We start from the raw sequence: 115,343 nt of genomic DNA on the forward strand, positions 1-115,343 counted from the left end.
CTCCGTGCCGGGCCAGCCGCCCGGCGACCGCTCCCGCGAAGCCGGGGGCGTGCACGTCCCGGGGAGAGACGTTCACGGCGACGGGCACGGTCAGCCCGTCCGAACGCCACCGCGCCACCTGGGCGAGCGCCGTCTCCAGGACGTACTCCGTCAGCCGGGGCATCAGCCCGGACGTCTCCGCTATCGCGATGAACTCGTCCGGAGGGACGCGCCCGCGCTCGGGATGCACCCAGCGCACCAGCGCCTCCAGACCCGAGACGACACCGTCGAAGCCGACCTTCGGCTGGTAGTGCAGCTCGACCTCGCCCGCGTCCAGCGCCCGCCGCAGGTCCGCCAGCAGGCCCAGCCTGTCCGGGGTGTTGCTGTCGCGTGTCGCCTCGTAGACCTCGACGCCCGTACGGTCCCGCTTGGCCTCGTACATGGCCACGTCCGCCCGGCGCAGCAGCCCCTCCGCCTCCCTGGCGTGCTCCGGGAAGACCGCGACGCCGGCGCTCGCCTCCAGCACCAGCGTCAGCCCGTCCAGGTCCAGCGGGGAGCCCAGGGCGGAGACCAGCGTGCGGGCGGCACGCATCGCGCTCGTCGTGGAGTCGGCCAGCGGAAGCAGGACCGCGAACTCGTCGCCGCCGAGCCGGGCCGCCTCCGCCCCGCGCGGCAGCTCCGCGCGCAGCCGCTCCGCGATCTTCAACAGAAGCCTGTCGCCCGCGAGATGGCCGAGGGTGTCGTTCACGGAGCGGAAGCGGTCGAGATCGATGAGGACGAGCGCGGAACGGGCCTCGGTACGGTCCGCCTCGTCCAGCGCCGACCAGGTGCGCTCCAGCAGCCACTGGCGGTTGGGCAGGCCGGTGAGGGGGTCGCGCAGCGCCTCCTCTGCGCGCACGCGCGCGATCCACAGCGTGGAGTCCAGCGCGATGAGCGGCACAGCGAACAGCGGGAGGAGGACGGGGCGGTGGGCCGCGACCACGGCTATCAGCGGTGAGATGCCCAGCAGCGCGAGGGCGACGAGCCCCTGGCGCAGCAGGGACCTGCGCAGTGCCGTGGGCAGGCCGGTCTTGGGGGGCGTGCGGGAGAACCACAGCAGGGTGCGGGTGGCCACCAGATAGGCGCAGGCCGCGAGGATCACCTCGGGCAGCGCGAAGTAGCCCCAGTCCGCGGGCCTCCAGGGATGTTCGACGGAGGGGTGGGTGCCGAAGGCCGCCAACGCGAGCGACGCCGCGCCGATGCCGAGTATGTCGACGGCGCCGTGCACCACCGCCTGCCGCCACCGGTGGCGGCGTGCCGCACCGACCAGGACGACCACGGCCAGGCTGACGAGCGCGGCCGGCACCCAGCCGTACAGCAGGAGGATGGCCAGGGTCAGCGCCGCCCCCGAACCGGTGCCGCCCCACCAGCGGTCACGGCCGAGCGCGACGAGGTGACCGACGACGATGCCGGTCAGCACCGCCAGCGACCAGCCCGTGACCGCGTCGGGGAAGAGAGCGTTCCCCTGGGTCAGGACACGGAAGAAGCCCGTGCCGAGCGCGATGCCCGCTCCGACGACGGCGAACAGCGACAGTCCAGGCACCCGCAGCGCGGCTATGCGCTGCACCCACGGCACGTCCTCCGCTCCGGCCGTGGACCCCGTACTTCCGCCCGCGTCGTCGGGCAGGCCGGAGTACGGGGGACCGTGGCCCCCAGGGAATTCCCGCATGCCCGTCCCTCTCGCAGCCGTCTGTGCCTGCTCGCCGAATCAGGCACACACATCAACAGTAGGCCGCACAGCGCTGCCGGGGCAGCGATCGGCCCGGGTTGACCGTGTGCGACCCGGCCGATCCAGCCCCATTCGGGAGCAACGAGCGATAAAAGTGCGGCTCCTGAGTGCATACCCTGGCGTAAACGCGTGGGACACCTGTGACTGGCGAACAACACCGGGAAAACTGGGAGGAGTTGACGGGCACTCAGTGCCCTATTCCGGTTGTTTTTCAGCCACTTCGCGCGCCGCGTCCGGCCCTTGCTCCAACAGAACGGCGAGACCGTCATCGTCCAAAACAGGCACCTTCAACTGGACGGCCTTGTCGTATTTCGACCCCGGGCTCTCTCCCACCACCACGAAACCGGTCTTCTTCGAAACAGATCCGGTCACCTTCGCTCCGCGCTGCTGCAGCGCCTCCTTCGCACCGTCCCGCGTCAGCGTCGCGAGCGTCCCCGTGACGACGACGGTGAGCCCCTCCAGCGGACGCGGCCCCTCCTCGGCCGAGCCCTCGGCCTCCATCCGGACCCCGGCCGCACGCCAGCGTTCGACGATCTCCCGGTGCCAGTCCTCGGCGAACCACGCCTTGAGCGAGGCCGCGATGGTCGGGCCCACACCCTCCGTCGCCGCCAGCTCCGCCTCGTCCGCCTCCGCGATCCGCTCCAGCGAGCGGAACTCCCGGGCCAGCGCCTCCGCGGCGACCGGACCCACGTGCCGGATCGACAGCCCCGTGATGACGCGGGCCAGCGGACGCTCCTTGGCCGCCTCGATGTTCTCCAGCATCGCCAGGGTGTTCTTCCGGGGCTCGCCCTCCTTGTTGGCGAAGAGGGTGACGACCTTCTTCTCCCCGGTCTCCGGATCGCGCTTGGGCAAGCCGCTGTCCGGGTCCAGCACATGGGACTTGATGGGCAGCAGGTCGGAGACCTCCAGGTCGAAGAGGCCGCCCTCGTCCTTCAGCGGCGGCTGCGCGGGCTCAAGGGGCTGGGTGAGGGCCGTGGCCACCACATAGCCGAAGTGCTCGATGTCCAGGGACTTGCGGCCCGCGAGATAGAACAGACGCTCCCTCAACTGGGCCGGGCAGGACCGGGCGTTGGGACAGCGCAGATCGATGTCGCCCTCCTTCATGGGGCGCAGCGCCGTACCGCAGTCGGGACAGCGGTCGGGCATCTCGAACTCGCGCTCGCTGCCGTCCCGCAGGTCGGCCACGGGGCCGAGGATCTCCGGAATGACGTCGCCGGCCTTGCGCAGCACCACCGTGTCCCCGATGAGCACGCCCTTGGACCTGACGACCTCCTGGTTGTGCAGGGTGGCGAACTCGACCTCCGAGCCCGCGACCGTCACCGGCTCCACCACCGCGTACGGCGTGACACGGCCCGTACGCCCGACGCCGACGCGGATGTCGACCAGCTTGGTGTTCACCTCCTCCGGGGCGTACTTCCAGGCGATGGCCCAGCGCGGAGCGCGCGAGGTGGAGCCGAGCCGGCCCTGCAGCCGCACCTCGTCCAGCTTCACCACGACGCCGTCGATCTCGTGCGCCACGGAGTGCCGGTGTTCGCCGTAGTAGGAGATGAACCCGCGGACACCGTCGAGCCCGTCGACGACCTCGGTGTGCGTCGAGGTGGGCAGACCCCACTCACGCAGCAGGTCGTAGGCGTGGCTGAGCTTGTCGATGTCGAAGCCCTCACGGGCGCCCACGCCGTGCACCACCATGCGCAGCGGCCGCGTCGCGGTGACCTTCGGGTCCTTCTGGCGGAGCGAACCGGCCGCGGCGTTGCGGGGGTTGGCGAAGGGCTTCTCACCGGCCTCCACCAGACGGGCGTTGAGTTCCTCGAAGCGCTCCATGGGGAAGAAGACCTCCCCCCGGACCTCGACCAGGGCGGGGACGCGCTCGCCGGTCAGCCTCTCGGGGATGTCGTCGATGGTGCGGATGTTCGGGGTGATGTCCTCGCCGGTGCGGCCGTCGCCGCGGGTGGCCGCGCGGGTGAGCCGGCCGTGCTCGTAGGTGAGGTTGACCGCCAGCCCGTCGATCTTGAGCTCGCAGAGGAAATGGTGCTCGACGCCCTCCAGTTCACGGCGGACGCGCTCCTCCCACTCGCCCAGCTCCGCGTCGTCGAAGGCGTTGTCCAGCGAGAGCATGCGCTCGCGGTGCGCGACCTCGGTGAACTCCGTCTCGTACTGCCCGGCGACCTTCTGCGTGGGCGAGTCCGGCGTGACCAGTCCGGGGTGTTCGGCCTCCAGCCCTTCCAGCTCGCGCAGCAGCCTGTCGAACTCGGCGTCGCTGACGACGGGCGCGTCCCGCACGTAGTAACGGAAGCGGTGCTCCTCGATCTGTTCCGCCAGGCGCTGATGACGCTCCCGCGTCTGAGCGGGCACTGCCGCGTGCTGTTCGCCAGCCACCGTCTCGTCCTCCCGTTACTCAGGGTTGTCAGCGAGGGATCTCGCAGCCCGGACGCAGTGGGCGAGCGCCGCACTCGCGTACGCGGGCGAAGCACCCGCCAGCCCGCACGCCGGAGTGACCACGACCGACTCCGCGAGGAGGGCCGGGGACAGCCCGAGCCTGCGCCACAGCGACCTGACACCACTGACGCTACCGCCAGGGTCCGACAATCCCCCCGACTCCGGCGCGAGGCCGGGAACGACGCCTGCGAGGAGCGCGGTGCCGCCCTCGACGGCCTCACCCAGCACATCGTCGTCACGCTCGGTGAGCAGCGAGGCGTCGAACGAGACACCGGTGGCCCCCGCCCGGCGCAGCAGCGCGACGGGAGGCCGTGGCGCGCACGAGTGCACGACGACGGGCACCCCCACCGCCTCCGTCAGCTGCCGCAGGGCACCCTCGACCACGGCCCGGTCGACCGCGGCATGACTGCGGTACCCGCTGGCCGTGGGCACCTCGCCGCGCAGCACGGCCGTCAACGACGGCTCGTCGAGCTGCAGTACGAGCCGCGCGTCCGGCACCCTGCGCCGTACGTCGGCGAGATGGGCGAGCAGGCCCTCCGTGAGAGAGGCCGTCAGGTCCCGCCGGGCGCCCGCGTCGCCCAGTACGGCCTCGCCCCCGCGCCGCTCCAGGGTGGCGGCCAGGGTCCACGGGCCGACCGCCGAGACCTTCAGCGCGCCGCGGTATCCCTGGGTGAACTCCTCCAGCGCGTCCAGGTCTTCGCGCATCCAGGAGTGCGCGCGGCGGGTGTCGCGGCCGGGGCGGTCGCTCAGGCGCCACCCGCTGGGCTCGACGTGCGCGTACAGCTCGACCAGCAGACCGATGGTCCGTCCGGTCATGTCCGCGCCGGGACCGCGCGCGGGAAGCTCCGGGAGGAAGGCGAAGTCCTCCAGTGTGCCGGTGACCGTGCGGGCGGCCTCGCGGGCGTCCTCACCGGGCATCGAGCCGATCCCGGTCGCCGCGGCGCTGCCCCAGGCGAAGCCCCCGGTGCCGTGCGCCCCGGCTTCTCCCGCCGGGCCCGGCGCCCTGGCTTCTCCCGCCTGACCCGCCGCTCCTGCCGTGCCGCCGCTCATGCGGCCGGCTTCACGGTCAGGTCGGTGACCTCCGCGCCGCGCGGCATGTCCAGCGCGGTCAGCAGCGTCGTCGCGACGGCCTCCGGAGTGATCCACCGTCCGGGCTCGTACTCCTTGCCTTCCTGCCGGTGCACCTTCTCCTGCATGGGCGTGGCGGTGCGTCCCGGGTAGACGGAGGTGACGCGCACGCCGTGGCCGCCCTCCTCCGCGCGCAGCGCGTCCGCCAGGGCCTTCAGGCCGTGCTTGGAGGCCGCGTACGCCGACCACTGCGGGTTGGCGCGCAGCCCCGCCCCGGAGTTGACGAAGAGGACGTGCCCGCGCGCGAGACGGAGCTGGGGCAGCAGCAGCCGCGTCAGCTCGGCCGGCGCGACGAGGTTCGCGGCGAGGGTGTGGTTCCAGACCTTCGGCGTGAGCTCGTCGACGCCGCCGAGGTCGACCACCCCGGCGATGTGGTGCAGGGAGTCCAGCCGTTCGGGCAGGTCCTGGTGGCTGAGCGCCCAGGAGAGCCGCTCGGGCTCGCCGAGGTCGCCGACGAGCGTGCGCGCCCCGGGGAAGTCTCCGGCCAGTTGCCCGGCACGGCCCGCGTCGCGCGCCAGGAGCCACAGTTCGTCGCCGCGGTCGAGGAGCCGCCGGGTGACGGCGGCTCCGATGCCCGATCCGGCACCGGTGATCAGATGCGTTGCCATGGCTCCATCGTCCCGCAGCACTCTCACCGGTCACGAACCGGTGGCGGCTCCTCCCACGGAGGTCATGCGGAACCTCCCGCGTCCCGCCGATGATTTCTCCTGCTTTCACCGGTCTGTCGGAGGGCGGCCCTACGCTGAGGCCGGTCAGCAGGGATCAGGGAGGGCAGCGATGACGAGTGACACAGCGAGAGGGACCACGTCGCGGCGGCCGGACGGGCCGGCGGTCGAGACGAGCGGCCTGGTGAAGGTCTTCGGGGACAACCGGGCCGTGGACGGGATCGACCTCGTCGTACCCGCCGGCACGGTCTACGGGGTGCTCGGGCCGAACGGCGCGGGCAAGACCACCGCCGTGAAGATGCTGGCCACGCTGCTGCGGCCGGACGGCGGCGAGGCGAGGGTCTTCGGGCACGACGTGCTGCGGGAGGCGGACGCCGTGCGCTCGCGCGTCAGCCTCACCGGGCAGTACGCCTCGGTCGACGAGGACCTGACCGGGTCGGAGAACCTCGTGCTGCTCGCCCGGCTGCTCGGCCACTCCAAGCAGGCCGCGCGGAAGCGGGCGGCGCAGCTGCTGGAGGCGTTCGGCCTCGCGGACGCGGCGAAGCGCCAGGTGAAGCACTACTCGGGCGGCATGCGGCGGCGCATCGACATCGCCGCCAGCATCCTCAACACCCCCGATCTGCTCTTCCTGGACGAGCCCACCACGGGCCTGGACCCCAGGAGCAGGAACCAGGTGTGGGACATCGTGCGGGCCGTCGTCGCACAGGGCACGACGGTGCTGCTGACAACCCAGTACCTGGACGAGGCCGACCAGCTCGCCGGCCGTATCGCCGTCATCGACCACGGAAGGGTCATCGCCGAGGGCACGCCCGGCCAGCTGAAGTCGTCCGTCGGCGCGGGTTCGGTGCGTCTGCGGCTTCGTGACGCCGCTCAGCGCGAGGAGGCACAGCGGGTGCTCTCCCGCGCACTCGCCGCTCAGGTGCACTCCGAGCCCGACCCGGTGGCGCTGACAGTGCGCGTCCAGGGCGGTGGAACGGAGCGCGGGGCCGCCGAACAGGCCGCCGAGGCACTCGCAGAACTCACACGTTCCGGTATCACCGTCGACCACTTCTCGCTGGGCCAGCCCAGTCTGGACGAGGTCTTCCTCGCCCTGACCGACCACCCCGCCCACGGCCAGGAGCCCGGGGACCGGGCAGATGCCGAGGAGGCAGCAGCATGAGCACGTCGCCCGCATCCCCCGCCACCGCGAAGGGCGAGGTGCCCCGGCTTTCGGGCAACGGCCCGCACGGACTCGCCGCTGTGCTGGTCGCCGGTCAGCGGCCCCCGCGCCCCGGCGCTCCGTCCGTCTGCATGACCTTCGGCTGGCGCGCCATGCTCAAGATCAAGCACGTCCCCGAGCAGCTCTTCGACGTGACCGCCTTCCCGATCATGATGACGCTGATGTTCACCTACCTCTTCGGCGGTGCGCTGGCGGGATCGACCACGGAGTACCTCCAGTTCCTGCTGCCGGGGATCATGGTGATGAGCGTGGTGATGACCACCATGTACACGGGCGTCTCGGTCAACACCGACATCGAGAAGGGGGTGTTCGACCGCTTCCGTACGCTGCCGATATGGCGGCCGGCTCCGATGGTGGGCTATCTCCTCGGCGACGCCTTCCGCTACACGATGGCGTCGGTGGTGATCCTCGCCGTGGGTCTGGCACTGGGGTTCCGGCCGGGCGGCGGCGTGACGGGAGTGTTCTCCGGCATCGCGCTGCTGGTGGTCTTCTCCTTCGCCTTCTCCTGGCTGTGGACCATGTTCGGGCTGCTGCTGCGCTCGGAGAAGTCGGTGATGGGCGTGAGCATGATGGTGCTCTTCCCCCTCACCTTCCTCAGCAACATCCTCGTCGACCCGAGGACGATGCCGGGGTGGCTGCAGGCGTTCGTGGAGGTCAACCCGGTCACCCATCTCGTCGCGGCCGTGCGCGGCATGATGGAGGGGCAGTGGCCCGGCGGCGAGATCAGCTGGACGCTGATCTCCGCCGGTGTGCTGATCGCGGTGTTCGGCACCCTCACCATGCGCCTGTACAACCGCAGATGACAAAGGGCGGGCGTCACGCCTCCAGCAGGTGCATCGCCCGCTCGCCGTCGTCGGCGAAGGCGACGAGTTCGGACAGGGGCAGCGGCAGGAACCCCTCCGCCTCCATCCGTGCCAGCTGCTGCCGCAGTCCGTCGTAGTAGCCGGCGGTGTTGAGCAGCACGACGGGCTTCGCGTGCAGCCCGTGCTTCTTCAGCTCCAGGATGTCGGTCGCCTCGTCCAGTGTCCCCGTGCCGCCCACCATGACGACGAAGGCGTCGGCGCGCTCCAGCAGTTGCGCCTTCCGCTCGGCGAGATCGGCCGTGACGACCATCTCGTCCGCGTTCTCGCGGGCCTGGCTCTGCAGGAAACCGACGGAGATCCCCACCAGCCGTCCGCCGGTCGCCTGGACGCCGTCCGCAACGACCTTCATCAGCCCGGCATCCGAACCGCCCCACACCAGCGAATGTCCGCGTCTGCCGATAAGCTCGGCGAACTCGCGCGCGGACTCGGTGTAGACGGCGTCGAGTTCGGCGGCTGAGCAGAAAACACAGATGTTCAAGGGGGAACTGTCCTTGGCGGCCATGGACAGCAGCCTAGGTCCTGACCCGGGCGGCACCGGCACCCGCGGGCACATGGTCGTCTGCGGCGACAACGCCCTCGCCCAACGTGTCTGCCGGGAACTCGCGACGGTCTACAGGCAGCAGGTGACGGTCGTCCTCCCCTCCCTTCGCGGAGGGAGCCACGGCCCGCAGATCGCCGAACTCGTGGGAGCGGGCGAGCTGTCGGTGGACGCCGTCGAGGCACGCGTCCCCGACGACACCGCGCTGATCCGGGCAGGCGTCGAGCGGGCCGGGGCACTGGCGGTCACCTCCGGCAACGACCAGCTGAACATCAACATCGCGCTGCGCGCCCGCAGGCTCAACCCTCAGGTGCGGCTGGTCATCCGCATGTTCAACAACACCCTGGGCCAGTACCTGACGGATCTGCTGGACCGGGCCGCCCGCATCCGCGGCAGACAGGCTGGGGGCGCCGGTGCCGGCGGCGTGGCCGACGCGACCACGACCGTGCTCTCCGACTCCGACACCGCGGCCCCCTCCATCGTCGCTGCGGCGGTCGTCGGCAGCGACAAGGTGCTGTACGCGGACGGACTGCTGCTGCGGGCCAAGGAGCGCACCCTGCGTACGGTCGACCGCCGCAACCCGCTGTGCACGCTCGCCCTTCTGCCCGCGACCGACGACACCGAGGACGGGGAGAGCACCTCGGACGAGCGGAGCAGCGAGGGCGACACCGAGGACGGAGTGCCCGAAGGGACGGACGGCGCGGCCGGCACGGGGACCGGCGGCGCGGCGGGCGGGAGCACCGGCGACTCGGCGGAGGACGGGGCCGGGCCGGGGGCGGACGGCAGCGGCGGAGGTCCGCAAGGCCGGCCTCACCGGCCGGGCGGCGCCCCGGGAGGGCGCCCCGCCCGTGCACACGGCGGTCCGGTGCTGCTGCCGGACGAGGAGGACCTGACCTCGCTGCCGCCGCAGCGGGGCGCCGTGGTGCTGGAGGCCATCACCCGCCGGCGCAAGCCGGGGGCTGTCCGTGCTCCCCGGCTGCCCAGGATGCTGGCCTTCAAGGAGCTCTTCTCCCGGCGGCTGCGCTACTCCGTGCTGGCCATGACGGCGGTCTTCGTCGTGCTCGCCGCCGTGAACTGGCGGGTGAGCGGCGAGACCCCGCTGCACGCCGCCTACGTCACCCTGCTGGACGTCTTCGCCATCAACGAACCGAACCTGGAGGAGACCTCCGGCGAGCAGGTGCTCCAACTGCTCGCCGCCCTCGTGGGGATGATGATGCTGCCGCTGCTGCTCGCGGTGGTGCTGGAGAGTTACGGCGCCTTCCGCAAGGCGGCGGCCCTGCCGACGCCTCCGCGCGGATTCTCGGGCCATGTGGTCCTGGTGGGCCTGGGCAAGGTGGGCAAGCACGTGCTCGAGCGGCTGCTGGAGCTGAACATCCCCGTCGTCTGCATCGAACGCGACACGGAGGCACGCGGCATCGCGCTCGCCCGGCGGCGCCGGGTTCCCACGCTGATCGCCGACGTCACGGACGACGGCGTGCTGGAGAGCGCGAAGATCAAACGCAGCCGTGCGCTGCTGGCCCTGACCAGCACCGACGGCATCAATCTGGAGATGTCGCTCAACGCCCGGCAGATCAAGCCCGAACTGCGCGTGGTGATGCGGCTGTTCGACGACGAGTTCGCGGCGACGGTCTACCGCACCCTGCGCGACACCTATCCCGCGGCCCAGACCCGCAGCCGCAGTGTGTCCGCGCTGGCGGCCCCCGCCTTCGCCGGCGCGATGATGGGACGCCAGGTGCTCGGGTCGATCTCGGTGGGTCGCCGCGTCCTGGTCTTCGCCACGGTGGAGGTGCGGGGCAACCCGCTGCTGGAGGACCGTACGGTCACCGAGGCGTTCCGTGCCGAGTCGTGGCGGGTCATCGCCCTGGACACCGCGTCGGAGGACGAGCGGCGGCAGGATCTGTCCTCTGTCTCCCTGTCGGTGACCTCGACGGTCGCCGGCGAGCTGGACTGGCGCCTGCGCCCCGGCCATGTGCTCCGGGCGGGCGAGCGGGTGGTGGTCGCCGCGACGCGGCGCGGTCTGAGCGGGCTGCTGGCCGCCGGGCCGTCCTCCGACCTGCCGCCCATCCCCGGCACCGGGGAGCACCGCTTCCCGGCGGCGGTTCGCCGCTCTCCCTTACGTACGCAACCGCCGCCCCCGTCCGTACCGGGGCAGGGCCAACACCAAGGTCAAGGCCAAGGTCAGGCCGCGGGCCAGGGCCGGAGCACGGACCTGAGCCGGGACGGCAGCGACGGCAGCGACAGCAGCGACGAGGCACAGCACCGCAGCCGCCGCGAGGAGCCCGGCCCGGCCCCGGCAGACGGACAGTCCCCGGCGGCCCGGCCGGAGCCGCCACGGCGCGGCGGTGAGCCGCAGCAGTGGCAGCAGGGGGACGGCCCGCGCCCCTGACGCGCGTAGCGCGCCCAGCCCGGGCCCCGATGGCTTCGGGACAGGGGCTCGTGTGCACGGGCCGTCCGGCGCCCTGGGAGCGAGCGCCGCAGAATCGTTTCTCAGCGTGTGAAGTGGAAAATCCCCCAAGTGAGTTGACGTTCCTTGCCACCATTGACCCAGTGCCCCAGCCCCTTCTTCATCTGGGTGAGGTAATCGCTGCTCACCTTGTCGGCGAGCCCCTCGGCCTCCTGGCGTTCGGTCTCCGCGAGCACCCGTCCGTAGTGCGTGGACAGTTGCTCACGGTGCTCCTCGAAGCCGCCGCTGCTGGCCTCGCTGAACCCGAGCCGCGCCAGCTCACGCCGGTAGAAGGCGGGTGAGCCCATCGTCTCCAGATGGATGCGTTCGAGGATCGGCTTCAGCGCCCTGGTCGAGGTGTCGTCCGCGGCCATCGGGTCGGTGAAGACGAGATGCCCGCCGGGCTTGAGCACGCGGGCGATCTCCTCCAGCACACGGGTGCGGTTGCCGCTGTGCAGGAAGGAGTCCTGCGACCAGACGACGTCGACGCTGTCGTCGGGGCGCGGGATGCTCTCGAAGGAGCCGTCCAGCACCTCGATCTTGTCGGTGAGACCGCGCCGGGAGTTCATCTCCCGGTTCCGCTCGTTCTCGACCTCGCTGAGGTTGAGCGCGACGACCTGGCTGCCGTACGTCTCGGCCAGGTAGCGCGCCGAACCGCCGTAGCCGGCGCCCAGGTCGAGCACCACGGACGAGGCGTCCAGGTCGAGCTTGTCGGCCATCCGCTTGACCGTGCGGCGGCTCGCGTCGGCGATGGGCTCGTCGGCGCTCTCGTAGAGCCCGATGTGGATGTCCTCACCTCCCCACACGGAGTGGTAGAAGGTGTCGGCGTCGGAGGAGTTGTAGTACGTACGGGCGGTGCTGACGGCGGCCGAGTAGGCGGCCTCGCCCTCCTCCATGCGGTACTCCTTCTCGGCGACGTGCACGAAGAAGTCCGGCTGTTCCTCACGGTAGGTGTGCTGGAAGTCGCCGTACGTCTCGATGTGCTGGAAGCCCACCTCGGACATCAGCCTGCGGGTGTAGTCCTTCCGCAGCGGGAACATGTTGAGGTGGTACACCGAGCTGTCGGAGAAGTTGTACCGCATGCGGCACAATCCCTCGTCCAGATACTCCGGTTCGACCGCGACGTCCTCGCCGCAGTAGTAGAAGGTGTGCTTGCTGGAGTAACCGCGGTCCAGCATCGCGTCGTAGTTGCGCTGATCGAGGATGAGCACGCCGTCGTGCTTCAGCATCGCGTAGAACTCAGCGAGTGCCTTGCGGCGGTCGCGCTCCGAGAACAGGTGCGTGAAAGAGTTCCCGAGACAGACGATGGCGTCGTACTCACCGTGCACGTCACGGTTCAGCCATCGCCAGTCCGCCTGCACGACACGCAGGATGTGACCGCCGTTCTCCATTCCGTTCTTGAATGCCTTTGACAGCATGTCGGCGCTGCCGTCCGCGCTGACGGCGTCGAAACCGGCCTCGAGAAGTCGCACGGAGTGGAACCCTGTCCCCGTTGCGACATCGAGTACGCTCTTCACTCCCTGCTTTCGCAGCAGGTCGATGAAGAAATTGCCCTCACTGTGTGAGCGCTTTTCCCAATCTATGAGAGAGTCCCACTTCTCGACGAAGCTGGGGACGTATTCCTCCGTGTAGTGCCCGGTTTCCCGGACCTCGACGGGGTTGTCTCCGAATTCCTGCACGGGTCGCGCGGTAATGGGGAACCTCCGATTGCTGAGACGGTGGCCTACGGCGCGGCCACCCAGGACGCCAAGGCTTCAGTCACGGGCACCGCGCGCTCGGACTCCAAGCGCATAGCTATCCAACCTTGCCGGGGTCTATGCCACCGAACCGAACGGTCGGCTCCTTGTTCGATGCGAATACCGCCTCCGACCTGCAGCTTTGCGATCTGAGGTTTCTGGGGGCCGAGTTGTCCTGAAACCAGGACAGTTGGGTATGCTGCCTGCAGAGCTAGACAATTCGGCACAGCCCGCACCGAACACGGCGAGAACACATGGCGAAGAGCAGTTCGTTCAGCACGCGAGACATCGGCATAGACCTCGGCACGGCCAACACGCTTGTCTACGCGCGCGGACGCGGCATCATCCTCAACGAGCCCTCGGTGGTGGCCGTCGAGTCACGCACCGGCAAGGTGCTCGCCGTGGGGAGGGAAGCCAAGCAGGCGGTCGGCCGTACTCCCGGCTCGATCACAGCCACCCGCCCCCTCAAGGGCGGCGTCATCACCGACTTCGAGGCGACCGAGGGCATGCTGCGGCACTTCATCCGCGCGGCGCGGGCCAGGAGGGGCGGGCGCGGTCCGCGTGTCGTGGTGTGCGTGCCCAGCGGCGTGACGGGCGTGGAGCGCCGGGCCGTTCTGCAGACCGCGGCCAGGGCCGGCGCGCGTTCCGTGCATCTCATCGAGGAGCCGATGGCGGCCGCGATCGGCGCCGGGCTGCCCGTCCACGAAGCCAGGGGCTCGATGGTCGTCGACATCGGCGGCGGCAGCACCGAGGTCGCGATCATCTCCCTCGGGGGCACGGTCGTCACCCACTCCGCGCGCGTCGCCGGTGACGCGCTGGACGCGGCGATCGCGTCCTACATCGAGCAGAACTTCTCGATGGCCGTGGGCGAACGCACCGCCGAGGACATCAAGATGTCCCTCGGCAGCGGCACTTCGGTCCCGGTGCGCGGCCGGGACAAGGAGACCGGCATGCCCAAGACGGTGCAGTTGAGCGAGGACGCGATCCGGGAGGCTACGGAGAAACCCCTCACCGCGATCGTCCACGCGGTGCGCACGGCGTTCGACGCGTGCCCGCCGGAGCTGTACGGCGACATCATGGAGCGCGGAATCGTACTGACCGGCGGCGGCGCCCTGCTGCACGGTCTCGACGACCGGCTGGCGAAGGAGACCGGAATGCCTGTGCTGGTCGCCGAGGAGCCGCTGGGCTGCGTGGCGGTGGGCACGGGGCGGTGCTTGGAGGAGTTCGACAAGCTGGAGAAGGTCTTCAGCGGCACGGTCCACGGGGCGTAGGCGCCCGGTCCGCCGCGGGGGCGGGTGCGCCCACTCCCGCGGCGTACGTCCGTCGCACGGCGGCACCGCCCGTGGTCCCCCGGCGGCCGCGGGTGCCCGTCCCTCTCACTGGGCACACTTGGGCGAATCCAACAACACGGCGAGGTGCCGTACCGGGGCGCGCGGGCCCGAGCGACCGCCCGTACCCGCCCGCTGCGGGTCGGGCGCCCGGTGCGGGTCTGCCGGGGGAAAGAGCACGCTGACGGAGCCGGCCGCTGCCCGCAGCTCATGCGGCCTCTACCGCCGTCCCGCCGGCCGGGGCGCCCTCGGGGCTTCGCCGCGCTCGAGGACGGCGGAGCAGGCCGCATGAAGTTGCTTGCCGACTGCACCGCCTCCGCCGTCCGGCGGGCACCATCGCACGTGCTCCGCAATGCCTCCGGGAGAAGGAGAACCGACCGTGACGTCTGTCCCGCCCACCGTCCCGCAACTGTTCGATCTGACCGGCCGCCGTGCCGTCGTCACCGGCTGCCGTCGCGGCATCGGTCTGGCCATGGCTGAGGCGCTCGCGCAGGCCGGCGCCGACATCGTCGGAGCCAGCGCCCAACTCGAAGCACACGACAGCGACGCGGAGCGTGTCGTAACCCGCCACGGCCGCGAGTTCTGCGGCTACCGCGTCGACTTCGCCGACCGGCAGGCGGTCGCACGCTTCGCCGAAGACGTGGAGCGGGACCACGGTCCCGTCGACATCCTCATCAACAACGCCGGGACCATCGCCCGTCACGCGGCAGCCGACTACCCGGACGAAGCCTGGGACCACGTCGTCCAGGTCGACCTCTCCAGCCAGTTCGTGCTCAGCCGCGAACTCGGCAGGCGCATGGTGGAACGGGGAGAGGGAAAGATCGTGTTCACCGCCTCGCTGCTCAGCTTTCAGGGCGGTGTCCGTGTTCCTGCCTACGCCGCCGCCAAGTCCGGCATCGCCGGACTCACCAAGGCGCTGGCCAACGAATGGGCGGCATCCGGCGTCGCGGTCAACGCCATCGCGCCCGGTTACATCGTCACCGACAACACCAAGGCCCTGCACGACGACGCCGACCGCAACGCTGCGATTTCCGACCGCATCCCCGCGGGCCGCTGGGGCCGGCCCCATGACCTGGCCGGCGCCACCGTCTTTCTCGCCTCCCCCGCATCGGACTACGTGCACGGCATCGTGCTCCCGGTGGACGGCGGCTGGCTCGGCCGTTGACCCCGCACTCGCGGGGAGACTCCCGAGCGGCGAGCGGTGCCTGAGCCTCGGAGGAGGCAGGCGCGCACGTCACCGCCGGACGGATGCCGACGGATGCCCGGGTTCCGGTGCACCCACGGACAGCAGGGCCGGTCGCGTACGACTCACGCAGCCGCCCACTGTGGGGCCGGTACCGGAGGGGACGGGCCCTCCACGGGCCGAGGTCCGGCCCCTGCAGGTCACCACCTCGGCGGCGTGGGCCGCGTCGTCATTCCCTGCGCTCAGCGACAGGAGCGCGGGGGTCGACGTGTGCTCGCCGCACGAGGACTTCGTCGACCGGGCCGACGGGAACCGCGAGGCCGGCTGCGGCGCTTCGCAGCTGGGTGAGGGCGGCGTCGACGGCTTCTCCGGGTGTCTCGCCCGGCACTGAGAAGACGGCCCCCAGGGTCTCGGCCGTTCCCCCGTCGGCCATGGTCAACTCGGGCAGGGCGTCAGCCCCGCGGGCGGAGAACCACGCGGCGAGCCGGTCCGTCAGAGATACGGAATCCATCCCGTCCTCCGTGATGACCAGTTCCGCGTGCACTTCCCACCTCACGGGGCCTCCCCTCGACGCGGTGTCCGCTACGGCGTGTTGACCTTCACCATCTTGCTACTGGCGCTGCCCTTCGTGCCCGGGAACGGCGAGGTGATCTGAATGGTCACCTTTCCCTGGTAGGAGCCGTCCCCCTTGACCTTCTTGCCGCTCGGCTTGGGCGTGTAATAGGTCACGCTCCCGCCGTTGACCGCGACGACCTTCGTCTCGTTCGAAGTCGCGACGGTCGACGGCGGGCAATAGCCGGGGCATTTCAGCAGCCGACCGCGCACCCGCACGTGGACCTTCGAGATATTTCCCTTGCAGCTGAGCCGCGTCTTGAAGATGACGCTCTTGCCCTTCTTCGACCAGTGCGGATTGTTGACATTCCCCGTGCACTCGGCCCACCTGGCCCTCTTCGTGCTCTCGTCCCCGCCTGCGCCTCGGGTACCGACGCTGCTTGTCGCAGTCCTGGACTCCGAGTCGGATGCGTGGGCGAGCGTCTGGGCACTGCTCGTGGTGGCGCCACCGAGAAGCAGCACGGCACTGGTTGCCGCTGCCGCTGCGACGGCAGGACGGGATACGGACTTGTTCATGAATTCCCCCGTAGAACTCGACGATCACCCTCATCGTGCACAGTCGTCGCGAGGAGAGGAAAACAGTCCGTGCCGGATGGCCAGGATGCGCCGCCGGAATGACTTGTTCTCCCCGCCTTCAGGCGATATGAGCGTCATATGAAAAGAGGGCTGTCGTGCCGGCCACCGCGGTCCGGACGGGATCTCTCAGACACCCCCCGGTGCGCCGGGGAGCGTCAGGCGTGGCTGACGCCCCCCCCAGGACCTACGGCGCAGGTGCCGCGGAGCGGGCCCGCTCCGTCGTGTCGATCGTCGCGGACCCGATGACACGGGTGCCGTCGTAGAGGACGATCGCCTGACCGGGCGCCACACCGCGCATCGGCTCGGTGAAGCGCACATGCAGCTTCCGGCCGTCCTCCGCGGGTTCCGCGGCGACCTGGGTCTCCCCGCCGTGGGCGCGCAGCTGCGCCGTGTACGTGCCGGGGCCGGCCGGGGCCGGGCCGCACCAGCGGGGCCTCAGCGCGGTCAGCGCCGCCACGTCCAGCGACGCGGCCGGGCCGACGGTGACGGTGTTGTCGACCGGTGAGATGTCCAGTACGTACCGGGGCTTGCCGTCCGCCGCGGGGTGCCCGATGCGCAGGCCCTTGCGCTGGCCGACGGTGAAGCCGTACGCACCTTCGTGGGTGCCGAGCTTGTGGCCCTCCTCGTCGAGGATGTCCCCCTCGGCGGTGCCGAGGCGGTCGGCGAGGAAGCCCTGGGTGTCACCGTCGGCGATGAAGCAGATGTCGTGGCTGTCGGGCTTCTTCGCGACGGCGAGGCCGCGGCGTTCGGCCTCGGCGCGGATCTCCTCCTTGCTGGTGAGGGTGTCGCCGAGGGGGAACAGGGCGTGCGCGAGCTGCCGTTCGTCCAGCACGCCCAGCACGTAGCTCTGGTCCTTCGCGGCGTCGCTCGCGCGGTGCAGCTCGCGGGTTCCGTCACCGCGGGTGACGATGCTCGCGTAGTGGCCGGTGCACACGGCGTCGAAGCCCAGCGCCAGCGCCTTGTCCAGCAGCGCGGCGAACTTGATCTTCTCGTTGCAGCGCAGGCAGGGGTTGGGCGTACGTCCCGCCTCGTACTCGGCGACGAAGTCCTCGACGACGTCCTCACGGAAGCGCTCGGCGAGATCCCACACGTAGAAGGGGATGCCGATGACGTCGGCGGCACGGCGCGCGTCGCGTGAGTCCTCGATCGTGCAGCAGCCGCGAGCGCCCGTACGGAACGACTGCGGGTTGGCGGAGAGCGCCAGGTGGACACCGGTGACGTCGTGCCCCGCCTCGACGGCCCGTGCGGCGGCCACGGCGGAGTCGACGCCGCCGGACATGGCGGCCAGCACGCGCAGGGGACGTGTGCCGGAGCTCGGGAGCGGGGGGCTGCTTGAAGCGTCAGTCATAACCCGTCCAGGGTAGACGGAGGGGCGGCGGTGCCCGTACGGGATCAGTACGTGACGGGCGGACGCGGAACCGGCGGGGCGGATGCGCGCGTTGAGTCCGGTATGGATTCGATCTCTCGGCGCAGGCTGCTCATCACCGGCGGCGGAGCGGCCGCGCTGGCCACAGCGGGGGCGCTGACCTGGGACAAGACCTCGCGACTGTGGTGGCGGGTGCCGGGAGTGGACAAGCCGCGCACGGAGGGCGACACCGACCAGCCGGGGGTGCGCTGGATCGCCGCCTCCGAGGCGAACCTGCGCACCGCGGACCGCCCGGACGACTACGGCATAGACCGCATCGTGATTCACGTCACACAGAGCGACTTCCCCACCGCCGTGAAGGTCTTCCGGGACCCGCTGCACGGGGCCGCCTCCCACTATCTGGTGCGGGCCCGCGACGGGCGGACGGTGCAGATGGTGCGCGAGCTGGACGTCGCGTACCACGCGGGAAACCGGGAGTACAACGAGCGCAGCGTCGGCATCGAGCACGAGGGCTTCGTGGACCGCCCGGAGAACTTCACCGAGGAGATGTACCGCTCCTCGGCACGGCTCACCGCCCGCCTGTGCAAGCGGTACGGGATTCCCGCCGACCGGGAGCATGTCATCGGGCACAACGAGGTGCCCGGCGCGGACCACACCGACCCGGGGCGGCACTGGGACTGGGACCGGTACATGGGCTACATACGGGAGGCACGCGGGGGCGCGGGGGCCGGCTGACCGCGTCACCGCCGACCCGGTGGGCCGGGGGCGCTGACGCGGCCTGCCGGTCGGCGGCCGGCGCCGGTCGCCGGTCGCCGGTCGCCGGTCGCCGGTCGCCGGTCGCCGGTCGCCGGAGCGTCCTACTCGCCGGAGCGGCGGGCGGGGAACTCCACGACCTGCTGGTACGTCGGCCGGTTCTGCCAGGCGATCCGCGGGACGGTGATACCGCCCATGGCGCGGTGCACGATCGAGTCGGCGCACAACTGGTCGCCGGCGTCGCACTCCTTGTCACCCGGGTAGGTCTCCTCGGCCGGGGTGGCCTCCGCCTCCGCCAGGGTCTCCAGGAGCATCCGCCGGCACTCGGAGAGCGAACCCCCGCCGCAGTAGGGCCTGTCCAGGGGGGAGCCGACCTCCTCGCCCCGCACGGTCCGCAGGTCCTTGTCCACGAACGACCACCAGCCGTGCTGGAATGCGGACCCCTTGTGCGGCTGGCTCGCGCCGACACCGCCGCCGCCCTCGCCGCCGCCGTTCTGGCCGCCCGAGGGGGACTCGTTGACGGGGGCCAGCCCCGTGAGCGTCCGGTAGAGGTCCTCGCCCAGCCGGGGCTTGAACTCGCCCTCGACCAGCAGCGGCCACCAGGCGTCCAGCACCCTTATCGCCTCTGCGTGCTCGTAGGTGCCCGCGCCCTTCTCCGCCTCGCGGCGCAGCGAGCCGGACTCCTGCCAGGTACGCAACTTCTCGACCGTGGAGGCGAGTTCGGGATCGCTCACCTCGCCGGAGCCGATGACGTCGAGGAGACCCGGCAGCACCTTCTCCGCCCGCAGGTCCGCGGCGGCCGACTCCTGCATCGCCCGCACGAGACCGGCCCTGGTGACCCCGCCCTTGTCGACCAGTGCGGAGACCCGCCTGTCCAGCAGGTCGTTCCTGTGGACGGAGCCGTTGCCCCAGCCGGCGGAGAAACCCTTGGCCTGTTTGTTGTTCCAGTTGACGTAGTAGTCCTGGTCGACCGACTGCGGGTGCTCCTCGGGGGGCGTGACCGCCGAGGTGTTGGCCGCGGGGTCCCAGTCCTCCCACTCGTACTTCCGCTCGGCCAGGATCGGCTGGTCGGGGTCGGTGCCGGGCGAACGGACGGGGTTGTCACCGGAGTTGTAGTAGGCGGTGTGCTCGGCGTCGGCATAGAACCAGTTGAAGGTGTAGCCGACGTCCCGTGCGGCCTCCTGGAAGCTGCGCGCCGAGGTGATCGCCTCCGGGTCGTTGAACTTCTGGAAGCCGATCACCGAGTCGGCGTCGTGGTGGTAGGTCGAGCGCAGTGCGGTGAAGGCCACTGGTTTGCCCGCGACCTCACCGGTGTGGCTTACCAGTCCGTAGGCCGAGCGCAGGCTCACCACGTCGTAGGAGCCGGCCTCGGTGGAGTCGGCGAGGGTCGGCTTCCACTCGTTGTGCTTGGTCAGCTTCTCGAAGGGCGTGCACTCGCCGCGCAGCATGTAGCTCTGCGAGGCGGTGGTCGGTTCGGCCCCCGACTCCTCGCACAGTTCGACGGCGAAGGTGTCGGTGATGTCCTGGCTCGCCGATGTGGCACTCCAGGAGTAGTCGAGTCCGCGGCCGAGTTCGACGTAGAAGCTGAGCCCGGGGAAGGACGCACCGCGGGCGCGCAGCCCCGGCCCGTCCAGCTCCTGCACCATCATGATCTGCGGCGAGTAGTAGCCGGTCTGCGGCCCATACACGGCGATCGGATTACCGGACGCGGTGTGCTTGCCGGAGACCATCAGGGCGTTGGACATGCCCTTTCGGGAGGAGATGAGGTCGGCCGGCAGCACGCTCTCGGCCTTCTTCCCAGCGTCGGCCTTCCCACCGTCGGCCTTCTTACGGTCGGTCTTCTTGCCGGACTTCCCGCCGCCCGTCTCGTTCTGCGAGTGGTCGAAGGCGGTGACCGAACCACTCTCCGGCGTCGCCACGCCCTCGGGGTTCTCGGGGGACTCGGCGTAGGGGAACTCTCCCTCATGCACGGTCGTCGTGGCCTCGCTGTCGTTCTGCGCGCGCCAGGCGGCGTACGCGGACGCTCCCCCGTCCTCGCCGTACTGCGCCTGGAAGGCCGTCTTCGCGAGGGCGTTGCCCACCTCTCCGCCGCCTCCGTTGCCGAAGATGGCGCCGATGACGGACGCGATGGCGACCACGTCCGTGCGGGTGAAGTCCTCGATCTTCGAGCCGTGTCCGGTCAGCACGTACTCACCGGGGTAGTTGAGCGCGCCGACGGTGTCGTCGATGAAGGCGTTGATCCCGCTCACGTAGTCGCTGATGTCCCGGTACGCCTGGGCGCCGCGCTCGCCGGAGTCGCGTATGCGCTCGACCTGCGCCGTCAGGTCGTCCTCGGTGTACGGGGCGACGGCCCAGAGACTCTGCTCCAGCTCGCGGTTGCCCTCGGCGCCGCCGGCGAAGGAGGACAACTCGCCCCGGCCGACGTGCCGCAGGACGTCCATGAGCCACAACCGGTCCTCGCCTGCGGCGTATCCGGCGCCGAACTCGGTCCCGGACCGGGTGGTGCCCTTGATGTGCGGGGTACCGGTGGCCTTGTCACGGGTGATGGTCACATCGGACCTGGGTGACTTCTCGCTCTCCACCTGTCCTTCGGGGACGCCGAAGGAGGCGTCGTTGAAGTAGTCGGAGAGCTCTTCCTCGGTCAGCCCGGAGTAGTCGTGCAACAGGTTGTCGTACGGGGCCAGTTGGTCGGCGGAGTGCTTGGGGCGGGTGCCGATGGTCTTGTGCAGCAGGATTCCGGCGAGGGTGGCGTGTCCGTTCTGCCCGGCGGGGAGGATGTCGCCGCACTGGCCCTGGCACGGGTCCTCATCCGCATCCGCGGGAGCGGCGGAGGCCGCCCGCGCCGCGGCGGGGGGCCCGGCCCTGTCCTGGGGGGCGGCCGCGAACGCTGGGGCCGTGGCGCCGATCAGCGGGACGAGCAGTGCGGTGGAGGCCAGGACGGCGAGAGAGGCCCTGAAGTTCGCGAGCCGGCTTGTGACGGATCTGCCGGAGAGAGTACGGGAAGGTGTCACCGGTGTCTCCAGTGGGGGGATGAGACGCGACAGGCGTGCCAGGAACGTTAACCCCCGTCGCTACCACTGGGTAGAGCTCGGACCGGACATTCGCACAGCCACAACGGGCCATCGGCGGGGGCCGGTTGACAGCGCGTACGCCCACGCACCCGCGTACCACCACGGTGTCCGTGCCCGCGTACGTCCGTGCCCGCGTACGTCCGTGCCCGCGCACGTCCGTGCCCGCGCACGTCCGTGCGCCCGTAACCGTCCGTCAGATCCGGAAGACCGACCCCACGAACTCCGAGAGCAGACGCTCCTTCAGCGCCCGCGGCAGCGCGTCCAGCAGCACCAGCACCGGTGCCATCCGCTGCGGCAGCGCGGCGCCGCCGCTCCCGCCCTCGCCGTCGCCCTCGCCGTCGCCGTGCAGGCCGGCGAAGGCCAGCACGGCGGCGACCTCCTCCGGGCCGAGCGTCAAGGGGTCGAGTTCCGCGGCGAGTTCGGCCAGGCCGGGCTCGACGCGCACCGGTGCGAGCGCACGGGCCGCGGTCAGTGCCGCGTCGAGATCACGGAGCAGGTCGCCGACCTGGCCCACGGTGGCCGGGGTCAGCGTCAGATGCAGGTTGGGCGGCATCCCCTCGAAGGCGAGCTGCGGCTGGAGATACCAGCCCCGCAGCCGCATCTCGTCGGCGAGGTGCAGCAGCAGGCTCAAGTCCCCTTCGCCGTCGGCGGAGCCGGAGCCGGAGCCGGAGCCGGCGAGCGTGAACGCGACCAGCCCCGCGGAGGGCGTACCCAGCACCCGTACGCCCTCGACCGTCTCCAGCCCGGCCAGCAGCCGGTCGGACGCGTCGGCGACCTGGCGGGCGAGTTCCGTGTAGCCCTCCTCCCCCACGTGCCGCAGCACCGCCCATGCCTGCGCGAGCAGCCCCGCCGACTTCGTGCCCTGCACCGTCGGGTTGACGACGGGATAGCCGGGCCATCCCGCGTGCGCGAAGTACTGATACCGGCGCAGCGCGGCGTCACGGTGGAGCACGGCGGACGCGCCCTTGTCGGCGTAGCCGTACTTGTGGAAGTCGACGGAGAGCGAGGTGACGCCGGGCACCGACATCTCGAAGGGCGGCACCCGGCGGCCGGCGCGCCGCAGATACGGCAGGAGCCAGCCGCCGATGCAGGCGTCCACATGGCACAGCACGCCCCGGGCGGCGGCTGCCGCCGCGATCTCCTCCACCGGGTCGACGACGCCGTGCGCGTAGGACGGGGCGGAGGCGACGGCCAGCACCGTGCGGTCGTCGAGCGAAGCGGCCATCGCCTCCGCGTCGGCACGGAAGGTCTTCCGGTCCACCGGCACGACCACGGGTTCGACGCCCAGATAGGCGGCGGCCTTGTGGAACGCGGCGTGCGCCGTGGACGGCAGCACCATGCGCGGCTGTGTCACCCCGCGCTCCGCCCGCCCGTGATCCCGCGCGGTCTTGACCGCGAGCAGGATGCTCTCCGTGCCGCCGCTGGTGAAGGTGCCCTGCGTACCGGGCGCGCCCAGCAGCGCGGCCGCGCTGCGTATCAGGTCGTTCTCCAGCCGCGCAACGCTCGGGAAGACCGTCATGTCCAGGCCGTTGACGGTCGCGTACTCGGAGTACGCGGCGGCGGCGAGCTCGTCCAGCCCCTCCAGTCCCGCGTCGTAGACGTAGGCGAAGGTGCGGCCGCCGCGGGTGGGGGCGTCGGCACCGCGCAGAGCTCGCAGTTCCTCCAGGATCTCGGCGGCCGGACGGCCCTCGGGCAGCGCGGCGGCGTTCGCGGGTTCACTCGGCACGGTCGGTCTCATCCTCCGGGGGATCGGGGCTGCTGCGAGGGGCGGAAGGCACCGGCTCCTCCTGGTACCGGTGCAGCAGCCACAGGCTCAGCAGCGCGAGTGCGGCGGGCAACAGGCTCATTCCCAGGGTGATTCCGCTCAGCGCGGAGGCGGGCTGCTCGGCCTCGTGCGCGGCGTCCGAGGAGCGGAAGCCGGTGACAGCGAGCACCGCCGCGAAGGCGCCCGCGCCGAGGGCGAAGGCAAGTGTCTCCGCCGCGGTCCACAACCCCGTGAAGGTCGCGGCCCGTTGGCGTCCCGTACGGGCGGCGTCGGCGGCGAGATTGTCGGCGAGCATCCGCAGGGGCAGCAACTGCAGTCCCCCGTAGGCGACTCCGACGGCGGCAACCGAGGCGTACGCCGTCCACGCGCCGCCCCACGGTGTCAGGGCGAGCATCAGGGCCGCGGCGAGGAAGAGCGAAGACGCGTGGAACTGGGCGGACTTGACACCCCGACGCCGCGCCAGCCGGTTCCACAGCGGCATGACGAGCGCCAACGGGCCGATCAGGCAGGCGAAAAGCGGCGTCACCGCCTCGGCCGACCCCAGAGCGTATGTCGCGAAGTACTGCACTCCCGCGAGCATCACGCCGACGGCCAGCGCCTGCGCGGTCCACATCCCGGCCAGGAAGACGAAGGGCCGGTTGCCGCGGGCCGCGGCGAGCTGGGCACGGAAGGTCGGTTCGGCCGTCGTGTGCACCACCGTGGGAGCCGCGCGCGTGGCGCGCCACGCGCCGAACATTCCGCAGGCCAGCAGCACGGCCACGGCCAGACCCATCAGCCGGTAGCTCGCCGGGGTGTCGCCGCCCGCGTGGGCGATCGCCGGAGCGACGGCCCCCGACAGCAGGATCGCCACCCCGAGGAAGCCCACGCGCCAGCCGAGCACCCTGCCGCGCTCACCCGGGTCGTCCGTCATCTCGGCGGGCATCGTCACGTACGGCACCTGGAAGACTGCGTAGGCGGTCGCGGCCAGCAGGAACAGCAGGGCCACATAGCCCGCCGCCGCCATGCCGCGCAGCGGAGGAGCGGCGAAGATCAGCGCGAACAGCGGCGGCAGGGTGCACGCGCCCGCGAGCAGGAACGGGCGGCGCGGACCTCCGCGCAGCCGGCTGCGGTCGGAGAGCGCACCGACCAGCGGGTTGATCAGCACGTCCCATGCCTTGGGCAGGAACAGCGCGACGCCGGCCGCCGCCGCCGGTACCGCCATGACGTTGGTGAGGTAGTACAGCAGCAGCAGGCCGGGCACGGTGGCGAACGTCCCGGTGCACAGAGAGCCCAGGCCGTACCCGATCCGTACCTGCGCGGGCAGCGGCAGGGCGCCCGGCGCGGGAGCGGCGGCAGCATCAGCGGCACGTGCCGAGGTACGGGCGTGATCGTAATCTCTGCCGCCTTCACCCACTGCACGTCCCCTCCGGCCGGTCGCGGGCACGCCCGCCGCGAGCTGCCGTGCGCCTCAGGCGGTGCCCGGGATTCCGGACGGACCTCGCGCCGGTCCCCCGGCCCCGCTCGCCCTCCCGGCGGCCGGCCCGGCGCATCAGTCAACGGCACAACCAGGCCGGCGTCCAGAGAGCCGCCGGGAAGACCTCAGCTCAGGCCCGCTCCGCGCGCCCGCTCGACCGCGGGCCCGATGGCCTCGGCGACGGCGTCCACATCGGCCGCCGTGGAGGTGTGGCCCAGGGAGAAGCGCAGCGTGCCCCGCGCCGACGCGGGGTCGGCGCCCGCCGCGAGGAGCACATGGCTCGGCTGGGCGATTCCCGCCGTGCACGCCGAACCCGTCGAGCACTCGATGCCCTGGGCGTCCAGCAGCAGGAGCAGCGAGTCGCCCTCGCAGCCGGGGAAGGAGAAGTGCGCGTTGCCGGGAAGCCGGCCTTCCGGGTCCGGGTCGCCGTTGAGCACCGCGTCGGGAGCGGCCGTACGCACCGCCTCGATCAGCTTGTCCCGCAGGGCGCCGACCTCCTGCGCGAACTGCTCACGCCGCTCGCCTGCCAGCTCCGCCGCCGTGGCGAACGCGGCGATCGCGGGCACGTCCAGCGTCCCCGACCGCACATCCCGCTCCTGGCCGCCGCCGTGCAGCAGCGGTACGGGCGTCTGCTCGCGGCGGAGCAGCAGTGCGCCCACACCGTAGGGACCGCCGATCTTGTGTCCGGTCAGGGTCAGCGCGGCCAGTCCCGACGCGCCGAAGTCCACCTCGGCCTGGCCGACGGCCTGCACCGCGTCAGCGTGCAGCGGTACGTCGAACTCGGCGGCGGCCTCCGCGAGTTCGGCGACGGGCATGACCGTGCCGATCTCGTTGTTCGCCCACATCACGGTGGCCAGCGCCACGCTGCCCGGATCACGGGCGAGCGCCTCGCGCAGCGTACGCGCGTGCACCCGCCCGCGGGAGTCGACGGGCAGCCACTCGACGTCGGCGCCCTCGTGGTCGGCGAGCCAGTGGAGGGCGTCCAGCACGGCGTGGTGCTCGACCGGACTGGCCAGGATGCGCCTGCGGGCGGGGTCGGCGTCGCGGCGGGACCAGTAGAGCCCCTTGACGGCCAGGTTGTCGGCCTCCGTACCGCCCGCTGTGAAGACCACTTCGCTGGGGCGCGCGCCGAGCGACGCCGACAGGGCCTCCCTCGCCTCCTCGACGGTGCGGCGCGCGCGGCGGCCCGCACCGTGCAGCGAGGAAGCATTGCCGGTGACGGCGAGTTGGGCGGTCATCGCCTCCACCGCCTCGGGATACATGGGCGTGGTGGAAGCGTGATCGAGGTAGGCGGAACGGGCCATGATGCCTCGATTCTACGAGCCGCCGCCCAGGCGGGGGCGGGCGCGGGTGGCGGGGTACGCTCCCGCCGGGGCTGGAGTCACTTCTCACGTCGCCGTACAGGTGCCGGGGACGAGCACAGCCCGCGTCAACGTCCCGACGGCCGGGCGTATTCCAGGGGGCAGGGGGTGGCCGAAATGCCACAGGTACGGGTACTGGGCGCGGGTGCGCGGATCACGGGCGGCGCCCTGTGTCTGCTGCTGGCGCTGCACACCTGGATCTGGGTCGTACGTGACGTCGTCGAGCTCGGCGGCGTCGGCGTCTGGAAGTCATGGGTGGGTTCCCTGGCTCTGGGAGGCGGGAGCTTCACGGAGATGCCCGCGACCTCCTCCACCGATCTCGGGCTGGGTCTCCTCCAGCTCTCCGCGGTCTTCGCCGCCTTCACCGGCGCGTGGACGGCCGGCGGCCTGATGACGCTCACCGCGGCGCTCACCTTCGCCTACCGGCTGCCGGTGATCTGGTCCGTGGCGCTGCACTCCGAGTCGTCGCCGTTCTACGTCCTGCGGGGATTCGACGGGGACGACGCGCTGGACGTCGCCGCGGGCACGGCTGTCGTGGCGGTACTCCTCAGCCTCGTCCTGGCGGTGGTACTGCTCGCGGGGCTGCGACCGTGGCCGCGTACGCCGCGCGCCCTGGGCGGTCCGGCCGGTGTGCCCGGGCAGTTCCAGCCCTACGGGCAGTCCTACGGGGCCGGGCCGTACGGGGCGCAGGCGCCTCACATGGCACATCCCCCGGGGCAGCCGGAGGCCGAGCCGCCGCTGCCGAGCGAGTCGCCGCAGCGTCCGGCCGGGGCGCACCCCGCGGTCGCGGCGCTCTTCCTCGGCGTGCTGGTCGCCTTCAGCATCGGCTGGACCATCCATGTGCTCGCTACCGCGAGCGCCGGTGTCTGGCTCGACTTCCTCACCGGCAGGCGCACCGTCTTCGCCCTGCTGGACGTCCCGCCGGCCTGGGACTGGCTGACGCTCGCCTTCCTGGGCGGCACGGGCGCCGTACTGGCCCTGGCCCGAACGCTGTCCGCACGCGGGTTCACCCTGGGCGTGGCCCTGGCCGTACTGCCTCCGGCGCTGATCACGCTGGCGCACCGCATCGAGCAAGGCACCCTCTTCCGCCTGCCGGACGGCGTGCCCCTGGCGGATGTCTTCGTCCGCGTGCAGGCCGTGATCACCCTGGTGGGCGCGGTCACGCTGATCCTGCTGACACTGCGCAGGGGCACAGCCGTCGAGCCGCCCGCACCCGCGCCGGGCGGTGTCCCCTTCACACCGCCGGGAGCGCCCGTCGCCCATTTCCCGCCGCAGCCCGGCCCCGCGAACCCGTACGCGGCCGCGCCCGGCCCCGTACCCGGCGCTCCGCCGGCATACGGCTATCCGGCACCGCCGACAGCACCACCGTCGGCACCGCCTTCCGTACCGCCTTCCGTACCGCCGACGGCGCCTCCGGACGGGCCGGGCGGCGGCTTCGGTCCGCCTCCCTCCCCCTGACCGAGGGCGGCGTCCGCCCAGGACTACACCCAGCGGTCCCGGTCTCCCCCGCGCCACTCGATCAGCTCGGGATCGTCGAGCCGCACCTGCTCGGGGTCGAGGCCCGCACGGCGCAGGAACTCCAGAAGATCACGGGTGTCGTGCGCGAGACCCAGGATGCGCCCGTCGGCGGTGACCCGGCGGCCACCCGACGGCGACGGAGGATGCACGACGATCGGCGCAGCCATCCCCCCACGGTGCGGTATCCGGCCGCGGTCCGCATCCCGGGCCCGCCTCGGCAGCCGCGTCGCCGCCGGCCGCCCACGCCGGGACGCCGGGACGACACGCACCGGGCGCCCGGCGTACCCGCCGTGACGCGCTGAACGGCTCCGGCCGCCGCCGGGACGGGCCCGGTCGGACGGCCGGAGCCTTCCGGCCGGGCCGGAACCCTCCCCTCACGGCGGGTTCCGGCGCATGTCACCCCCGTAGGTGAGCCCGAGGGCTCAACTGCCGTTCTCCGCCTGGAACATCCAGTGGTGCTTCTCCAGGTCCCCGGTGAGCTGGATGAAGATGTCCTCCGTCACGGGGTCGGCGTCCCGCACCGAAGTCATGCGTTCACGCGAGCGGTTGATGACCGCCTCCAGGGCGCCCACCATCGTGCGTACCGCGTCGGTGTCCTTCTGCCAGCCCTCGGTGACCCTGTCGATGCTGCTCGCCGCGCTGACGGTCGAGGAGCGGCCGTCCGGCGGCAGACCGAGCGCGGAGGCGCGTTCCGCGACGGTGTCGGAGTAGCCGCGGGCTGAGTCCACCACCTCGTCGAGCTGGAGGTGTATGGACCGGAAGCGCGGCCCGACCACGTTCCAGTGGATCTGCTTCGCGACGAGGGAGAGGTCGACGAGATCCACCAACGCGCCCTGCAAGGCTTCGCCGACGGTCTTGAGGTCGTCGTCCGGGAGCGTGCTCTTCACTGCGTAGGTCACAACCATCTCGCTTTCTCTCGGCCGGCCCTGTCTCCTGCCGTCCGCCGGGTAACCGGATGAACGCGGGCAATTCATGACGGGAGGGCAAGGAACGCACTCCACTACGGCCGGTGCACGCGGAGTTGCGCTGCGGAGCCCGCCCCGTCCCTCCACGCCACGCCCCTCCATGCCCGTCCACGCCACGCCCGTCCTGCGGAAACCGGTGTGAGCCCGCGGGCGGGGATCACCGAGACTGGGCACATGGCCGACGACTGGGCGGGAACTCTCGACAACACCTACGACAGCTCCTCCGGCACGGTCCGCTGGGGCAGGCTCGGGCCCGACGACGGTCCGCCCGTGGTGCTGCTGCACGGAACACCGTGGTCCTCCTACACCTGGCGCGCGGTCGCCCACGCGCTCGCGCAGCGGTTCCGGGTGCACGTGTGGGACATGCCCGGGTACGGCACGTCCGCCAAGCACGAAGGGCAGGACGTCTCACTGGGCGCCCAGGGTCTGATCTTCGCCGAACTGCTCGGCCTCTGGGGCCTGACGGGGGACGCACACCACCGACCGGCCGTGCTGGCCCACGACTTCGGGGGATGCGTCGCCCTGCGGGCCCACCTGCTGCACGGCGCGTCCTACGCACGTCTCGCCCTGGTCGACCCGGTCGCTCTCGCGCCGTGGGGGTCTCCCTCGTACCGGCTGCTCGGTTCGCAGGCGGAGGTCTTCGCGGCGCTGCCGCCCGCGCTGCACGAGGCGCTGGTACGGGCGTACATCAGCTCGGCGAGCGCACCTGGGCTGGATCAGCGGGTGCTGGACGGGCTGGTGGCACCGTGGCTCGGAGACGCCGGGCAGAGCGCGTTCTACCGGCAGATCGCGCAGAACGACCAGCGCTTCACCGACGAGATCGAGGGGCTCTACGGCCGGGTCGAGCCGCCCGTGCTGATCTGCTGGGGGACGGAAGACACCTGGATACCCGTGGACCGCGCACACCGGCTCGCGGACCTGATCCCCGGCTCCCGGCTGCAGCTCATCGAGGGTGCCGGGCATCTCGTGCAGGAGGACGCCCCCGCACAACTCACCGCCGCGCTGGGGGACTTCCTGCGCGGTTGAGCGGGGCGCAGCCGGGGCCGTCCGCCACCGGCCGGCGAGGGCACGGGTGGTGGCCGGTGTCCGCCGGCACTCCCGGGCCAGGAGCGGAAACCCCCGCGACCGGCCACGGACCCTGACGCCGACCCCCGTGTTGCCGGGCGGAGACAGCAGCGAGAACCCCGGAGCCCTCGGGCCCCGGGGTTCCAGCACGCGCCCCGCCCAGGCGAAGGGAGCCGGGCGGGCCGCGCTTCTCACCTCGTCCGCACCAGGCGGACGAACAGCGTGATCAGAGGCTGCCGGTGATCTGACCGAGCGAACCGGTGACCGGCGCGGCGAGGTCGACGAGGTCGCCGACCTCGGTCATCGGCGCGAGGTTGAGGTCTCCGATGCCGCCGGAGACCATGTCCAGCTCGTCCTCGGCGATCTCACGCGTCTCCAGCTGAGGGGTGAAGTCCATGGGGACATTCCTTCCGTTCACAGTGTTCATTGCCGCCGGTGAGAGTCACCGGCACCGCAGATGTATCGCGGCGGGAGTTCGAGAAGAATTACTCGGGCCGCTGCGGTGGAATCAGGTAAGCATATTCCTTCGCAGTTTGGCCAGCGGGGGGTCGACTCACGTGATTCCTCTGCCGGTTTTCACTTCGGCACAGGTCACGGACATCGGCCGCCCCTTGATTTGCGAATAGGGGACACACGGGGCGGGGAATTCGACGAAAAGAGGCAGGACAAAACAGAGGCGCGAAGCCTCTTTGCCATACGGTTTCCGGCGGTGTGCGGGACACCACGGCGCGCAGTCCCCGCCGGTGCGGCGGACATGGGCGTACCCCGCGCGTTCAGGGAAGCGGCGACGCAGGTAACCCCTGGCGACAGGCCGGAACGGGCCACCACAGCTGTGTGACCGTTGTCGGTCTCGGCATGACTCAGCCCTTCCTCGCGGACACCGGTCCTCCGGCTCTTCCCTCCATTCGGGGCCGCACCGCACAGGGATTGGACTCCCTTCAAATGAAGCCCGGGAGTCGGCACGCAAAAGGGGCACCCGGCACATTCCCGCAAAAAGACAGACCGGTGAGCCCCGGGTTGTGAAATGCACTGGACCGGTGAATGGAAAGTGAAGACAGCGGTGCGGGTGGACGCAAAACAAATCGCACCCAATCCGAATGGGAGGCGGCTACGAACAGTCAGAAGGACCGGTTTTCGACGCTGTCGGGCCACTCGAAAGGGAGCAGGACACAGGGCGGCATTTGCGCGGCAGGGCGGTCATCCGGCCCTGTCACGTGGGATGGCGAACGCTCCGCGAGGCCGGGCGGCAGACTCACCGCCCGGAGAACGGCGTTCCCGCCCCGGCCCGCGTCCGCGTCCGTCCCCTCAGGGCGTCTTCGCCCGTGCGAGCTGCCGTGACTGGGCGACGAGCCTGCCGGCGGTGTCCCAGACCTCCACGTCCTCCTCCAGGAAGCCGCCCGCCAGGTTGACCGTGGTCACGGAGACGCACAGCGGCCCCGGGGCGGGGCGGGCACGCACGTGGACGGTGAGTTCGACGGTCGGCACCCAGCCGCTCAGCCCCAGCTCGAAGGCGGTGGGCGGCAGAGCGTCGACCGCCATGAGGACGGAGAAGGGGTCGGCGTCGCGGCCGTCGGCCAGTCCGAGCCAGGCGCGCATCTCGCCCCGTCCACTGGGCGCCCCGACGGCCCATCCACTGGTGGCCGGGTCGAGACGCAGGTCGAGGCGTTTGCTCATCTCGGGGCCGGCGTCCCGGCCCTGAGGGTTGTCGTGGGCGCTGAAGCACTGCTCGAGCGGCGGAATCGCCGGTGGCCGGGCGCTGGTGCGGACGTCGCCGGTGACGGTCTCCAGGTCGCCGTAGGAGGCGAGGACGCGGATGCGCTCGACCTCGTTGCCGCCCTCGTCCACCTGGAAGAGGCCGGCCGAGCCGGAGGAGAGGGTACGGCCCGTGCGGGCGGTGTCGGTGCGGATGACGGCGGGGCCGGGCACGGTGGCCGCCATGTAGTGCGCCGTGATGGTGAAGGGGTCGGGGTGCGGCAGGGCGTCGCCGAGCGCACGGCCGAGGGTGGCGAGCAGATAGCCGCCGTTGAGGGCGTGGCCGATGGCCCAGCCCCGGGAGAGGAGCACGTCGTAGACACCGGACTCCCGCAGTCGTACGGAGGTGTCGCGGTCGAACTCGCTGAGAGTGGCTTCGGAGAGGGTGTCGGACATGCGATTACCGTACACGGGGAAGTTACTTGCGGGTATGATGGTGTGCCGTCACGCCAGGGGAGCGAGGGTGCGGGGCCGGCGCGGAGCATCAGCTTCCCGGCTCCGCATCCTCCACCTGGGAGCGGCGGTGCCAGGCACGGGGCGCGCGCCAGCCGAAGCGCAGCGCGAGCAGCCGGACCACGAACGCGAGGAACGCGGCCAGCGTCATCGTCACGGCATTGAGTGCGCCCGCGCCCAGCAGCAGCGCCGTCACGGTGGCGCCGAGAATGGCGGGCACCGCGTACAGGTCCCGGTCCCAGCGCAGCAGAGACGGCACCTCGTTGGCCAGCACGTCACGCAGGACACCGCCGCCCGCCGCCGTGGCCAGACCGAGCACGGCGGAGGCGAACAGCCCGAGCCCGTACTCGTGCGCCTTGACGGTGCCGACCACGCAGAACAACCCCAGACCCGCCGCGTCGAAGACGTTGATGGCCTTGTTGATCCGCTCGACATGCGGATGCAGGAAGAAGACCAGCACGGTGGCGATGAGCGGGGCGTGGAAGTAACCGGCGTCGGTGAACGCGGCGGGCGGCACGGCACCGATGACCACGTCGCGGAAGAGGCCCCCGCCGAGCCCGGTGACCTCGGCCAGCACAGCCATACCGAAGACGTCGAAGTTCTTGCGGACGGCGAGCAGCGCACCCGAGATGGCGAAGACGAAGATGCCCATCAGGTCGAGCGTGTGCTGCAGGTCCGGGTCGAGGAGGTTCACCCGGCCATTGTCACGACCGGGCCCCGGAGCGGAAGGGGCGGGGGCGGAAGGGGCGGGGCGGACCGGCGGGACAGGGACGCGCCACGGAGCGGGGCTCATGTGGCGTCCGTCCGTGCCGGTCAGGGGCCGGGCCGGTCCTGGACGCCGGGAGCGGAACGGCCGCCGGCGTCCCGCTGCGCGAAGGCCCGCAGCAATTCCCGCTGTTCCGCCAGCTCCCCCTGCTGCTGCCGGATCACCTCGGTCAGCTCCTGCACCTCCTTGCGGGAGGCCGCCTCCCGCTCCGCGCCCGCGTCGGAGACACGCTCGATGAACCACGACGCGAGGGAGGCTGAGACCACGCCCAGCACGGCGATGCCGGCGAGCATCAGCAGGACGGCGACGATCCGCCCGGTGGGCGTCACCGGGTAGGTGTCCCCGTATCCCACGGTGGTGACGGTGGCGAAGGCCCACCAGATCGCGTTGCCGAAGGAGTCGATGCTGGTGCCCTCGGCCCCGCGCTCGGCATCGAGCGCGGCCAGCGCCCCGCAGAACATCAGCAGCGCCGTCGCCCCGCACGCGTAGGTCGTCACCTGGCCCCGCAGGGTCGCCTCGGCCCGCCGGTGGAGGACGTTCATCACGGTCAGCAGCCGCAGCATCCTCAGCGGCCGGAAGAACGGCAGCACCACAGTGGCCAGCACGAACAGGTTCGACTTGAAGTACGCCCAGCGGTTCTCCGCCCGCACCAGCCTGACCACATAGTCGAGCGCGAAGATGCCCCAGGTGATCCAGCTCGTCCAGGTGCACACGGTCCGCCAGGCGGGGCTGAGGCCGGGCTGGAGTATCGGCCACGCGTACGCGACGAGGAAGACCACGACCACACCCGTCAGCAGCAGGTCCGCTGTCATCGGGGGACGCTGCGCCCGCTCCTTCTCCGTAACGGCGGCGCCGGACCCGGGACTCGCGGAGGGCGCGGAGGGTGCGGAACTCGCGGGGGGTGCGGAGGCCGGTGCGGTCTCAGGCTCCGGCGCAACCGTGGGATCGCTCGGCATGTCCCGCACGATACAGGCGGGCTGCGGGACGCCGGGAGCCGCGTGAGACCGCTGCTCAGCCGCTGCTCCGGCCCCGGTCAGGGTTCCCCGGGCGGCCCTGCCCCGCCGCCCGCTGTGCGAGGCGCGCCACGCCTCAGCGCTCGTCGTGAGAGCACTCCTCCAGCACCGCCCGGATCACGTGCCGGGCGTTCCGCGCCATCGTGGGGTTCGTCCTGCGGTAGTTCGGCAGTGCGATCAGCGCCGGCGACAGCGTCCGCCCGCGGCCGCGCTCCCAGGTCGCGTCGTCCACGGCCAGCGCGGCACGGAAGATCTCCCTCGCGTCCCGCGGCAGCAGGTTCCACACCGGGAACAGGTCGCAGGCGGGGTCCCCCACCCCCGTGCACCCGAAGTCGATCACCGAGGTCAGTCTGCCGCCGTCGACCAGCAGGTTGCCGGGCATCAGATCAGCGTGCAGCCACACCGGCGGCCCCTCCCAGTCCGGGACCCGCAGCGTCTGCTCCCACAAGGCGGCCGCGGTGTCGCAGTCGACGTCCTCCTGCGGGATCGCACGCAGTTCCTCTGTCGCCGCGCGGGTCTCGGCGTCGAGCGAGGCGAGCGGCCCACCTCGGTGTGCCTGCGGCGCGGCCGGCAGGGTGATGCTCCGCATCGCCGCGACGAACGCGGCCAGGTCCCGGGCCAGCAGCCCGGGCTCGCTCAGTGCCCCCGCTTCGGGATGTCCGCCCGGCAGCCACCGGTACACCGACCACGGCCACGGATACCCCTGCGCGGGCTCCCCCGCTGCGAGCACCTCGGGGATCGGCGTGGGCAGACGGGGCGCGAGGCGGGGCAGCCATTCCTGCTCCGTCGACACGTCCTTGGCCCCGCCCCGCACCAGCGGCAACCGTACGACCATGTCGTCGCCCAGCCGGTACATGGCGTTGACCGTGCCTCCGGACGGCCACCGCACCACCGGCAGCCCGGCCCACCGGGGGAACTGTCCGGCGATCAGCCGCCTTACGAGGCCGGCGTCGACCGGATGCATGCCGGGATGCATCCGCCCTGTGTTCACGGACGTCATCCAGCGACCGAACACCGCACGCCAGCCGGCGTCAACGTCTTTCCTGCCGGACCTCCCGCGGCACTCAGCCCCCAGGGGGCCGGCGACTCAGCCCCGGGGGGCCGGTGACGCGTTCTCCGGGTGCTGGTCCGGGGCGTTCTCCGGGTGATGGCAGGCCACTTCGTGGCCCGGAGCGAGAGAGACCAGCGGCGGCTCCGCCGTCTTGCAGACCTCGGTCGCCTTCCAGCACCGGGTGTGGAAGCGGCAGCCGCTCGGCGGTTTGATCGGCGAGGGGACGTCGCCCTGCAGGAGGATGCGTTCGCGGCCGCCGCCCTGCGACTTGCGGCGCGGGTCGGGTACCGGCACGGCGGAGAGCAGGGCCTGGGTGTAGGGGTGCATGGGCGTCTCGTAGAGGGACTGCCGGTCGGTCAGCTCCACGATCTTGCCGAGGTACATCACCGCGATCCGGTCCGAGACGTGCCGGATGACGGACAGGTCGTGCGCGATGATCACATATGTCAGGCCCAGTTCGTCCTGGAGGTCGTCGAGCAGGTTGATGACCTGCGCCTGGATCGAGACGTCCAGGGCGGAGACCGGCTCGTCGGCGACGACGAGCTTGGGGTTCAGGGCGAGCGCGCGGGCGATGCCGATGCGCTGCCGCTGCCCGCCGGAGAACTCGTGCGGATAGCGGTTGTAGTGCTCGGGGTTGAGGCCGACGACCTCCAGCAGCCGCTGCACCTCCTTCTTCACGCCGCCCTCGGGGCTGACGCCCTGGAGCTTGAAGGGGGCGGAGACGATGGCGCCGACGGTGTGCCGGGGGTTCAGCGACGAGTACGGGTCCTGGAAGATCATCTGGATGTCCCGCCGCAGCGGGCGCATTCCGCTCACGCCGAGGTGCGTGATGTTCCGGCCCTCGAACTCGACGTCGCCCGCACTCGGTTCGAGCAGCCGTGTGATCAGCCTGCCCATCGTCGACTTGCCGCAGCCGGACTCGCCGACGACGCCGAGGGTCTCCCCCGCCCGCACGTCGAAGTCGATGCCGTCGACCGCCTTGACCGCGCCGACCTGGCGCCTGAGCAGCCCCTTGGTGATGGGGAAGTGCTTGGTCAGGCCGGAGACCCGCAGCAGAGGCTCACCCGGCTCGGGGTCCGCCTTCGTCAGCACCGAGCCCGGCGCCTGCTGCTGGGATGGGATCGTCATCTGCTCGTCCTCGCTCACAGCTTCGGCGCAATCTCTTCGTTCCAGATCCGCTCCCGGTCGGCCGGGTCCATGTGGCAGGCGGACTGGTGGCCGGCGCCCACATCGCGCAGGACGGGGCGTTCGGTGCGGGTGACGTCGCCCTTGGGCACGTCCGCGTACGGGCAGCGCGGGTTGAAGGCGCAGCCCTGCGGAATGTTGATCAGGCTGGGCGGCGAGCCCTTGACCGGGATGAGGCGTTCGGTCTGCGCGCGGTCGATGCGCGGCATGGAGCCCAGCAGCCCCCAGGTGTAGGGGTGCTGGGGCTCGTAGAAGACCTGCTCCGCCGTGCCGTACTCCACGCAGCGCCCGCCGTACATCACCAAAATGTCGTCGGCGAGTTCGGCGACGACGCCCAGGTCGTGGGTGATGATGATGACCGCGGAACCGAACTCCTTCTGCAGGTCCCGGATCAGGTCGAGGATCTGCGCCTGCACGGTGACGTCCAGGGCGGTCGTCGGCTCGTCCGCGATCAGCAGCTCGGGGTTGTTGACCAGCGACATCGCGATCATCGCACGCTGCCGCATACCGCCGGAGAACTCGTGCGGATAGCTGTTGACGCGCTGTTCGGGCTGCGGGATGCCGACACGGTCGAGCAGTTCGACGGCGCGCTTGCGGGCCGTCTTCTTGTCGACGTCGTGGTGGACCCGGTACGCCTCGACGATCTGGTGGCCGATGGTGAAGTACGGGTGCAGCGCCGAGAGCGGGTCCTGGAAGATCATGGCCATCTCGCGGCCGCGCAGCTTGCGCACCGCGTCCGCGTCGGCGCTCAGCAACTCCTGCCCGTCGAGCCAGATCTCGCCCGAGAGCTGGGCCTTCTTGCGCCCGTACTGACCGACGGTGTGCAGGCCCATGATGCCGAGCGAGGTGACGGACTTGCCGGAGCCCGACTCGCCGACGATGCCGAGCGTCTTGCCCTTCTCCAGCGAGAAGGAGAGCCCGTCGACGGACTTCACCAGACCGTCCTCGGTGGGGAAGTGCACCTTCAGGTCGCGTACTTCGAGGAAGGAACGGGCCGGGCCCGCCTGGGTCACCGGCTCGCTCACAGCCGAGGCTCCCGTCTTGTGCAGATCCGTCATGCGAGCCTCACTCGGGGGTCGATCACGCCGTACAGCAGGTCCACGATGAGGTTCGCGATCACCACGGCCGATGCCGTGATCAGCGTGACGCCGAGGATCAGCGGCAGGTCCTTCTCGCTGATCGCCTTCAGCACGGCCTGGCCGAGACCGGGCAGGCTGAAGGTGGTCTCGGTCAGGATCGCCCCGCCCATGAGGGCTCCGAGGTCGACACCGAGAAGGGTGATGACCGGGGTCATCGTGGAGCGCATGGCGTGCTTGCGGATGACGACCGGCTCCCGTACGCCCTTGGCGCGGGCGGTGCGGATGTAGTCCTCGCCCATCACCTCCAGCATCGTGGCGCGGGTGAGGCGGGCGTACATGGCACCGAAGAGGAACGCCAGGGTCAGCCACGGCAGGATCATCCCGCTGAACCACTCCGGGAAGCTCTTCTCGATGGGGGTGTACTCGTTGCTGACCAGCCCCAGCCCGTAGGAGAAGATCGCCAGCGACAGCAGACCGGTGAAGTAGATCGGCAGCGAGACGCCGCTGAGGGCGATGCCCATGGTCAACCGGTCCCACACCGAGCCGCGGCGCAGCGCGGAGACGATGCCCGCTGTCAGCCCGATGACCAGCCAGATGACGGCCGCACCGACGGCAAGGCCCAGCGTGACCGGAAGGCGGTCGGCGAGCACCGGCCAGATCGCCTGCTCCGTCTTGTAGGAGTAGCCGAAGCACGGCGCTTCGCAGTGGTATGTGTCGCCGGCGCTGGTGTAGTCGCGGCCGACGAGGACGCCTCTGAAGAACTCGAAGAGCTGGACGAGGATCGGGTCGTCCAGGCCGAGTTTCTGCCTGATGCCCTCCAGCGCCTGCGCGTCGGACTGCTTGCCCGCGAACATCGTGGCGGGGTCCAGCCCGGTCCACTTCGGGATCAGGAAGAAGATGCTGAAGACCGCCAGCATGACGACGACCAGCATCACGACGACGGCGAAGAGCCGCCTGATGAGATATGTGAGCACTGCTTCCGGCCCGGTGGCGGCCCGGGAACCCTCCGAGTGCGTCGGAGAGTTCACCGGGCCACCACTGCGGCCCTCACCTGCCCTTCGTGCCTAGCGGCGGGTGCGCCGGCGGAGCGGTCGGACGGTCACTTGACACCCAGCGAGGCATAGTCGTAACGGCCGTTGTACGAGTCGGCCGTGTAGACGTTCGTCAGCCTGCTGGAGCGCCAGATGATGTTCTTCTCGAAGGTGAAGGGCAGGTAGTACGCGCCCTTCATGACCTCGGCGTTGATCTCCGCGTACTTCTCGGCCGCCTTGTCGACGTCGAGTTCGGCGATCGCGTCGGTGAACATCTTGTCGATCTTGGGGTCGTCGATCATGGCGAAATTGTTGTTGCCGTTGTCGAGGATGTACTTGCTGTGCCACAGCGGCATGCCGAAGCCCTGGCCGGTCGGGAAGTCCGCGCCCCAGCCCATGATGATGATCCCGTAGTTCTTCTTCTCGACGACCTTGGGGTTGCCGATGATGCCGGCGGTCTGCGCGCCGTCGTACTCGTCGACCTCGGCGGTGACGCCGATCTTCTTCAGCGACGCCTGCATGGCCTCGGCGGAGGCCACCTCGACCTGCTTGTTGTTGCGGACGGCGATGGTGGTCTTGAAGCCGTTCGGCTTGCCGCACTTCTTCAGCTCGGCCTTGGCCTTGGCCACGTCGGCGGCGCCGTCGTTCTTGGCTATGCCGTACGGGTCGTACTTCGGGTCCGAGCCCGGCACGGAGGACGGCAGCATGTTGGTGCCGATGTCACCGCCGGCCAGCGGGCCGCCACGGGCGTTCTGGATCGACTTGTGGTCGGAGCCGTAGATCAGGGCCTTGCGGCAGTGGATGTTGTCCAGCGGCTTCACCGTCTGCGGGAAGACGGCGTAGCGGATGAACCCGGTGGCCGGGTTGTCGACGTTGCCCTTGTGCTCCTTCAGCGCCGTCTGACGGCCCGCCGCCTCCAGACCGGTGGCGTTGATGTCCAGGTCGTAGTCGCCGTTGATGAGACGCTTGTCCATCTCGTCGGCGTTCGTCAGCAGGCTGACCGTGATCTTGTCCGGAAGGGCCTTGCGGATGTTGTCCGAGGACTTCTTCCACTCGGGGTTGCGGACGAGCGAGAGCTTCTTGTTCGGCGTGTACGACTCGAACTTGTACGGGCCGTTGGAGAAGGGCTTCAGGCCGTACTTGGACTTGGTGTCCTTGTCCTGGCGCACCGGCGAGGACGACGGCATGGCGAGCATCTGCTCGAAGTCACCGTTGCGCTTGGGCAGCTTGAAGACGATCTCGGTGTCGCTCGGCGTCTCGATGGCCTCCAGGCCGAGCTTGTCCTCGGACTCGTCCTTGTAGGGGCCCTTGTACTTGCCGTCCGGGTCGAGCGTGTCCTTGACGTAGACGGGACCGCCGGAGAGCACGTCCTGTGCCCACTGCCGCTCGATGCCGTACTTGATGTCCTTGGAGGTGACGGGCTTGCCGTCCTCCCAGGTGGCGTCCTCGCGCAGCTCGTAGGTGTAGGTCTTGCCGTCGTCGGAGATCTTCGCGGTGGACTTGGCCAGGTCCGGGACCAGCTCCAGGCTGTCCTTGCCCGGGGAGGGCTTGTTCGTGACGAGTTGACGCGTGTAGTACCGCATGAAGTCCCAGGCGAAGCCGTAGTAGCCGCGCGTCGGGTCCCAGGAGTCGGCGTCCTGTGTCCCGATGAACTTCAGCGTGCCGCCCTTCTTGTCTGACTCGTTGGCCATCTTGCCCCTGGCCGCGTTGAATCCGGCGGCTTCGCCGCCGCCGTTCCCGTCGCTGCTGCCGCCACCGCAGGCCGCCGTGGCCAGCAGCGCCGCGATCGCGACGGCCGACGCGGCCGTTCTGCGCATCGTTGTGCGTTGGATTGTCACGATCTCGAATCCTCCGTGTAGGTCACGGCCCGCACGGATGCGCCGGGCCCGGGGGCCAGGGCCGGAGCGGCCCTGGAGGTGGGGGGTCAACGTGTCCCCTTGGGGTCGAGCGCGTCGCGCACGCCGTCGCCGAAGAGGTTGAAGGAGAGAACGGTGATGAAGATGGCCACGCCGGGCACCACCATGAACATCGGGTCCGCCTCGTAGTAGCGCACCGCTTGCGAGAGCATCTGCCCCCAGGAAGCAGTCGGCGGCTTGACTCCCACACCGAGGAAGCTGAGCGCGGCCTCGGTGAGGATGTTGGTGGGGATCATCAGCGTGGTGTAGACGGTGATCGGTGCGATCAGGTTCGGCAGCAGCTCCTTGAAGAGGATGTAGCGCCGCCCGGCGCCGAGGCTGCGCGCCGCCTCCACGTACTCCCGCTCGCGCAGGGAGAGCGTCTGCCCGCGCACGATCCGGCCGATGTAGGGCCAGCCGAAGAAGCCGATGACGAGGATCATCACGGTCAGCCGGACGCCCGTACCCGTGAGCCCGAACATCTGGTTGGGGACCACGGAGATCAGGGAGATGATGAACAGCAACTGCGGGAAGGCCAGCAGCATGTCCATCACGCGGCTGATGGCCGCGTCCAGCCAGCCGCCGAAGTAACCGGCGAGAGCGCCCAGTACGGTGCCGACGACCACGGCGACCATCGCGGAGAGGAAACCGACGAGCAGCGAGACGCGGGCACCGTAGATGATCCGGCTGAAGATGTCCCGGCCGTTGACGGGCTCGACGCCCAGCAGGTGTTCGCCGCTGATGCCGCCCATTGACCCGAGGGGGGTCTGGAAGAGCGGGTCGATCTTGTCCTCGTGGTGCTCGCCGGGCGGATGCCCCAGCAGGGCGACGATGACCGGCGCGAAGACCGCGACCGCGATGAGCACCAGTACGACGATGCCGCCGGCCAGCGCCAGCCTGTCCCGCTTGAGACGGCTCCACGCGATCCGTCCGAGAGACCGTCCTTCGATCGCCTTGCCGGCGGAGTCGCCACCGAGAGCAGGATCGACGGGCGCGGTTTCCGCGGACGTGTCGTGCAGTGGTGCCGTCATCGTGGGGGAACCTCTCTCGGCCGGCGGTGACCAGCCACGCCCGCCGCTGTAGCGGCCAGTTGGCATGCAGTGCTTTTGACGAAGGCCAATGGCCTCAACGGTCGGGAGTCTTCATCGGCCCCGCGATCACCCGCCAGTCCCCCTGGGGAAAGGATGCCTAACTGTGATGTGACGCGTCAGGTTCCGTTATACGAACGGAACCTGACGACTATCGGAGCTGCGACCGCCACCCGAAAGGGCCGCCGACCTGCGGTTCTCGCTGCCGGCGCTGTCGTGGGCAGCCGCCACGCACGTCCCCGGCGCCCCACCTGGCAGACGAGTCGCCGACGGCGCGCACGACTGCACGAACGGACCGGGCGCGCGCCCCGCCGGGTCGCCGGCCGGAACCCGGCCGTGGCTCCGAACAGGCCCCGGTTCCAGGGCGGTCCGGACACCGCCTGGCTCGGCCCGCTACGCGGCTCAGTACGGCCGCGGATACCCGTAGCCGTGCCCGGGCACGGCGTTGGGGGCGGCGTGCGAGGCCACTTCGGCACTGGGGACGTCACGGTCGAAGAACGGACGGGAGTTGCGGCGCAGCCACATCGCGACCGGGTCGTAGTCGTCCGACATCGCCACGCTGGAGACCGGCAGGCCCTCCGGCACAGCCACCGCCGAATCCCGCATCATCCGCTGCGCCGACTCCACCGACTCCCGCCCGGTGTCGTACAGATCCAGACCGATCGCCAGATACGCCGCGCCCAGCGCGGGCTGCACCCAGCACCGGCGCAGTGAGCGCACGGACGGCGTGCGGTGCGCATTGTGGCTCAGCAGTGCGTAGAACTGCGCGATGTCCAGGCCGGGTTCGGTGATCCGCAGCGGACCCGCCGGGGACTGGTCCAGGCCGAGCGCGATGCGGCGCAGGTCCAGCCACGGGATGCCGACGCCGCCGCCCGCGGCGTGCGGGTTGAGCCAGATCCCCCACCGCTCGGGGAACAGGCCCGCGGCGATCTCACGGGCGGGGACGACCTCGTGCGCCCGGTCCCAGCCGGAGGCGGCGAGTTCACCCGCGGAGGTCACGCAGGGCGCGTATCCGAACCCCGCCACCTCCATGTTCCCGTACTGGGCGTCGGGAGCGCCCGCCTGGCCGTTCCAGAGGAGCATCCACACCTGGCTCTCGGCGAGCGCGTCGAGCAGCACCTCATAGGTGTCGTACCTCCCCGGCGACACCTGCCCCAGCAGCTGCTCGACGCCTGCACCCGCGCTCACGTGGCCGCCCTCTCTCCGTAGCCGCCCCGCCCGCGCACCGTGCCCGCACGGCCGGATGAGACGCGGCTCCGCTCGATGATCCGCTCCGGGCACGCGAACGCGGCCCTCCCCGTTGTCCCCGTCATCAAACCAGCTTAAGAGCAGCGGCCGACATCGGGCGTCGTACCACAGCGCTAGACCTCACGGCCGAGGAAGTGCTTCAGGGGCGGGTGTAGAAGGGACGCACGCACTGGCGCATCCAGTCCACGACCGGGTCCTGCGCCGCGTCCAGGAGCACCAGCTGCACGAGCCATTTCACCGGCACGCGGCCCAGCGCACGTCCGAGGGCGTCGTGGGCGGCCTGGCGGATCTCCGGGTCCAGCTCGTCCAGTTCGACGCCGATGAACAGCGCGGGGTCCTCGCCCTCGGTGCTGGCGAGGGCGCGCCGGGCCGTCCGGACCTGCGGCAGCGTCGAGAACTCGCCTGCCGCGGCGCCGAGGAAGTCCGCGGGCTCGTCCTGCCAGTCGGGCTCGAACAGCCGCACCCGCGCACCTCGCGCCACACCCCAGGCGGCCTGTTCCCCGGTGGTGTTCGCACACAGCTCGGCGACGGCCTCCGGCGGCAGGGGCACGCCGACCGTGCCCTCCGGGTTCACGGCGATGCCCACCTGGGGCGGCAGCCCGCGGGCGAACTCCCGGGCCGGCGCGACGGTGAAGGACATGTGGCTGCCGACGACGTGCAGGAACTCCGCCTCCGAGCTGAAGACCGGCACGAAGGGCGCGCCGTTCAGCTCCACCGTCGGGAGGTCGAGATTCGGGCTGGCAGGCCCGCCGCCCTCCGGGAGCGGAACCCATACGCTGCTGCGCCCGAGCACCTCCAGCAGCCGAGCGCCCGCATGGGGCACACCGAGGGAGGCCGCGAGGGTTTCCTCCAGCTCGTTCCCCGACCAGCCTCCACCGTGGCCGGGTCCGTACTGCTGCGGAATGGTCATGGCGGCAACCCTAGACGAGCAGCCGCGCGGCTCTCGCAGCGGAGCGGGGAAGCGGGGGCGGCGCCCCGGATGGCGGCAGTCCGGCACGGATGGCCACTCTCCGGTTGCGTTGCGCCATACGCCTCCGAATTGTGGACAGAGTCCCTTTTGACCAGCATTGACCTCTTGTTGGAGGAGCTGCTCCATGCACGCCACGAAGGCGGCCACCGCCGCGCTCACCGTCGCTCTCTCCGGTTCCCTCGTAGCCGGCCTCGCCGGTGCGGCCGCGGCCGGCACCCACCACACCCCGACCGTCACCGCCGCGGCCCCCGACGACACGAAGACAGCCGTTCAGAAGATCCGCACAGTCCGGGATCTGGGCCGTCTCGCCGAACTCACCGGCACCCTGGACCGCGTCACCCGCGACGAGGACGCCGGCCCGCAGCTGCGGCGTGAGGTGAAGGAGCGTGTGGACCGGCAGGTCCGCCGTGTCCTGGAGTCCGTCGAGCGGGCCCGCACCGCGAGGACACTGCCGGCGAAGGACGGAACCGTCCGGCAGAGCAGCAGGATCGTGAACGTCGGCGACGCCGCGGACGGCTACCGGCAGTCGGCGAGCCGCGTGGTCACCGTCACTCAGCACCACAACCTCCCCGACAGCGACGCGACCGAGGCGGCCGAAGCCATGGCCGACCGCCTCGCCGAGGTCAACGAGGCCGCCCTGGAGGAGCTCGGCCTCCGCGCCGGACCTGCCCGCACCCTGCCGGCGGCGGACTCCCCCCGCTCCCCGAAGGGCGCGATCACCAGCACCCTCATCGACCGCGCCACCCTCTCCTCCGGCGACCTCCGGCGGCACAAGGACGCCATCGAGGCCGTCGGCGACCTCATCGAGGGCGTCCTCGACGCACCCCGCGGGCGGCTCTCCCGTGAGGACGCCGACGAGCACTCCAAGGAGCTGGCCGAGGCGATGAACTCACTGCGCCGGCAGGCGGAGCGCGCCGGCGAGAAGGCGGCCGGCACCTCCTCCAGCAGGGCGGACGCACGCGACGCGGCGGAGCTCGACGCCGAGACCGTCGACGGTCTGGAGGCCCGCGCCGACGCACTGCTGAAGGCGTCCCGCGAGGGCGACACGGACAAGACCGGCACCGAGGCCGGCCGTCTGGTGAAGGCCACCGTGAACCTGCTGGCGGTGGCGCCCGCCGAGGAGAAGGAGGCCGGCACCGGGGAGATCGAGCGTGTCTGGGCGGGGACGCTGCTCTCGCCCATGCTGCGCTGAGCGCACTTGCCCGCGCGTTGCGCACCCGGCCGTCCGCCCGCGTCCACGGGGGGACGGCCGGGTGCGCGTGCGGTGCGTGCGGGGCTTCTCCGTTCGCCGCGGCGCACCGCACAGGCGAGGCCCTCCGCCGTGCAGCACCCAAGAGCCCCCTCGCGCCGCCTATTCGAAGGCCACTCCGCGCAGCGCCACGGCAGCGCCCCGGTCCAGCAGCACCACGGAGGCACAGCCGCGCGGCACCCGCCCGGCCTCCGCGGCCGCGACGAGACGCCGCACCGCCCTGCGGTGCCGCATGAACGCGTAGTCCGAGACCTGCCGGCCGCGCTCCGCCTGGCCGCGCAGCGCCGTCTCGGGCGGAACGTCCAGCAGGAGGAGGTGGAGGGCGCGTCCGCGCCGGCGGGCGTCCCTGGCAAGCCAGTTGCGCACCCAGGTCTGGCTGCCGCAGTCGTGCACGACGACGCTCACCCCGGAGGCGAGCGCGCCGCGCAGCAGCGCGTAGTGCGCGAGACGCACCAGGGGGCGGTAGACGCCGTAGGGAAGCCAGCGCGGCACCAGCGCCTCCCCCCGCTCCCGTACGTCCTGGGAGTCGATGCGGCGCACGGTGTCCTGCAGTGCGACGACGCGGCGAATCAGCGTCGACTTCCCGCTGCCGGGAAGCCCCGAGACCACGACCCTGTCGCCCGCGGGGAATCGCAGTGTCCTTCTCTCCGACGTGCCGCGCAGATCCTCGGGGGCGACTTCTCCCCGCATCGCCACCGCGGAGAGCGGCCGATGTCCGTCCGAACCGGGCTGACCGTACCGCGACCCCGTCACCGTCGCGTACGCACTGCGCAGGCTGTCCACCTGATCGCCCCTCCCCGAATAGGGCCGCCCTCGGCGGCTCAACTCCGAGAGTGTCAAGAAACGGTAATGCGCATCAAGGCGGCCGCTGCCCTCCCGCTGCACGCCCCGTCGACGCCCATGCCGTGCCGTGCCATGATGTGCGGGCCAATTGCATACAGGCCGTTCGAATCCACGCGGGAGAGTTCCCGGTCGCGCGCAGTGGCGCGGCCGACCGGGGCGCCGAAGGAGCAAGTCCTCCCTTGAATCTCTCAGGCACCGATACCGCGCAGGATGAGGCAGATCTGAAAAGCGGGCCGCCCACGGGCGGCTCCACCCACGGTGCAAGCCACCGGCCGTACTCAAGGGCTCGTGGCGAACCTCTCAGGTTCCGATGACAGATGGGGAGGACATCCGCGTCACCGAGCCATGGGAGCCTGACATGAGCGACACCAGCGAGACCGGCGGCGGCACCGCCTCCGGCGGCGTTCCGCGCACCACCGCGCTCGACGCCACCCACCGCGCCCTCGGCGCGACGATGACGGACTTCGCCGGCTGGGACATGCCGCTCCGCTACGGCAGTGAGCGCGACGAGCACATCGCCGTACGCACCCGCGCCGGCCTCTTCGACCTGTCCCACATGGGCGAGATCACCGTCGACGGGCCGCAGGCGGGCGAACTCCTCGACTACTCGCTGGTGGGCAACCTCTCGGCCCTCGCCGTGGGCCGCGCCCGCTACACCATGGTCTGCGACACCTCCGGCGGCATCCTCGACGACCTGATCGTCTACCGCACCGGCGAGCAGACCTACATGGTCGTCGCCAACGCCGCCAACACCCAGGTCGTGCTCGACGCGCTGCGCGGGCGCAGCGAGGGCTTCGAGGCGGCCGTGCGCGACGACCGGGACGCGTACGCGCTGATCGCGGTCCAGGGTCCGGAGGCCGCCGGCATCCTCAAGGGCCTCACGGACGCGGACCTGGACGGGCTGAAGTACTACGCGGGGCTGCCGGGCACTGTCGCCGGGCGCGACGCGCTCATCGCCCGTACGGGGTACACCGGCGAGGACGGCTTCGAGCTGTTCGTCTCCCCCGGGGACGCCGTCGCCGTGTGGGAAGCGCTCACCGAGGCCGGGTCGGCCGCCGGGCTCGTGCCGTGCGGTCTGAGCTGCCGGGACACGCTGCGCCTGGAGGCGGGCATGCCGCTGTACGGGCACGAACTGAGCACGCGGATCACGCCGTTCGACGCGGGCATGGGCCGGATCGTGAAGTTCGAGAAGACCACGAACGGGGGAGATTTCGTCGGCCGCGAGGCCCTGGAGGCCGCAGCGGGCGGCCCTCCGGCACCAGCGGGGTCGCAGCCCGGGGCCGGTGCCGGTCAGGCGCCGCGGCGCAAGCTCGTCGGGCTGATCGCACAGGGACGCCGGGTGCCGCGGGCGGGCTACACCGTGGTCTCCTCCGGCGGATCGGTGATCGGCGAGGTCACCTCCGGAGCTCCCTCGCCCACCCTCGGCAGGCCCGTCGCCATCGCGTACGTGGACCAGGAGCACGCCGAACCGGGCACCGAGGGCGTCGCCGTCGACATCCGCGGCACGCACGAGCCGTACGAGGTCGTGGCGCTCCCCTTCTACAAGCGGCAGCGCTGAGAGAGGGCAGCGTCCGGGCGCACGCCATGGCCGTGAACGTGCCCTCACTCTCCCGGTTCCGCCGGACCCGTCCTGTCGTCTCCCACGGCCCCGCTGGGAAGGATCTTCCGTGGCCCGGGTGCCCGCGGCGTCCTTCCGGGCACCGTGAGGCACCGGCGGGCAGCAGGCACCCGCCGCACGTGTCCCACTGGCCAAGACCGTTTTCCTCCGTCCCCCTCACATCCAGGAGAATCGCACCATGAGCAACCCCCAGCAGCTGCGCTACAGCAAGGAGCACGAGTGGCTGTCGGACGCCGACGACGGCGTCTCGACTGTCGGCATCACGGCACACGCCGCCGACGCGCTCGGCGACGTCGTCTTCGTACAGCTGCCCGCGGAGGGCGACTCGGTCACCGCGGGCGAGCCCTGCGGTGAGCTGGAGTCGACCAAGTCCGTGAGCGACCTGTACGCACCGGTCTCCGGCGAGATCACCGAGATCAACCAGGACGTCGTGGACGACCCGGCACTGGTCAACTCCGCCCCGTTCGAGGGTGGCTGGCTGTTCAGGGTGCGGATCTCCGACGAGCCCGACGACCTGCTCTCCGCCGCCGAGTACGACTCGTTCACCTCCGGCAGCTGAGCGCCCGCGCCACGCTCCGGAACGCCCCGATCCGTCCGCCCGGACTCGCCACCAGGGATGGTTTCATGTCGCTTCTGAACAGCTCTCTCCACGAGGTGGACCCGGACGTCGCCGCCGCCGTCGACGCCGAACTCCACCGCCAGCAGTCCACCCTCGAGATGATCGCGTCGGAGAACTTCGCTCCCGTCGCCTCGCTGGAGGCGCAGGGCTCGGTCCTCACCAACAAGTACGCCGAGGGCTACCCGGGGCGCCGCTACTACGGCGGCTGCGAACACGTCGACGTCATCGAGAACATCGCGCGCGAGCGCATCAAGGAGCTCTTCGGCGCCGAGGCCGCGAACGTGCAGCCCCATTCGGGTGCCTCCGCCAACGCCGCCGCGATGTTCGCACTGCTCAAGCCGGGCGACACCATCATGGGCCTGGACCTGGCCCACGGCGGGCACCTGACGCACGGCATGAAGATCAACTTCTCCGGCAAGCTCTACAACGTCGTGGCGTACCACGTCGACGAGGAGACCAGCCAGGTCGACATGGACGAGGTCGGGCGGCTGGCGCGTGAGCACCGGCCGCAGATGATCGTCGCCGGATGGTCCGCCTACCCGCGGCAGCTCGACTTCGCCGCCTTCCGCCGCATCGCGGACGAGGTCGGCGCCTACCTCATGGTCGACATGGCCCACTTCGCCGGCCTGGTCGCGGCGGGGCTGCACCCCTCCCCCGTGCCGTACGCGGACGTGGTCACCACCACCACCCACAAGACGCTCGGCGGGCCGCGCGGTGGTGTGATCCTCTCCAAGCAGGAGTTCGCGAAGAAGATCAACTCGGCGGTCTTCCCCGGTCAGCAGGGAGGCCCGCTGGAGCACGTCATCGCGGCGAAGGCGGTCTCGTTCAAGATCGCGGCATCCCAGGAGTTCAAGGCGCGCCAGCAGCGCACCCTGGACGGAGCCAGGCTGCTGGCCGAGCGGCTGCTGCGGCAGGACGCCGTGGACGCTGGCGTCTCGGTGCTCTCGGGCGGTACGGACGTCCACCTCGTCCTGGTCGACCTGCGCAACAGCGAACTCGACGGCCAGCAGGCCGAGGACCGGCTGCACGAGGTCGGCATCACGGTCAACCGCAACGCCGTGCCGAACGACCCGCGGCCGCCGATGGTCACCTCCGGGCTGCGCATCGGCACGCCCGCGCTGGCGACCCGCGGCTTCCAGGAGGAGGATTTCCGGGAGGTCGCCGACATCATCGCCGATGCTCTGCTGCCCGCCTTCGACGAGGACAAGGCGAAGTCGCTGAGCGCACGCGTCACCGCCCTCGCGGAGAAGCACCCGCTCTACCCGGGGCTGGGCAAGTAACCGGCGCATGACCTGAGGAGGCCCCGCCCGGGCACCTCGCCCGGACACTCCGGGGCCTCCTCGGGCACCGGGACGGCCGCACCGCGGGCACCCCGGTGCCGCGGGACCCGTTCTGCACCGCAGGGAAGACCACACCGGCACGCAGGCACTGCCACAACCAGAGCACGGACACGGAAAGGAGGCCGCCGCCATGGCGATCTCCGTCTTCGACCTCTTCTCGATCGGCATCGGCCCGTCCAGTTCGCACACGGTCGGCCCGATGCGGGCCGCCCGCATGTTCGCCGGCCGGCTCAAGAACGAGGGCGTGCTGGCGCACACCGCGTCCGTCCGTGCGGAGCTGTTCGGCTCGCTCGGGGCGACGGGGCACGGACACGGCAGCGCCAAGGCCGTCCTGCTCGGGCTGGAGGGCGAGTCGCCGCGCACCGTCGACCCGGAGACGGCCGACGACCGCGTCGCCGCCATCCGCTCGTCGAAGGTGCTGCGGCTGCTGGCCACGGAGATAGGGGACGCCCACGAGATCCCCTTCGACGAGGCGACCGGGATGGTCCTGCACCGGCGGCGCTCCCTGCCGTACCACGCCAACGGCATGACCCTCTTCGCCCATGACGCCTCGGGCGCACCGCTGCTGGAGAAGACCTACTACTCGGTGGGCGGCGGCTTCGTCGTCGACGAGGACGCCGCCGGCTCCGGCCGCATCAAGCTCGACGACACAGCGCTGACGTACCCCTTCCGCACCGGCGACGAACTGCTGCGCATGACCCGCGAGACCGGCCTGTCCGTCTCCGCGCTGATGCTGCAGAACGAGAAGGCGTGGCGGTCGGAGCAGGAGATCCGGGCCGGGCTGCTGGAGATCTGGGACGTGATGCGTCAGTGCGTGGCGCGCGGTCTGACGCAGGAGGGCATCCTGCCGGGCGGGCTGAAGGTGCGCCGGCGGGCGGCCACCGCGGCGCGTCAACTGCGCGCCGAGGGCAGCCGGGAGGCGCACGCGATGGAGTGGCTGACCCTCCACGCGATGGCGGTCAACGAGGAGAACGCGGCGGGCGGCCGGGTCGTGACCGCACCCACCAACGGAGCAGCGGGCATCATCCCCGCCGTCCTGCACCACTACACGGAGTTCGTGCCGGGCGCCGACGAGGACGGCGTCGTGCGCTTCCTGCTGGCCGCCGGCGCCATCGGCCTGCTCTTCAAGGAGAACGCCTCCATCTCCGGCGCCGAGGTCGGCTGCCAGGGCGAGGTCGGTTCCGCCTGCTCCATGGCGGCGGGCGGCCTGGCGGAGGTCCTCGGCGGCGGCCCGGAGAAGGTGGAGAACGCAGCGGAGATCGGCATGGAGCACAACCTGGGCCTGACCTGCGACCCCATCGGCGGGCTCGTCCAGATCCCCTGCATCGAACGCAACGGCATGGCCGCCGTGAAGGCCGTCACCGCGGCGCGGATGTCCCTGCGCGGCGACGGGCGCCACCACGTCTCACTCGACAAGGCGATCAAGACGATGAAGGACACCGGCGCCGACATGAAGGTCAAGTACAAGGAGACGGCGCGCGGCGGCCTCGCGGTCAACGTCATCGAGTGCTGAGCGGACCGCCTGCGATCCCGGCCCGTACCAGGTGCGCGGAACGCCGGAGGGGCCAGGCACACTTGGTGCGTCGCAGTTCAGTCATCAAGAGGGGGTTCCACACATGATCACGCTCACGAAGGAAGACGGCCCGGCGGATCTGGCCGGAGTGACCCACATGTCCATCGGGGTGTCGTGGGACCCGACCGCCGGGAGCAGCGGTGGGGTGATGGGCAAGCTCCGCCGCAAGAAGGGCACCGACCTCGACCTGATCGCCGTCGCGATGCACGGCGCGGACCCGGTGCGCCTCGCGGGCCTCGACTCCCTCGACCCGATGGGCAACGGCTCCCTGGTGCACAGCGGCGACAACCAGACCGGGCACGGGGACGGCGACGACGAAACGGTGAAGGTCGACTTCGCACAGATCCCGTCCCACATCACCGCCGTCGTCTTCGTCGCGGCCGCCTACAAGAAGGGGAGCTCCTTCCAGCAGGCGCGGAACATCAGCTTCAAGGTGTACGACTCCACCGGAGGCAGCTCTCAGCAGGTCGCCGACATCTGGCCGAGCCTGCTGACGGCGGACAACGGCTGCGCAGTGGCCAAGGCCATCCGTGTCGGCGACAGCTGGCAGCTCGAAGTGATCAATGAGACGGGGAAGGTCAAGCAGGGGGACGAGCTTTCCCTCATGCGCTTCGCCACCAGCAAGTAGCAGCGGCAGGGCCCGGGAACCCGCTCGGTTTCCGGGCCGCCGCCGCAGCGGCGGCACAGCTCGCGGCCCGCGCGGTGGAGCCCCCGGCTGTGGGCCCGGGGACACAGGGGCCGGCCGGGCTCACCGCATCACGCGCACACCGGCGCCGTCGGCCCGTACCCCCGCGAACCGGCCACCGGGCCTCAGGTTTCGGCCAGATCCGTCGATTTCTGGCCCGCGCCCCTCGCCCGTCACTCCCGTTTTCTCTCGGCATCGGTACCGGAACGGGCAGCTCCAGAAGGCAGAACGGGCACACGGTGAATCCGTGATGGAGCGTCATCGCTGTTCAGCGCCGCGACGGCCCGCCCGGAAACGGGCACACCCAGTCACAGACGAAGCCCATTCGGGCCGATTGACAGCCCTCACGGGCATGTAGAACTCTCCGCACGCTTCCGCATCACTGCATCCCGGTGTCCTGGAACCCCCGGGCGGTCGGACACCCGAGCAGGGACCGCGCAAGGGCCCACGACGAGGAGAGCGCTGTGCACATGCCCACGTTCAAGTCCGTATCCAGGGGAAGAACAGCACGGATGACAGCGGCGGGTCTCGTCGCCACGGGACTGCTCACGGCGTGCAGTTCCAGCGAGGAGCGCCCGGCCGACGACAAGTCCATCAGGGTGGTGATGGTGGACAACCCGCAGATGCTGGAGCTGAAGAAGCTCACGGCCGAACACTTCACGAAGAAGACCGGGATCGAGGTCGACTTCACCACACTGCCCGAGAACGAGGTGCGCCGGACGATCCACAGAGACTTCTCCGAACAGTCCGGCCAGTACGACGTCGCCACGATCAGCAACTACGAGACACGCACCTACGCCGCACGCGGCTGGCTCAAGCCGCTGGACGCCCACATCAGCAAGGACCGCGCCTTCGACCAGAGCGACATCCTGCTGCCGCTCCAGCTCTCCCTCAGCGGCGCCGACGGCAAGGTCTACGCCGAGCCCTTCTACGGCGAGTCCTCCTTCCTGATGTACCGCAAGGACGTCTTCGAGAAGCTGGGTCTGAAGATGCCCGCCGAGCCCACCTGGCAGGAGGTGGAGGAGCTCGCCGGGAAGGCCGACGGGGCCGAGGAGGGCATGAGCGGCATCTGCCTGCGGGGGCTGCCCGGCTGGGGCGAGATGACGGCCCCGCTGACCACGGTCGTGAACACCTTCGGCGGCACCTGGTTCGATAAGAAGTGGGACGCCGGGCTCAACTCGAAGGCATTCACCGAGGCCGCCGGGTTCTACGTCGATCTCCTGCGCGAGCACGGCCAGCCGGACCCCGCCGGCAGCGGCTACTCCCAGTGCCTCGAGACCATGAAGAGCGGCAAGTCCGCCATGTGGTACGACGCGACGGCGGGCGCCGGATCGCTGGAGGCGGAGGATTCCCCGGTGGGCGGCAAGATCGGCTACGCCCAGGCGCCGGTGGAGAGGACCGAGTCCTCCGGCTGGCTCTACACCTGGGCGTGGGGGGTGCAGAAGGCGTCGCAGAACTCCCGCTCCGCGTGGGAGTTCATCTCCTGGGCCTCCAGCAAGGAGTACGAGGAACTGGTCGGCCGGGAGTCCGGCTGGGCCAACGTCCCCGCCGGCAAGCGCAAGTCGACGTTCGAGAGGGCCGCGTACAAGGAGGCCGCGAGCGCCTTCCACCGGCAGGCCGAGAAGGCGATCACCAGCGCCGACCCCCGGTCGCCGGGTGTGCAGGACCGTCCGACCGTCGGCATCCAGTTCGTCGGCGTCCCGGAGTTCACGCAGCTGGGCGACAGCGTCTCCGCCGAACTGAGCGCCGCCGTGAAGGGGGAGCAGTCCGTCGCGGCGGCACTGCGCAAGGGGCAGCGGGAGGCGGAGAAGGTCGGTGCGAAGTACAGGGAACGCTGACGTGCGGCCCTTCGTCCCGCGGCGGCCTCACCAGTCGTGGACCGTCCCGTCGGCGAGCCGGTTGACGGGCAGGTAGGCGGGTTCGTACGGGAAGCGGGCGGCGGCCTCCGCGTCGAGTTCGACGCCCAGCCCGGGGACGTCGGACGGGTGCAGCAGTCCCTCCTCGAAGGTGTAGGAGGTACGGAAGACCTCCAGGGTGTCCGGAGAGTGCCGCATGTACTCCTGGATGCCGAAGTTGTGCACGGCCAGGTCCAGATGGAGCGCGGCGGCCATGCCGACCGGGGAGATGTCGGTGGGCCCGTGCAGGCCGGAGCGGATGCCGAAAACGGCGGCATGGTCGAGCAGCTTCTTCATCGCGGTGACGCCGCCGGTGTGGGTGACCGCCGAGCGCACGTAGTCGATCAGCCGCTCGCTGAGCAGAGTGGTGTAGTCGTGCACCGAGTTGAAGACCTCGCCGATGGCCAGAGGCGTGGTGGTGTGCTGACGGATCAGGCGCAGCGCGGCCTGGTCCTCGCCGGGGGTGGCGTCCTCCAGCCAGAACAGGTCGTAGGGCTCCAGCGACTTGCCCAGCTTCGCCGCCTCGATGGGCGTCATGCGGTGGTGCCCGTCGTGCAGCAGCGGCAGACCGGGCCCGAACTCCGCGCGTACGGCCTCGAAGACGCCCGGCACATGGCGCAGGTAGGCCCGGGTGTCCCAGGTCTCCTCGACGGGCAGGGCAGGGCCACGGCCGGCGCGGCGGGCCGGTTCGTAGTCGTAGCGCTCGCCGGAGCCGGCGTGGGAGGCGGCCACGCCGTAGACGGAGTCCAGTCCCGGCACTCCGGTCTGCACGCGGATTGCGCGGTAGCCCGCCTCCAGGTGGGCGCGGACGGAGTCGAGCAGCTCTGGGATCTCCCGTCCCGAGGCGTGGCCGTAGGCGAGGGCGCCGCGGCGGCTGGCGCCGCCCAGCAGCTGGTACAGCGGCATTCCCGCGGCCTTGGCCTTGATGTCCCACAGCGCGGTGTCCACGGCGGCGACGGCCGCCATGGTCACCGGGCCGCGCCGCCAGTACGCGCCTCGGTAGAGGTACTGCCAGGTGTCCTCGATGTTGCGGGCGTCCCGCCCTGCCAGCAGCGGCGCGACATGGTCGCGCAGATAGGAGGCGACTGCCAGCTCCCGGCCGTTGAGGGTGGCGTCGCCCAGACCGGTGATGCCGTCCTCGGTCACCACACGAAGCGTGACGAAGTTGCGCCCCGGGCTGGTGACGACTGTCTCCACTGATTCGATCTTCATCCGGTTCCGGTCCTCTCGTCTCGGCGGCCGGTCCGGGGTCCGTGCGGACCGGAGTCGTCCGGCCAGGCACCGGCAGCCTGACTGTCCAGCCCTCCGCCCGCAAGGCGCCCGGTCCGGGGGCACGGCAGGCAGGACAGGGGAGGCAGGGGACGGTAAGCAGGGGACGGTAGGCAGGGCAGGGGAGACGGGGCACCGGAGACGGGGCACCGGAGACGGGCCGTCAGATGGCGGCCCGCATCTCGAACCACGTCGTCTTGCCGTGCGGCAGCAGGTCAACCCCCCAGCGGTCGGAGAGGGTGTCGACGAGGAAGAGGCCACGCCCGCTGGTGTCGAGTTCGTGCACCGGCAGGAGACACGGCAGGCCGCGGGAGGGGTCGCGCACCTCGACGCGGAGCCAGCCCCGGCGGCGCGACATGCGCAGGCCGAAGACGTGGGCACCGGTGTGGCGGACGGCGTTGCCGACGAGTTCGGAGACGAGCAGGACGGCGTCGTCCGCGACCGGGCCGGGCAGCGACCAGTGCGACTCCAGTACGGTGGCGGCCACCCGGCGCGCGCACCGGGCCGACTCGGGGCGGTTGGGAAGGCGCACCTCGGAGACCGTGGGGTCACCGACGAGGTCGAGGACGCCGCTGCCGATTCTGTCGCCTCTCGGCTCTTCCGGGACTTCTGGCACCCGCTCGGTCACGCCCGCCACTTCTCCCTGTCCCGCCATGGCAACCATCATGGCGGGAGCCGGGCCGTCGCGGGGCGGTTCAATCAGATCCCGAACGGCGGAACAGATTCCTCCGCCGGGGTGCGCGGACGTGCCCACAGCAGCGCGTGCTCCGGGTCGGACCCCCGGCCACCAGGCACGATATCCGGGCCGGGAGGCCGGCACGGAGCAGGAGGGGCGGGACGTCCCCAGAACCCTGCCCATTCCCCCGCGATTCCCCCACAAGGTGGAGCGCACGCGCGAAGGGCCGCGCGCCACCCCCGGCCACCCCACCTCTGGGGAACCTCAAACGCGGGCCCCGGCCCCGCCGTTCAGCGGAACCTCGCCTTGCCCGGGCCTTCCTCGACGAAGCTGCGCATCCCCGTCGTACGGTCCTCGGTGGCGAACAGCCCGGCGAACCAGTTGCGTTCGACGGCCAGCCCGGAGTCGATGTCCGTCTCCAGACCCACGTCGACGGACTCCTTGGCGGCGCGCAGCGCGATCGCAGGTCCCGCCGCCAGCCGCGCGGCCCACGCCACGGCCTGCTCGTAGACCTCCGCGTCGGGCACCACCCGGTCCACCAGGCCCATCTCCAAAGCATCCTGCGCCTTGACCTGGCGTCCGGTGAAGATGAGGTCCTTCGCCCTGGACGGGCCCACCAGACGGGAGAGGCGCTGCGTGCCGCCCGCACCCGGGATCAGGCCCAGCAGGATCTCCGGCTGCCCCAGCTTCGCCCCCTCACCCGCGATCCGGATGTCGGCGCACAGCGCCAACTCGCAGCCGCCGCCCAGTGCGTACCCGGTGACGGCTGCCACGACGGGCTTGGGGATGCGCGCCACGGCGGTGAAGGAGTCCTGCAGCGCCTTGGACCGCTTGACCATGTCCGCGTGCTCCATGGCCTGCATCTCCTTGATGTCCGCGCCGGCCGCGAAGACCTTCTCGCCGCCGTAGATCACGACGGCGCGTACGTCGTCGCGTACGGACGCCTCCTGGGCGAGCTCTTGCAGACGGTCCTGGGTGGCCATGTCCAGGGCGTTCATGGGGGGACGGTCCAGACGCAGTGTGCCGACACCCTCGGCGACTTCGAGATTCACAGTCATGGGGGAAGGTTAACGGCCGTTACGGGAGCGGCCCCCGGTGCTGTTGCTCACAGCGCCGGGGGCCGGGGAGGGCAGGTCCGCGTGTCAGTCCTGCTCCGCCGTCCACTCGTCCCAGTCCATGTTCCAGCCGTTGAGGCCGTTGTCGGGCTGGATGGTCTTGTCCTTGGAGTTCTTGATCTCCACGACGTCGCCGATGATCGACTCGTTGAAGAACCAGGCGCCGTGCGTGTTCTTGTCGCCCCCGCCCTTCTTGTCGAACAGCCCGACGCAGCCGTGGCTTGCGTTGACCTGTCCGAACTGGGACTGCGCCAGCCAGTAGTTGCCGTGGATGAAGGTGCCCGACGTGGACAGCCGCATGGCGTGCGGCACGTCCTTGATGTCGTAGCCGCCGGACTCCTCCTTGCGTCCGAAGCCCACCGTCCGGCCGTCCATCCGGGTCACCGTGTGCCGCTCGCTGATGACCATGCGGCCGTTGTACGTGGGGTTCTCCGGGCTGCCCGAGCTGATGGGGACCGTCTTGAGCTTCTTCCCGTCCCGGGTGACCGTCATCTTCTTCGTCTTCGCGTCCACGACGCTGACCTGGCTGCGGCCCACGGAGAAGTTCACGGACTTGTCCTGGGTGCCGTAGACGCCGTCGGCGCCCTCCACCCCGTCGAGGTTCAGGTCGAGTTCGACGTCGGTGCCCGCCTCCCAGTACTCCTCGGGGCGGAAGTCGAGGCGGCTGTCGCCGAACCAGTGCCCCTCGACCTCGACCTCGGGGTCGGCGCTGACGGAGATCGCCTTCTCCACGGCCTTCCGGTCCTTGACGGGACGGTCGAAGTTGACCGAGACGGGCATCCCGACGCCCACCTTGTCGCCGTCCTCGGGTGTGAAGCGGCCGATGAAGGTGCTCTCCGGCTTGAGGGTGGTGAAGCGCGCGCGCTCGGTGGCCTCGCGTCCCTCGGAGTCCTCCGCCCTTGCCTCGACGGAGTACTCGGTGTCCGTGGCCAGGTGGGCGGCCGGCTGCCAGCCCTTGCCGTTCTCGGCGATGCTGCCGTCGACCTCGTTGCCGTCGGCGTCCTCGACCTTGACGTCCACGAGCTTGCCCCGCGCCGCGGTCACCTTCAGCGCGCCGTTCGTCCCGACCCCGTCCGCGCCGTTCTTGGGGGCCACCCGGACGAGCGCCCGCGAGGGGCCCTTGTCACTCTCGTCCTTGCCCTTCCCCTCGTCCCCGCTTCCGCCGCTCGCGCCCCCGCAGGTGGTGAGCGTCAGCAGCAGGACCAGGCCGAGCACGATGAGACCTATGGCGGACCCGCCTATGGCCTGGGCCCGGCTGTCCCCACGTATCGCCTCGGGGCTGAGCTTCTCCCTGGCTCCCTTTGCGACGGCCTTCAGATCCACAGCGGGCTTCTCCCCTCGCACGGCTGATCGCGCACCAGCGTGCGCCCCCGAAGCGATTTCACGACTATCCGTCGCTAGATAATCACACCGTCAGGGGGAGGGGAGCCCTGCGAACGTCACCGTTCCGTCGCGATTTCCCACGGGGGAACGGGCGGAGACGGCCGTGTGTCTCAGTCCAGCGCGGACCCGGCCGTCCAGTCCTTCCAGGCCATGTTCCAGCCGCCGAGCCCGTTGCCGGGAGCGACCGTGCGCTCGCCCGAGTTCTTGACGGTGACGACGTCCCCGATCAGTGAACTCCGGTAGAAGGCACCCGCGTGACCCTGCGGATCGCCGCCCTTCCGGTCACGCAGCCCGATGCATCCGTGGCTGACGTTCTCCTTGCCGAAAGTGGACCTGGGCGCCCAGTAGTTGCCGTGCAGGAAGGTGCCGCTGTCGGTCAGGCGCATCGCGTGCGGCACGTCCGCGATGTCGTACTCGCCGCCGAAGCCGACGGTACTGGCGTCCATCCTGGTCTCTTCGAACTTCTCGCTGACGACCATGTGGCCCTCGTACGTACGGTTCTCCGCCGAGCCCGCCGTGACGGGCACCCGGCTGACGACCTCGCCGCCCCGCCGCACCGTCATCGTGTGATTCCGCGCGTCCACCTCGGAGCGCTGATCGCGGCCGACGGTGAAGTGGACGCGCTTGCGCTGCACCCCGTACACGTGCGGCGCGCCCTGCACTCCGCGCAGCCGCAGATCCAGGGTGACGCGGGTGCCCGGCCTCCAGTACTCCTCGGGACGGAAGTCGAGCCGCGAGGAGCCGAACCAGTGCGGTGCCACCCGCGCCGAGGGGTCGGCGCTGACGCGGATCGCCCGCTCCACGGCGGCCCGGTCCTCGATCGGACGGTTGAACCTGATCGAGACGATCATCCCCGTGCCGACGGTCTGCCGGTGCTCGGGCGTGAAGAACCCGATGAAGCGGCGGGGCTGCGCCTTGGTGGTGAAGCTGGTGTTGCGGGCGGCGCGCCGGCCCGCGCTGTCCCGCGCGACCGCGTCCACCGTGTACCTGCTGCCCAGCTTGAGCACCTTGCCGGAGCCGGCGGGCTGCCACGTACGCCCGTCGGAGGAGACACGCCCCTCCACTTCGCGCTCCGGGCCCCGGCCCTTGCGGGTCACCCGCACGCGTTCGAGCTTGCCGTCCGCAACCGACACCCGTACAGGCGCGTCCGCCTCGACGTGCTCGGCGCCGTTCCCGGGCGCCACCTCGATGACCAGTGGAGGTGACTGCGTCTCGACGATCACACCGCAGCCCGCCAGGAGAAGGGCCAGCGCGCACAGCACACCGAGTACGCGCGTGCGAGCCGCGCTCCTCCACAGCCAAGCTGTCCGGCCCGGCCGCACCGCCCGTTCCATGTCCGCACTCCCCGTGGCTCGCCGTACGGGGACCAACGACCCGCCGCCGTATGGGAAACGAACGTTTCACGCATTCGCGCGACATGTCCCCTCCGGGAAGCATCGCCCCGCAGCAGGCGCCATGCGAGCACCGACCCGGCGTCGGCCGGGAAAAAAGAGGATGAGGACGGCGGCGGCCGCCCGTATCGTCGCCACGGTGACTGCCAGCGTGGGGACGAGCGGTGGGGTGGGCGGCGGCGCCGGGGGGAGTTTCGGGGACGGCGCGGAAAGCGTGAGGGCCGCCGAGGACAGCGGCGCCGGCGGGGAAAGCGCAGCCGGCAGGGACGGCAGACGCTCGACGGTGCGCTCCCTGCTGCGTCTGTGGCCGTATGTGCGGCCGGTGCGGGCGCGGTTCCTCTCCGCCGCTTTCGTGGCCGTCCTCGCCTCCTGCACCGGGCTGGTGATCCCGCTCGTACTGAAGTGGACCGTGGACGGCCCCGTGGCGGACCGTGACACCTCGGGCGTGTGGCTGGGCGGGGCGCTGCTGCTGGGCGTCGGAGTGCTGGAGGCAGGGCTCTTCGGGCTGCGGCGGTGGCTGGTCGCGCGCCCGCTCGCGGGTGTCGAGGCGGCGCTCCGGGCGGACGTCTACCGGCATCTGCAGCGGCTTCCGGTCTCCTTCCACGACCGCTGGCCGAGCGGGCAGCTGCTCTCGCGTGCGACGACGGATCTGCAGCTGCTGCGCATGTTCCTCGCCTTCGGCGCGACCTTCCTGCTGGTCAACGGGGTGACGATCGTCGTCGGCTGCGTCATCCTGCTCGCCCAGCGGTGGACGCTGGGACTGGTCATCCTGGGGCCGGTCGTCCCGCTGGTGTGGCTGTGCGCGGTCTTCGAGAAGCGGTACGCGCTCGCGGCCCGCAAGGCACAGGACCAGATCGGCGACCTGGTCACGGTGATCGAGGAGGCCGTGCTGGGCATCCGCATCATCAAGGGGTTCGGACGGCACCGCTCCCAGGCGCGGGCGTTCCGTGCGCTCTCGGAACGGCTGCTGGGCACGGAGCTGCGCAAGGCCCGGCTGCTTGCGGGGATCTGGGCCCTCATCACGGCGCTGCCCGAGGTCGCGATCGGGGCGGCGCTGGTGCTGGGCACGCTCCAGGTGGCCGGCGGTGAACTGTCGGCGGGCACCCTTGTCGCGTTCCTCTCCACGGCGCTGACGCTGCGCTGGCCCGTCGAGTCGATCGGCTTCCTGCTGGCGCTGAGCAACGAGTCTGCCACCGCCACCGACCGCTACTTCGAAGTGATGGACGAGCCGGTGCCGCCGGACGTACTGCGCCACGCGCACGAGGGCACCACCCCGGACGGGGACGGGGACGACGAAGGCGGCGGTTCCGGCTCGGGCGGGCTGCGCTTCGAGGGCGTGCGCTTCCGCTACCCCGACGCCGCCCCCGAGGACCCGCCCGTGCTGGACCGCGTCGACCTGCACGTCGGTCCCGGCGAGACGATGGCCCTCGTCGGCGCCACCGGCAGCGGCAAGACGACGCTCACCGCGCTCGTACCCCGGCTGTACGAGGCGACGGGCGGACGCATCACCCTGGACGGCGAGGACGTCGCCGCACTCAGCCGCGACGAGGTGCGCGCCCGCGTGGCCGTGGCGTTCGAGGAGCCGACGCTCTTCTCGGCGAGCGTGGCGGAGAACGTGCTGATGGGCGCGGACCGTTCGCCGTCCGCCGTACGCGACGTCCCCCTCCCCGGGGCGCGTTCTGAGGCGGACGCACAGGAGGCGGCGCGGCAGCGTCAGCTCGCTCGCGCCCTGCGCATCTCGCAGGCCGCCGGCTTCGTGGACGCGCTGCCGCACGGCCCGGACACGCAGGTCGGCGAGCAGGGGCTGAGCCTGTCCGGCGGGCAGCGGCAGCGCCTCGCGCTCGCCCGCGCCGTGGTCGGACAGCCCCGCTTCCTCGTGCTGGACGATCCGCTCTCAGCGCTGGACGTCCACACGGAGGCGGCGGTCGAGGCGGCACTGCGCGAGGTGCTGGCCACGACGACGGCGCTCGTCGTGGCGCACCGGCCCTCGACCGTACTGCTCGCGGACCGTGTGGCGCTCCTCTCCGGCGGACGCATCGCCGCCGTGGGGACGCACCGTGAACTGCTGCGCGGGAGCGCCGAGTACCGGCGTCTGATGTCCGGCGAGAGCGGGGGCGACGGGGAGAGCGGAGGCGGTGCGGGCGGCGGTGCCGGTGCCGGTGGTGGCGTCAGGGCCGCGGCCGGACCGGCGGACAGGCGTGAGGGGGAGGAGAGTTGACCGGCACCGTACGAGGGGCCAGGAGTAACAGGAGCAGCAGGAGTAAGGAGCACCGCGGCAACGACCGCGCGAGCCCTGGGACGGATCTGGGGAAGGACCCCGGCAAGGACCGTGGGAAGGACCCCGAGGACGATGCCGTCAGCGGCGGCGGGCACGAACCGCCCCGCTCCGGCGACCAGTTCGACGACGACGTCCTGCCCGCTCCGAAGCACGCCGCCCGCTCGCTGCTCGCGTCGCTGCTGCGGCCGCAGCGGCGCCGGGTCGTCGCCGCCGCCGTCCTGCTGCTGTTGCAGCAGGCCGCAGTACAGGCGGGCCCGCTGCTCGTCGCCTTCGCCATCGACCACGCCGTGCCCGCGCTGCGCCGCCACGGCGACCACGGCCCTCTGGTCGCCCTCGGGACTGCCGCTCTCCTCTGCGCGCTCGCCTCCGGACGTCTGCAGTACGGGTTCATCATCGCCGCGGCCCGCGTCAACCAGCGTGTGCTGCTGGAGCTGCGCGGGCGGATCTACCGGCACGCCCAGGCACTCGACCTCGACTTCCACGACCGCTACACCTCGGGCCGGCTGATCTCCCGCTCGACCAGCGACGTGGAGTCGCTGCGCGAACTGCTCGACGAGGGGCTCCAGGAGCTGCTGACCGTCCTGCTGTCCGTGGTCTACATCCTGGCGACACTGCTGTGGCTGGACCTCGGGCTCGGCGCGGCGGCGCTCGTCAGCTTCTTGCCGCTCGCACTACTCGTACAGAACTTCCGGCGGCGCTCGATGCGCGTCTTCCGCGGCAAGTCCACGGCGATCGCCGCGGTCATCGTGAAGTTCGCGGAGACGGTGGGCGGCATCCGGCCGGTGCAGAGCTTCCGCCGCGAGCGAGCCAACGACGAGGCGTTCGCACGGCTCAACTCCCGGCACCAGCGGGCGAACGGTGACGCGCTGCTGGAGATGGCCCGCTACGTGGTCCTCTCGAGGCTGACCGCGAACACGGCGGTCGCGGCCATCGTGCTGTGGGGCGCCCACCGGGTCGCCGGGCAGGAGCTCGCGCTCGGTGTGCTCGCCGCGGCCGCGCTGTATCTGCGCCGGCTCTACGACCCGATCGACCGGCTGGGGATGTTCCTCAACTCCTATCAGTCGGCGGCGGCTTCGCTGGAGAAGATCGCGGGGCTGCTGGCCCAGCGCCCGTCCGTGCCGGAGCCGCTCGCACCGCTCGGGCTGCCCTCCCCACGGGACCACGGCCCGGTGGGCGCCGGGGGCGCCGGGGGCGGGGCGCGCGGCCGGGAGGTCGTCTTCGAGGGGGTCGCCTTCGGCTACCGCACCGGCGGCGAGGTGCTGCCGGGCTTCGACCTGACGCTGCACGCCGGGCAGACCGTCGCCGTCGTCGGTGCCACCGGCGCGGGCAAGTCCACGCTCGCGAAGCTGCTCGCCCGCTTCTACGACCCGACGTCCGGGCGGATTCTTCTCGACGGCGTGGATCTGCGGGACCTGGACAGCGCCGCGCTGCGGCGCGGCGTCGTCATGGTCACCCAGGAGGCGTTCCTCTTCTCCGGCACGGTGGCCGAGAACATCGCCATCGGCCGCCCGGACGCCACGCGCGCCGAGATCGAGGGCGCCGCGAAGGCCCTGGGCGCCCACGACTTCATCGTCTCGCTGCCGGACGGGTACGACACGGACGTACGCAAGCGCGGCGGCCGTATCTCCGCGGGCCAGCGGCAGTTGGTGGCCTTCGCCCGCGCGCTGCTGGCGGACCCGGCGGTGCTGATCCTGGACGAGGCGACCTCCTCGCTGGACGTCCCGGGTGAACGGGCCGTCCAGCAGGCGATGCTGACGGTGCTGCGGGGCCGTACGGCGGTGGTCATCGCCCACCGCCTCTCGACCGTGGAGACGGCGGATAGGGTGCTCGTCATGGAGGACGGGCGGGTGGTGGAGGACGGCTCACCCGCCCGACTCACGGCTGGGAGCGGCCGGTTCGCGGGGCTGCACCAGGCGTGGCGGGACTCCCTCGTGCGGGGGCTGCCCGGTGCGGACGCGAGCGGTCCGGGCAGTTCGGGTCCGAACTGACCAGGGAGGACGACAACTACCGGCGCGCGGACGTTCGTTATACGGCGAAGAGGTTTGTGACAACGGACAGAATCTGGTCAACCTGTGAACACCGTATGCCTGAAACCGTGACATGCACACGTACTCGATGGCAGGCTGACGGAGTTACTCGTGCGTTCGCCCGAGAACATGTTCGCTTTCCGTTCCACGGTTCTGCTCGGACGACAGCTGTCGGCTGCCGCCCGATCCCCCACGGCAGAAGGAGCCACCGCGTGAGATCCATCAGCAGGAAGCAGCGCATATCCGCCCTCGCCGCCACCGCCGCGCTCGTCGTGGCAGGCGTGACCTCCGGCGCGGCAGCGGCCGGCCCCGGCCCGGACGACTCCGGCGTCAGGGCGGGCGCGATGGCCGCCGAACTGACGGCGGCCCAGAAGACCTCCCTCATCAAGAAGGCGGACTCCCCCAAGGCCAAGGCCGCCGACGCCAAGGCGCTCGGCCTGGGCGCCGAGGAGGAGCTGCAGGTCAAGGACGTCGTCAAGAACAAGGACGGCGCCACCCACGTCCGTTACGAGCGCACCTACGACGGAATGCCCGTGCTCGGCGGCGACATGGTGGTGCACAAGACGAAGTCCGGCAAGCACACCGGCGTCACCAAGTCCACGAAGGCCGAGATCGCCGTGGACACCGAGGGCGTCAGCGCCGCCGCCAAGCCGGCCACCCCGAAGGCCAAGGGCAGCGAGGCGCCCCGCAAGGTCGTCTTCGCGCTGACCGGCAAGCCCGTGCTGGCCTGGGAGACCGTCGAGGGCGGCACCCAGAAGTCGGGCGCGCCGAACAGGATGCACGTCTTCACGGACGCCGAGTCCGGCAAGAAGATCTTCGAGTACCAGGCCATCCAGGAAGGCACCGGCTCCAGCCAGTACAGCGGCGAGGTCGAGCTGTCCACCTCGGGCTCGGAGGGTGCCTTCACCCTCACCGACGAGACCCGCGGCGGCAGCAAGACCACCAACCTGGAAGGCGGCTCCAGCGGCGACGGAGCGGAATTCACCGACGAGGACGACAAGTGGGGCACGGGCAAGCCCGACGACCCGCAGACCGCCGCCGTCGACGCCCACTACGGCGCCTCCACGACGTGGGACTTCTTCAAGGACAACTTCGGCCGCGAGGGCATCGCCGGTGACGGCAAGGGTGCCCCCAGCCGCGTCCACTACGGCGACAACTACGTCAACGCCTTCTGGGACGACAGCTGCTTCTGCATGACCTACGGCGACGGCGAGGGCAACCAGAAGCCGCTCACCTCGCTCGACGTCGCCGCCCACGAGATGTCGCACGGCGTCACCTCCACCACCGCCGGGCTGGTCTACGCGGGCGAGTCGGGCGGCCTCAACGAGGCCACCTCGGACATCTTCGCGGCGGCCACGGAGTTCCACGCCAACAGCCCCGGGGACGTCGCGGACTACTTCGTCGGCGAGAAGATCGACATCAACGGCGACGGCACCCCGCTGCGCTACATGGACGAGCCGAGCAAGGACGGCAACTCGCTCGACTTCTGGGACGAGAACGCCGGCGGCGTCGACGTGCACTACTCGTCCGGCATCGCCAACCACTTCTTCTTCCTGCTGTCCGTCGGCAGCGGCCAGCAGGAGGTGAACGGCGTCGAGTACGACTCGCCGACCGCCGACGGCTCCACCGTCGAGGGCATCGGCATCGAGAAGTCCCAGGCGATCTGGTTCAAGGCGCTGACCGAGAACATGACCGCCAACACGGACTACGCGGCTGCCCGCGAGGCGACGGTCAAGGCGGCCAACGACCTCTACGGCGCCGACAGCGCCGAGACCAAGACCGTCGAGGCCGCCTGGACGGCCGTAGCGGTCAAGTGACCCCGGTGGGGCGGCAGTCGGCACCGCGGGCGCGGGCCGCGCTTCTGCCGCCCCCCTGAGGGACGGTCGAACGCCGACAGGGCGGGCGGTCCGCGCGATCCGGCGCGGAGCGTCCGCCCTGTCGCCGCGTGCGGCTGAGCGCACGCGGCACCCGCGACACGAGGCAGAGGTACCGGCCGGCCTTCACGGGCCGCGGGCCACCCGCACACCGCCCGTCTGCCCGTTCCCTGACCCTCCGGCACATCCCTCACCTCTCCGGCACATCCGGCGCATCGCCCTCCCCGGCACTGCAACTGGTGAATGCCTGTGCTCCGGCCCTCGACCCGTCCGCCATCTGCTCCTAAGCTGCTGGCTCCCCGAGTCAGCAGGGGAACGACCATTCGGAAGACCCTTCGCACGCCCTCCGTGACCGCTGAGAACAGGCCGGCGGCGTGCCGGAAGACGGAAGCGGAAGCGAGGTGAGCGGCGAGCAGCGGTGCGGGCCCTCCGGGCCCAGGGCACGCTCGCTCCCGTCGGGGTGAAGCGTGGCGGCGCACGACAGCGACGGGTGAACTGACCAGCTCCCTCACGCCTGCGTCCTGGAACCGTGCTCCGGTCACGGCATCCAGCCCTCGCAACGCGAAGTGGTCACGATCATCGGACGGAAGACGGAAGGTTGCGTCGTGACGGCGTATCAGAACGCCCCCAGTGCGGGCAGCGCCCCGCCACCCGGATGCCCCGCGCACTCCGGGAACGCCGTGCCGCTGTGGGGCCCGCGGTTCGAGACCGCGCCCACCGAGCTGTACCGGGAGATGCGCCGTGACCACGGCCCGGTCGTACCGGTGCTGCTCGTCGGCGAGGTGCCGGCCTGGCTCGTCATCGGCTACCAGGAGATGTACCAGGTCACCAACGACTCGGCGTGCTTCCCCCGCGACTCCGGTCTGTGGAACCAGTGGGATTCGCTGCCCGAGGACTGGCCGCTGCGGCCGATGATCGGCCAGCGCCAGCCCTCCATCTACTACACCGTGGGTGAGGAGCACCAGCGCCATCTGTCGATGGTGCAGAGCGCGCTGGGAATGATCAGTCCGCTCGAACTCAGCCGGCACTGCGAGGAGTTGGCCGACCGGCTGCTCGACTCCTTCTGTGCGCGCGGCGAGGCGGACATCATCGCCGACTACGCCAAGCCACTGCCCATCCTCGTGCTCGCACGCATCCTCGGCCTCGCCGACGAGGAGACGCCCGCACTCAGCAAGGCCATGAGCGACATGGCCGACGGCGGCCCCGACGCCCTGGAGGGCTACGGACAGTTCGCCGGCATGATGCACCAGCTGGTCGCCACCAAGCGGGCCGTGCCGGGCCCGGACGTCACCTCCTGGATGATGGCCCATCCGGAACCGTTCAGCGACGAGGAGTACGCGCTGGACCTGATGGCCATCACGGCCGCGGGCCACCTGCCCACCTCGGACTGGATCGGCACCTCCGTACGTCTCATGCTGACGGACGACCGCTTCGCCGCGTCCCTCACCGGCGGCCGGCGCAGCGTCCCCGAGGCGATGAACGAGGTGCTCTGGGAGGAGACGCCGACCCAGATCCTCGCGGGCCGCTGGGCCGCGTGGGACACCTGGCTCGGCGGCCAGCGCATCCGCCGCGGCGACATGCTGCTCCTCGGCCTCGCCGGCGCCAACGCCGACCCGAAGGTCCACATCACCTCCGAGGGCGCCGACACCGGGCTGCGGGGCGGCAACAGCGCCCACTTCGCCTTCAGCCACGGCGAGTTCCAGTGCCCCTTCCAGGCGCAGGAGATAGCCGAGACGATCGTCAGGGTCGGCATCGAGGTGCTCCTCGACAGGCTGCCGGAGATCGACCTGTCCGTCCCGGCCGAAGCACTCACCCGGCGGCCCTCCGCCATCCAGCAGGGCGTGACGGACCTGCCCGTCCAGTTCACTCCGACACCTCCCCTCAAAGGCACGCCATGAGCCTCCCCGCCTCCCGTTCGTCCGCGTCCGACTCACCCGCGCACCACGAGCAGGCGCCCGCCGCCGGCGGTCCCGCCGGGCAGTGCCCGATCGTGCTCGACCCGATGGTGCGCAACCTGGACGAGGAGACCCGCCGCCTGCGCGACGCGGGCACGCTCACGAAGATCGAGCTGCTGGGGGTGCCCGCGTGGTCCGTCACCCGGCACGCCGCGGCCCGGCGGCTGCTGACGGACCAGCGGCTGGTGAAGGACATCAACCGGTGGACGCTGTGGCGTACGGGAGAGGTCACCGACGCCTGGCCGCTGATCGGCATGATCGACGCGGGCCGTTCGATGTTCACCGTCGACGGCGCGGAGCACCGGAGGCTGCGTACGAAGACGGCGCAGGCCATCACGCCGCGCAGGCTGGAGAACCTCCGCCCGGTGGTCGAGAGCATCACGGGGCGGCTGCTGGAGGACCTGGCAGGCCAGGGCGCGCGCGGCCCCGTGGATCTCAAGTCCGTCTTCGCGCTGCCCCTGCCCATGTCGGTGATCAGTGTCCTGATGGGTGTGGACCCGGCTCTGCATCCGAAGCTGCACACGCTCTACAAGGCGTTCTTCTCGATGCTGACGCCGCAGGACGAACGGCTGGCGGTGATCCGGGAACTCGACGTCATCTTCACCGAGATGGTCCGCGCGCGCACCGCGGAGCCCGCCGACGACCTCACCAGTGCGCTGATCCTCGCGGACGAGGGCGGCGAACCCCTCACCGAGGAAGAGGTCGTCGGCAACCTCAAGGCGATCGTCGCCGCCGGTCACGAGACCACGATCGGGCTGATCCTCAACGCCGTACGCGCGCTGCTCACCCACCCCGGCCAGCTGCGCGCGGTACTCGACGGCGAGGTCGGCTGGGACGCGGTGATCGAGGAGACCCTGCGCTGGGACACCCCCTCGACGCATCTGCTGATGCGTTTCGCCACCGAGGACATCGAGGTGGACGGCCAGATCGTGCGCGAGGGCGACGGCGTCGTCGTCTCCTACCGCGCGATCGGCCGGGACCGCGACCAACACGGCCCGGACGCCGACGATTTCGACGTCCGCAGGCCGGTGCCGATCCGGCACATGTCCTTCGGCCACGGGCCGCACATCTGCCCCGGGGCAGCACTTTCACGGATGGAGGCGGGCATCGCCCTGCCGGCGCTCTTCGAACGCTTCCCCGACCTGCGGCTGGCAGTTCCCGTCGAGGAGATCCTCAACCAGCCGGTGCTCACACAGAACGACCTGCAGTCCTTCCCCGTCCAACTGCACGGCGCCTGAGCCGCACTGCCCCTCCCCCGGCCCGTCCGGCCTCCTTCCACGGGACGCCGGGCCGGGGCGGACGAGCGCCCCGGCGGCGGCCCGCTGCCGCCCGCCGTGCACGCCCCCGGCCGGGTGACGCGCGCACAAGGCCCATGTCCGGGACGGGGAGCGGCAGGAGGAGCAGATAGAACAGGCGGAAGTCCGCGGAGTGCGCAAAATCCGCGAACCGCCCTGTTCCTCCCGCACTGCACAGGTGAAGACATGATCGGTCGCATTCCCGTCCTCGACGTCCAGCCCCTCCTCGACTGCGGGCGCCACCCGGCCAAGGCCGTGCCGGGCGAGACGTTCCAGGTCTCGGCAACCGTCTTCCGCGAGGGGCCCGACGCACTCGGCGCCAACGTCGTACTCCGCGACCCCACCGGCCGCTGCGGCCCCTGGACGCCCATGCGTGAAGTGGAGCCCGGCACGGACCGCTGGGCGGCGGAGATCACCCCGGACAGCGAGGGCAGATGGACCTACGCCGTCGAGGCGTGGGCGGACCCCCTCACCACCTGGCGGCGCGAGGCGAGAAGCAAGATCCCCGCGGGTACCGACACCGAAGTCACGCTGGAGGAAGGAGCGGTCCTGCACGAGCGGGCCGCGGCGCAGGTGCCCCGCAGCGGCGGCCGCGAGACCCTGCTGGAGGTGGCGGGGACACTGCGCGCGCGGCACCACACCGTCGCCACGCGCCTGTCCGCGGCGCTGGCGCCCCGCGTGCTGTCGGTACTGGAGAGCCACCCGCTGCGGGAACTGGTCACGGCGACGCGGCCGATGCCGCTGCAAGTGGAGCGCGAGCGGGCCCGGTTCAGCTCCTGGTACGGACTCTTCCCGCGCTCCGAGGGCGCCGTGCTCGAAGAGGGCGAGCCGCCGGTCTCCGGTACGTTGCGCACCGCCGCCCGACGGCTGGAGGCCGTGGGCGGGATGGGCTTCGACGTCGTCTCGCTCCCGCCCGTGCACCCCATCGGCGACACCGCGCGCAGGGGCGCCAACAGCGCGCTCTCCGCCGCCGCCCACGACGTCGGATCTCCCTGGGCGATCGGCTCCGCCGCCGGCGGTCACGAAGCGCTCCACCCCGACCTGGGGACCCTGGAGGACTTCGCCCACTTCGTGGAACGCGCACGCTCGTTGGGGATGGAGGTGGCACTCGACTTCGCACTGCAGTGCTCTCCCGACCACCCCTGGACCAAGGAACACCCCGAGTGGTTCCCGAACAGCCGGAACGGCACCCTCGGCGGTGCCGGCGACCCGCTGTCCGCGCAGCGGGAGGTCCTCCCCGTCGTCCTCGACCAGGACCCCGCGGCCTACGGCGAGCTGGTGCGGGAGACGGTGCGCGTGCTGCGCCTGTGGATGTCGCGCGGGGTGCGCATCTTCCGCGTCAACCATCCGCACACCACCCCCGTGGTGTTCTGGGAGAAGGTCATCGGCGACATCAACCGGTCCGACCCCGATGTCCTCTTCCTCGCCGAGGCGTTCACGCGTCCCGCGGTGACGCGCACCCTCGCCAAGGTCGGCTTCCAGCAGTCCTGCACCCACCTCACCCGGCACGGCACCAAGCGGGAGCTGACGGACCATCTGCGGGAGCTGACCGGCGAGACGTCCGCCTATCTGCGGCCGAACTTCCTCGTCAACACCCCGGACGTCCTGCCCTCCTGCCTCCAGGACGGCGGCCGGGCGGCCTTCCGCACACGCGCGGTGCTGGCGGCGACCCTCTCACCCTCCTGGGGCATGCACGCGGGGTACGAACTGTGCGAGGCCACACCGCTCCGGGCGGGCGGCGAGGAATACCTGGACGCGGAGAAGTACCAGCTCCGCCCGCGCGACTGGGACGCCGCCGAACGTGCGGGCGCCTCCATCGCCCCGCTGGTGGCGGCGCTGAACGGCATCCGCCGCCGCCACCCCGCACTGCGGGAGCTGCGCCCGCTCACGTTCCACCACTGCGACAACGAGCAGATCATCGCCTTCTCCAAGCACTGCGACTTCCCGGGGCGGGACGGAGAGACCGACGCCGTCCTCGTGGTGGTCAGCCTCGACCCCCACAACCCCCAGGAAGGTGAGGTGTCGTTGGAGGAGGAGACCCTGAAGCTCTTCGGCTCCGCCGCAGGCGGGGACGGCGGGGACGGGACGTTCGCCGTGCTCGACGAACTCACCGGCCGCACACACAGGTGGGGACGGAACAACCCCGTACGGCTGTCGCCGGACGGTGAGGCACCGGCGGCGCACGTCTTCACCCTCCGGCCCGCCGGGGACGGTGGACAGGACGCGGACAGCGGTTCTTGACCGTCTCCGTCCGGTCCCGGCCCGTCGCGGTCACGCGGGAGGACGTCCCCTACCGCCGGTGACCGTCCGGGCCGGGGCCGCCGGGGCACGCAGACGGCGGCCGGGCCCGTCCGCGCGTCCGCCGCCCCGTGGCCCGTGACCCGTGACCCGTGACCGGAGTGAAGATCTCCGACACGAACCGTACAGAAAGACAGACAACGTCATAATCAGGGACAATCTGCGTGCTTTCCATGCCCCCGGGGAAAGGACGCCAGACGCCGTGCCGGAAGAAGGTTCCTCGTCCCGCACAGCTCTTCCCGCGTGCGCCGGCGGACACGTCACCGCCGAGCGGCACGGCTCCCCCGTCCGCCGCTGCCTTCCGGCCGGCTCACCCCGCAGGGCAGCCGCCACGGCACCGCGGCCTCGGTGCCGGCCGGACCCGGCCCGTGCACGGCGGCCGAACTCCCGCACGTCATACGGAATCTCCAGCCGCACCGCAGGCGTCAGCGGACGGCCGCCCGCTCCGCCAACCGACCACGACGTCTTCAGGAGGTACCGACCGTGACAGAGACTCAGCCACCCGACTCCACGGGGCGAGTTCAGTCGCCTGTGCCCGAGACCTTCCTGTCCGGTCGGGCCAACGACAGGCCGGAGGACGCACGTTCGGGCTGGTCACTCGGCGCCTTGACGGGGCCGCTGGGCGCCCCGCTGCCGGGCGCCGGCACGACGCGCCCCCGGACGGCGACAGCGGAACCGCCCTCCGAGGCGTCCGTGGAGCTGCCGCTCCCGGACAGGCCGCGCCCCGCGCTCCGGCGCCTTCCGGTCCGCTCCGCCCTCACCCGCGCCGCACGTGGCCGGCCGCAGGCGCCCCCCGTACACGCGGCACGCGCGGAACCGGCGGACGCGGACGCGCGCCCCGGCCGCGAGAGAGAGCCAGGCCACGAGAGAGAGGCAAGCGAGCGCCCGGGCGGGAGCACGGAGACGCCGGCGCAACCGTCCACGAACCGGAGCACCGGCACGGGCGCCGGGGCCAACGTGAACGCGAGCACGAGCGCGCCCGCGAACACGGCGGTCTCCACGGACAGGGGCGGGGACGCGCCCGCCCGCGCGGACACCTCACAGGAGGACGTGAGTCTCCCGCTCCCCCTCCCGGCCGAGGACCGCCGCCGTCTGCTGGAAGGCACCCACCACGCCCCCCACGCCCACCTCGGCGCGCACACCACGCCGCACGGCGGCGTCCGCTTCCGCGTACTGCGCCCTGACGCGCGGGCCGTCACCGTTCTCGCCGAGGCGGAGGGGCTGCGGGTCCCGCTGCACGACGAGGGCGACGGGTTCTTCGCGGGCGAGGTGCCGGGCGGCCGCGTTCCACAGTACGAACTGCTGGTGCGCAGCGCGGAGCGGCCCGGCGACCAGGAGGTCCGCGTCCTCGATCCGTACGGATTCTCACCCGCGCTCGGCGAGTTGGACCTGCGGCTGTTCTCGGAGGGACGGCACGCGTTCCTGTGGCGGGCACTGGGTGCGCGCACGATGACCCACCACGGCGCCACGGGCACCCGGTTCACCCTGTGGGCGCCGGACGCGCGCGGTGTGCGGGTCGTGGGTGACTTCAACGGCTGGGAAGGAACGGCCGCTGCGATGCGGTCACTCGGCCCCTCCGGGGTGTGGGAGCTCTTCCTGCCGGGCGTCGGGGACGGGGCGGTCTACCAGTTCGAGATCGCCGAGGACGACGGATCTCTCGTGCGGCAGGCTGACCCCATGGCCCGCGCGGCCCAGGTGCCGCCCGGCGAGAGCTCCGTCGTCCACACCCCCGCACACCGGTGGCAGGACGGGGAGTGGCTGGACCGCCGGAGCGCCGGCAACGCGGCGGCCTCGCCGCTGTCCGTGTACGAACTCCACCTGCCCTCCTGGCGCCCGGGGCTGAGCTACCGCGAACTCGCCGGCCAACTGCCTCCGTACATCAAGGATCTGGGCTTCACCCACGTCGAGCTGATGCGGTGCCCGGAGCGGCCCTCCGACGGCAGGACGCTCGACGGCCGCCTCACCGGGGCCTTCACCCCGGACCCGCGGCCGGGCGGCCCGGACGACTTCAGGTTCCTTGTCGACGCCCTGCACCGAGCGGGTGTCGGAGTCCTGATGGACTGGGAGCCCGCGCACGTACCGCAGGAGCCGGGACGGCCCGAGGTGCGCAGCTTCCTCGTGGCCGACGCCGTCCACCGCTGCGAGGAGTTCCACATCGACGGCCTCCGCATGGGCACCGCCGGCCCGATGCTCCGCACCTCGGGGGCGGACGCCGCCGCGCTGCTCCAGGAGATCAACTCCACCCTGCGGCGGCGCTGCCCGGGCGTGATCACCGTGGCCGGTGAGTGCCGGGGCTGGGACGGGGTCACCCGGGAGACGCACCATGTGGGCGAGAACGGTCTGGGCGGGCTGGGGTTCGGCTTCGTGTGGGACACGGACTGGGCACGGGGCACCCTCGACTACGCCGCGAGCCTGCCGGAGCACCGCTCGCAGCGCCGCGAGGGAATGACGTCCGCCATGGCGCACGCCTACGCGGAGAACCACCTACTGCCCGTCTCGCAGGAGGAGTTGGCCCGTGGCAAGCGTTCGCTGGTCTCCACCATGTCCGGCGACCGGTGGCAGCGGCTGGCGAACGTCCGTGCCTACCTGGGCTGCATGTGGGCCCATCCCGGCAAGCAACTGCTCTTCATGGGGCAGGAGTTCGCGCAGACCGCCGAGTGGTCGCAGGAGCACGGCCCGGACTGGTGGCTGCTCGACCCGGCCAACGACGCCGCGGCCGACCACCGGGGCGTACGCGAGCTGGTGCGCGATCTGAACGACCGGTATGCGCGTACCGCCGCCCTGTGGCAGCTCGACACGGACCCGGCGGGCTTCTCCTGGGTCGAGGACGCCTCGGGCGGCTCCGCCGCGGCCGGCGGGGAGAACGTCTTCGCCTTCCTGCGCTTCGACGCCGAGGGGCGGCCGCTGCTCGCTGTCAGCAACTTCTCACCGCACACGCTGCCCGCCCACCGGCTGGGTGTGCCGACGGCCGGTACGAGCTGGCGCGAGGTCCTCAACACCGACGAGGAGCGGTACGGGGGAGGCGGCGTACGCAACTGCGCGCCGCTGCTCGCCGGCTGCGTCCCCGCACACGGCCGGCCGGCCTCCATCACGCCGGCTCTGCCGCCGCTGTCGACTCTCTGGCTGCGCCCGGTGTGAAACCGGGGGCGGGGGCCGGCCGGGTACGCGTACCCGGCCGGCCCCCGCGGTGAGAGCCTCGGGGGGCATGCCCCCGCACGGGGTCAGCTCTCGCTCTTGCCCACGGAGACGGACTCCGGGCGCTGTTCGGGCACGCTCCTGTCCGCGGCGCCGCCGTCACGGTCGCCCTCCTGGTCACCGTCGGGCAGTTCGCCGTCCTGCATGGACAGTTCGTCGAACGGTGCCTGGCCCGCGAGGACTTCCCGTACCCGGTCCTTGTCGATCTCCTTGGTCCAGGTGCCGACCAGCACTGTGGCCACCGCGTTGCCCGCGAAGTTCGTCAGGGCGCGGGCCTCGCTCATGAAGCGGTCGATGCCGACGATCAGGCCGACGCCGTCGACAAGTTCCGGCCGGTGGGACTGGAGCCCGCCCGCCAGGGTGGCCAGACCGGCGCCGGTGACACCGGCAGCGCCCTTCGACGCGATGATCATGAAGACGAGCAGCGAGATCTGCTGTCCCACCGTCAGCGGGTCGCCCATGGCCTCGGCGATGAAGAGCGACGCCATGGTGAGGTAGATGGCCGTGCCGTCCAGGTTGAAGGAGTAGCCCGTCGGCACGGTGATGCCGACCACGGGACGGCTGACACCCATGTGCTCCATCTTCGCGATGAGCCGCGGCAGCGCCGACTCGGAGGAGGAGGTGGAGACGATCAGCAGGAACTCCCGGCCCAGGTACTTCAGCAGCGCGAAGATGTTCACGCCGGAGACGACCTGGAGCAGCAAGCCGAGGACGACGAAGACGAAGAGGACACAGGTGATGTAGAAACCGACCATGATCACGGCCAGGGCCTTCAGAGCGTCCAGGCCGGTCTCGCCGACGACGGCGGCGATGGCTCCGAACGCGCCCACCGGCGCGACCCACATGATCATGGCGAGCACGCGGAAGACGAGCTTCTGGATGTGCCCGATGCCCCGCAGGACCGGCTCCCCCGCGCGGCCCATGGCCTGCAGCGCGAAGCCGACGAGCAGCGCCACCATCAGCGTCTGCAGCACCTCGCCCTCGGTGAAGGCGGAGACGAGCGTGGTGGGGATGATGCCGAGCAGGAAGTCCGTGGTCGACTCGCTGTCGCCGGCCTCGGCCGCTCCGGCCTCCCTGGCGGCATCGGTCAGCTGAAGGCCGCTGCCCGGGTCCAGAATGTTGCCGACGACCAGGCCGATGGCGAGGGCGACGGTCGACATCACCATGAAGTAGCCCAGTGCGAGCCCTCCGACGGCGCCGACCTTGGTGGCGTTGCGCACGGAACCGACGCCGAGCACGATCGTGCAGAAGATGACCGGCGAGATCATCATCTTGATCAGGTTGACGAAGCCCTCGCCGACCGGCTTCAGCTCCTTGGCCACCTCGGGAGCGACGAAGCCGAGGATGACGCCTGCCAACACGGCAGCGATCACGGCAAGATAGAGATACTTGGTGAGATCCCGCTTCTTCCGCACGGGCGGCGCCGGATTCGGCGGAGGCTGCTGGGACACGTCGGGCTCCTCGTTCTGCGTTGTCACTGCGGCTCTGACTCGGTCCTCACGAGTCCCGGTGACTATGCAACGCGAGGTGACGCCCGTCACTGTTGCGTGCATTACGTGCACGGAAATTCCACGAGGCAGACTGGCCGCATGCTTACTCCCCGCCCACCCCGCCGCCCGCGCAGCCTGGCCGGCCAGCTCTTCGCGATGCAGGTCGTGCTGGTGGCCGTGCTGGTGGCCGGGTGCGCGGTCTACGCCTACGTCACGGACCGTGTCCAGACGGAGGAGTCGGCGCGGGAGCGTGCCTCCGCCACCGCGAAGGCGGTCGCGGACTCCCCGTCCGTACGGGAGGCGATCCGCACCCCGCGTCCGCAGGAGGAGCTCCAGCCGTACGCGGAGCGCGTGCGGCACGACACCGGCGTCACCTTCGTCACCATCATGGACACCCGCGGAGTGCGCTGGACGCACCCCGACTCGGACCGGATCGGCGGGCGCTTCGTCGGCCACACGGGCCAGGCCGCGCAGGGCCGTACGTTCCACGAGACCTACACCGGTACGCTCGGCCCGTCCGTGCGCGTGGTCACGCCGGTCTGGGACGAGGGCCGGGTGGTCGGCCTGGTCAGCGCGGGCATCGCGGTGGACACCATCACCGCCGAACTGCGCGGGGAAGTGACGGTGCTGCTCTGCGTCGCGGGCGGGGCCCTCGCGCTGGGCGGCGTCGGCACGTACGTGATCAACGCGAGGCTGCGCCGCCACACTCACGGCATGAACGCGGCGGAACTCAGCCGCATGCACGACTACCACCAGGCGACGCTGCACGCCGTGCGCGAGGGACTGCTGATGCTGGACGGGCACAAGCGGGTGGCGCTCGTCAACGACGGAGCGCGTGAACTGCTGGGCCTGGGCGTGCGGAGCACAGGCGGGGAGGGCGGCCGTACAGCTGGCCGCGACGCCTCCCGTGACAGCGACGGCGCCCCGCAGCGGGACGGGGGCGGGCAGACGGAGGTGGTGGGCCGAGGCGTGGACGAGCTGGGCCTGCCGCCCGCGCTGACGGGAGCGCTGCTCTCCGCCGAGCCCAGGGTGGACGAGTTCCACCTCACCGCGGACCGGGTGATCGTCGTCAACACCTCGCCGGTGGACGGCGGTGAGCGGCGCGGCACGGTGGTGACACTGCGCGACCAGACCGAACTCGAGTCGCTCGCGGGTGAGCTGGACTCCGTCCGCGGCTTCGCGGAGGCGCTGCGCTCACAGGCGCACGAGTCGGCGAACCGGCTGCACACCGTGATCTCGCTGATCGAGCTGGGACGTACCGAAGAAGCCGTCGACTTCGCCACCGAGGAGCTCCAGCTCGCCCAGACGCTCACCGACAAGGTGGTGGCGGCCGTGGCGGAGCCGGTGCTGGCGGCGCTGCTGCTGGGCAAGGCCGCGCAGGCGAACGAACGCGGTGTCGAGCTGTCGCTGACTCCCGACAGCCGCATCGACGACGGGCTGCTGCCCCCCGGGCTGCCGCACCGCGACCTGATCACCGTCCTCGGCAACCTGATCGACAACGCGGTCGACGCCGCGGCTGCGGCGTCGGGCCCGCGTCAGGCCGCGGCGGTTCCGGCCCAGGCCGTTCCTGCCCCGGTCCCCGCTCCGGCCACGGCGTCCGCTCCCACATCCGCTCCGGCCACCGCTCCGACCGGAGCCCCCTCCGAGCAGGGCGCCACGCCCCCCGTCCGCCCCGGCACGGACGGCCGGACAGCACCGGGCGCCCCCTCTCCCCCCTCCTCCCCCCGGGTCGGTGTCGGCGTGCGCTGCGAGACGGACGCGCACGGCGGCAGCACGCTGCTCGTACGGGTCACGGACAGCGGCCCCGGCATCTCGCCCGAGGACGCGGAGACGGTCTTCCGGCGCGGCTGGACCACCAAGACCGCACCGGGGGCCGGACGCGGACTCGGCCTGGCACTGGTACGGCAGACCGTGCACCGGCACGGCGGCACCGTCTCGGTCGGTACGTCACCGGAGGGCGGCGCCGAGTTCGCCGTCCGTCTTCCCCTGCGGGAGGCGGAGTGAGCGGACCGGAACAGCCAGGCGGGCGGCAGCCGATCCAGGTCCTGGTCGTCGAGGACGACCCGCTCGCCGCCGACGCGCACGCACTGTACGTCTCACGGGTGCCCGGCTTCGCGGTCGCGGCCGTCGTGCACTCGCGGGCGGAGGCGGTGCGCGCGCTGGAGCGGCTGCCGGTCGACCTGATCCTGCTCGACCTCTTCCTGCCGGACGGAAGCGGCCTGGCCCTGCTGAGGGCGCTGCGGGCGGCGGGGCGTACCACCGACGTCTTCGCCGTGACCTCGGCACGCGATCTGACCGTCATCAGGGAGGGGGTCTCGCTGGGCGTCGTGCAGCACGTGCTGAAACCGTTCACGTTTCCGACCCTGCGTGAACGGCTCCGCCGCTACGCCGAGTTCCGGATCACGACAAGATCGGCCGACGGCGAGGCGGGCAGCCAGGCGGAGGTGGACAGGGCACTGTCGGCGCTGCGGGCGGCGCCTGAGACGTCCACGCTGCCCAAGGGGCTGAGCGCGGCGACGCTGGAGACCGTCACTCAGGCGCTGCGCGACGCGGGCGGGGACGGGCTGACCGCCGGCGCGGCGGCGGAGCGGCTCGGCGTCAACAGGATCACCGCGAGGCGCTATCTGGAGCATCTGGTCGAGGGCGGAAGCGCGGCGCGCAATCCCCAGTACGGGCAGGTGGGGCGTCCGGAGCTGTGCTACCGCTGGACCGGCTGAGCCGGTCCGCAGCCGGTCCTGAGCCGCTCGTCAGCGCGGCGGCCCGGGCAGACGCCGGGGCTCGATGCGCTCCTCGACGGCCGTCGCGCCCTCACGCACGACGGAGTACGCCCCTTTTCCGGCCACTTCGCCGACCGCTTCGACCAGCCGCGTCCCCCGGTAGACGAGACCCACTCCGTCGTCGGTGCAGTGCGTCTCCGGCAGGGTGCCGTCCGCGACGAGCCGGTGCACCAGTGGGCGACGCTGCTTGTCGCTGTCGTAGTGGACGCCGTTCCCGTAGGGCAGGAGGCCCAGCCCGTCGGTGAACGGCCGCAGCCGGGGGCCGTAGGAGTCCGTGGTGCCACCCTCGAACCAGCACAGCGACCCCGCGCTGACACCGCTGAGCACGACACCGGCCTCCCACGCCCGGCGGAGGACCACATCGAGTCCGTGCACTCGCCACACAGCCAGCATGTTCGCGGCAGAACCGCCCATGACCCATACGACGTCCTGGCCGAGCACGGCGCCTTCGACGTCCTCCAGGTTCGGCATGGGGAACAGGTGGAGCGGTGTGAGGTCGAAACCGGCGACGCGTGCGGCCTCGGTCATGCGGGCCGTGAAGTGCTCCGCGTCGCCGATCGCCGTGCCCACGTACATCAGCCGCGGGCGGCGGCCGTGTGCTCCGGAGAGTTCGACGGCGTGATGCACGAGGGAGTCGAAGGCGACCATGGTGCGTTCACCGAGGCGGTGGCCTCCGGAGGTGGCGAGAACGGTGGGTTCATCAGCCGGCATGGCCGCGAGCCTACCGGTGCGGTGCCGGGGGCGTGGCCGTACCGCACGGCGCTCGGCGCCCAACTCGCGGGCCGTGCCGCAGGGTCGGGCGTCCGTCACGGGAGGAGAGACACGCCAGGAGAGGCTCGGGAGGGGGACCACGGCGTTCGACTGGAACCTTTCCTTACCGTTCTATTGTCTGGACCAATCCCGGCGCGCTAGCGTGCGGAACCGCACCACGCTTCAAGTACGGCTCCACACCACGGAATCCGCCTTTCGACAGGAGCTTGACGTGCGCCCCCACATCGCGCCACGCGGCCGTATCGCGCTCGCACTCGCCGCCGCCCTCGTCGGCACAGGTGCCCTCACCGCCAACGCGCAGGCATCACCCGGCACTTCGCACGAGACCGTCCACCAGGACCAGACCCGGGCCCGGACCGGTGACCGTGAACCGGCCGCCGACCGGGACCAGATCCCTGCCCGGCCGGGAGCAGCGGCCCCGAGCGGCCTCAACGGCCCCTACCTCTACCTCGGCTGGGGCAACCCGCCGGACGCCGTGCAGCTCATGAACGAGACCGGCCTCACCCAGCTCACCATGGCCTTCATCCTCTCCGACGGCGGCTGTTCGCCCGCGTGGGACGGCAGCAGGCCGCTGGCCGGCGGCCAGGACGAGCAGACCATCGAGGCCGTACAGGCCGCGGGCGGCGACATCACCCCGTCCATCGGCGGCTGGAGCGGAAGCAAGCTGGGCGAGGTGTGCGCCGACGCCGGGCAGCTCGCCGGCGCGTACCAGAAGGTCATCGACGCGTACGGACTGAAGTCGATCGACGTCGACATCGAGTCCACCGAGTTCGAGAACCCCGAGGCCCGGCAGCGCGTCATCGACGCCCTGAAGATCGTCAAGGACTCCAACGAGGGCATCAAGGTCTATCTGACCTTCGGCACCACCCCGCAGGGCCCCAACGCCAACGGCACGGACCTGATCCAGAAGGGCGCGGACGCCGGGCTGGACGTGGACGGCTGGACCGTCATGCCCTTCGACTTCGGCGACGGCACGACCGATCTGGCGGCGGCCACACGCTCCGCCGTGGACGGTCTCGCCCAGGCCGTCGGCGCCGCTTACGGCATCTCCACCGAGGAGGCCTACGGCAAGGTCGGCTTCTCCTCGATGAACGGTGTCACCGACGTCGAGGGCGAGTCCGTCTCCCCGGCGGACTTCCGGTCGATGGTCGACTACGCCGAGGAACACCACCTGGCGCGGGCGAGCTTCTGGTCCGTCAACCGCGACCGCCCGTGCGACGGCGGCGGCGCCGACTCCTGCAGCGGAGTGGACCAGCAGCCCTGGGAATTCTCCAAAATCCTTGCGGGGTACACAGGTTGAGACACGGGGCGCCGTCCCCCGGCCGCCAGGGACGATCGGCCCGCCGACAGCGTTGATAACAACGTTGTCACGGAGTTGAACTGCGTCTCTGCACGGCCATTGACCCGGGGACAAGGGACGGGCGATTGTACGGACAAAGCAAGCCCGACGCGGCCTGCGGCCTCCGGCGCCGCCCCGGCCGTGGCCCGAGGAGGTCAGGCCCGTCATGCCCGTGCGTCCCGCCACCCCGCTGGCTCTCAGCATCGCCGCAGTCCTCGCCGCAGGCACACTCACCGCCTGCGGCGGGGGCTCCGGCAGCGACCCGAACACGATCAAGATCGCCTTTCCCAAGGACACGGACAACAAGGTCACCGTCCGCGACGACTACGTGAAGGACATGGCCGAGGAGTTCGAGAAGAAGAACAAGGGCAAGAAGGTCGAGATCATCCCGATCCAGGCGTCGCAGCAGGACTACTACTCCAAGCTCCAGCAGATGATGCGCTCCCCCAAGACCGCGCCAGATCTGGTCTACGAGGACACCTTCCTCATCAACTCCGACATCAAGAGCGGCTATCTGCGCCCGCTGGACGACTACATCGGCAAGTGGAAGGACTGGGAGCAGTTCGAGCCGGCCGCAAAGACCGCCGCCAAGGCGGAGGACGGCAAGACCTACGGCGTACCCGACGGCACCGACACCCGCGCCCTGTGGTTCAACAAGAACATCTTCAAGAAGGCCGGGCTGCCCACGGACTGGAAGCCCAAGACCTGGGACGAGGTGCTGGAGGCCGCCCGCACCGTCAAGAAGGAGGTCCCGGACAAGATCCCGCTGAACGTCTTCACGGGCAAGGCGGCCGGCGAGGCCGCCGCCATGCAGGGCTTCGAGATGCTGCTCTACGGCACCGGCCAGGACCCCCTCTACGACGAGAAGTCGAAGAAGTGGGTCAAGGGAAGCCAGGGATTCAAGGACAGCCTGGAGTTCGTCGAGACCGTCTACGGCGACGACCTCGGTCCCGAGGTCGACCAGGCGCTCAGCCCGACCATCCAGACCAAGGTCGTCACCGACCTGCTGCCCAACGAGAAGCTCGCCATAGCCGTCGACGGCTCCTGGCTCGGCCAGCAGTGGCTCAAGACCGGCGGCAGCCCGTGGCCGGAGTGGGACGAGACGATGGGCATGGCCCCGATGCCGACGCAGAACGGGCAGGCACCGGGCGAGGTGAGCATGTCCGGCGGGTGGACGTGGTCGATCCCCCAGAAGTCCAAGAACCCCGATCTGGCCTGGAAGATGATCCAGAGCATGCAGAGCCGGAAGAACGCCGTCGAGTGGTGCGTGCGTGGCGCGCAGATCGCCGTACGCAAGGACGTCGCGGCCGACCCGAAGTACCTCAACTCGATGCCGGGCATCAAGTTCTTCACCGAGCGGGTCGAACACAGCGAGTACCGCCCCACGCTGCCGGTCTACCCGCAGGTCTCCACCGCGATCACCGAAGCCATGGAAGCGGTGACGACCGGCGACTCCTCGGTCGGGGAAGCCGCCAAGTCCTATGACGAGCAACTCGGTTCGATCACTGACGGAGCGGTCACGGCCAAGTGAGCACCACCGACCTCGCAGCGCCCGTCGCGAAGGGGCCCGGCGGGGGCGGGAGCAGCACGGCACGCGGACCGCGCGGCAATCAGCGCGGCATCTGGCGCTGGCTGCCCATCGCCCCCGCCACCCTCCTGCTGCTCCTCTTCCTCGCCGGGCCCATCGCCTACTGCGCGTACATCGCCTTCACCGACATGCAGCTGACGGGGCAGGCGGAGGCCTCGTTCGTCGGCTTCGACAACTTCAAGCGGGCCTTCGGGGACGAGAACTTCCGCAACTCCGTCGTCCTCACGCTGGTCTTCACCCTCATCTCCTCCATCCTGGGCCAGAACACGCTCGGCCTGGCGCTGGCCGCCCTGATGGCACGCTCGACGAAGTTCGTGCGGTCGGTGACCGGTGCCGTCGTCATCAGCGCCTGGGTGCTCCCGGAGGTCGTGGCGGGCTTTCTGCTCTACACCTTCTTCAGCAAGGAGGGCACGCTCAACGAGATCCTGGCGTGGCTCCATCTGCCGTCGCAGAACTGGCTGTTCACGCTGCCGATCCTCGCCGTCTCCTTCGCCAACGTCTGGCGCGGCACGGCCTTCTCGATGCTGGTCTACTCGGCGGCCCTCTCCGAGATCCCCAAAGAGGTCACCGAATCGGCCGAGGTGGACGGCGCCGGCGCCTGGCAGCGGCTGTGGCGCATCACCCTGCCGATGATCCGCCGCTCCATCGGCACCAACCTGATGCTCAACACCCTGCAGACGCTCTCCGTCTTCGGGCTGATCTGGGCCATGACACGCGGCGGACCGGGCAACCGCAGCCAGACGCTGCCGATCTTCATGTACGACCAGGCGTTCAACAAGTCCCTCATCGGCTACGGCACAGCGGTGGCGCTCCTTCTGCTGGTCGTCGGTGCGCTGTTCTCGGTCGTCTACCTGCGCCTGATGCGCGAGGAGGTCTGAGACCGCATGACTGCTCTGTCCCCCGGTCCGGAAGCGGCCGCCGGAACCCGTACACCGCCGGCGAAGTCACGTGGAGCGGCACCGCGCCGCTCCCTGCGCCCCGGCTCGTCGCTCAGCAGGCCCACGCGCCAGCGGCTCGCCGCCGACCTCGGACTGCTCGTCGTCGTGGGGGCGTTCGTGCTCCCGCTGATGTGGCTGATCTTCGCATCGGTCGACACCGACCCGTCGATGAAGGTCGCCCCGCCCAGCTCCCTCACGCTGGACAACTTCTCAGCCGTGCTGACGGACGAGATCACCTTCACGCCGATGATCAACAGCCTGCTGCTGTGCGGCAGTGCCACCCTGATGACGGTCACCTGTGCTGCGCTGGCGGCCTACCCGCTCTCGCGCTACAAGGCCCGCTTCTCCCGCCCGTACCTGCTGACCATCCTCTTCAGCACCTGCCTGCCGATCACGGCCGTCATGGTCCCGGTCTACGGGCTCTTCGTCCAGATCAACCTGATCGACACGATGCACGGGACGTCCTTCTTCCTGGCCACGTCCCAACTGCCTTTCGCCGTCTGGCTGATGAAGAACTTCATGGACGGCGTCCCCGTGGCGCTCGAGGAGGCGGCCTGGACGGACGGCGCGAGCTGGTTCCAGGCTCTGACGAAGGTGATCCTGCCGCTGATGGGCCCCGGCTTCGCGGTGGTGACCGTCTACAGCTTCATCATGATGTGGGGGAACTTCTTCGTCCCCTTCATGCTGATCATCAGCCCCGACCAATTGCCGGCGTCGGTGAGCATCTTCACCTTCTTCGGCAACCTCGGCTCCATCGCCTTCGGCGAGCTCGCGGCGTTCTCCATCCTCTACTCGACGCCGGTGCTGCTGCTCTACATCCTCATCGCCAAGCGCCTGGGCGGCGGCTTCACGCTGGGGGGCGCGGTCAAGGGCTGAACACCGGAGACCACCGCAGACCCGCCCGCGGCCGACCGGCCGGGGGCGGGCCGGCCGGTCGGTCCGGTCCGGCCGTGTCAGTAGACCGACTCGGCCTCGTCCATGCGGTCCTGCGGCACCCGCTTGAGCTGGTGCACCGCGTTGGCCAGCGGCGTCATCACGATCTCCGTGCCGCGCAGCGCGGTCATCCGGCCGAAGTCGCCGCGGTGCGCGGCCTCGACGGCGTGCCAGCCGAAGCGGGTCGCCAGCACGCGGTCGTACGCGGTGGGCGTCCCGCCGCGCTGCACGTGGCCGAGGATGACCGGCTTGGCCTCCTTGCCCAGCCGGTGCTCCAGCTCGCTGGCGAGCCGGTTGCCGATGCCGACGAAGCGCTCGTGGCCGTACTGGTCGATGACACCCTTCTCGTACGGCATGGAGCCCTCGGCCGGGTGCGCGCCCTCGGCGACGCAGATGAGCGCGAACTTCTTGTCGCGGGAGAAGCGCTCCTCGACCATCTTCACCAGATCGTCGACTTCGAAGGGCCGCTCGGGGATGCAGATGCCGTGCGCGCCCGCCGCCATGCCGGCCTCCAGGGCGATCCATCCCGCGTGCCGTCCCATGACTTCGACGACCATCACGCGCTGGTGGGACTCGGCCGTGGTCTTGAGCCGGTCCATGGCCTCGGTGGCGACGCCGACCGCGGTGTCGAAGCCGAAGGTGCGGTCGGTCGCGGAGATGTCGTTGTCGATGGTCTTGGGGACGCCGACGACCGGCAGGCCCGCGTCGGCGAGCATGCGCGCGGCGGTCAGGGTGCCCTCGCCGCCGATCGGGATGAGGGCGTCCAGACCGATGCGGTCGATGAGTTCCTCGGAGTTCTCGCACGCTTCGCGCAGGCGGTCGCGCTCCAGCCGGGCGGAGCCCAGGATGGTGCCGCCGCGGGCGAGGATGCCGGAGACCGAGTTGATGTCGAGGGAACGGTAACGGCCGTCGAGGAGCCCCGTGAATCCGTCCTCGAAGCCGATGACTTCGTCGTTGCGGTCGTGCACGGCCCTGTGGACGACGGAACGGATCACGGCGTTCAGGCCGGGGCAGTCGCCGCCTGCCGTGAGGACTCCGATGCGCATGGGGGTTCTGTCTCCTGGTCGGTGAGTGGCCCGCGAGGTGCGTGCCGCTTCTTGGTCCATGGGTGAGCCGAGGGCGAGTGTTTCATGTGTTGAACACATGCCGCACCGTCCGTCCGCCCACCGGACCCCTTCGCCCGCACCTCCGGCCGCGCGCCCGCCCGCCCCGACAGGGGCGTTTACCCAGGTCCGCAGGTATTGTCAAGGGAATACGTGCGTCGTACATGAGGGCGCCGGGGGAATCCGCCCGGTGCCGGCTTTTCACGGCCCGGCGCGGCCACCGGCCTGCCGTGCCCCGCGACGAGAGGAAGGACACGCGTGACGCGCAGCGTGTACGTGACCGGAATCGGCCGCGGTGACGGCCGCCAGGTCGTCGAACTGGGAGTGATGGAGCTCCTGACCCGCCAGGTGGACCGGGTGGGGGTCTTCCGGCCGCTGGTGCACGACGCCTCCCCGGGAGGCGACCGCCTCTACGACCTGCTGCGCAGCCGGTACCGCCTCACCCAGCCCCCCGGCACCGTCTTCGGCACGACCTACGAGGAGGCGGCGGCGCTCCAGGCCGAGCAGGGCGCGGACGAGCTGGTCTCCCGCCTCGTCGAGCGCTTCCACTCCGTCGCGGACGACTACGACGCCGTACTCGTCCTGGGCACCGACTACGCCGACAGCCAGCTCCCCTCCGAGCTGGCCTTCAACGCCCGGCTCGCCAACGAGTTCGGCGCTTCCGCCCTGCCCGTCGTCTCCGGCAGGCACCAGAGCGCGGAGTCCGTGGCCTCGGAGGTGCGCAACGCCCGCCACGCCTTCGCCTCGCTGGGCTGTCACGTCATGGCGACCGTCGCCAACCGGGTCCGGGAGTCCGAGGCGCCCTCTGCCGCCGCTCTGCTGGAAGGCCGGCTGCCCGAGCCGGTCTACGTGGTGCCGGAGGACCCGGCGCTCTCCGCGCCGACGGTCGCGCAGGTACGGGACAGGCTCGGCGCCGAGATGCTGCTGGGCGACCCGGCGGGGCTCGGCCGTGACGTGCGGGACTTCGTCTTCGGCGGCGCCCACCTGCCGGTCTTCCTGCCCGCGCTGACCGAGGGCTGCATGGTGATCACCCCCGGGGACCGCGCCGACCTGGTCGTGGGGGCGCTGGCGGCGCACACCGCCGGTTCGCCCGCCATCGCGGGCGTCGTGCTCACGCTCGGCGCCCGCCCGGGGGACGAGACGATGGCGCTGGCCGCCCGACTCGCACCGGGGACGCCTGTCCTCGCCGTACCGGGCGGCTCGTTCCCGACGGCCGCGGAGCTGTTCGCGCTGGAGGGGAAGCTGACGGCGGCGACCCCGCGCAAGGCGGAGATCGCTCTCGGCCTCTTCGAACGGCATGTCGACACCGTGCAGCTCACCGACCGGCTCGCGGTCGAACGCGGGGGGCGCGTCACGCCGATGATGTTCGAGCACGGCCTGGTGGAGCGTTCGCGGGCGTACCGCCGCCACATCGTGCTGCCCGAGGGCGGTGAGGAGCGGGTGCTGCGCGCCGCCGAAGTGCTGCTGCGGCGCAACGTCTGCGATCTGACGCTCCTGGGCGACCCCGCATCCGTACGCAGGCACACCGCCGAACTCGGCATCGACCTCACGCCCCTCGGCGAGGGCGAACTGCCCACCGCCTCCCAGGCGTCGGCGCGCATCGTCGACCCGCAGACCTCGCCGCTGCGGGAGCGCTTCGCGGAGCAGTACGCGAAGCTGCGCGCCCACAAGGGCGTCACCTTCGAACTCGCCCACGACGTCGTCGCCGACGTCTCCTACTTCGGGACGCTCATGGTGCGTGAGGGCCTGGCGGACGGCATGGTCTCCGGGGCTGCGCACTCGACGGCGGCGACGGTGCGGCCCGCCTTCGAAGTGATCAAGACCCGCCCCGACGCCTCGATCGTCTCCTCGGTGTTCTTCATGTGCCTGGCCGACCGCGTCCTCGTCTATGGCGACTGCGCGGTCAACCCCGACCCGGACGCCGGGCAACTGGCCGACATCGCCGTGCAGTCGGCGACGACGGCGGAGATGTTCGGCGTCGAGCCGCGGATCGCGATGCTCTCGTACTCGACGGGCAGCTCCGGCTCGGGCGCCGACGTGGACAAGGTGCGCGAGGCGACGGAGCTGGTCCGCCGGCGCCGCGGGGACCTGCCGGTGGAGGGGCCGATCCAGTACGACGCCGCCGTCGATCCCTCGGTCGCCTCGGCCAAGCTTCCCGGCTCCCAGGTCGCGGGCAGGGCGACCGTGCTGATCTTCCCCGACCTCAACACCGGCAACAACACCTACAAGGCCGTGCAGCGCTCGGCGGGCGCGGTGGCCGTCGGCCCGGTCCTGCAGGGCCTGCGCAAACCTGTCAACGACCTCTCGCGCGGCGCGCTGGTCTCCGACATCATCAACACCGTCGCGATCACCGCGATCCAGGCGCAGCAGAACAGGCTCCCGCCTCCTCCGGACGCATGAGGCCGCCGTGAGCGCCCTGCGCGTCATGAGCGGCCCGCGAGCGCCGCGACCACCTCGGCGCCGACCCGCCGCCGCAAGCCCCCGCCCGCCGGTTCCCGCAGAAAGCAGAGCCCGACCGTGAAAGCCACCCGCGTCCTCGTACTCAACTCAGGCTCCTCGTCGGTCAAGTACCAGCTGCTGGAGATGGCGGACGGCTCCCGGCTGGCCGCCGGCCTCGTGGAGCGCATCGGCGAGCGGCAGTCCCGGCTGACACACACCGGCCCCGCCTCCGGCAGCGAGAGGCCGGACACCACCGGAGAAGCGGCCACGGCGCCTCCGCAAGGTGAACAGCGCGAGCGCGTCGAGCAGTTCGCGGACCACGACGCCGCGCTGCGCGCCGTCGCGGACGAGCTGAGGAGTGACGGGACGGGCCTGGACTCCCCCGGACTCGCCGCGATCGGGCACCGCGTGGTGCACGGCGGCCGGTCCTTCACCCGGCCCACGCTCATCGACGACGCGGTGGTCGAGGAGATCAGGAACCTGATCCCGCTCGCCCCGCTGCACAATCCCGCCAACCTCACCGGCATCACCACCGCACGGGCGCTGAACCCCCGTCTGCCGCAGGTGGCCGTCTTCGACACCACCTTCCACACGACGATGCCGGAGCACGCCGCCCGCTACGCCATCGAGACACGGACCGCCGACGCCCACCGCGTCCGCCGCTACGGCTTCCACGGCACCTCGCACGCATACGTCTCCCGCAGGACGGCGCGGCTGCTCGGCAAGGACCCCTCACAGGTCAATGTGATCGTGCTGCACCTGGGCAACGGGGCCTCCGCCTCCGCCGTCGAGGCCGGCCGCTGCGTGGACACCTCGATGGGGCTCACGCCGCTGGAGGGCCTGGTGATGGGCACCCGCTCCGGTGACCTGGACCCGGCAGTGGTCTTCCATCTGGTGAGGGAGGCGGGCATGAGCGTGGACGGGGTCGACGAACTGCTGAACAGGCGGAGCGGTCTGGCCGGGCTGTGCGGGGACAACGACATGCGGGAGATCCTCCGCCGGACCGGGGAGGGTGACAGGAGCGCGCAGCTCGCCTTCGACGTCTACATCCACCGGCTCAAGAAGTACATCGGCGCCTACTCCGCCGTGCTCGGCCGCCTCGACGCCGTGGCCTTCACCGCCGGAGTGGGCGAGAATTCAGCTCCGGTACGCAGTGCCGCCCTCGCCGGTCTGGAGGGGCTGGGCCTGTCCGTCGACCCCCGTCTGAACGACGCGGAGGGACCGGCGGCGCGAGGGGCCCGGCTGATCTCGCCCCCGGACGCACGGGTCGCAGTGGCGGTCGTACCGACCGACGAGGAGCTGGAGATCGCACAGCAGACCTATGCGCTGGTCACCGGTGAAGGGCCGGAGCAGCATCCCGGCTGACAGCGTGATCCACTTCACCCCCGATTCGTTTCGCATCTGAACAAACCGTTAGGATCGTCCTATGCGCCGTTCCAAAATCGTCTGCACCCTGGGCCCCGCCGTCGACTCCTACGAGAAGCTGAAGACGCTGATCGAGGCCGGCATGAACGTGGCCCGCTTCAACATGAGCCACGGGTCCCACCCGGAGCACGAGGAGCGGTACGCCCGCGTCCGCAAGGCCGCCGAGGAGACCGGGCGGGCCGTGGGCGTCCTCGCCGACCTGCAGGGCCCCAAGATCCGTCTGGAGACCTTCGCGGAGGGACCGGTGGAGCTGGTCCGCGGCGAGGAGTTCACGGTCACCACCGAGGACGTGGCGGGCGACAGGACCATCTGCGGAACCACCTACAAGGGCCTCCCTGCGGACGTCACCAAGGGCGACGCCGTGCTGATCAACGACGGCAACGTGGCCCTGCAGGTGACCGAGGTGGACGGCCCCCGCGTACGCACCATCGTCATCGAGGGCGGCGTGATCTCCGACCACAAGGGCATCAACCTGCCCGGCGCGGCAGTCAACGTCCCGGCCATGTCCGAGAAGGACGTCGAGGACCTGAAGTTCGCCCTGCGCATGGGCTGTGACATGGTCGCGCTCTCCTTCGTGCGGGACGCCTCCGACGTGCGCGACGTTCACCGGATCATGGACGAGGTCGGCCGGCACGTACCGGTGATCGCCAAGGTGGAGAAGCCGCAGGCCGTCGAGAACATGGAGTCGGTCGTCCTCGCCTTCGACGGCGTGATGGTGGCGCGCGGCGACCTGGCCGTGGAGTATCCGCTGGAGCGCGTGCCGATGGTGCAGAAGCGCCTCATCGAACTGTGCCGCCGCAACGCCAAGCCGGTGATCGTGGCGACGCAGATGATGGAGTCGATGATCACCAACTCCCGGCCCAGCCGCGCGGAGGCGTCCGACGTCGCCAACGCGATCCTGGACGGCGCGGACGCCGTGATGCTCTCGGCCGAGTCCTCGGTCGGGCAGTACCCGATCGAGACGGTCAAGACGATGTCGAAGATCGTCGAAGCGGCCGAGGAGGAGCTGCTCGGCCGCGGCCTGCAGCCCCTGGTGCCGGGCAAGAAGCCGCGCACGCAAGGCGGTTCGGTCGCCCGCGCGGCGGCGGAGATGGCTGACTTCCTGAACGGCAAGGCACTGATCGCCTTCACCAAGTCGGGCGACACCGCACGCCGCCTCTCCCGCTACCGCGCCTGCCAGCCGATCCTGGCCTTCACCACCGAACCGGAGACCCGCAACCAACTCACCCTGAGCTGGGGCGTGGAGACGTACGTGGTGCCGCACGTCCGGCACACGGACGAGATGGTCGAGCTGGTCGACGCGGAGCTGCTGAAACTCCAGCGGTACGAAGCCGGCGACACCATGCTCATCACCGCGGGCTCCCCGCCCGGCGTCCCGGGGACGACGAACATGGTGCGGGTGCACCACCTGGGCGGCACGCAGGAGGCGTCAGAGCAGTCCTGAGATGTAAACGCCCGGACAGGCAACAGGCAACCAGCAGGGCCCGCGGCCTCGTTGTGAGGTCGCGGGCCCTGCTGTCGTGCGGCTCCCGGCGAAAGCGGGTGGGCGGCTCAGTCGATGCTCTGGTGCAGTCCGGGAACCGTCAGGTTGCCGCCGAACTGGCCGGCCTGCGTCACCTCGACCTTGGTGAAGTACGCCTCGGGGACGTTCAGCGGCGGCGGGTGCTCCGGGTCGAAGACGATCGGGATCAGCCCGAAGAGGTTGCCCTCCAGCCGCTCGGTGTACATGGTGACCTGTCCGCCACGGATGGTGGAGGTGGACCCCTGGGCGGCCCGTACGTGGTAGTTGGTGCCGTCCGGGGCCTGCACTATCTGGTGCAGGTCGCCGATGTCCACGCTGTCGGCGGTGAACTTGAGGGCCTGCTTGGTCTTGCCGTCCGCCGTACGGACGTTGACGACGCCCTTGTAGTCGAGGCCGTGCAGACCGAGCGAGGTCGCCTTCAGCGTCCACGGGTCGTTGGGCAGGGTGGCAGGGGTCTGCTCGTCCTCCCCGGCGTCCTTCTTCTCCTCGACGCAGGGGAAGGCCTTCTTGCCGTCCTCGGACGCCTTCCCGGACTCGGCCTTCCCGTCCGGTCCGTCCTCGCCCGGCTTTCCGGCCTCGCCGAGCTCGTCCACCGTGTCCTCGAGGCCCTCGCCGACCTTGCCGGCGGCGTCCTCGACGGGCTTGGAGGAGCCCGTGGACCCGGAGGCGGCCTTCTCCTCGGCTGCCTCCTCCTTCTCGGCCTTCTCCTTCTCGGCCTTCTCCTCGGCGGCCTTCTCCTTCTCGGCCTCCTCCTTCTCCTTCTTCTCGCCCGGGCTGAGGATGTCGCCGATCGCGTCGCCGATGCCGCCGATCAGGCCGCCGCCGTCGTCCTCGTCCTCCTCGTCCTCGTCCGGGTCGGACGGGCTCGGCGAGGGGTCGGACGGGCTGGGCTCAGGGTCGGAGGGGCCCGGCTCGGGCTTGTCCGAGTCGCCGCCGCCGGACGAGCCGCCCGAGGAGGGCGGTTCGGAGGGGCCGGACGACCCGGAACCGTCACCGGTGGAGCCGTCCTCCTTCTCGCCCTTGCCCTTCTCGTCCTTGTCCTGCTTGTCGTCCTCCGTGCCGTCCTTGTCCGGCTGGGACACGCAAGGGCCGGGCTTGAAGGGGTTCTTGGGCAGCGGCTTCGCGCTGGCCAGCTGGGGCGTGAGCCCCATGCCCATCAGGACCGCGGACGGCATCGCCGCGAGTGCGATCGCCTTGCCCGCGGGGACATGCAGACGGGTCAGCAGCGGCTTCCTCGGTGCCGCGTGACGCGGTCCGACTCTCCCGCGGCCGGCGCCGGACGCCGACTGCGCCGGCGTACCCGCCTCCTCATGCACCTCGTCACCCGGCACCGTGCCTCCCGTTCCCATGGTTCGCATCGGCTCCGGTCGACGGAGCCGTTCCAAAGACTGAAAGGTCGTCCTGGGCCGTACCTGAGAGGTGACGGGCGTCGGAGCCCGTGCTCCCCCCGGCCGCCGCTCCGGACGCCTTGTGCGTCGAGGAGTACGTCGGGCTCGACGGGGTCCTCTCCTCCACCACCGTGTCCTCGGGCTGGTCCCCGCCACCGCCGCCGCCCGCGTCAGCCTTGGCGAGCGGCTTCCCCGGAGCCCAGGAGACGCCCAGGGCGCCGCCGAACAGTCCCAGCAGGAAGCCGATCATGAAGGCCCCGACGTTCGAGACGACCAGGGAGACCAGCGAGAGCAGAATCGCCGCGATACCGGCGAACACCCGAGAATGGGGCTGGAACCACATCGTCAGCCCGAGTACCACCAGCAGCACGCCGATGATCAGCGAGCCGGCGCCCGCCGTCGTCGACATCCGAATGGTCAGTGAACCCAGTGTGAGGTTCTGGTACGGGATGTACATGATGGGGAAACCGGCGAGCAGAGTCAGCAACCCGCCCCAGAACGGGCGCTGTCCACGCCAGTCCCGGAACGAACTACGCTTCTGGCCGAATCCGGAAGTCGGCCTTTGTCGCGTCTCGGCGCTCATGTCGTACAGCTCCTCGGGACTGGCACGAAGCTTGCGTTGATGGAGCCGACCGTGCGGGTGCGGAGCGGCAAGGAGCAGCCGCTTCGCACCCGTACGGTCAGTGAGTGCCTGTCAGTAGCACTCGTTCTTGCCTTTCTTCACGGCCATCTTGAGACCGCTGAGCTTGAACGTGCCGGCGGTCGTCGCCCAGGCGCGCTGCTTGACATCCGTGAATATCGCGGTGTCGGCCTGCTGTGCGAACGAACCGGGCAGGTACTTGTCGCCCTTGTTGGGACCGGGACCCTTGGTGGTCTCGTCCACCGCGACGCCGATGTCGACGTTCTTGAACGTCGCGTTGGCGGCGATGTCGTCGGCGTCGACGTACAGCTTCTTCGCCTCGACCTGGGGGCCGCCCGCGGCACCCGCGCCCAACTTCATCGTCACGTCGCCGAATGCCGGCACCGGCACGACGACCGACTGGCAAAGATTCCTGATCTTCGCCGAGTTGAAGCCGACAACCGCGACGGGCTTCTTCCCGACCTTCGTCGAGTCGATCGCGCCGTACTGAACGAACCCGGTGCCTTCCAGCCGGTCGGCAGCGATCTTGAACTGCTGACCGGAGACGCTGAACGACGCCGCCAGCGCGCCCTGCGACAGGGCCACACCGATAGCTGCGGTGGCAGCGACACTCGGCACCATGACGACGGCGAACCGCTTCCATCTGGTCCCGCCACGAGCCAGGGACTCCATGACTTTCCTCCTTCTCGGACGTACATCTCCGGCCTGGACGAACCGCTCCTGAAACGGTCCGCTCCCTGACCTGGGATGGGAGAAGTGCTACGTCCTCGGGAAGGAGAGCGCCGTCATCGACAGACGTACGGATACGTCACGTCCGAGCTGTCGGCGATCACCCCCGAGCGACAACCACTGGCCACGCTCACGCGCAACCTGCTTTGTTCGGACAGGCTCTGCCTGATTCGGCGGAGACCCCCCTGTCCGGAAGACCGGCGGTGGTGCTGGGTGGGGCTGAAGCTTGCAGTGCCGGTCTGCTCGGTGGGGATCCAGTACCGAGGCAGCGCCGAATGGTTGCCGGGCTGCTGGCAATGGACCGAGCTTGGCCGATCGTGGTCTATCCGAACGCTGTGCACAAGGGGGTGCGTTACCAGCGAGTAACGGCCAGATAACCGGACGGCGGCCGATCAGCATAGGACAGACACACAGGGTCGTCACCCCCCATGCGCAAAGCGCGGAATCAATGCGGACATCAACGACCAAAGCCCGCAACCGCACTTACTACGAGTAACAGCGGCTGCGATTGCCAAGTTTTGGCAAAACACAGCCGCTGAGGCGCCTTTGAACCACGGGTCGCGAAGCTGCCCGTGTGACGGCGTGAGCCGTCAGAACAGCACGCGTGCGAGTGCGCTACGCGCCGTCACTACCCGTGGATCGTCCGAACCAATCACCTCGAAGAGCTCCAGCAGGCGAAGACGCGCTTTCTCCCGCTCGTCCCCGGCGGACCTTTTCACCGCCTCCACAAGGCGGCCGAAGGCGTCCTCCACATGGCCGCCGGCCATGTCCAGGTCTGCAGCCCGCAGTTGGGCGTCCACGTCGGACGGACGGTCGGCGGCGTCCTTGCGCGCCTGCTGCGCGTCCAGACCCTGTACGCGGCCCAGCAGTTCGGCCATGGCGAGACCGACGCGGGCCTCGACGTTGTTCGGGTCGCCGCTGAGGACGTTCTTGTACGCCTGGACCGCGCCGTTCAAGTCACCCGTGTCCAGCGCCTGCTGGGCGGCGACGAGTGCCGGGTCCTCGGGCTCCTCGGGCACGCCGGCCTCCTGCTCGCCCTCCTCCTCGGCGACGGCGCCCTGCAGGCCCGTGATACCGAAGCGCTCCTCGGAGACCTGGATCAGCTGGTCGAGCGTCTGGCGGATCTGTGCCTCGGGGGCGGCCCCCTGGAAGAGCGGCAGCGCCTGGCCGGCGACGACGGCGAAGACCGCGGGGATCCCCTGAACGCCGAACTGCTGCATCAGCATCTGGTTCTTGTCGGCGTCGATCTTCGCGAGCAGCACGCGCCCGGCGTACTCCCGCGTCAGACGTTCGAGCACGGGCGAGAGCTGCTTGCACGGCTCGCACCACTCGGCCCAGAAGTCGATGACGACCGGCACCTCGGCGGAGCGCTGGAGCACCTCCGCCTCGAAGCCGGCCTCGTCGACATCGATCACGAGATCCAGCGGTGCGTCCGCACCGCCCTGCTCGGCGGAGCGCGCCCTGACCTGCTCCGCCTTCTGCTTGGCCTCTCCGGCCGCCTTCACAGCGGAGAGGTCGACGACTCCGCTCATTGACATGTTGCGTGGCTGCATGTGTACCAGTCTCCCCCTTTCCCGCCGTGTTGTGTGCCGGGTCCCCACCGGCGTGTGGTCGTCGCACCGGAGACCTTCATTCCGATACCTCCCGTAGCGTATCCAGAAGGGCACCCGGCCGCGCAAGCCCCTTCGCCCGAGGCCCCGGTTCACCCCGCGCCGCATACCCCCCGTACGCCCGATATGGTCTCTCGCGATGCCCCCACCCGCCTCCGCCCCCCGCCGTGTCGGCCGCCCGCGCAGCGCCCGGGCGGACGCCGCCATCATGGACGCCACCCGCGCGGCGCTGGTCGACCTGGGCTGGGGAAAACTCACCATGGGACACGTCGCCGCGCGCGCCGGTGTCGCCAAGACCACCCTCTACCGGCGCTGGGCCAGCAAGGGCGAACTCGTCGTGCACGCGGTCGCGGTCCTCTTCGACGAACTGGAGCTGCCCGACCGGGGCAGCCTGCGGGCGGACGTCGAGGGCGTGGTGCTCTCCTTCGCGGCGATGCTCCAGCGGCCCGAGACCAACGCGTCGCTGATGGCCGTCGTCGCCGAGTCGACCCACGATCCGGCGCTGCGCGAGCACATCCGTGAGGCGATCGTGGAACGTCAGAAGCGGCTGGTGGTGCAGGGGCGCGAACGTGCCCAGGCGCGCGGCGAGTTGCCCCCGGACGAGGGAAGCGCGGAGGAGAGCGGGCGGCTGATCGACCTGATCTTCGACGTCATCGCGGGCGCGGTGGTGCACCGCACCCTGGTCAGCGCGCAACCGGTGGACGCGCGGTGGGCCGAGGAGTTCACCTCACTGCTCCTGCACGGTCTGACGGCCGCCTCCTCCGGCGGAGCCGCCCGCTGAGCGCGAGCGCGCCCACGGGGGGGCCGGGCGCCCCATCTCCCCGCCCCGCCCGAGTCCTGCCGCACCACCCGTGCCCCCTCGCTCCGGCACGGACGGCGCGGGGCGCCAGGGACACCACAGGGCGGTGGCCGGCGTGGCCACCGCCCTGTGCACGAACGCTCCCGTCGCGTCAGAAGACGGGCGGCTCCGTGTAGACGCCCCACTCGTCGCGCAGTGCGTCGCAGATCTCGCCCAGCGTGGCCTCCGCCCGTACCGCGTCGAGCATCGGGCCGATCATGTTGGCGTCGCCGCGCGCGGCCTCCATCATCTCGCCCAGCGCGGCGGAGACGGCCGCGTCGTCCCGCTGCTTGCGGCGTGTGCCCAGCGCCCGTACCTGCTCGTGCTCGACCTCGTGACTGACCCGCAGGATCTCCAGGTCACCGGTGACCGAGGAGGTGTGGCAGTTGACGCCGACCACCTTCTTGTCGTCCTTCTCCAGGGCCCGCTGGTAGGTGAAGGCGGCCTCGGCGATCTCACCGGTGAACCAGCCGTCCTCGATCCCGCGCAGGATGCCGGAGGTGATCGGCCCGATGGGGTGGTTCCCCTCGGGGACGGCACGCCTGCCGCGCTCCTTGATCTGCTCGAAGATCTTCTCCGCGTCGGCCTCGATGCGGTCGGTGAGCGCCTCGACGTACCACGAACCGCCCAGCGGATCGGCGACGTTGGTGACGCCGGTCTCCTCCATCAGCACCTGCTGGGTGCGCAGCGCGATCTCGGCGGCCTGCTCACTGGGCAGCGCGAGGGTCTCGTCGAGGGCGTTGGTGTGCAGCGAGTTGGTGCCGCCGAGCACGGCCGCGAGGGCCTCCACGGCGGTGCGTACGACGTTGTTGTACGGCTGCTGCGCGGTGAGGGAGACACCGGCGGTCTGGGTGTGGAAGCGCAGCCACTGCGCCTTCTCGCTGGTCGCCCCGTACTCGTCACGCATCCAGCGGGCCCAGATCCTGCGTGCCGCGCGGAACTTGGCGATCTCCTCGAAGAAGTCGACGTGCGCGTCGAAGAAGAAGGAGAGTCCGGGCGCGAAGGTGTCGACGTCCAGGCCCCGGCTCAGGCCCAGTTCCACGTACCCGAAGCCGTCGGCGAGCGTGTACGCCAGCTCCTGCGCGGCCGTGGAACCGGCCTCGCGGATGTGGTAGCCGGAGACCGAGAGCGGCTTGTAGGCGGGGATGTCGCGGCTGCAGTGCTCCATCAGGTCGCCGATCAGGCGCAGATGGGGCTCCGGCTGGAACAGCCACTCCTTCTGGGCGATGTACTCCTTGAAGATGTCGGTCTGCAGGGTGCCGTTGAGCACACCGGGGTCCACACCCTGCCGCTCGGCGGCGACGAGGTACATGCAGAAGACGGGCACCGCCGGGCCGGAGATCGTCATGGAGGTCGTCACGTCGCCGAGCGGGATGCCCGAGAAGAGCACCTCCATGTCGGCGGCGGAGTCGATGGCGACGCCGCAGTGCCCCACCTCGCCGAGCGAGCGGGGGTCGTCGGAGTCCCGGCCCATGAGCGTCGGCATGTCGAAGGCCACGGACAGCCCGCCGCCTCCGGCCTCCAGGATCATCTTGTAGCGCTCGTTGGTCTGCTCGGCGTTGCCGAAGCCCGCGAACTGGCGGATGGTCCAGGTGCGGCCCCGGTAGCCGGTCGGATGCAGTCCGCGCGTGAAGGGGTACTCGCCGGGCCAGCCGATCCGCTCGAAGCCCTCCAGGGAGTCACCGGAGGGCGGACCGTACACGGGGTCGACGGGGTCGCCGCTGAGCGTGGTGAAGTCGGCCTCCCGCTTGCGGGCGGCGTCGTACCGGGCCTGCCAGCGGCGGCGGCCCTCTTCAATCTCGTGTGCGTCCATACACCCGAATTTACTTGGACGTCCAAGTAATTGTCGACCGGCCGGTCCCGGAAAGCCGCGGCGGGAGCGGACGGAACGGGGACGGAACGGGCGCGGCGGCTACGCCTTGACGGGGGCGGTCTGCCCGTCCTCCAGCAGCGGCGCGACCTCACGGGCGATGCCGCGCTCCACGAAGAAGGCAGCCAGCGGGATCGTCCCGGAGACCAGCACCCACAGCAGCTTCCCGAACGGCCAGCGGGCCTTCTGCCCCAGGTCGAAGGCGAAGACGAGATAGATCATGAAGAGCAGGCCGTGGGCCTGCGAGACCACGAACGTGAGATCCTCGCCCGTGCCGAAGCCGTACTTGAAGATCATGCAGGTGCACAGCACCAGCAGCATCACGGCGGTGACATAGGCCATCACCCGGTAGCGGGTCAGCACGGACTTCTTCATGCCGACGAGCGTAACGGGGCCGCCCGCACAGCCCTCCGGCACCCCCGCCCGTCCCGCCCTTCCGGCGGGCCCCGGAGCGGAGAGGGCCGCTACTCCGCCGAGAAGTCCTCCGCGGCCAGCCGGAGCGGCCGCAGCATCGCGAAGATCTCTCCGCACTCCTCCGCGTCGTAGACCCCCAGCCCGAAGTCCACGGCCATCAGCTCGCGGGTCGCGGCCTCGCACACCTCCCGCCCGCGCGGCGTGATGGAGGCGAGGGTTCCGCGGCCGTCGTTGGGATTGGGGCGCTTGGCGACCAGGCCGGCATTCTGCAGCCGGTCGACGGTGTTGGTGACGGAGGTCGGGTGCACCATGAGGCGCTCCCCGATCTTCGACATCGGCAGTTCCCCCGCGCGCGAGAAGGTGAGCAGTACGAGCGCCTCGTACCGCGCGAAGGTCAGCCCGTACGGCTTGAGGACAGCGTCGACATGCGCGAGCAGGATCTGCTGCGCGCGCATGATCGAGGTGATCGCTGCCATGGACGGCACGGACCCCCAGCGCTGCTTCCAGAGCTCATCGGCGCGAGCGATCGGATCGAACGTCAGACTGAGCGGCTTCGGCACGCAGTAGACCCTAGTAGGCGCTCACATGCCGGCCATAGGCGTCTCACGAATCGGTCGTCCGCGCCGCCCTCCCGCTCTCGCGCGCGGTCCGGGGCGCTCAGTCCGCCAGGTGACGCTCGACGGCCTCGACCTTCGAGGTGAGCCCGTCCGTGACGCCCTGCCTGATGTCGGCCTTGAGGACCAGCGATACGCGGGGAGCGCGCTCCTCGACGGCGGCGACGGCCTCGCGCACGACCTCCATGCACGCGTCCCAGTCGCCCTCCAGCGAGGTGAACATGGCGTCGGTGCGGTGCGGGAGCCCCGACTCACGGACGACCCGCACCGCTTCGGCGACGTACTCGCCGACGTCCTCGCCCACGCCCAGCGGCGTCACCGAGAAGGCGACGATCATGAACTCTCCTTCGGGCTCTGCTCCTTGCGTGCGCGGGCGGCGATCACGCCCGCCTCCTCCTCACGCCGGAGCAGCTTGTCGGCGTAGAAGCCGCCGCCCGGCAGGACCGAGAGCGCGAACATCAGGGCGGCCCGCCCGAGAGGCCAGCGCACGCGGTTCCAGGCGTCCGCCCAGAAGAGCACGTACAGCACGAAGAGCGCGCCGTGCACGGCACCCATCACCGGTACGGCGTTGAACTCGGTGGTCCGCTTCAGCACGGAGCAGACCAGGAGAAGCAGGAAGGAGACCGCCTCGGGCGTCGAGACCAGACGCAGGCGGCGCAGGGCGGAGACCGACTTGGGAGGGAGGCCGGTCGGGGTTTCCAGGATGGCCACGGCAGATCCTCGATCGTTTGTGAAGGGATGCACAAGCGCTCGCCATTGTGGCAGCCCCTGCCCTCCTCGCCCAGCCCAGGGTAGGTTTCCGCATGTGGCTCAGTTCCGACTTCACAGCTCGAAAATGCTCGCCGTAGAGATGACCGGCGAGACCGTCAAGGCGAAGAACGGGTCCATGGTCGCCTACGACGGCCAGATGGCCTTCAAGAAGATGTCCGGCGGGGGTGAGGGCCTGCGGGGCATGGTGACGCGGCGCCTCACCGGCGAGCAGATGGCCGTCATGGAGGTGAAGGGCAGCGGGACGTGCTATTTCGCCGACCGCGCCAGCGACATCAACCTGGTCCGGCTCGACGGCGAGACCCTGCATGTCGAGGCCAGCAACCTGCTCTGCACGGACGCGGGTCTGCGCACCGGCACGACCTTCACCGGGCTGCGCGGCGCCTCCCAGGGCAACGGCCTGTTCACGACCACCGTCGAGGGCACCGGGATGGCGGCGTTGATGTCGGCCGGCCCGGCGGTGGTGCTGCGCGTCGCGCAGGGCATGCCGTTGCAGGTCGACCCGGGTGCGTACATCGCCCATCAGGGCAGTCTCCAGCAGAACTTCCAGACCGGAGTGAACTTCCGGACCCTCATGGGTGAGGGCTCCGGGGAGTCCTTCCAGATCCACTTCGAGGGCGACGGCCTCGTCTACGTGCAGCCCAGCGAGCGCAACACGATCGGGGGCGACGTCTGATGCCGTTCCGGGAGCTCAACTCCAAGATGGTCGAGGCCCGGGTGCAGCCCGGCCAGCGGCTGTTCAGCCAGCGCGGCGCCATGATCGCCTACACCGGCGAGGTCCGCTTCACCCCCAACATCCAAAGCGGCCAGGGCGGCCTGATGTCCATGATCGGACGGCGCGCCGCCGGCGAGGCGGCGCCGCTGATGACGGTCGAGGGCTCCGGCTCGGTGATGTTCGGGCACGGCGGCCACCACGTCGAGGTCATCAACCTCGACGGCGACACCCTCTGCGTCGAGGCCGACCGGCTGCTGGCCTTCGACGGGACACTGGAGCAGGGCACTCTCTTCCTCGGCTCCGACGGCGGCGTGATGGGCATGGTGCGCGGCCAGGTCACCGGACAGGGCCTGTTCACCACCACGCTCAAGGGCAGGGGCGCGGTGGCGGTGATGGCGGACGGCGGCGTCGTCCGGCTGCCGATCACCCCGGACCGGCCGGTGCATGTGGACCCGCAGGCGTACGTGGCCCACCACGGTGACGTACGCAACAAGCTCTCGACCGCGCTCGGCTGGCGGGAGATGGTGGGCCGCGGCTCCGGTGAGGGCTTCCAGCTCGAACTGTCCGGAAGCGGTGCCGTGTTCGTTCAGGCGAGTGAGGAGAAGCTGTGACCGCCGGCCCCCGGATCCTGGACGTGACGACCCTCCCGTCCGACGACAACGTCAACGACTACACCTTCTGCGTGGAGCTCAACGGCCAGTGGTTCCTGCAGAAGGGCAAGATGATCGCCTACTACGGGCAGATCGAGTTCACCGGCGTCGGCCACGGCCACCTCGACCGCCTCGTCGCCACCAGCTTCCACTCGCCGCTGCATGCATCCGACTGGGTCGTCGCCGAGGGCAGCGGCAAGATGCTGCTCGCCGACCGCGCGTTCGACGTCAACTCCTACGACCTGGAGGACGGCAACCTCACCGTCCGTTCCGGCAACCTGCTGGCCTTCGAGCCCTCGCTGTCCCTGAAGCAGTCGATCATCCCGGGCTTCCTCACCCTCATCGGCACGGGCAAGTTCGTCGCGGCCTCCAACGGCGCGGTGCACTTCGTCGAACCGCCCGTACGCGTCGACCCGCAGGCCATCGTGGGCTGGGCCGACTGCCCCTCGCCGTGCCACCACTACGACCACGGCTACCTCAAGGGCGTGCTGGGCGGCATCCGTGCCCTGACGGGCCTGGGCGGCGCCTCCGGCGAGGAGCACCAGTTCGAGTTCGTCGGCTCGGGCACCGTGCTGATCCAGTCCACCGAGGTACTGATGGCCGAGCAGGCGACGGGTGCGGTGCCGCACGAGGCAGGCGTACCGGGCGGGGGCGTGCAGGCGTCGCAGCCTCCGGGCCAGTCGGGCGGCCTGCAGAGAAGGTTCGGGCTGTGAGTACATTCGTGCGGACTTCGGACAGGCCCTGGGTTAAGTTGCCTGGTATGGACACCGACAACGGCACCTGTTGGCTCACCGAGGACGAGCAGCGGGCATGGCGCATCCACCTGGACGTCAACCGCCTGCTCATGCACCAGCTGGAGCGTGACCTCCAGCCGTTCGGTCTGACCATGAACGACTACGAGATCCTGGTCAATCTCTCCGAGTCCGAGGAGCACCGGATGCGGATGAGCGATCTGGCCGCCTCCACTCTCCAGTCCAAGAGCCGTCTCTCGCACCAGATCACACGCATGGAGAAGGCGGGCCTCGTCCGCCGCGAGAGCTGCGAGTCGGACAAGCGCGGGCTGTTCGCCGTACTCACCGAGGACGGCTGGGAGACGATGCGCGGCGTCGCCCCGCACCATGTGGCCTCGGTGAGGCGCCACTTCATCGACCGGATGTCGCCGGAGGACCTCGCGCACCTCTACGAGACGCTGCGCCCCGTCGCGGAGAAGCTCCGCGCCGAACGCGGCCGGTTCTGACGGAACTCCGCGCCGGTCAGCCCGCGGCGGGCAGGCACAGCACGAAGCGGGAGCCGTCCGTGACGGTCAGCGTCCCGCCGTGCCGCGCCGCCACATCGCGGGCGATGGCCAGCCCGAGGCCCGCCCCGCCCTCGTCACGGCTGCGGGCGTCGTCGAGCCGTACGAACCGTTCGAAGATGCGCTCACGCTCGGCCTCCGGCACGCCGTCGCCGTCGTCGGAGACCTCCACCTCGACCCGTCCGTCCACCTCGCGCACCTCGACCGTGACCTCCGAGGCCGCATGCCGCTGGGCGTTCTGCAGGAGGTTGGCGACCACGCGCGTCAACTGAGTACGTGAGCCGGACACTTCACCCTCGGCCGGTTCCCCCAGCCGCACCGGGTGTCGTCCCCACTGCTGCTGCGCCAGCTCCTCGCGTACCAGGGCACCCAGGGACACGCGCTGGTCGCCGGGCCGCTCGCCCGCGTCGAGACGGGCGAGCAGCAGCAGATCGGTCGCGAGCTGCTGGAGCCGCACGGTGTCCGTGACCGCGCCGTCCACATCCAGCAACTCGGGGTGGGCGGCGCCCACTTCGAGCTGCGTACGCAGCGAGGCGATGGGGCTGCGCAGCTCGTGCGAGACGTCGGCGACGAAGCGCCGCTGGCGTTCGACGGAGGACTCCAGCGCCGCGAGTGTCTCGTTCGTCGTGCGCGCCAGGCGTGCCACCTCGTCCCGCGCGTGCGGCTCGGGCACCCGCCGCGACAGATCCGTGCTGGCGGTGATCCCGGCCATCTCGCTGCGGATGCTCTCCACCGGCTGCAGCGCGCGCCGTGTCACCAGCCACGTCACTCCGCCCACGACCAGCAGCAGGGCGGGCAGGCCGAGCAGCATCGACCGCGTGACGGAGGAGACGGCCTCCTGCTGGTCCTTGAGCGAGGCGCCCGCGTACACCGTCACCGGGGTGCCGTCGCGGGTGCCGCTCTGCACGCCGACGACCGTGAAGTCGCCCTTCTCACCGTCCTCTCCGAGCGGCAGCGACAGCGTCCGCTCCTCGATCTCTCCGTCGACCTCGACGGGGCGGACGTCGTCCTCGTCATCGTCGTCATCGTCCGTACGGCCGCCGCCCTCGGCGCGGTTGAAGTCCGCGACGGGGCCGCGCCCGCGCAGCGACTCCCCCGCGCCCAGCACCTTCCCGCCGGGCCCGACGACCTGCACGGGGTCCTCGTCCTCGCCGAGTCCGTCCACGTCCGCCACATCGCGGGTGTCCTCGTCGGAGACCTGGGCGGCCACCTCACGGCCCTTCGCCTCGGCCTGGAGCCGGGCGTTGTCGGCCAGCCCGCCGCGCAGCACCGCCACCACGACGAATCCGGCGGCCACCAGCGCGACGGCCACCACGAGGGTCGCGCCCAGCGCGGCGCGCATCCGGACGGAGGCCCTACGCACCGGCGTTCACCAGCCTGTATCCGGCGCCCCGCACGGTGACGATCCAGTCCGCGCCCAGCTTGCGGCGCAGGGCGCTGATGTAGACCTCGACGATGTTGACGTCGCCGTCGTATGCGAAGTCCCAGACGTGCTCCAGGATTTCCGCCTTGGACACGAGGTCCCCGGCACGCGTCGCCAGGTGCTCCAGGACCGCGAACTCCTTCGCGGTGACCGGCACTTCCCTCTCCCCCACCGACACCCGCCGGCTGCCCGGGTCGACTCTCAGCTCTCCCACTCCGATCACCGTCCTGGCCCCGCGCGTGCGGCGGCGCAACAGGGCGCGGACCCGAGCGAGCAGCACCACGTACGAGAAGGGCTTGGTCAGATAGTCGTCGGCGCCGGTGTCCAGCCCCTCGGCCTCGTCGTACTCGCCGTCCTTGGCGGTCAGCATCAGCACCGGTGTCTCGTCCCCGGCCGCCCGCAGCGCCGCGCAGACGCGGTAGCCGTTCATGCCGGGCAGCATGATGTCGAGCACGATCAGGTCGTACTCGCTCTCACTCGCCCTGTACAGCCCTTCGGCGCCGTCGTGCACGACATCGACGGCGAACCCCTCGGCGGTCAGGCCCTTGGCGAGTGACAGGGCGAGCCGCCGCTCGTCCTCCACTATCAGCAGACGCATGGGTCCACTCTCCCGCACCGGACCTGAAGTGATCTTCAGGCGGCTTCAGGCTGCGTTCAGCATCCTCCCGCCACGGTGGGACACACATCGCAAGCCACTCGGGAGGAACCATGAAGCGCAAGATCGCCATCGCCACGGTCACCGCCGCCGCCCTGATCGGTACCGGCACGCTCTCCGCCGCCGCCCGCGCGGACGACGGCGGAAAGCAGGAGACCAGTAGCGTCCGGACGGACGACCGCGACGACGCCAGGTCTGCCACGACGACCGCTGCCGAAGCAGCCGCCACGGCGAACAAGGCGGCACCGGGCACCGTCACGGGAATCGACCTGGACGACGGCGTCTGGGAGGTCGAGGTCACCAAGGACGGCACGTCGCACGAGACAAGGCTGGACGCCAAGACGGGCAAGGTCCTCGGCAAGCACAAGGAGGACGATGACGACGACACCGCCCCGGCGAACCCGAAGGTCTCGGCAGCCGACGCCGCGGAGAAGGCATCGGACCGCGGCACGGTCACCTCGGTCGACCTCGACGACAACGCCTGGGAGGTCGAGACCGAGAAGAACGGCAAGGAGCAGGAGCTGAGCATCGACCTCACCTCCGGCAAGGTCACCGCCCAGACCTCGGACGACGACGACTGATCGACGCCCGTCCACCACCGCGGACACCCACCGGCGCGAGGTGACAGGGCCCTGCCCGCCCCGTCCACCACCCCGCAGACCCCACCCGCGGACACCCACCGGCGCGAGGTGACGAGGCTCTGCCCGCCCCGTCCACCACCCGCGGACACCCACCGGCGTGAGGTGACGGGGCCGGAGGGGAGGGGTGGCCGTACGGGGACACTCAAGCGTGATTTTCGGCCCGGCATCCACGTCACGGGCAACGTGACGACTGGGGGCTCCGGGCCGTAAATCATGCCGTCCCCGTACGGCCGCCCCGGACCGCAGGCCCCGTCACCGCACCCCCGGCACCGCCCGCACCGAACCCCACGCCCAGACACCGCCCGCGACGCGAAACCCGCGCCTACCCCTCCGTGACCCCCGCCACCAACTCGTCCGCCGCCGCGTACGGGTCGAGCGCTCCCCCGACGACCCGTTCCGCCAGCGCGTCGATCCGCTGCCGCCCCCGCAGCTCCCCCATCCGCTCCCGCAGCGCGGTCACCGCGATCGTCTCGATCTCCCGCGCCGCCCGCCGCGTACGCCGCTCCGCGAGGACACCGCGCTCCTCCATCCACGCGCGGTGCTTCTCCAGTGCCTCCACGACCTCCTCGGTGCCCTCACCCCGTGCCGCCACGGTCTTGACGATGGGCGGACGCCAGTCGCCGGGCGACCGGGCCTCTCCGAGTCCGAGCATGTGGTTGAGTTCGCGGGCGGTCGCGTCGGCCCCGTTGCGGTCTGCCTTGTTGACCACGTAGACGTCGCCGATCTCCAGGATTCCGGCCTTGGCGGCCTGGATGCCGTCCCCCATGCCCGGGGCGAGCAGAACGACGCTCGTGTCGGCCTGGGCCGCGATTTCCACCTCGCTCTGCCCGACACCCACCGTCTCGACGAGCACGACGTCGCATCCCGCCGCGTCGAGCACCCGGATCGCCTGCGGCGCGGCCCACGCCAGGCCGCCGAGGTGCCCGCGGGTGGCCATCGAGCGGATGTAGACGCCGGGGTCGGAGGCGTGGTCGCCCATCCGTACCCGGTCGCCGAGCAGCGCTCCGCCCGAGAACGGCGAGGAGGGGTCGACGGCGAGGATGCCCACGCGTTTGCCCGCGCGCCGGTACGCGGCGACGAGGGAGGAGGTGGAGGTGGATTTGCCCACGCCCGGCGACCCGGTCAGGCCCACCACGTACGCGTTGCCGCACAGGGGTGCGAGCGCCGCCATGACCTCACGCAGCTGCGGTGACGCCCCCTCCACGAGAGAGATCAGCCGGGCCACCGCCCGCGGCCTTCCCTCTCGCGCCTGTGCCACCAGCTCGGGGACGTCTGCCGCCATGCCTGCCGCGCTCCTCTTGTCTTCTCCACGGACCCGGTTGCGGACCCCGGCCTCTCCAGGCCCCGGCGGGTCCGGTCCGGCTCCCGTTCACGGATACCCCGACGGCTCACCGTCACGGATCCCCCACAGCTCACCGTCACAGCTCACCGCCCGGACCCCCGTCAGGATCCCCGCCACAGCTCACCGCCCGGACCCCCGTCAGGATCCCCGCCACAGCTCACCGCCACGGATCCCCGCTCACGGATCCCCGCTCACGGGTCTCCATCTGCCCCCACTCCACCCGACCGCCCGCGACGCGACCGGCCGGACGCCCCGGAGGACGGGGTCACTCGCCGGGAACCCGCAGCACCAGCGCGTCACCCTGCCCGCCACCGCCGCACAGCGCCGCGGCACCGACGCCGCCGCCCCTGCGCCGCAGTTCCAGTGCGAGGTGCAGGGCGATACGCGCCCCGGACATCCCGATCGGGTGTCCCAGGGCAATCGCGCCGCCGTTGACGTTCACCTTTTCGGGGCTCACGCCGAGGTCCTTCATTGACTGCACGGCGACGGCCGCGAACGCCTCGTTGATCTCGATCAGGTCGAGCTCTCCGGCGCTCAGGCCCCCGCCGTCCTTCGCGAGGGCGTGCTCGATCGCGCGTGAGGGCTGGGACTGCAGGGAGTTGTCCGGTCCGGCCACGTTCCCGTGGGCACCGATCTCGGCGAGCCATTCCAGCCCCATCTCCTCGGCCTTGGCCCTGCTCATGACGACGACGGCCGCGGCACCGTCGGAGATCTGCGAGGCCGAACCGGCCGTGATCGTCCCGTCCTTGGCGAAGGCGGGGCGCAGCTTTCCCAGCGATTCGGCCGTGGTCTCACCGCGGATGCCCTCGTCCTGGCTGAAGACGACGGGCTCGCCCTTGCGCTGCGGGATCTCGACCGGGGTGATCTCGGCGTCGAAGAGGCCGTTCTTCTGTGCGGCGGCCGCCCGCTGGTGGGAGCGCGCGGCGACCTCGTCCTGCTCGGGACGGGCGATGCCCAGCCTGGTGTTGTGCTTCTCCGTGGAGGCGCCCATCGCGATGTTCTCGAAGGAGTCGGTCAGCCCGTCGTGCGCCATCGCGTCCAGCATCTCGACGGCTCCGTACTTGTAGCCCTCGCGGGACTTGGGCATCAGGTGCGGCGCGTTCGTCATCGACTCCTGGCCGCCCGCGACGACGATGTCGAACTCCCCCGCACGGACGAGCTGGTCGGCGAGGGCGATGGCGTCCAGCCCGGACAGGCACACCTTGTTGACGGTCAGCGCGGGCACGTTCATCGGGATGCCCGCCTTGACGGCGGCCTGGCGGGCCGGGATCTGCCCGGCGCCGGCCTGGAGGACCTGGCCCATGATCACGTACTCGACCCGGTCGCCGCCGATCCCCGCCCGCTCCAGCGCGGCCTTGATGGCGAAGCCGCCGAGGTCGGCCCCGGAGAAGGACTTGAGCGAGCCGAGCAGCCGCCCCATCGGGGTGCGCGCTCCGGAGACGATCACGGAGGTGCTGCTGCCGGCCGTACGAGCTGACGTAGCAGTCATGAGGGTTCGGGTCCCTTCGGCGGGTGAGTTAACGAGGGTTAGCGCCAATGTACTGAGCGGTACTGTCCCGGGTCACCGGTCAGCCGGTGTGACCGTGCGCACGTTGCGTAACCAGGCGCCGAGGCGCTGCACTGGGGCCATGCTGACGCGTATCGACCACATCGGGATCGCCTGCTTCGACCTTGAGCGGACCGTCGAGTTCTACCGTGCCACGTACGGCTTCGAGGTCTTCCACACCGAGGTCAACGAGGAGCAGGGCGTGCGGGAGGCCATGCTCCGCATCAACGGGACCGACGACGGCGGTTCGTCCTGGCTCCAGCTCCTGGAACCGGTGCGGGAGGACTCCACGGTCGCCAAGTGGCTGGCCAAGCACGGGGAGGGCGTCCACCACATCGCCTTCGGAACCGCCGACGTGGACGCCGACGCGGCGGCCGTCGGCGAGCGCGGTGTCCGGGTGCTCTACGACGAGCCGCGCCGCGGCTCGATGGACTCGAGGATCACCTTCCTGCACCCCAAGGACTGCCACGGTGTCCTCACGGAGTTGGTCACCGCCGCCGCCCCACAGGCCTCTGCCGACCCATCGGCCGCAACGGACCACTGACGGCTGCCTTTGAGCCCGGTAGAGTGGCCACTCGGCCGGGGCGGGCCTCCGCATCTCCGGAGTGAGGCTCCGGGCTGGAGATCCGGCCCGTGTTCCGCCGATGTTCTGACACCATTTCCATGAAGGGGTCAGTTCACCACCACGACCAGGGGACGGATGGGACCGCGCAGTGCGGGGCTACGACCGCTACGAGGCTGACGACCACCTCTCGCAGTTCGAGGCCGAGATGGAGCGGCTGAAGAAAGAGCGGGAGAAGGCCGTCGACCATGCCGACGACCTCGGCTATCAGGTCGAAGTGCTGCGCGCCAAACTGCACGAGGCGCGCCGCGCCCTCGCCACGCGCCCGGCCGGGTACGACAACCTCTCCCAGCACGCCGAGTCGCTGCTGCGCAACGCGCAGCTCCAGGCCGACCAGATGCGGGCGGACGCCGAGCGCGAGCTGCGCGACGCCCGTATGGAGACTCAGAGGCTGCTCCAGGAGCGTGCCGAGCAGCAGTCCCGGCTGGAGTCGGAGCTGCACTCCGAGGCGGTACGCCGCCGGCAGCAGCTGGACCAGGAGCTGGCGGAGCGCCGCTCGACCGTCGAGACCCACGTCAACGAGAACGTCGCATGGGCCGAGCAGCTGCGCGCCCGTACGGAACAGCAGGCGCAGCGCCTCATGGAGGAGACGCGCGCCGATGCCGAACGCGCCCTCACCCAGGCCCGCGAAGAGGCCCAGCGCAGCGCCGAGGAGACCCGCAACAGGCTCAACAGCGAAGCGGAGCAGGCCCGTTCGGAGGCCGACGCGATCCTGCGCCGGGCCCGCGCCGAGGCCGAGAGGCTGCTGAGTTCCGCCTCCACACAGGCGCAGGAGGCCAGCGAGCACGCGGAGCAGCTGCGCAACTCCACCAGCACCGAGTCGGAGTCCTCGCGGCGCGAGGCGGCCGATCTGGTGCGCCGCGCCAACGAGCGCATGCAGGAGGCGGAGACCGCGCTGCGCGAGGCCCGCGCCGAGGCGGAGCAGAAGCTCTCGGAGGCGGCCGAGACCGCCGAGAAGCAGGTCGCCGACGCCGAGTCCGGCAACGAGCAGCGCACCCGCACCGCCAAGGCCGAAGTCGCCCGCATGGTCAGCGAGGCGACCAAGGAATCGGAGACGATCAAGGCCGAGGCCGAGCAGCTCCGCGAGGAGGCCAAGGCAGAGGCCGAGCAGCTGATCGCCGAGGCCAAGGAAGAGGCCCGGTCGAGGTCGGCCGAGGAGTCGGCCAACCAGCTCGCGGAGGCCGCCCGTACCGCCGAGGACGTGCTGGACAAAGCCTCCGAGGAGGCGAAGGCCACCACGCACAGCGCCACGGAGGAGGCCGAGCGCATCCGCCGGGAGGCGGAGGACGAGGCCGCGCGGCTGCGTTCGGAGGCGGAGGCTCTCGTCCATGAGCTGGAGGGCGCCGCCAAGGACGACACCAAGGAGTACCGCGAGAAGACCGTCGAGCTCCAGGAGGAGGCCAGGCGGCTGCGCGGCGAGGCCGAGCAGCTGCGTTCGGAGGCGGTCGAGGAGGGCGAACGTCTGCGCGGCGAGGCCCGCCGCGAAGCCGTTCAGCAGATCGAGGAGGCGGCCAACCGCGCCGAGGAACTGCTGATCAAGGCGAAGGCCGACGCGGAGGACACCCGCACGGACGCCGCGAGCGAGAGCGAGCGGGTCCGCACCGAGGCCATCGAGCGGGCGACGACGCTGCGCCGGCAGGCCGAGGAGGCGCTGGAGCGGGCGAACGCCGAGGCCGAGGAGCTGCGCGCGACCGCGGAGCAGCAGGCCGGCCAGACCCGCAGCGACGCCGACGAGTCGGGCCGGCGCATCCGCGAGGAGGCCGAGCAGGCCGCGCGTGACCGCAAGGCGGAGGCGGCCGAGGAGCTGCAGCGGCTGCACGACGAGGCGGAGGCGAAGTTCGCCGACGCCGACCGCGCACTCGCCGACGCACGCAGCGAGGCGGACCGGCTGCGCGAGGAGGCCCGTACCGAGACGGAGCGGCTGCGCGCCGAGTCGGCGGAGCGCCTGCGCTCCCTCCAGCAGCAGGCGGAGGAGGAGGCGGAGCGGCTGCGTTCGGAGGCGTATTCGGACGCCTCACAGGCCCGCGCCGAGGGCGAGGCCCTGGCCGTGCAGCTGCGCAGCGACGCCACCTCGGAGGCGGAGCGGCTGCGTGCCGAGGCCCAGGACACCGCCGACCGGATCAGGTCCGAGGCCAACGCCGCCGCCGAGCGTACGAACACGGAGGCGGCGGAGGCCCTGTCCGCAGCCAGCGAGGAGGCCGAGCGGCGGCGGCGCGAGGCCGAGCAGCTGCTGGCCGACGCCCGCGACGAGGCGCACAGGGAGCGTCGGGAGGCGCGCGAGCAGAGCGATGAGCTGCTGGCCGCCGCCAGGCGGCGCGTCGAGGACGCGCAGGCCGAGGCGGCCCGCCTCGTGGAGGAGGCGGAGCGCAGCGCCTCCGACATGGTCACCACCGCCGAGGAGACCGCTCAGCAGGTACGGGACTCCGTCGCGGGGCTGCACGAGCAGGCCGAGGAGGAGATCGCGCGCCGGCAGGCGGAGGCGGAGCGTGCCGCCACGGCGCTGCGGCAGGAGGCGCAGGAGGAGACCGAGGCCGCCAAGTCGATGGCGGAGACCACGGTTTCGGAGGCGCTGGAGGAGTCCGACCGTACGCGCGCGGAGGCCCAGCGGATTCTTGACGAGGCCCGCGAGGAGGCAGCGCGCAGGCGCAACGACGCGGCCGAGCAGGCCGACAGTCTCATCGCGGAGGCCCAGGAGGAGGCCCGGCGCACCCAGACCGCCGCCGAGGAGCAGGCCGACAGCATGGTGGGCGCGGCCCGCCGCGAGTCGGACCGCCTCGTCACGGAGGCCCGTCAGGACAGCCGGGAGCGCGTGGAGAAGGCCCGCACCGACTCCAACACCATGCTGGAGGAGGCGCGAAGCGACTCGGCCTCCATCAGGCAGCGCACGGAGGAGCAGCGGGCCCGCGTGGAGCGGGAGATCGAACAGCTCCACGAGCGTGCGCGCCGGGAGTCCTCCGAGGCGATGCGCGCGGCGGGCGAGCGCTGCGACAAGCTGGTGAAGGCCGCGGAGGAGCAGCTGCGCGACGCCGAGGAGAAGGCCAAGCGGATCGTGCGCGAGGCCGACGACGAGGCGGGCAGCGTCCGCGTCTCGGCTGTGAAGAAGGCCGAGGGTCTGCTGAAGGACGCCGAGCAGCGAAAGTCCGACCTCGTACGCGAGGCAGAGGAGATCCGCGCGGACGCGAAGGCGGAAGCGCAGCGTACGGTCGAGTCCGGGCAGCGTGAACTGGAGGTGCTGGAGCGCCGGCAGGAGAACATCAACACCGAGATCTCCCGTGTGCAGGACGTGCTGGAAGCGCTGGAGTCGTTCGAGTCTCCCGGATCGGGCGGCGGCACGGAGGGCGGCGGCAAGAAGGGCGGCTCCGACAGCGGGTCGACCAACGGCGTGACCGCGGGTGTTGGCGCAGGCACATCTCGTGCCGGTGGCAAGGATTCCAGAAGCTGACCACTCGAACGAGCGCACATTCTCCAGATCAAACCGGCAATGGCTCGATGACACGCCGTCTTGGCCCCTAGGATTCCCCTATCACTCCCCCGTCTGATAACCCGTCTGACTCGACAGGAACCCCATGAGCGACACTTCCTCCCCCTTCGGCTTCGAGCTCGTGCGACGTGGCTACGACCGCGGGCAGGTGGACGACCGCATCACGAAGCTCGTCGCCGACCGTGACAGCGCACTGGCTCGCATCACCTCTCTGGAAAAGCGCATCGAGGAGCTGCACCTCGAGACGCAGAACGCCCAGGCCCAGGTCAACGACGCCGAGCCGTCCTACGCGGGTCTCGGCGCCAGGGTCGAGAAGATCCTCCGCCTCGCCGAGGAGGAGGCAAAGGACCTGCGTGAGGAGGCCCGCCGGGCCGCCGAGCAGCACCGCGAGCTCGCCGAGGGCGCCGCGCAGCAGGTGCGCAACGACGCGGAGGCCTACGCCTCCGAGCGCAAGGCCAAGGCCGAGGACGAGGGCGCGAGCATCGTCGAGAAGGCCAAGGGCGAAGCGACCGTCCTGCGTTCCGAGGCGGAGAAGGACGCGCAGTCCAAGCGCGAGGAGGCCGACTCCCTCTTCGAGGACACCCGCGCCAAGGCCGCGCAGGCCGCCGCCGACTTCGAGACCAACCTCGCCAAGCGCCGCGAGCAGTCCGAGCGTGACCTCGCCTCCCGGCAGGCGAAGGCCGAGAAGCGCCTGGCGGAGATCGAGCACCGCGCCGAGCAGCTGCGGCTGGAGGCCGAGAAGCTGCGTACGGACGCGGAGCGCCGCGCCCGTCAGACGGTGGAGACGGCCCAGCGTCAGGCCGAGGACATCGTGGCCGACGCCAACGCGAAGGCGGACCGCGTCCGCAGCGAGTCGGAGCGTGAGCTGGCTGCTCTCACCAACCGCCGCGACAGCATCAACGCGCAGCTGACCAACGTGCGCGAGATGCTGGCCACCCTCACGGGTGCCGCGGTCGCGGCCGCGGGGCAGCCCGGTGCGGAGGAGTCGGACTCGGAGGAGGAGAACGCCACTCGCGGCGTTCCCGCCCAGCAGTCCCGCTGACGCGCGAGCGTCCCACGCGACATCGGAAGGGCCCGGCGCACTCGGTGTGCCGGGCCCTTCCGCGTCCCGGCACGTCACCCGGCGGCGAGTCGTCGCAGGCGGGGGACGGGTCCGGTCCGTCCCGTCCCAGAACCTGTGCGTCCGTCCCGCTAAGGCCCGCTCGCCACAGAGCGCCCGTAACGCATGGATGTGCGCCCGGCCTCAGGCAAAACCGCCTCGGCCGAGCCCGTGAACCACTGGCGGCGGGGCCTGCACCCGCATAGCGTCGTCGCATGATTGAGCTGCGCGAGCTGACCAAGCGGTACGGAGAGAAGACCGCCGTGGACCGACTCACTTTCAGCGTGCGCCCCGGCATCGTCACCGGGTTCCTCGGCCCCAACGGCGCGGGCAAGTCCACCACGATGCGGATGATGCTGGGGCTGGACAGCCCGACCAGCGGCGAGATCCGTATCGACGGCAAGCGCTACGACCAGTTGCGGGATCCCCTCAACAACATCGGGGCGCTGCTGGAGGCCAAGGCGGTGCACGGCGGGCGTACCGCTTACAACCATCTGCTGTGCATGGCGCAGTCCAACAACATCCCGAAGAAGCGCATCGGTCAGGTGCTGGACCTGGTCGGCCTCGGCGAGGTCGCCAAGAAGCGGCCCAAGGGTTTCTCGCTCGGCATGGGTCAGCGGCTGGGCATCGCGGGGGCGCTGCTCGGCGATCCCAAGATCCTGATGTTCGACGAGCCGGTCAACGGCCTCGATCCCGAAGGCATCCACTGGATCCGCAATCTGATGCAGCATCTGGCCTCCGAGGGGCGTACGGTCTTCGTCTCCTCCCATCTGATGAGCGAAATGGCCCTGACCGCGGAGCACTTGGTGGTCATCGGCCGCGGGAGGCTGCTCGCCGACACCTCCATGGCGGACTTCATCGCCGAGAACTCACGCCAGTACGTGCGTGTGCGCACCCCCGAACCCGACCGGATGCGGGACATCCTGCTCCACGCCGGCGTGCGGCCCGTCTTCGAGAAGGACGGGTCGATCCAGGTGGAGGGCGTCGACGCCGCCCGTATCGGCGAACTGGCTGCCTGGTACCGGGTCGTGCTGCACGAGCTGAGCCCTCAGAAGGCGTCGCTGGAGGAGGCGTTCATGCAGCTGACGGCCGAGTCCGTGGAGTACCACGCGCACGAACAGGGCCCGCAGACCGGCCCTGAGAAGACCGGCGAGGCCGGCAGGAGGAGGCGCTAGAAGATGCCGCACACCACCCGGATTCTCCGGTCGGAGTGGACCAAGATCCGCTCCGTACGCTCCACGCTGTGGACGCTGGTAACGGCGATGACCGTGACGGTCGGACTGTCGGCCCTCATCTGCGCCTTCACCGCGTCCCAGTTCGAGGACCTGAGCAAACAGGAGCAGCTCGCCTTCGACGCCACCCAGACCAGCTTCGCGGGTGCGACCCTCGGACAGCTCGCGATGATCGCGTTCGGTGTGCTGGTCGTCTCCGGCGAGTACAGCACCGGCATGATCCGCACCTCGCTGGCCGCCGTGCCGCAGCGGAGCGTCTTCCTCACGGCCAAGACGTTCGTGGCGGGCATGCTGGTGCTCGTGGTCGGGATGGCCACCAGCTTCCTCGCCTTCTTCGTCGGCCAGGCACTGCTCGGCGAACGCAGCGTCACCCTCCAGGACGATGGCGTGCTGCGTGCGGTGCTGGGCGGCGGCCTGTACATGACGATGATCGCGCTGTTCGCCATGGGGCTGACCTTCGTGCTGCGCAGTCCGCTGCTGGCCTTCTCCATCCTGATGCCGTTCTTCTTCCTGATCTCCAACGTCCTGGGCACCGTGAGCGCGACGAAGAAGTACGCCCAGTACCTTCCCGACCAGGCCGGCGGCGCGATCCTGACCGCGTCTCCGGAGGCGCTGGACCGTCCGTACGGGCCGTGGGAGGGGTTCGCCATCATGGCGGCCTGGACGGTGGCGGCACTGATCGCCGGCTGGATCGTGCTGAAACGGCGGGACGCCTGACGGCGGACCCCGCACCGGCCCGGCAGCGTGCACGGGCCACCGAATGGAACCGAACGGGGGCCTGTAGCCTCCTAGGCCATGTCCGGGGGCGAGGCAGCCCCGAACTGCGTCCAGGGACAAAACCGATGATCGAGGCGTACGGCCTCACGAAGCGCTACGGCGCCAAGACGGCCGTCTACAACCTGTCCTTCCAGGTGCGGCCCGGAACGGTGACAGGCTTCCTGGGGCCCAACGGCTCCGGCAAGTCGACGACGATGCGGATGATCCTCGGTCTGGACACACCGTCGGCCGGCCAGGTCACCATCGGGGGCCACCGGTTCCGCGGCCTGCCCAACGCACCGCGCCAGGTCGGCGCGCTGCTGGACGCCAAGGCGGTGCACGGCGGTCGTTCGGCCCGCAGCCACCTGCTGTCGCTGGCGCAGCTCTCGGGCATTCCCGCACGCCGCGTGGACGAGGTGCTGGGCGTCGTCGGACTCCAGCAGGTCGCCAAGAAGCGCTCCAGCGGCTTCTCGCTCGGCATGGGCCAGCGGCTCGGCATCGCGGCGGCGCTGCTCGGCGATCCGCAGGTGCTGCTCTTCGACGAGCCGGTCAACGGCCTCGACCCCGAGGGCATCCTCTGGGTGCGCAATCTGATGAAGCAGCTCGCGAGCGAGGGACGTACCGTCTTCGTCTCCTCGCATCTGATGAGCGAGATGGCCCTGACCGCCGAGCATCTGATCGTCATCGGACGCGGGCAGCTGATGGCCGACACCTCGGTCAAGGAGTTCATCGCGCAGAACTCCGTGGGCTTCGCGCGCGTCCGTACGCCCGAGGGCGAGGCCGAGCAGCGC

The 115,343-nt window shown here is 70.9% G+C and carries 92 protein-coding genes and 1 riboswitch (2 of these 93 cut by a window edge); of the genes, 43 read left to right on the top strand and 49 right to left on the bottom strand.

Annotated elements, in window-relative coordinates; translation table 11 throughout:
* The 4 genes from H343_RS0125710 to H343_RS0125725 all read right to left on the bottom strand — a co-directional run.
* Positions 1-1,687, bottom strand: partial view of a putative bifunctional diguanylate cyclase/phosphodiesterase gene (locus H343_RS0125710; RefSeq protein WP_486587047.1) — the 5' portion only. Its footprint begins 602 nt before the window's first position; 1,687 of the gene's 2,289 nt are visible here — the first part of the coding sequence; its start codon is at positions 1,685-1,687; its stop codon lies beyond the left edge, outside the window.
* Between the two features lie 255 nt (positions 1,688-1,942).
* Positions 1,943-4,123, bottom strand: coding sequence for an NAD-dependent DNA ligase LigA (gene ligA, locus H343_RS0125715; protein WP_028433468.1), 2,181 nt, complete (start codon positions 4,121-4,123; stop codon positions 1,943-1,945).
* A gap of 15 nt (positions 4,124-4,138) precedes the next feature.
* Entirely contained in the window at positions 4,139-5,233 is a 1,095-nt protein-coding gene (locus H343_RS32895; RefSeq protein WP_078506106.1) for a methionine synthase, read from the bottom strand.
* Entirely contained in the window at positions 5,230-5,919 is a 690-nt protein-coding gene (locus H343_RS0125725; RefSeq protein WP_028433469.1) for an SDR family oxidoreductase, read from the bottom strand. The genes H343_RS32895 and H343_RS0125725 overlap by 4 nt, the downstream gene beginning before the upstream one ends.
* A 169-nt stretch (positions 5,920-6,088) precedes the next feature.
* Here H343_RS0125725 and H343_RS0125730 point away from each other — a divergent pair, with 169 nt between their 5' ends.
* Both H343_RS0125730 and H343_RS0125735 read left to right on the top strand, forming a co-directional pair.
* Entirely contained in the window at positions 6,089-7,135 is a 1,047-nt protein-coding gene (locus H343_RS0125730; protein ID WP_028433470.1) for an ATP-binding cassette domain-containing protein, read from the top strand.
* Positions 7,132-7,998: an ABC transporter permease gene (locus H343_RS0125735; RefSeq protein WP_078506107.1), complete on the top strand. Its 867-nt coding sequence runs from the start codon at positions 7,132-7,134 to the stop codon at positions 7,996-7,998. Before H343_RS0125730 ends, H343_RS0125735 begins: the two co-directional genes overlap by 4 nt.
* Before the next feature lie 13 nt (positions 7,999-8,011).
* Here H343_RS0125735 and H343_RS0125740 read toward each other — a convergent pair whose 3' ends face one another.
* Entirely contained in the window at positions 8,012-8,536 is a 525-nt protein-coding gene (locus H343_RS0125740) for an LOG family protein (RefSeq protein WP_028433472.1), read from the bottom strand.
* A gap of 22 nt (positions 8,537-8,558) precedes the next feature.
* Here H343_RS0125740 and H343_RS36155 point away from each other — a divergent pair, with 22 nt between their 5' ends.
* Positions 8,559-10,982, top strand: coding sequence for an NAD-binding protein (locus H343_RS36155; RefSeq protein WP_486587048.1), 2,424 nt, complete (start codon positions 8,559-8,561; stop codon positions 10,980-10,982).
* 101 nt (positions 10,983-11,083) lie between these two features.
* Here the strand turns inward: H343_RS36155 and H343_RS0125750 are convergent, their stop codons facing one another.
* On the bottom strand, positions 11,084-12,718 hold the full coding sequence (locus tag H343_RS0125750) for a glycine/sarcosine N-methyltransferase (RefSeq protein ID WP_486587049.1): 1,635 nt from the start codon (positions 12,716-12,718) through the stop codon (positions 11,084-11,086).
* A gap of 311 nt (positions 12,719-13,029) precedes the next feature.
* Here H343_RS0125750 and mreB point away from each other — a divergent pair, with 311 nt between their 5' ends.
* Both mreB and H343_RS0125760 read left to right on the top strand, forming a co-directional pair.
* The gene (gene mreB, locus H343_RS0125755) at positions 13,030-14,046 is read left to right on the top strand and encodes a rod shape-determining protein (RefSeq protein ID WP_028433474.1); all 1,017 of its coding nucleotides are present in this window, start codon (positions 13,030-13,032) and stop codon (positions 14,044-14,046) included.
* A gap of 436 nt (positions 14,047-14,482) precedes the next feature.
* The gene (locus tag H343_RS0125760) at positions 14,483-15,268 is read left to right on the top strand and encodes an SDR family oxidoreductase (RefSeq protein ID WP_486587050.1); all 786 of its coding nucleotides are present in this window, start codon (positions 14,483-14,485) and stop codon (positions 15,266-15,268) included.
* Between the two features lie 247 nt (positions 15,269-15,515).
* On the opposite strand, the gene H343_RS0125765 is transcribed toward H343_RS0125760, so the two are convergent.
* The 3 genes from H343_RS0125765 to mnmA all read right to left on the bottom strand — a co-directional run bounded on the left by H343_RS0125765 (position 15,516) and on the right by mnmA (position 17,822).
* Positions 15,516-15,842, bottom strand: a complete 327-nt coding sequence (locus tag H343_RS0125765) for a hypothetical protein (protein WP_158679619.1) — start codon at positions 15,840-15,842, stop codon at positions 15,516-15,518.
* 26 nt (positions 15,843-15,868) lie between these two features.
* On the bottom strand, positions 15,869-16,414 hold the full coding sequence (locus tag H343_RS0125770) for a hypothetical protein (RefSeq protein WP_028433477.1): 546 nt from the start codon (positions 16,412-16,414) through the stop codon (positions 15,869-15,871).
* Positions 16,415-16,658: 244 nt separating this feature from the next.
* The gene (gene mnmA, locus H343_RS0125775) at positions 16,659-17,822 is read right to left on the bottom strand and encodes a tRNA 2-thiouridine(34) synthase MnmA (RefSeq protein WP_051266038.1); all 1,164 of its coding nucleotides are present in this window, start codon (positions 17,820-17,822) and stop codon (positions 16,659-16,661) included.
* Between the two features lie 102 nt (positions 17,823-17,924).
* Here mnmA and H343_RS0125780 point away from each other — a divergent pair, with 102 nt between their 5' ends.
* Positions 17,925-18,575, top strand: coding sequence for a peptidoglycan recognition protein family protein (locus tag H343_RS0125780; protein ID WP_078506125.1), 651 nt, complete (start codon positions 17,925-17,927; stop codon positions 18,573-18,575).
* A 122-nt stretch (positions 18,576-18,697) separates the two neighbouring features.
* Here H343_RS0125780 and H343_RS0125785 read toward each other — a convergent pair whose 3' ends face one another.
* From H343_RS0125785 to H343_RS0125800, 4 genes are all read right to left on the bottom strand, one after another.
* Positions 18,698-21,604 carry a penicillin acylase family protein gene (locus H343_RS0125785; protein ID WP_078506109.1) on the bottom strand — a complete coding sequence of 969 codons (2,907 nt, stop codon included), beginning with the start codon at positions 21,602-21,604 and terminating at the stop codon, positions 18,698-18,700.
* 253 nt (positions 21,605-21,857) lie between these two features.
* Entirely contained in the window at positions 21,858-23,402 is a 1,545-nt protein-coding gene (locus H343_RS0125790; RefSeq protein ID WP_199778996.1) for an aminotransferase class V-fold PLP-dependent enzyme, read from the bottom strand.
* A complete protein-coding gene (locus tag H343_RS32905; protein WP_037905260.1) occupies positions 23,380-24,738 on the bottom strand; it encodes an MFS transporter in 1,359 nt (452 codons plus the stop codon). The genes H343_RS0125790 and H343_RS32905 overlap by 23 nt, the downstream gene beginning before the upstream one ends.
* Positions 24,739-25,007: 269 nt before the next feature.
* Complete coding sequence (locus H343_RS0125800) at positions 25,008-26,186, bottom strand: cysteine desulfurase family protein (RefSeq protein ID WP_028433482.1); 1,179 nt, start codon at positions 26,184-26,186, stop codon at positions 25,008-25,010.
* A 165-nt stretch (positions 26,187-26,351) separates the two neighbouring features.
* On the opposite strand from H343_RS0125800, the gene H343_RS35090 reads away from it, so the two are divergent.
* Positions 26,352-27,701, top strand: a complete 1,350-nt coding sequence (locus H343_RS35090) for a YML083C domain-containing protein (RefSeq protein WP_158679620.1) — start codon at positions 26,352-26,354, stop codon at positions 27,699-27,701.
* A 23-nt stretch (positions 27,702-27,724) separates the two neighbouring features.
* Here H343_RS35090 and H343_RS0125810 read toward each other — a convergent pair whose 3' ends face one another.
* Positions 27,725-27,928, bottom strand: coding sequence for a hypothetical protein (locus H343_RS0125810; protein WP_028433484.1), 204 nt, complete (start codon positions 27,926-27,928; stop codon positions 27,725-27,727).
* 255 nt (positions 27,929-28,183) lie between these two features.
* Positions 28,184-28,660, bottom strand: coding sequence for a ferritin-like domain-containing protein (locus H343_RS0125815; RefSeq protein ID WP_028433485.1), 477 nt, complete (start codon positions 28,658-28,660; stop codon positions 28,184-28,186).
* 240 nt (positions 28,661-28,900) lie between these two features.
* Here H343_RS0125815 and H343_RS0125820 point away from each other — a divergent pair, with 240 nt between their 5' ends.
* Positions 28,901-29,752 carry an alpha/beta fold hydrolase gene (locus tag H343_RS0125820; RefSeq protein ID WP_028433486.1) on the top strand — a complete coding sequence of 284 codons (852 nt, stop codon included), beginning with the start codon at positions 28,901-28,903 and terminating at the stop codon, positions 29,750-29,752.
* Between the two features lie 265 nt (positions 29,753-30,017).
* Here H343_RS0125820 and H343_RS35095 read toward each other — a convergent pair whose 3' ends face one another.
* The 12 genes from H343_RS35095 to H343_RS0125880 form a co-directional block, all read right to left on the bottom strand.
* Positions 30,018-30,188, bottom strand: coding sequence for a type A2 lantipeptide (locus H343_RS35095; RefSeq protein ID WP_106958946.1), 171 nt, complete (start codon positions 30,186-30,188; stop codon positions 30,018-30,020).
* A 908-nt stretch (positions 30,189-31,096) separates the two neighbouring features.
* Positions 31,097-31,939 carry a thioesterase family protein gene (locus H343_RS0125830; RefSeq protein ID WP_028433487.1) on the bottom strand — a complete coding sequence of 281 codons (843 nt, stop codon included), beginning with the start codon at positions 31,937-31,939 and terminating at the stop codon, positions 31,097-31,099.
* An 88-nt stretch (positions 31,940-32,027) separates the two neighbouring features.
* Complete coding sequence (locus H343_RS0125835) at positions 32,028-32,648, bottom strand: trimeric intracellular cation channel family protein (RefSeq protein WP_051266079.1); 621 nt, start codon at positions 32,646-32,648, stop codon at positions 32,028-32,030.
* A 161-nt stretch (positions 32,649-32,809) separates the two neighbouring features.
* Positions 32,810-33,574 carry a potassium channel family protein gene (locus tag H343_RS32910; RefSeq protein ID WP_078506110.1) on the bottom strand — a complete coding sequence of 255 codons (765 nt, stop codon included), beginning with the start codon at positions 33,572-33,574 and terminating at the stop codon, positions 32,810-32,812.
* A gap of 277 nt (positions 33,575-33,851) precedes the next feature.
* Positions 33,852-34,751, bottom strand: coding sequence for an aminoglycoside phosphotransferase family protein (locus tag H343_RS0125845; RefSeq protein WP_037905267.1), 900 nt, complete (start codon positions 34,749-34,751; stop codon positions 33,852-33,854).
* A gap of 111 nt (positions 34,752-34,862) precedes the next feature.
* The gene (locus H343_RS0125850) at positions 34,863-35,954 is read right to left on the bottom strand and encodes a dipeptide ABC transporter ATP-binding protein (protein ID WP_028433490.1); all 1,092 of its coding nucleotides are present in this window, start codon (positions 35,952-35,954) and stop codon (positions 34,863-34,865) included.
* A 14-nt stretch (positions 35,955-35,968) separates the two neighbouring features.
* On the bottom strand, positions 35,969-37,069 hold the full coding sequence (locus H343_RS0125855; protein WP_028433491.1) for an ABC transporter ATP-binding protein: 1,101 nt from the start codon (positions 37,067-37,069) through the stop codon (positions 35,969-35,971).
* A complete protein-coding gene (locus H343_RS0125860; RefSeq protein ID WP_028433492.1) occupies positions 37,066-38,064 on the bottom strand; it encodes an ABC transporter permease in 999 nt (332 codons plus the stop codon). The genes H343_RS0125855 and H343_RS0125860 overlap by 4 nt, the downstream gene beginning before the upstream one ends.
* Before the next feature lie 125 nt (positions 38,065-38,189).
* On the bottom strand, positions 38,190-39,959 hold the full coding sequence (locus H343_RS0125865; RefSeq protein ID WP_028433493.1) for an ABC transporter substrate-binding protein: 1,770 nt from the start codon (positions 39,957-39,959) through the stop codon (positions 38,190-38,192).
* An 86-nt stretch (positions 39,960-40,045) separates the two neighbouring features.
* Positions 40,046-41,047, bottom strand: a complete 1,002-nt coding sequence (locus H343_RS0125870; protein WP_028433494.1) for an ABC transporter permease — start codon at positions 41,045-41,047, stop codon at positions 40,046-40,048.
* Positions 41,048-41,506: 459 nt separating this feature from the next.
* Entirely contained in the window at positions 41,507-42,292 is a 786-nt protein-coding gene (locus tag H343_RS0125875; protein WP_028433495.1) for an enhanced serine sensitivity protein SseB C-terminal domain-containing protein, read from the bottom strand.
* A 199-nt stretch (positions 42,293-42,491) separates the two neighbouring features.
* Entirely contained in the window at positions 42,492-43,262 is a 771-nt protein-coding gene (locus tag H343_RS0125880) for an enhanced serine sensitivity protein SseB (RefSeq protein WP_028433496.1), read from the bottom strand.
* A 184-nt stretch (positions 43,263-43,446) separates the two neighbouring features.
* Here H343_RS0125880 and H343_RS0125885 point away from each other — a divergent pair, with 184 nt between their 5' ends.
* Complete coding sequence (locus H343_RS0125885; RefSeq protein WP_028433497.1) at positions 43,447-44,514, top strand: hypothetical protein; 1,068 nt, start codon at positions 43,447-43,449, stop codon at positions 44,512-44,514.
* A 159-nt stretch (positions 44,515-44,673) separates the two neighbouring features.
* Here the strand turns inward: H343_RS0125885 and H343_RS32915 are convergent, their stop codons facing one another.
* Positions 44,674-45,354 carry an AAA family ATPase gene (locus H343_RS32915; RefSeq protein ID WP_486587051.1) on the bottom strand — a complete coding sequence of 227 codons (681 nt, stop codon included), beginning with the start codon at positions 45,352-45,354 and terminating at the stop codon, positions 44,674-44,676.
* Between the two features lie 164 nt (positions 45,355-45,518).
* Positions 45,519-45,628, top strand: a riboswitch (glycine riboswitch).
* A gap of 144 nt (positions 45,629-45,772) precedes the next feature.
* Between H343_RS32915 and gcvT the strand changes: the two genes are divergently transcribed.
* The 6 genes from gcvT (at position 45,773) to H343_RS0125925 (ending at position 53,087) form a co-directional block, all read left to right on the top strand.
* Complete coding sequence (gcvT, locus tag H343_RS0125895; RefSeq protein ID WP_028433498.1) at positions 45,773-46,972, top strand: glycine cleavage system aminomethyltransferase GcvT; 1,200 nt, start codon at positions 45,773-45,775, stop codon at positions 46,970-46,972.
* 238 nt (positions 46,973-47,210) lie between these two features.
* Positions 47,211-47,591, top strand: a complete 381-nt coding sequence (gene gcvH, locus H343_RS0125900) for a glycine cleavage system protein GcvH (RefSeq protein ID WP_028433499.1) — start codon at positions 47,211-47,213, stop codon at positions 47,589-47,591.
* Between the two features lie 65 nt (positions 47,592-47,656).
* Positions 47,657-48,931: a serine hydroxymethyltransferase gene (glyA, locus tag H343_RS0125905; protein WP_028433500.1), complete on the top strand. Its 1,275-nt coding sequence runs from the start codon at positions 47,657-47,659 to the stop codon at positions 48,929-48,931.
* A gap of 190 nt (positions 48,932-49,121) precedes the next feature.
* The gene (locus H343_RS0125910) at positions 49,122-50,504 is read left to right on the top strand and encodes an L-serine ammonia-lyase (RefSeq protein WP_028433501.1); all 1,383 of its coding nucleotides are present in this window, start codon (positions 49,122-49,124) and stop codon (positions 50,502-50,504) included.
* 103 nt (positions 50,505-50,607) lie between these two features.
* Positions 50,608-51,192 carry a TerD family protein gene (locus tag H343_RS0125915; RefSeq protein WP_028433502.1) on the top strand — a complete coding sequence of 195 codons (585 nt, stop codon included), beginning with the start codon at positions 50,608-50,610 and terminating at the stop codon, positions 51,190-51,192.
* Between the two features lie 569 nt (positions 51,193-51,761).
* Positions 51,762-53,087 (top strand): ABC transporter substrate-binding protein, encoded by a 1,326-nt coding sequence (locus H343_RS0125925; RefSeq protein ID WP_078506111.1) that lies wholly within the window; start codon positions 51,762-51,764, stop codon positions 53,085-53,087.
* Positions 53,088-53,114: 27 nt separating this feature from the next.
* Here H343_RS0125925 and manD read toward each other — a convergent pair whose 3' ends face one another.
* The 5 genes from manD to H343_RS32920 form a co-directional block, all read right to left on the bottom strand.
* On the bottom strand, positions 53,115-54,356 hold the full coding sequence (gene manD / locus H343_RS0125930; RefSeq protein ID WP_028433504.1) for a D-mannonate dehydratase ManD: 1,242 nt from the start codon (positions 54,354-54,356) through the stop codon (positions 53,115-53,117).
* Positions 54,357-54,576: 220 nt separating this feature from the next.
* Positions 54,577-55,050, bottom strand: a complete 474-nt coding sequence (locus H343_RS0125935; RefSeq protein WP_028433505.1) for an ATP-binding protein — start codon at positions 55,048-55,050, stop codon at positions 54,577-54,579.
* 329 nt (positions 55,051-55,379) lie between these two features.
* Positions 55,380-56,147 (bottom strand): enoyl-CoA hydratase-related protein, encoded by a 768-nt coding sequence (locus tag H343_RS0125940; RefSeq protein WP_028433506.1) that lies wholly within the window; start codon positions 56,145-56,147, stop codon positions 55,380-55,382.
* A gap of 84 nt (positions 56,148-56,231) precedes the next feature.
* Complete coding sequence (locus tag H343_RS0125945) at positions 56,232-57,527, bottom strand: Ig-like domain-containing protein (protein ID WP_028433507.1); 1,296 nt, start codon at positions 57,525-57,527, stop codon at positions 56,232-56,234.
* 170 nt (positions 57,528-57,697) lie between these two features.
* Positions 57,698-58,921, bottom strand: coding sequence for an Ig-like domain-containing protein (locus tag H343_RS32920; RefSeq protein WP_037905135.1), 1,224 nt, complete (start codon positions 58,919-58,921; stop codon positions 57,698-57,700).
* Between the two features lie 340 nt (positions 58,922-59,261).
* On the opposite strand from H343_RS32920, the gene H343_RS32925 reads away from it, so the two are divergent.
* The 7 genes from H343_RS32925 to H343_RS0125985 all read left to right on the top strand — a co-directional run bounded on the left by H343_RS32925 (position 59,262) and on the right by H343_RS0125985 (position 73,843).
* Positions 59,262-61,196, top strand: a complete 1,935-nt coding sequence (locus H343_RS32925; protein WP_037905274.1) for an ABC transporter ATP-binding protein — start codon at positions 59,262-59,264, stop codon at positions 61,194-61,196.
* 86 nt (positions 61,197-61,282) lie between these two features.
* Positions 61,283-63,244: an ABC transporter ATP-binding protein gene (locus H343_RS32930; protein WP_051266089.1), complete on the top strand. Its 1,962-nt coding sequence runs from the start codon at positions 61,283-61,285 to the stop codon at positions 63,242-63,244.
* Between the two features lie 251 nt (positions 63,245-63,495).
* Entirely contained in the window at positions 63,496-65,100 is a 1,605-nt protein-coding gene (locus H343_RS0125965) for a M4 family metallopeptidase (protein ID WP_028433508.1), read from the top strand.
* 662 nt (positions 65,101-65,762) lie between these two features.
* On the top strand, positions 65,763-67,055 hold the full coding sequence (locus H343_RS0125970; RefSeq protein ID WP_028433509.1) for a cytochrome P450: 1,293 nt from the start codon (positions 65,763-65,765) through the stop codon (positions 67,053-67,055).
* Between the two features lie 104 nt (positions 67,056-67,159).
* Positions 67,160-68,350: a cytochrome P450 gene (locus H343_RS0125975; RefSeq protein WP_037905277.1), complete on the top strand. Its 1,191-nt coding sequence runs from the start codon at positions 67,160-67,162 to the stop codon at positions 68,348-68,350.
* A 243-nt stretch (positions 68,351-68,593) separates the two neighbouring features.
* Complete coding sequence (locus H343_RS0125980) at positions 68,594-70,648, top strand: maltotransferase domain-containing protein (protein ID WP_028433511.1); 2,055 nt, start codon at positions 68,594-68,596, stop codon at positions 70,646-70,648.
* 1,014 nt (positions 70,649-71,662) lie between these two features.
* Positions 71,663-73,843 carry a GlgB N-terminal domain-containing protein gene (locus H343_RS0125985; protein ID WP_486587052.1) on the top strand — a complete coding sequence of 727 codons (2,181 nt, stop codon included), beginning with the start codon at positions 71,663-71,665 and terminating at the stop codon, positions 73,841-73,843.
* Between the two features lie 83 nt (positions 73,844-73,926).
* On the opposite strand, the gene H343_RS0125990 is transcribed toward H343_RS0125985, so the two are convergent.
* Positions 73,927-75,351 (bottom strand): cation:dicarboxylate symporter family transporter, encoded by a 1,425-nt coding sequence (locus tag H343_RS0125990; RefSeq protein ID WP_486587053.1) that lies wholly within the window; start codon positions 75,349-75,351, stop codon positions 73,927-73,929.
* Between the two features lie 138 nt (positions 75,352-75,489).
* Between H343_RS0125990 and H343_RS0125995 the strand changes: the two genes are divergently transcribed.
* Positions 75,490-77,394 carry a sensor histidine kinase gene (locus H343_RS0125995; protein ID WP_028433514.1) on the top strand — a complete coding sequence of 635 codons (1,905 nt, stop codon included), beginning with the start codon at positions 75,490-75,492 and terminating at the stop codon, positions 77,392-77,394.
* Complete coding sequence (locus tag H343_RS0126000) at positions 77,391-78,107, top strand: response regulator (RefSeq protein WP_486587054.1); 717 nt, start codon at positions 77,391-77,393, stop codon at positions 78,105-78,107. Before H343_RS0125995 ends, H343_RS0126000 begins: the two co-directional genes overlap by 4 nt.
* 30 nt (positions 78,108-78,137) lie before the next feature.
* On the opposite strand, the gene H343_RS0126005 is transcribed toward H343_RS0126000, so the two are convergent.
* Complete coding sequence (locus tag H343_RS0126005; RefSeq protein WP_028433516.1) at positions 78,138-78,878, bottom strand: peptidase E; 741 nt, start codon at positions 78,876-78,878, stop codon at positions 78,138-78,140.
* A gap of 271 nt (positions 78,879-79,149) precedes the next feature.
* Between H343_RS0126005 and H343_RS0126010 the strand changes: the two genes are divergently transcribed.
* The 4 genes from H343_RS0126010 to H343_RS0126025 all read left to right on the top strand — a co-directional run bounded on the left by H343_RS0126010 (position 79,150) and on the right by H343_RS0126025 (position 83,679).
* Positions 79,150-80,238, top strand: a complete 1,089-nt coding sequence (locus tag H343_RS0126010; protein ID WP_037905140.1) for a chitinase — start codon at positions 79,150-79,152, stop codon at positions 80,236-80,238.
* A 205-nt stretch (positions 80,239-80,443) separates the two neighbouring features.
* Positions 80,444-81,808, top strand: coding sequence for an extracellular solute-binding protein (locus H343_RS0126015; protein WP_199778998.1), 1,365 nt, complete (start codon positions 80,444-80,446; stop codon positions 81,806-81,808).
* Positions 81,805-82,743 (top strand): carbohydrate ABC transporter permease, encoded by a 939-nt coding sequence (locus tag H343_RS0126020; protein WP_051266044.1) that lies wholly within the window; start codon positions 81,805-81,807, stop codon positions 82,741-82,743. Before H343_RS0126015 ends, H343_RS0126020 begins: the two co-directional genes overlap by 4 nt.
* 6 nt (positions 82,744-82,749) lie before the next feature.
* The gene (locus H343_RS0126025) at positions 82,750-83,679 is read left to right on the top strand and encodes a carbohydrate ABC transporter permease (protein WP_051266047.1); all 930 of its coding nucleotides are present in this window, start codon (positions 82,750-82,752) and stop codon (positions 83,677-83,679) included.
* A gap of 77 nt (positions 83,680-83,756) precedes the next feature.
* On the opposite strand, the gene H343_RS0126030 is transcribed toward H343_RS0126025, so the two are convergent.
* Positions 83,757-84,782, bottom strand: coding sequence for an ATP-dependent 6-phosphofructokinase (locus H343_RS0126030; protein WP_028433521.1), 1,026 nt, complete (start codon positions 84,780-84,782; stop codon positions 83,757-83,759).
* Between the two features lie 315 nt (positions 84,783-85,097).
* On the opposite strand from H343_RS0126030, the gene pta reads away from it, so the two are divergent.
* From pta to pyk, 3 genes are all read left to right on the top strand, one after another.
* Positions 85,098-87,239, top strand: coding sequence for a phosphate acetyltransferase (pta, locus tag H343_RS0126035; RefSeq protein ID WP_028433522.1), 2,142 nt, complete (start codon positions 85,098-85,100; stop codon positions 87,237-87,239).
* Between the two features lie 117 nt (positions 87,240-87,356).
* Positions 87,357-88,643, top strand: a complete 1,287-nt coding sequence (locus H343_RS0126040; RefSeq protein ID WP_028433523.1) for an acetate kinase — start codon at positions 87,357-87,359, stop codon at positions 88,641-88,643.
* Between the two features lie 61 nt (positions 88,644-88,704).
* On the top strand, positions 88,705-90,147 hold the full coding sequence (gene pyk / locus H343_RS0126045) for a pyruvate kinase (protein ID WP_028433524.1): 1,443 nt from the start codon (positions 88,705-88,707) through the stop codon (positions 90,145-90,147).
* A gap of 107 nt (positions 90,148-90,254) precedes the next feature.
* On the opposite strand, the gene H343_RS0126050 is transcribed toward pyk, so the two are convergent.
* From H343_RS0126050 to H343_RS0126065, 4 genes are all read right to left on the bottom strand, one after another.
* On the bottom strand, positions 90,255-91,583 hold the full coding sequence (locus H343_RS0126050) for a hypothetical protein (RefSeq protein WP_486587055.1): 1,329 nt from the start codon (positions 91,581-91,583) through the stop codon (positions 90,255-90,257).
* Positions 91,546-92,196: a DUF6114 domain-containing protein gene (locus tag H343_RS0126055; protein WP_028433526.1), complete on the bottom strand. Its 651-nt coding sequence runs from the start codon at positions 92,194-92,196 to the stop codon at positions 91,546-91,548. Before H343_RS0126055 ends, H343_RS0126050 begins: the two co-directional genes overlap by 38 nt.
* A gap of 111 nt (positions 92,197-92,307) precedes the next feature.
* Positions 92,308-92,925, bottom strand: a complete 618-nt coding sequence (locus H343_RS0126060) for a DUF6230 family protein (protein WP_028433527.1) — start codon at positions 92,923-92,925, stop codon at positions 92,308-92,310.
* A 647-nt stretch (positions 92,926-93,572) separates the two neighbouring features.
* The gene (locus tag H343_RS0126065; RefSeq protein WP_028433528.1) at positions 93,573-94,535 is read right to left on the bottom strand and encodes a tetratricopeptide repeat protein; all 963 of its coding nucleotides are present in this window, start codon (positions 94,533-94,535) and stop codon (positions 93,573-93,575) included.
* Positions 94,536-94,731: 196 nt separating this feature from the next.
* Here H343_RS0126065 and H343_RS0126070 point away from each other — a divergent pair, with 196 nt between their 5' ends.
* Positions 94,732-95,373, top strand: a complete 642-nt coding sequence (locus tag H343_RS0126070; RefSeq protein WP_028433529.1) for a TetR/AcrR family transcriptional regulator — start codon at positions 94,732-94,734, stop codon at positions 95,371-95,373.
* Between the two features lie 169 nt (positions 95,374-95,542).
* On the opposite strand, the gene icmA is transcribed toward H343_RS0126070, so the two are convergent.
* The 5 genes from icmA to H343_RS0126095 form a co-directional block, all read right to left on the bottom strand.
* Positions 95,543-97,243 carry a coenzyme B12-dependent isobutyryl-CoA mutase large subunit gene (icmA, locus tag H343_RS0126075; protein WP_028433530.1) on the bottom strand — a complete coding sequence of 567 codons (1,701 nt, stop codon included), beginning with the start codon at positions 97,241-97,243 and terminating at the stop codon, positions 95,543-95,545.
* A gap of 99 nt (positions 97,244-97,342) precedes the next feature.
* The gene (locus H343_RS0126080; RefSeq protein ID WP_028433531.1) at positions 97,343-97,675 is read right to left on the bottom strand and encodes a DUF3817 domain-containing protein; all 333 of its coding nucleotides are present in this window, start codon (positions 97,673-97,675) and stop codon (positions 97,343-97,345) included.
* Between the two features lie 89 nt (positions 97,676-97,764).
* The gene (locus H343_RS0126085; RefSeq protein ID WP_028433532.1) at positions 97,765-98,274 is read right to left on the bottom strand and encodes a MarR family transcriptional regulator; all 510 of its coding nucleotides are present in this window, start codon (positions 98,272-98,274) and stop codon (positions 97,765-97,767) included.
* Positions 98,275-98,371: 97 nt separating this feature from the next.
* On the bottom strand, positions 98,372-98,665 hold the full coding sequence (locus tag H343_RS0126090) for an MTH1187 family thiamine-binding protein (protein ID WP_028433533.1): 294 nt from the start codon (positions 98,663-98,665) through the stop codon (positions 98,372-98,374).
* Complete coding sequence (locus H343_RS0126095) at positions 98,662-99,039, bottom strand: DUF3817 domain-containing protein (RefSeq protein WP_051266050.1); 378 nt, start codon at positions 99,037-99,039, stop codon at positions 98,662-98,664. The genes H343_RS0126090 and H343_RS0126095 overlap by 4 nt, the downstream gene beginning before the upstream one ends.
* Before the next feature lie 94 nt (positions 99,040-99,133).
* Between H343_RS0126095 and H343_RS0126100 the strand changes: the two genes are divergently transcribed.
* The 4 genes from H343_RS0126100 to H343_RS0126115 are packed head-to-tail and all read left to right on the top strand — an operon-like array spanning position 99,134 to position 101,698.
* Positions 99,134-99,772 carry an AIM24 family protein gene (locus H343_RS0126100; protein WP_486587056.1) on the top strand — a complete coding sequence of 213 codons (639 nt, stop codon included), beginning with the start codon at positions 99,134-99,136 and terminating at the stop codon, positions 99,770-99,772.
* Positions 99,772-100,422 (top strand): AIM24 family protein, encoded by a 651-nt coding sequence (locus tag H343_RS0126105; RefSeq protein WP_028433536.1) that lies wholly within the window; start codon positions 99,772-99,774, stop codon positions 100,420-100,422. The genes H343_RS0126100 and H343_RS0126105 overlap by 1 nt, the downstream gene beginning before the upstream one ends.
* Positions 100,419-101,174 carry an AIM24 family protein gene (locus H343_RS0126110; RefSeq protein ID WP_028433537.1) on the top strand — a complete coding sequence of 252 codons (756 nt, stop codon included), beginning with the start codon at positions 100,419-100,421 and terminating at the stop codon, positions 101,172-101,174. Before H343_RS0126105 ends, H343_RS0126110 begins: the two co-directional genes overlap by 4 nt.
* A 47-nt stretch (positions 101,175-101,221) precedes the next feature.
* Entirely contained in the window at positions 101,222-101,698 is a 477-nt protein-coding gene (locus tag H343_RS0126115; RefSeq protein ID WP_028433538.1) for a MarR family transcriptional regulator, read from the top strand.
* Positions 101,699-101,714: 16 nt separating this feature from the next.
* Here the strand turns inward: H343_RS0126115 and H343_RS0126120 are convergent, their stop codons facing one another.
* A complete protein-coding gene (locus H343_RS0126120; protein ID WP_028433539.1) occupies positions 101,715-103,118 on the bottom strand; it encodes an ATP-binding protein in 1,404 nt (467 codons plus the stop codon).
* Positions 103,111-103,776, bottom strand: coding sequence for a response regulator transcription factor (locus tag H343_RS0126125; RefSeq protein WP_028433540.1), 666 nt, complete (start codon positions 103,774-103,776; stop codon positions 103,111-103,113). The genes H343_RS0126120 and H343_RS0126125 overlap by 8 nt, the downstream gene beginning before the upstream one ends.
* A 110-nt stretch (positions 103,777-103,886) precedes the next feature.
* On the opposite strand from H343_RS0126125, the gene H343_RS0126130 reads away from it, so the two are divergent.
* Entirely contained in the window at positions 103,887-104,414 is a 528-nt protein-coding gene (locus tag H343_RS0126130) for a PepSY domain-containing protein (protein ID WP_028433541.1), read from the top strand.
* 382 nt (positions 104,415-104,796) lie between these two features.
* On the opposite strand, the gene meaB is transcribed toward H343_RS0126130, so the two are convergent.
* Both meaB and H343_RS0126140 read right to left on the bottom strand, forming a co-directional pair.
* A complete protein-coding gene (meaB, locus tag H343_RS0126135; protein WP_028433542.1) occupies positions 104,797-105,756 on the bottom strand; it encodes a methylmalonyl Co-A mutase-associated GTPase MeaB in 960 nt (319 codons plus the stop codon).
* A 325-nt stretch (positions 105,757-106,081) separates the two neighbouring features.
* Positions 106,082-107,263 carry an acetyl-CoA C-acetyltransferase gene (locus H343_RS0126140; protein ID WP_028433543.1) on the bottom strand — a complete coding sequence of 394 codons (1,182 nt, stop codon included), beginning with the start codon at positions 107,261-107,263 and terminating at the stop codon, positions 106,082-106,084.
* A 181-nt stretch (positions 107,264-107,444) separates the two neighbouring features.
* On the opposite strand from H343_RS0126140, the gene mce reads away from it, so the two are divergent.
* The 6 genes from mce to H343_RS0126170 form a co-directional block, all read left to right on the top strand.
* Entirely contained in the window at positions 107,445-107,906 is a 462-nt protein-coding gene (gene mce, locus H343_RS0126145) for a methylmalonyl-CoA epimerase (protein ID WP_028433544.1), read from the top strand.
* A 169-nt stretch (positions 107,907-108,075) separates the two neighbouring features.
* On the top strand, positions 108,076-111,426 hold the full coding sequence (scy, locus tag H343_RS0126150; protein WP_028433545.1) for a polarized growth protein Scy: 3,351 nt from the start codon (positions 108,076-108,078) through the stop codon (positions 111,424-111,426).
* A 124-nt stretch (positions 111,427-111,550) separates the two neighbouring features.
* Positions 111,551-112,507 carry a cellulose-binding protein gene (locus H343_RS0126155; protein WP_028433546.1) on the top strand — a complete coding sequence of 319 codons (957 nt, stop codon included), beginning with the start codon at positions 111,551-111,553 and terminating at the stop codon, positions 112,505-112,507.
* A gap of 272 nt (positions 112,508-112,779) precedes the next feature.
* Complete coding sequence (locus tag H343_RS0126160; protein WP_028433547.1) at positions 112,780-113,739, top strand: ATP-binding cassette domain-containing protein; 960 nt, start codon at positions 112,780-112,782, stop codon at positions 113,737-113,739.
* A 3-nt stretch (positions 113,740-113,742) separates the two neighbouring features.
* Entirely contained in the window at positions 113,743-114,513 is a 771-nt protein-coding gene (locus tag H343_RS0126165; RefSeq protein WP_028433548.1) for an ABC transporter permease, read from the top strand.
* A 125-nt stretch (positions 114,514-114,638) separates the two neighbouring features.
* Positions 114,639-115,343: the 5' end (the start) of an ATP-binding cassette domain-containing protein gene (locus H343_RS0126170; RefSeq protein ID WP_028433549.1), read on the top strand. Its footprint extends 762 nt past the window's final position; the window shows 705 of its 1,467 coding nt (coding positions 1-705); its start codon is at positions 114,639-114,641; its stop codon lies off the right edge, out of view.

The organism is Streptomyces sp. TAA204, assembly GCF_000424965.1.

Excerpts from the sequence above, each read along its gene's own strand:
- H343_RS32895 (WP_078506106.1), bottom strand. The coding sequence starts at position 5,233 with ATGAGCGGCGGCACGGCAGGAGCGGCGGGTCAGGCGGGAGAAGCCAGG.
- H343_RS0125725 (WP_028433469.1), bottom strand. The coding sequence starts at position 5,919 with ATGGCAACGCATCTGATCACCGGTGCCGGATCGGGCATCGGAGCCGCC.
- H343_RS0125730 (WP_028433470.1), top strand. The coding sequence starts at position 6,089 with ATGACGAGTGACACAGCGAGAGGGACCACGTCGCGGCGGCCGGACGGG.
- H343_RS0125735 (WP_078506107.1), top strand. The coding sequence starts at position 7,132 with ATGAGCACGTCGCCCGCATCCCCCGCCACCGCGAAGGGCGAGGTGCCC.
- H343_RS36155 (WP_486587048.1), top strand. The coding sequence starts at position 8,559 with ATGGACAGCAGCCTAGGTCCTGACCCGGGCGGCACCGGCACCCGCGGG.
- mreB (WP_028433474.1), top strand. The coding sequence starts at position 13,030 with ATGGCGAAGAGCAGTTCGTTCAGCACGCGAGACATCGGCATAGACCTC.
- H343_RS0125770 (WP_028433477.1), bottom strand. The coding sequence starts at position 16,414 with ATGAACAAGTCCGTATCCCGTCCTGCCGTCGCAGCGGCAGCGGCAACC.
- mnmA (WP_051266038.1), bottom strand. The coding sequence starts at position 17,822 with ATGACTGACGCTTCAAGCAGCCCCCCGCTCCCGAGCTCCGGCACACGT.
- H343_RS0125780 (WP_078506125.1), top strand. The coding sequence starts at position 17,925 with ATGGATTCGATCTCTCGGCGCAGGCTGCTCATCACCGGCGGCGGAGCG.
- H343_RS0125790 (WP_199778996.1), bottom strand. The coding sequence starts at position 23,402 with ATGAGACCGACCGTGCCGAGTGAACCCGCGAACGCCGCCGCGCTGCCC.
- H343_RS0125800 (WP_028433482.1), bottom strand. The coding sequence starts at position 26,186 with ATGGCCCGTTCCGCCTACCTCGATCACGCTTCCACCACGCCCATGTAT.
- H343_RS0125810 (WP_028433484.1), bottom strand. The coding sequence starts at position 27,928 with ATGGCTGCGCCGATCGTCGTGCATCCTCCGTCGCCGTCGGGTGGCCGC.
- H343_RS0125820 (WP_028433486.1), top strand. The coding sequence starts at position 28,901 with ATGGCCGACGACTGGGCGGGAACTCTCGACAACACCTACGACAGCTCC.
- H343_RS35095 (WP_106958946.1), bottom strand. The coding sequence starts at position 30,188 with ATGGACTTCACCCCTCAGCTGGAGACGCGTGAGATCGCCGAGGACGAG.
- H343_RS0125830 (WP_028433487.1), bottom strand. The coding sequence starts at position 31,939 with ATGTCCGACACCCTCTCCGAAGCCACTCTCAGCGAGTTCGACCGCGAC.
- H343_RS0125835 (WP_051266079.1), bottom strand. The coding sequence starts at position 32,648 with ATGGGCATCTTCGTCTTCGCCATCTCGGGTGCGCTGCTCGCCGTCCGC.
- H343_RS32910 (WP_078506110.1), bottom strand. The coding sequence starts at position 33,574 with ATGACAGCGGACCTGCTGCTGACGGGTGTGGTCGTGGTCTTCCTCGTC.
- H343_RS0125845 (WP_037905267.1), bottom strand. The coding sequence starts at position 34,751 with ATGCATCCCGGCATGCATCCGGTCGACGCCGGCCTCGTAAGGCGGCTG.
- H343_RS0125850 (WP_028433490.1), bottom strand. The coding sequence starts at position 35,954 with ATGACGATCCCATCCCAGCAGCAGGCGCCGGGCTCGGTGCTGACGAAG.
- H343_RS0125855 (WP_028433491.1), bottom strand. The coding sequence starts at position 37,069 with ATGACGGATCTGCACAAGACGGGAGCCTCGGCTGTGAGCGAGCCGGTG.
- H343_RS0125870 (WP_028433494.1), bottom strand. The coding sequence starts at position 41,047 with ATGACGGCACCACTGCACGACACGTCCGCGGAAACCGCGCCCGTCGAT.
- H343_RS0125880 (WP_028433496.1), bottom strand. The coding sequence starts at position 43,262 with ATGACCATTCCGCAGCAGTACGGACCCGGCCACGGTGGAGGCTGGTCG.
- H343_RS0125885 (WP_028433497.1), top strand. The coding sequence starts at position 43,447 with ATGCACGCCACGAAGGCGGCCACCGCCGCGCTCACCGTCGCTCTCTCC.
- gcvT (WP_028433498.1), top strand. The coding sequence starts at position 45,773 with ATGAGCGACACCAGCGAGACCGGCGGCGGCACCGCCTCCGGCGGCGTT.
- gcvH (WP_028433499.1), top strand. The coding sequence starts at position 47,211 with ATGAGCAACCCCCAGCAGCTGCGCTACAGCAAGGAGCACGAGTGGCTG.
- glyA (WP_028433500.1), top strand. The coding sequence starts at position 47,657 with ATGTCGCTTCTGAACAGCTCTCTCCACGAGGTGGACCCGGACGTCGCC.
- H343_RS0125910 (WP_028433501.1), top strand. The coding sequence starts at position 49,122 with ATGGCGATCTCCGTCTTCGACCTCTTCTCGATCGGCATCGGCCCGTCC.
- H343_RS0125915 (WP_028433502.1), top strand. The coding sequence starts at position 50,608 with ATGATCACGCTCACGAAGGAAGACGGCCCGGCGGATCTGGCCGGAGTG.
- H343_RS0125925 (WP_078506111.1), top strand. The coding sequence starts at position 51,762 with ATGACAGCGGCGGGTCTCGTCGCCACGGGACTGCTCACGGCGTGCAGT.
- manD (WP_028433504.1), bottom strand. The coding sequence starts at position 54,356 with ATGAAGATCGAATCAGTGGAGACAGTCGTCACCAGCCCGGGGCGCAAC.
- H343_RS0125940 (WP_028433506.1), bottom strand. The coding sequence starts at position 56,147 with ATGACTGTGAATCTCGAAGTCGCCGAGGGTGTCGGCACACTGCGTCTG.
- H343_RS32920 (WP_037905135.1), bottom strand. The coding sequence starts at position 58,921 with ATGGAACGGGCGGTGCGGCCGGGCCGGACAGCTTGGCTGTGGAGGAGC.
- H343_RS0125975 (WP_037905277.1), top strand. The coding sequence starts at position 67,160 with ATGGTGCGCAACCTGGACGAGGAGACCCGCCGCCTGCGCGACGCGGGC.
- H343_RS0125980 (WP_028433511.1), top strand. The coding sequence starts at position 68,594 with ATGATCGGTCGCATTCCCGTCCTCGACGTCCAGCCCCTCCTCGACTGC.
- H343_RS0125995 (WP_028433514.1), top strand. The coding sequence starts at position 75,490 with ATGCTTACTCCCCGCCCACCCCGCCGCCCGCGCAGCCTGGCCGGCCAG.
- H343_RS0126005 (WP_028433516.1), bottom strand. The coding sequence starts at position 78,878 with ATGCCGGCTGATGAACCCACCGTTCTCGCCACCTCCGGAGGCCACCGC.
- H343_RS0126015 (WP_199778998.1), top strand. The coding sequence starts at position 80,444 with ATGCCCGTGCGTCCCGCCACCCCGCTGGCTCTCAGCATCGCCGCAGTC.
- H343_RS0126025 (WP_051266047.1), top strand. The coding sequence starts at position 82,750 with ATGACTGCTCTGTCCCCCGGTCCGGAAGCGGCCGCCGGAACCCGTACA.
- H343_RS0126030 (WP_028433521.1), bottom strand. The coding sequence starts at position 84,782 with ATGCGCATCGGAGTCCTCACGGCAGGCGGCGACTGCCCCGGCCTGAAC.
- pyk (WP_028433524.1), top strand. The coding sequence starts at position 88,705 with ATGCGCCGTTCCAAAATCGTCTGCACCCTGGGCCCCGCCGTCGACTCC.
- H343_RS0126050 (WP_486587055.1), bottom strand. The coding sequence starts at position 91,583 with ATGCGAACCATGGGAACGGGAGGCACGGTGCCGGGTGACGAGGTGCAT.
- H343_RS0126055 (WP_028433526.1), bottom strand. The coding sequence starts at position 92,196 with ATGAGCGCCGAGACGCGACAAAGGCCGACTTCCGGATTCGGCCAGAAG.
- H343_RS0126060 (WP_028433527.1), bottom strand. The coding sequence starts at position 92,925 with ATGGAGTCCCTGGCTCGTGGCGGGACCAGATGGAAGCGGTTCGCCGTC.
- H343_RS0126065 (WP_028433528.1), bottom strand. The coding sequence starts at position 94,535 with ATGCAGCCACGCAACATGTCAATGAGCGGAGTCGTCGACCTCTCCGCT.
- H343_RS0126070 (WP_028433529.1), top strand. The coding sequence starts at position 94,732 with ATGCCCCCACCCGCCTCCGCCCCCCGCCGTGTCGGCCGCCCGCGCAGC.
- icmA (WP_028433530.1), bottom strand. The coding sequence starts at position 97,243 with ATGGACGCACACGAGATTGAAGAGGGCCGCCGCCGCTGGCAGGCCCGG.
- H343_RS0126080 (WP_028433531.1), bottom strand. The coding sequence starts at position 97,675 with ATGAAGAAGTCCGTGCTGACCCGCTACCGGGTGATGGCCTATGTCACC.
- H343_RS0126090 (WP_028433533.1), bottom strand. The coding sequence starts at position 98,665 with ATGATCGTCGCCTTCTCGGTGACGCCGCTGGGCGTGGGCGAGGACGTC.
- H343_RS0126105 (WP_028433536.1), top strand. The coding sequence starts at position 99,772 with ATGCCGTTCCGGGAGCTCAACTCCAAGATGGTCGAGGCCCGGGTGCAG.
- H343_RS0126115 (WP_028433538.1), top strand. The coding sequence starts at position 101,222 with ATGGACACCGACAACGGCACCTGTTGGCTCACCGAGGACGAGCAGCGG.
- H343_RS0126125 (WP_028433540.1), bottom strand. The coding sequence starts at position 103,776 with ATGCGTCTGCTGATAGTGGAGGACGAGCGGCGGCTCGCCCTGTCACTC.
- H343_RS0126130 (WP_028433541.1), top strand. The coding sequence starts at position 103,887 with ATGAAGCGCAAGATCGCCATCGCCACGGTCACCGCCGCCGCCCTGATC.
- meaB (WP_028433542.1), bottom strand. The coding sequence starts at position 105,756 with ATGGCGGCAGACGTCCCCGAGCTGGTGGCACAGGCGCGAGAGGGAAGG.
- mce (WP_028433544.1), top strand. The coding sequence starts at position 107,445 with ATGCTGACGCGTATCGACCACATCGGGATCGCCTGCTTCGACCTTGAG.
- H343_RS0126155 (WP_028433546.1), top strand. The coding sequence starts at position 111,551 with ATGAGCGACACTTCCTCCCCCTTCGGCTTCGAGCTCGTGCGACGTGGC.
- H343_RS0126160 (WP_028433547.1), top strand. The coding sequence starts at position 112,780 with ATGATTGAGCTGCGCGAGCTGACCAAGCGGTACGGAGAGAAGACCGCC.
- H343_RS0126165 (WP_028433548.1), top strand. The coding sequence starts at position 113,743 with ATGCCGCACACCACCCGGATTCTCCGGTCGGAGTGGACCAAGATCCGC.